At 72.3% G+C, this 111,650-nt stretch carries 108 protein-coding genes (2 of these 108 running past the window's edge); 38 read left to right on the top strand and 70 right to left on the bottom strand.

The annotated features are described in order from the left end of the window. From ABEA42_RS18240 to ABEA42_RS18225, 4 genes are all read right to left on the bottom strand, one after another. A protein-coding gene (locus ABEA42_RS18240) for a hypothetical protein (protein WP_345505306.1) crosses the window boundary here: on the bottom strand, positions 1 to 83 show its 5' portion. Its footprint begins 67 nt before the window's first position; 83 of the gene's 150 nt are visible here — the first part of the coding sequence; it begins with the start codon at positions 81 to 83; its stop codon lies beyond the left edge, outside the window. A 30-nt stretch (positions 84 to 113) separates the two neighbouring features. Further along, complete coding sequence (locus tag ABEA42_RS18235) at positions 114 to 548, bottom strand: SOUL family heme-binding protein (RefSeq protein WP_345505305.1); 435 nt, start codon at positions 546 to 548, stop codon at positions 114 to 116. 61 nt (positions 549 to 609) lie between these two features. After that, positions 610 to 960: an iron chaperone gene (locus ABEA42_RS18230; RefSeq protein WP_345505304.1), complete on the bottom strand. Its 351-nt coding sequence runs from the start codon at positions 958 to 960 to the stop codon at positions 610 to 612. A gap of 78 nt (positions 961 to 1,038) precedes the next feature. Beyond that, a complete protein-coding gene (locus ABEA42_RS18225) occupies positions 1,039 to 1,248 on the bottom strand; it encodes a DUF6582 domain-containing protein (RefSeq protein WP_345505303.1) in 210 nt (69 codons plus the stop codon). Between the two features lie 159 nt (positions 1,249 to 1,407). Here ABEA42_RS18225 and ABEA42_RS18220 point away from each other — a divergent pair, with 159 nt between their 5' ends. Both ABEA42_RS18220 and ABEA42_RS18215 read left to right on the top strand, forming a co-directional pair. Further along, positions 1,408 to 2,043, top strand: coding sequence for a dihydrofolate reductase family protein (locus ABEA42_RS18220; protein WP_345505302.1), 636 nt, complete (start codon positions 1,408 to 1,410; stop codon positions 2,041 to 2,043). Positions 2,044 to 2,218: 175 nt separating this feature from the next. Then, positions 2,219 to 3,073 carry a DMT family transporter gene (locus ABEA42_RS18215; protein ID WP_345505301.1) on the top strand — a complete coding sequence of 285 codons (855 nt, stop codon included), beginning with the start codon at positions 2,219 to 2,221 and terminating at the stop codon, positions 3,071 to 3,073. Here ABEA42_RS18215 and ABEA42_RS18210 read toward each other — a convergent pair. The 6 genes from ABEA42_RS18210 to ABEA42_RS18185 form a co-directional block, all read right to left on the bottom strand. Next, positions 3,062 to 3,673, bottom strand: coding sequence for a M23 family metallopeptidase (locus ABEA42_RS18210; protein WP_345505300.1), 612 nt, complete (start codon positions 3,671 to 3,673; stop codon positions 3,062 to 3,064). The two genes, ABEA42_RS18215 and ABEA42_RS18210, sit on opposite strands and share 12 nt — an antisense overlap. Before the next feature lie 92 nt (positions 3,674 to 3,765). Beyond that, entirely contained in the window at positions 3,766 to 4,587 is an 822-nt protein-coding gene (locus ABEA42_RS18205) for a DUF6299 family protein (protein WP_345505299.1), read from the bottom strand. A gap of 139 nt (positions 4,588 to 4,726) precedes the next feature. Further along, positions 4,727 to 5,629: an NAD-dependent epimerase/dehydratase family protein gene (locus tag ABEA42_RS18200; RefSeq protein ID WP_345505298.1), complete on the bottom strand. Its 903-nt coding sequence runs from the start codon at positions 5,627 to 5,629 to the stop codon at positions 4,727 to 4,729. 25 nt (positions 5,630 to 5,654) lie between these two features. Next, positions 5,655 to 6,095: a VOC family protein gene (locus ABEA42_RS18195; RefSeq protein ID WP_345505297.1), complete on the bottom strand. Its 441-nt coding sequence runs from the start codon at positions 6,093 to 6,095 to the stop codon at positions 5,655 to 5,657. A gap of 64 nt (positions 6,096 to 6,159) precedes the next feature. Continuing rightward, positions 6,160 to 6,948, bottom strand: a complete 789-nt coding sequence (locus ABEA42_RS18190; RefSeq protein ID WP_345505296.1) for an ABC transporter permease — start codon at positions 6,946 to 6,948, stop codon at positions 6,160 to 6,162. Beyond that, positions 6,945 to 7,886, bottom strand: a complete 942-nt coding sequence (locus tag ABEA42_RS18185; protein ID WP_345505295.1) for an ABC transporter ATP-binding protein — start codon at positions 7,884 to 7,886, stop codon at positions 6,945 to 6,947. Before ABEA42_RS18185 ends, ABEA42_RS18190 begins: the two co-directional genes overlap by 4 nt. A gap of 169 nt (positions 7,887 to 8,055) precedes the next feature. Here ABEA42_RS18185 and ABEA42_RS18180 point away from each other — a divergent pair, with 169 nt between their 5' ends. From ABEA42_RS18180 to ABEA42_RS18170, 3 genes are all read left to right on the top strand, one after another. After that, positions 8,056 to 8,514, top strand: coding sequence for a MerR family transcriptional regulator (locus ABEA42_RS18180; RefSeq protein WP_345505294.1), 459 nt, complete (start codon positions 8,056 to 8,058; stop codon positions 8,512 to 8,514). 60 nt (positions 8,515 to 8,574) lie between these two features. Next, the gene (locus ABEA42_RS18175; protein ID WP_345505293.1) at positions 8,575 to 8,970 is read left to right on the top strand and encodes a (R)-mandelonitrile lyase; all 396 of its coding nucleotides are present in this window, start codon (positions 8,575 to 8,577) and stop codon (positions 8,968 to 8,970) included. A 140-nt stretch (positions 8,971 to 9,110) separates the two neighbouring features. Continuing rightward, complete coding sequence (locus ABEA42_RS18170) at positions 9,111 to 10,151, top strand: NAD(P)-dependent alcohol dehydrogenase (protein ID WP_345505292.1); 1,041 nt, start codon at positions 9,111 to 9,113, stop codon at positions 10,149 to 10,151. On the opposite strand, the gene ABEA42_RS18165 is transcribed toward ABEA42_RS18170, so the two are convergent. Together ABEA42_RS18165 and ABEA42_RS18160 are read right to left on the bottom strand one after the other, a co-directional pair. Continuing rightward, positions 10,148 to 11,731, bottom strand: a complete 1,584-nt coding sequence (locus ABEA42_RS18165; protein ID WP_345505291.1) for a SigE family RNA polymerase sigma factor — start codon at positions 11,729 to 11,731, stop codon at positions 10,148 to 10,150. The two genes, ABEA42_RS18170 and ABEA42_RS18165, sit on opposite strands and share 4 nt — an antisense overlap. A 93-nt stretch (positions 11,732 to 11,824) precedes the next feature. After that, a complete protein-coding gene (locus ABEA42_RS18160; protein ID WP_345505290.1) occupies positions 11,825 to 13,216 on the bottom strand; it encodes a glycine--tRNA ligase in 1,392 nt (463 codons plus the stop codon). An 89-nt stretch (positions 13,217 to 13,305) separates the two neighbouring features. Here ABEA42_RS18160 and ABEA42_RS18155 point away from each other — a divergent pair, with 89 nt between their 5' ends. From ABEA42_RS18155 to ABEA42_RS18135, 5 genes are read left to right on the top strand one after another with little or no spacing between them, the layout of a single operon-like run. Next, on the top strand, positions 13,306 to 13,590 hold the full coding sequence (locus tag ABEA42_RS18155; RefSeq protein WP_345505289.1) for a DUF6703 family protein: 285 nt from the start codon (positions 13,306 to 13,308) through the stop codon (positions 13,588 to 13,590). Positions 13,591 to 13,640: 50 nt separating this feature from the next. Beyond that, a complete protein-coding gene (locus tag ABEA42_RS18150) occupies positions 13,641 to 14,567 on the top strand; it encodes a metal ABC transporter solute-binding protein, Zn/Mn family (protein WP_345505288.1) in 927 nt (308 codons plus the stop codon). Continuing rightward, a complete protein-coding gene (locus tag ABEA42_RS18145; RefSeq protein WP_345505287.1) occupies positions 14,564 to 15,427 on the top strand; it encodes a metal ABC transporter ATP-binding protein in 864 nt (287 codons plus the stop codon). The genes ABEA42_RS18150 and ABEA42_RS18145 overlap by 4 nt, the downstream gene beginning before the upstream one ends. Next, the gene (locus tag ABEA42_RS18140) at positions 15,424 to 16,482 is read left to right on the top strand and encodes a metal ABC transporter permease (protein WP_345505286.1); all 1,059 of its coding nucleotides are present in this window, start codon (positions 15,424 to 15,426) and stop codon (positions 16,480 to 16,482) included. Before ABEA42_RS18145 ends, ABEA42_RS18140 begins: the two co-directional genes overlap by 4 nt. Beyond that, the gene (locus ABEA42_RS18135) at positions 16,479 to 16,907 is read left to right on the top strand and encodes a Fur family transcriptional regulator (RefSeq protein ID WP_345505285.1); all 429 of its coding nucleotides are present in this window, start codon (positions 16,479 to 16,481) and stop codon (positions 16,905 to 16,907) included. Before ABEA42_RS18140 ends, ABEA42_RS18135 begins: the two co-directional genes overlap by 4 nt. A gap of 1 nt (position 16,908) precedes the next feature. Here ABEA42_RS18135 and ABEA42_RS18130 read toward each other — a convergent pair whose 3' ends face one another. Next, on the bottom strand, positions 16,909 to 17,691 hold the full coding sequence (locus ABEA42_RS18130; RefSeq protein ID WP_345505284.1) for an isoprenyl transferase: 783 nt from the start codon (positions 17,689 to 17,691) through the stop codon (positions 16,909 to 16,911). Further along, the gene (recO, locus tag ABEA42_RS18125) at positions 17,688 to 18,527 is read right to left on the bottom strand and encodes a DNA repair protein RecO (RefSeq protein WP_345505283.1); all 840 of its coding nucleotides are present in this window, start codon (positions 18,525 to 18,527) and stop codon (positions 17,688 to 17,690) included. Before recO ends, ABEA42_RS18130 begins: the two co-directional genes overlap by 4 nt. Positions 18,528 to 18,588: 61 nt before the next feature. Here recO and ABEA42_RS18120 point away from each other — a divergent pair, with 61 nt between their 5' ends. Next, entirely contained in the window at positions 18,589 to 19,077 is a 489-nt protein-coding gene (locus tag ABEA42_RS18120; protein ID WP_345505282.1) for a diadenosine tetraphosphate hydrolase, read from the top strand. Here the strand turns inward: ABEA42_RS18120 and ABEA42_RS18115 are convergent. After that, a complete protein-coding gene (locus tag ABEA42_RS18115) occupies positions 19,034 to 20,584 on the bottom strand; it encodes a glycosyltransferase family protein (protein WP_345505281.1) in 1,551 nt (516 codons plus the stop codon). The genes ABEA42_RS18120 and ABEA42_RS18115 overlap by 44 nt on opposite strands. Continuing rightward, complete coding sequence (locus ABEA42_RS18110; protein ID WP_345505280.1) at positions 20,541 to 22,319, bottom strand: glycosyltransferase family protein; 1,779 nt, start codon at positions 22,317 to 22,319, stop codon at positions 20,541 to 20,543. The genes ABEA42_RS18115 and ABEA42_RS18110 overlap by 44 nt, the downstream gene beginning before the upstream one ends. Positions 22,320 to 22,423: 104 nt before the next feature. Between ABEA42_RS18110 and ABEA42_RS18105 the strand changes: the two genes are divergently transcribed. Together ABEA42_RS18105 and ABEA42_RS18100 are read left to right on the top strand one after the other, a co-directional pair. Continuing rightward, positions 22,424 to 23,053 carry an alpha-ketoglutarate-dependent dioxygenase AlkB gene (locus ABEA42_RS18105; RefSeq protein ID WP_345505279.1) on the top strand — a complete coding sequence of 210 codons (630 nt, stop codon included), beginning with the start codon at positions 22,424 to 22,426 and terminating at the stop codon, positions 23,051 to 23,053. A 160-nt stretch (positions 23,054 to 23,213) separates the two neighbouring features. Further along, a complete protein-coding gene (locus tag ABEA42_RS18100; protein ID WP_345505278.1) occupies positions 23,214 to 23,633 on the top strand; it encodes a hypothetical protein in 420 nt (139 codons plus the stop codon). Positions 23,634 to 23,705: 72 nt separating this feature from the next. Here the strand turns inward: ABEA42_RS18100 and leuA are convergent, their stop codons facing one another. The 4 genes from leuA to ABEA42_RS18080 form a co-directional block, all read right to left on the bottom strand. Then, complete coding sequence (leuA, locus tag ABEA42_RS18095; RefSeq protein WP_345505277.1) at positions 23,706 to 25,445, bottom strand: 2-isopropylmalate synthase; 1,740 nt, start codon at positions 25,443 to 25,445, stop codon at positions 23,706 to 23,708. Between the two features lie 216 nt (positions 25,446 to 25,661). Beyond that, positions 25,662 to 26,123, bottom strand: a complete 462-nt coding sequence (locus ABEA42_RS18090) for a hypothetical protein (RefSeq protein ID WP_345505276.1) — start codon at positions 26,121 to 26,123, stop codon at positions 25,662 to 25,664. An 82-nt stretch (positions 26,124 to 26,205) separates the two neighbouring features. Continuing rightward, positions 26,206 to 27,465 carry an MFS transporter gene (locus ABEA42_RS18085; protein ID WP_345505275.1) on the bottom strand — a complete coding sequence of 420 codons (1,260 nt, stop codon included), beginning with the start codon at positions 27,463 to 27,465 and terminating at the stop codon, positions 26,206 to 26,208. Continuing rightward, positions 27,462 to 28,055, bottom strand: a complete 594-nt coding sequence (locus ABEA42_RS18080) for an ArsR/SmtB family transcription factor (RefSeq protein ID WP_345505274.1) — start codon at positions 28,053 to 28,055, stop codon at positions 27,462 to 27,464. The genes ABEA42_RS18085 and ABEA42_RS18080 overlap by 4 nt, the downstream gene beginning before the upstream one ends. A 115-nt stretch (positions 28,056 to 28,170) precedes the next feature. On the opposite strand from ABEA42_RS18080, the gene ABEA42_RS18075 reads away from it, so the two are divergent. Next, positions 28,171 to 29,067: a GNAT family N-acetyltransferase gene (locus ABEA42_RS18075; RefSeq protein WP_345505273.1), complete on the top strand. Its 897-nt coding sequence runs from the start codon at positions 28,171 to 28,173 to the stop codon at positions 29,065 to 29,067. Between the two features lies 1 nt (position 29,068). Here ABEA42_RS18075 and ABEA42_RS18070 read toward each other — a convergent pair whose 3' ends face one another. Genes ABEA42_RS18070 through ABEA42_RS18060 form a run of 3 tightly spaced genes read right to left on the bottom strand, consistent with a single transcriptional unit; the run spans position 29,069 to position 35,822 of the window. Beyond that, positions 29,069 to 32,221, bottom strand: coding sequence for an efflux RND transporter permease subunit (locus ABEA42_RS18070; protein ID WP_345505272.1), 3,153 nt, complete (start codon positions 32,219 to 32,221; stop codon positions 29,069 to 29,071). Continuing rightward, positions 32,218 to 32,658 carry a hypothetical protein gene (locus tag ABEA42_RS18065; protein ID WP_345505271.1) on the bottom strand — a complete coding sequence of 147 codons (441 nt, stop codon included), beginning with the start codon at positions 32,656 to 32,658 and terminating at the stop codon, positions 32,218 to 32,220. The genes ABEA42_RS18070 and ABEA42_RS18065 overlap by 4 nt, the downstream gene beginning before the upstream one ends. Then, a complete protein-coding gene (locus tag ABEA42_RS18060; protein ID WP_345505270.1) occupies positions 32,655 to 35,822 on the bottom strand; it encodes an efflux RND transporter permease subunit in 3,168 nt (1,055 codons plus the stop codon). Before ABEA42_RS18060 ends, ABEA42_RS18065 begins: the two co-directional genes overlap by 4 nt. Before the next feature lie 51 nt (positions 35,823 to 35,873). Between ABEA42_RS18060 and ABEA42_RS18055 the strand changes: the two genes are divergently transcribed. Both ABEA42_RS18055 and ABEA42_RS18050 read left to right on the top strand, forming a co-directional pair. Next, a complete protein-coding gene (locus ABEA42_RS18055; protein WP_425572110.1) occupies positions 35,874 to 37,367 on the top strand; it encodes a sensor histidine kinase in 1,494 nt (497 codons plus the stop codon). Beyond that, positions 37,364 to 38,071 (top strand): response regulator transcription factor, encoded by a 708-nt coding sequence (locus tag ABEA42_RS18050; protein WP_345505268.1) that lies wholly within the window; start codon positions 37,364 to 37,366, stop codon positions 38,069 to 38,071. Before ABEA42_RS18055 ends, ABEA42_RS18050 begins: the two co-directional genes overlap by 4 nt. Before the next feature lie 70 nt (positions 38,072 to 38,141). Here ABEA42_RS18050 and ABEA42_RS18045 read toward each other — a convergent pair whose 3' ends face one another. The 7 genes from ABEA42_RS18045 to ABEA42_RS18015 all read right to left on the bottom strand — a co-directional run bounded on the left by ABEA42_RS18045 (position 38,142) and on the right by ABEA42_RS18015 (position 45,467). Next, positions 38,142 to 39,176 (bottom strand): aspartate-semialdehyde dehydrogenase, encoded by a 1,035-nt coding sequence (locus tag ABEA42_RS18045; RefSeq protein ID WP_345505267.1) that lies wholly within the window; start codon positions 39,174 to 39,176, stop codon positions 38,142 to 38,144. A gap of 44 nt (positions 39,177 to 39,220) precedes the next feature. Then, a complete protein-coding gene (locus tag ABEA42_RS18040) occupies positions 39,221 to 41,047 on the bottom strand; it encodes a BCCT family transporter (protein ID WP_425572109.1) in 1,827 nt (608 codons plus the stop codon). 213 nt (positions 41,048 to 41,260) lie between these two features. Further along, positions 41,261 to 42,259: a GTPase Era gene (gene era, locus ABEA42_RS18035; RefSeq protein WP_345505266.1), complete on the bottom strand. Its 999-nt coding sequence runs from the start codon at positions 42,257 to 42,259 to the stop codon at positions 41,261 to 41,263. Further along, entirely contained in the window at positions 42,256 to 43,578 is a 1,323-nt protein-coding gene (locus tag ABEA42_RS18030) for a hemolysin family protein (RefSeq protein ID WP_345505265.1), read from the bottom strand. Before ABEA42_RS18030 ends, era begins: the two co-directional genes overlap by 4 nt. A 10-nt stretch (positions 43,579 to 43,588) precedes the next feature. Then, positions 43,589 to 44,056, bottom strand: a complete 468-nt coding sequence (gene ybeY / locus ABEA42_RS18025; protein ID WP_345505264.1) for an rRNA maturation RNase YbeY — start codon at positions 44,054 to 44,056, stop codon at positions 43,589 to 43,591. Then, positions 44,034 to 45,098 (bottom strand): PhoH family protein, encoded by a 1,065-nt coding sequence (locus tag ABEA42_RS18020; RefSeq protein WP_345505263.1) that lies wholly within the window; start codon positions 45,096 to 45,098, stop codon positions 44,034 to 44,036. Before ABEA42_RS18020 ends, ybeY begins: the two co-directional genes overlap by 23 nt. A gap of 24 nt (positions 45,099 to 45,122) precedes the next feature. After that, the gene (locus ABEA42_RS18015) at positions 45,123 to 45,467 is read right to left on the bottom strand and encodes a histidine triad nucleotide-binding protein (RefSeq protein WP_345505262.1); all 345 of its coding nucleotides are present in this window, start codon (positions 45,465 to 45,467) and stop codon (positions 45,123 to 45,125) included. Positions 45,468 to 45,542: 75 nt separating this feature from the next. Between ABEA42_RS18015 and ABEA42_RS18010 the strand changes: the two genes are divergently transcribed. Beyond that, positions 45,543 to 46,091: a SigE family RNA polymerase sigma factor gene (locus ABEA42_RS18010; RefSeq protein WP_345505261.1), complete on the top strand. Its 549-nt coding sequence runs from the start codon at positions 45,543 to 45,545 to the stop codon at positions 46,089 to 46,091. Beyond that, entirely contained in the window at positions 46,088 to 47,236 is a 1,149-nt protein-coding gene (locus ABEA42_RS18005) for a Gmad2 immunoglobulin-like domain-containing protein (RefSeq protein ID WP_345505260.1), read from the top strand. Before ABEA42_RS18010 ends, ABEA42_RS18005 begins: the two co-directional genes overlap by 4 nt. A gap of 9 nt (positions 47,237 to 47,245) precedes the next feature. Here ABEA42_RS18005 and ABEA42_RS18000 read toward each other — a convergent pair whose 3' ends face one another. From ABEA42_RS18000 to hrcA, 3 genes are read right to left on the bottom strand one after another with little or no spacing between them, the layout of a single operon-like run. Continuing rightward, on the bottom strand, positions 47,246 to 47,989 hold the full coding sequence (locus tag ABEA42_RS18000; protein ID WP_345505259.1) for a 16S rRNA (uracil(1498)-N(3))-methyltransferase: 744 nt from the start codon (positions 47,987 to 47,989) through the stop codon (positions 47,246 to 47,248). Between the two features lie 6 nt (positions 47,990 to 47,995). Beyond that, the gene (dnaJ, locus tag ABEA42_RS17995) at positions 47,996 to 49,120 is read right to left on the bottom strand and encodes a molecular chaperone DnaJ (RefSeq protein WP_345505258.1); all 1,125 of its coding nucleotides are present in this window, start codon (positions 49,118 to 49,120) and stop codon (positions 47,996 to 47,998) included. A gap of 52 nt (positions 49,121 to 49,172) precedes the next feature. Continuing rightward, a complete protein-coding gene (gene hrcA / locus ABEA42_RS17990; RefSeq protein ID WP_345505257.1) occupies positions 49,173 to 50,204 on the bottom strand; it encodes a heat-inducible transcriptional repressor HrcA in 1,032 nt (343 codons plus the stop codon). Between the two features lie 199 nt (positions 50,205 to 50,403). Between hrcA and ABEA42_RS17985 the strand changes: the two genes are divergently transcribed. Together ABEA42_RS17985 and ABEA42_RS17980 are read left to right on the top strand one after the other, a co-directional pair. Continuing rightward, on the top strand, positions 50,404 to 51,279 hold the full coding sequence (locus ABEA42_RS17985; RefSeq protein WP_345505256.1) for a DUF3097 domain-containing protein: 876 nt from the start codon (positions 50,404 to 50,406) through the stop codon (positions 51,277 to 51,279). A gap of 114 nt (positions 51,280 to 51,393) precedes the next feature. Continuing rightward, the gene (locus ABEA42_RS17980) at positions 51,394 to 51,804 is read left to right on the top strand and encodes a DUF4870 domain-containing protein (protein WP_345505255.1); all 411 of its coding nucleotides are present in this window, start codon (positions 51,394 to 51,396) and stop codon (positions 51,802 to 51,804) included. Between the two features lie 7 nt (positions 51,805 to 51,811). Here ABEA42_RS17980 and hemW read toward each other — a convergent pair whose 3' ends face one another. Next, entirely contained in the window at positions 51,812 to 53,041 is a 1,230-nt protein-coding gene (gene hemW / locus ABEA42_RS17975) for a radical SAM family heme chaperone HemW (RefSeq protein ID WP_345505254.1), read from the bottom strand. A 60-nt stretch (positions 53,042 to 53,101) separates the two neighbouring features. On the opposite strand from hemW, the gene ABEA42_RS17970 reads away from it, so the two are divergent. The 3 genes from ABEA42_RS17970 to ABEA42_RS17960 are packed head-to-tail and all read left to right on the top strand — an operon-like array spanning position 53,102 to position 55,210. Beyond that, on the top strand, positions 53,102 to 53,899 hold the full coding sequence (locus ABEA42_RS17970; protein ID WP_345505253.1) for a tyrosine-protein phosphatase: 798 nt from the start codon (positions 53,102 to 53,104) through the stop codon (positions 53,897 to 53,899). Continuing rightward, positions 53,896 to 54,450, top strand: coding sequence for an NUDIX hydrolase (locus tag ABEA42_RS17965; RefSeq protein ID WP_345505252.1), 555 nt, complete (start codon positions 53,896 to 53,898; stop codon positions 54,448 to 54,450). The genes ABEA42_RS17970 and ABEA42_RS17965 overlap by 4 nt, the downstream gene beginning before the upstream one ends. A 55-nt stretch (positions 54,451 to 54,505) precedes the next feature. After that, complete coding sequence (locus ABEA42_RS17960; protein ID WP_345505251.1) at positions 54,506 to 55,210, top strand: VOC family protein; 705 nt, start codon at positions 54,506 to 54,508, stop codon at positions 55,208 to 55,210. 17 nt (positions 55,211 to 55,227) lie between these two features. On the opposite strand, the gene ABEA42_RS17955 is transcribed toward ABEA42_RS17960, so the two are convergent. The 4 genes from ABEA42_RS17955 to ABEA42_RS17940 form a co-directional block, all read right to left on the bottom strand. Next, complete coding sequence (locus ABEA42_RS17955) at positions 55,228 to 55,797, bottom strand: dihydrofolate reductase family protein (protein WP_345505250.1); 570 nt, start codon at positions 55,795 to 55,797, stop codon at positions 55,228 to 55,230. Positions 55,798 to 55,877: 80 nt separating this feature from the next. Further along, positions 55,878 to 56,348: a hotdog fold domain-containing protein gene (locus ABEA42_RS17950; protein ID WP_345505249.1), complete on the bottom strand. Its 471-nt coding sequence runs from the start codon at positions 56,346 to 56,348 to the stop codon at positions 55,878 to 55,880. 64 nt (positions 56,349 to 56,412) lie between these two features. Beyond that, on the bottom strand, positions 56,413 to 58,254 hold the full coding sequence (gene lepA, locus ABEA42_RS17945) for a translation elongation factor 4 (protein WP_345505356.1): 1,842 nt from the start codon (positions 58,252 to 58,254) through the stop codon (positions 56,413 to 56,415). A 107-nt stretch (positions 58,255 to 58,361) separates the two neighbouring features. Continuing rightward, positions 58,362 to 59,648 carry an MFS transporter gene (locus ABEA42_RS17940; RefSeq protein WP_345505248.1) on the bottom strand — a complete coding sequence of 429 codons (1,287 nt, stop codon included), beginning with the start codon at positions 59,646 to 59,648 and terminating at the stop codon, positions 58,362 to 58,364. A gap of 130 nt (positions 59,649 to 59,778) precedes the next feature. On the opposite strand from ABEA42_RS17940, the gene ABEA42_RS17935 reads away from it, so the two are divergent. The 3 genes from ABEA42_RS17935 (at position 59,779) to ABEA42_RS17925 (ending at position 62,469) form a co-directional block, all read left to right on the top strand. Beyond that, complete coding sequence (locus ABEA42_RS17935) at positions 59,779 to 60,678, top strand: M48 family metallopeptidase (protein WP_345505247.1); 900 nt, start codon at positions 59,779 to 59,781, stop codon at positions 60,676 to 60,678. A 113-nt stretch (positions 60,679 to 60,791) separates the two neighbouring features. Further along, positions 60,792 to 61,388, top strand: coding sequence for a type II toxin-antitoxin system PemK/MazF family toxin (locus ABEA42_RS17930; RefSeq protein ID WP_345505246.1), 597 nt, complete (start codon positions 60,792 to 60,794; stop codon positions 61,386 to 61,388). Positions 61,389 to 61,566: 178 nt separating this feature from the next. After that, positions 61,567 to 62,469, top strand: a complete 903-nt coding sequence (locus ABEA42_RS17925) for a GH25 family lysozyme (protein WP_345505245.1) — start codon at positions 61,567 to 61,569, stop codon at positions 62,467 to 62,469. A gap of 99 nt (positions 62,470 to 62,568) precedes the next feature. Here ABEA42_RS17925 and rpsT read toward each other — a convergent pair whose 3' ends face one another. Together rpsT and holA are read right to left on the bottom strand one after the other, a co-directional pair. After that, on the bottom strand, positions 62,569 to 62,829 hold the full coding sequence (gene rpsT / locus ABEA42_RS17920; protein WP_345505244.1) for a 30S ribosomal protein S20: 261 nt from the start codon (positions 62,827 to 62,829) through the stop codon (positions 62,569 to 62,571). Positions 62,830 to 63,024: 195 nt separating this feature from the next. Next, positions 63,025 to 63,996, bottom strand: a complete 972-nt coding sequence (gene holA, locus ABEA42_RS17915; RefSeq protein ID WP_345505243.1) for a DNA polymerase III subunit delta — start codon at positions 63,994 to 63,996, stop codon at positions 63,025 to 63,027. 103 nt (positions 63,997 to 64,099) lie between these two features. Here holA and ABEA42_RS17910 point away from each other — a divergent pair, with 103 nt between their 5' ends. Next, complete coding sequence (locus ABEA42_RS17910; protein ID WP_345505242.1) at positions 64,100 to 64,570, top strand: nuclear transport factor 2 family protein; 471 nt, start codon at positions 64,100 to 64,102, stop codon at positions 64,568 to 64,570. Here the strand turns inward: ABEA42_RS17910 and ABEA42_RS17905 are convergent. From ABEA42_RS17905 to ABEA42_RS17895, 3 genes are all read right to left on the bottom strand, one after another. Next, complete coding sequence (locus ABEA42_RS17905) at positions 64,552 to 65,031, bottom strand: XdhC family protein (protein WP_345505241.1); 480 nt, start codon at positions 65,029 to 65,031, stop codon at positions 64,552 to 64,554. The two genes, ABEA42_RS17910 and ABEA42_RS17905, sit on opposite strands and share 19 nt — an antisense overlap. A 181-nt stretch (positions 65,032 to 65,212) precedes the next feature. Beyond that, the gene (locus tag ABEA42_RS17900; RefSeq protein WP_345505240.1) at positions 65,213 to 67,492 is read right to left on the bottom strand and encodes an ATP-dependent DNA helicase; all 2,280 of its coding nucleotides are present in this window, start codon (positions 67,490 to 67,492) and stop codon (positions 65,213 to 65,215) included. A 51-nt stretch (positions 67,493 to 67,543) separates the two neighbouring features. Beyond that, positions 67,544 to 67,774 (bottom strand): hypothetical protein, encoded by a 231-nt coding sequence (locus ABEA42_RS17895; protein WP_345505239.1) that lies wholly within the window; start codon positions 67,772 to 67,774, stop codon positions 67,544 to 67,546. A 154-nt stretch (positions 67,775 to 67,928) separates the two neighbouring features. Between ABEA42_RS17895 and ABEA42_RS17890 the strand changes: the two genes are divergently transcribed. The 3 genes from ABEA42_RS17890 (at position 67,929) to ABEA42_RS17880 (ending at position 74,314) form a co-directional block, all read left to right on the top strand. Beyond that, positions 67,929 to 70,829 (top strand): helix-turn-helix transcriptional regulator, encoded by a 2,901-nt coding sequence (locus ABEA42_RS17890; protein WP_345505238.1) that lies wholly within the window; start codon positions 67,929 to 67,931, stop codon positions 70,827 to 70,829. Between the two features lie 68 nt (positions 70,830 to 70,897). Continuing rightward, positions 70,898 to 73,525 (top strand): DEAD/DEAH box helicase, encoded by a 2,628-nt coding sequence (locus ABEA42_RS17885; protein WP_345505237.1) that lies wholly within the window; start codon positions 70,898 to 70,900, stop codon positions 73,523 to 73,525. Between the two features lie 48 nt (positions 73,526 to 73,573). Further along, entirely contained in the window at positions 73,574 to 74,314 is a 741-nt protein-coding gene (locus tag ABEA42_RS17880) for a class I SAM-dependent DNA methyltransferase (protein ID WP_345505236.1), read from the top strand. A gap of 1 nt (position 74,315) precedes the next feature. On the opposite strand, the gene ABEA42_RS17875 is transcribed toward ABEA42_RS17880, so the two are convergent. Genes ABEA42_RS17875 through hflX form a run of 3 tightly spaced genes read right to left on the bottom strand, consistent with a single transcriptional unit; the run spans position 74,316 to position 77,192 of the window. Further along, on the bottom strand, positions 74,316 to 75,197 hold the full coding sequence (locus ABEA42_RS17875; RefSeq protein ID WP_345505235.1) for an SDR family oxidoreductase: 882 nt from the start codon (positions 75,195 to 75,197) through the stop codon (positions 74,316 to 74,318). A 22-nt stretch (positions 75,198 to 75,219) separates the two neighbouring features. After that, on the bottom strand, positions 75,220 to 75,708 hold the full coding sequence (locus ABEA42_RS17870) for a GNAT family N-acetyltransferase (protein WP_425572108.1): 489 nt from the start codon (positions 75,706 to 75,708) through the stop codon (positions 75,220 to 75,222). Positions 75,709 to 75,722: 14 nt separating this feature from the next. Continuing rightward, entirely contained in the window at positions 75,723 to 77,192 is a 1,470-nt protein-coding gene (gene hflX / locus ABEA42_RS17865) for a GTPase HflX (protein WP_345505234.1), read from the bottom strand. An 82-nt stretch (positions 77,193 to 77,274) separates the two neighbouring features. Here hflX and ABEA42_RS17860 point away from each other — a divergent pair, with 82 nt between their 5' ends. Further along, positions 77,275 to 77,892 (top strand): class I SAM-dependent methyltransferase, encoded by a 618-nt coding sequence (locus ABEA42_RS17860; RefSeq protein ID WP_345505233.1) that lies wholly within the window; start codon positions 77,275 to 77,277, stop codon positions 77,890 to 77,892. A 3-nt stretch (positions 77,893 to 77,895) separates the two neighbouring features. Here the strand turns inward: ABEA42_RS17860 and dapF are convergent, their stop codons facing one another. The 6 genes from dapF to recA all read right to left on the bottom strand — a co-directional run bounded on the left by dapF (position 77,896) and on the right by recA (position 83,728). After that, positions 77,896 to 78,759, bottom strand: coding sequence for a diaminopimelate epimerase (gene dapF / locus ABEA42_RS17855; RefSeq protein WP_345505232.1), 864 nt, complete (start codon positions 78,757 to 78,759; stop codon positions 77,896 to 77,898). Continuing rightward, positions 78,752 to 79,681 carry a tRNA (adenosine(37)-N6)-dimethylallyltransferase MiaA gene (gene miaA, locus ABEA42_RS17850; protein ID WP_345505231.1) on the bottom strand — a complete coding sequence of 310 codons (930 nt, stop codon included), beginning with the start codon at positions 79,679 to 79,681 and terminating at the stop codon, positions 78,752 to 78,754. The genes dapF and miaA overlap by 8 nt, the downstream gene beginning before the upstream one ends. A 10-nt stretch (positions 79,682 to 79,691) precedes the next feature. Further along, positions 79,692 to 80,288: a peptide deformylase gene (gene def, locus ABEA42_RS17845; protein WP_345505230.1), complete on the bottom strand. Its 597-nt coding sequence runs from the start codon at positions 80,286 to 80,288 to the stop codon at positions 79,692 to 79,694. 42 nt (positions 80,289 to 80,330) lie between these two features. Then, positions 80,331 to 81,860, bottom strand: a complete 1,530-nt coding sequence (miaB, locus tag ABEA42_RS17840) for a tRNA (N6-isopentenyl adenosine(37)-C2)-methylthiotransferase MiaB (protein ID WP_345505229.1) — start codon at positions 81,858 to 81,860, stop codon at positions 80,331 to 80,333. 73 nt (positions 81,861 to 81,933) lie between these two features. Beyond that, on the bottom strand, positions 81,934 to 82,656 hold the full coding sequence (locus ABEA42_RS17835; protein WP_345505228.1) for a regulatory protein RecX: 723 nt from the start codon (positions 82,654 to 82,656) through the stop codon (positions 81,934 to 81,936). Between the two features lie 10 nt (positions 82,657 to 82,666). Next, the gene (recA, locus tag ABEA42_RS17830; protein ID WP_345505354.1) at positions 82,667 to 83,728 is read right to left on the bottom strand and encodes a recombinase RecA; all 1,062 of its coding nucleotides are present in this window, start codon (positions 83,726 to 83,728) and stop codon (positions 82,667 to 82,669) included. Positions 83,729 to 83,997: 269 nt separating this feature from the next. Here recA and ABEA42_RS17825 point away from each other — a divergent pair, with 269 nt between their 5' ends. Both ABEA42_RS17825 and ABEA42_RS17820 read left to right on the top strand, forming a co-directional pair. Then, positions 83,998 to 84,405, top strand: a complete 408-nt coding sequence (locus ABEA42_RS17825) for an effector-associated constant component EACC1 (protein WP_345505227.1) — start codon at positions 83,998 to 84,000, stop codon at positions 84,403 to 84,405. Continuing rightward, on the top strand, positions 84,381 to 86,747 hold the full coding sequence (locus ABEA42_RS17820) for a caspase family protein (protein WP_345505226.1): 2,367 nt from the start codon (positions 84,381 to 84,383) through the stop codon (positions 86,745 to 86,747). Before ABEA42_RS17825 ends, ABEA42_RS17820 begins: the two co-directional genes overlap by 25 nt. Positions 86,748 to 86,763: 16 nt before the next feature. On the opposite strand, the gene ABEA42_RS17815 is transcribed toward ABEA42_RS17820, so the two are convergent. From ABEA42_RS17815 to ABEA42_RS17790, 6 genes are read right to left on the bottom strand one after another with little or no spacing between them, the layout of a single operon-like run. Then, positions 86,764 to 87,234, bottom strand: a complete 471-nt coding sequence (locus ABEA42_RS17815) for a GNAT family N-acetyltransferase (protein WP_345505225.1) — start codon at positions 87,232 to 87,234, stop codon at positions 86,764 to 86,766. 26 nt (positions 87,235 to 87,260) lie between these two features. After that, positions 87,261 to 88,088, bottom strand: coding sequence for an ABC transporter permease (locus ABEA42_RS17810; RefSeq protein ID WP_345505224.1), 828 nt, complete (start codon positions 88,086 to 88,088; stop codon positions 87,261 to 87,263). Further along, complete coding sequence (locus ABEA42_RS17805) at positions 88,085 to 88,915, bottom strand: ABC transporter permease (RefSeq protein ID WP_345505223.1); 831 nt, start codon at positions 88,913 to 88,915, stop codon at positions 88,085 to 88,087. Before ABEA42_RS17805 ends, ABEA42_RS17810 begins: the two co-directional genes overlap by 4 nt. Continuing rightward, entirely contained in the window at positions 88,915 to 89,850 is a 936-nt protein-coding gene (locus tag ABEA42_RS17800) for an ABC transporter ATP-binding protein (RefSeq protein ID WP_345505222.1), read from the bottom strand. The genes ABEA42_RS17805 and ABEA42_RS17800 overlap by 1 nt, the downstream gene beginning before the upstream one ends. A 33-nt stretch (positions 89,851 to 89,883) precedes the next feature. Beyond that, on the bottom strand, positions 89,884 to 90,915 hold the full coding sequence (locus ABEA42_RS17795; protein WP_345505221.1) for an NAD(P)H-dependent flavin oxidoreductase: 1,032 nt from the start codon (positions 90,913 to 90,915) through the stop codon (positions 89,884 to 89,886). Next, positions 90,912 to 91,133 carry a DUF3046 domain-containing protein gene (locus tag ABEA42_RS17790; RefSeq protein WP_345505220.1) on the bottom strand — a complete coding sequence of 74 codons (222 nt, stop codon included), beginning with the start codon at positions 91,131 to 91,133 and terminating at the stop codon, positions 90,912 to 90,914. The genes ABEA42_RS17795 and ABEA42_RS17790 overlap by 4 nt, the downstream gene beginning before the upstream one ends. A 98-nt stretch (positions 91,134 to 91,231) precedes the next feature. Between ABEA42_RS17790 and ABEA42_RS17785 the strand changes: the two genes are divergently transcribed. Both ABEA42_RS17785 and ABEA42_RS17780 read left to right on the top strand, forming a co-directional pair. After that, positions 91,232 to 96,019, top strand: a complete 4,788-nt coding sequence (locus ABEA42_RS17785; protein WP_345505219.1) for an ATP-dependent helicase — start codon at positions 91,232 to 91,234, stop codon at positions 96,017 to 96,019. Positions 96,020 to 96,022: 3 nt separating this feature from the next. Beyond that, the gene (locus ABEA42_RS17780; protein ID WP_345505218.1) at positions 96,023 to 96,889 is read left to right on the top strand and encodes an Fpg/Nei family DNA glycosylase; all 867 of its coding nucleotides are present in this window, start codon (positions 96,023 to 96,025) and stop codon (positions 96,887 to 96,889) included. Between the two features lie 45 nt (positions 96,890 to 96,934). Here the strand turns inward: ABEA42_RS17780 and ABEA42_RS17775 are convergent, their stop codons facing one another. The 5 genes from ABEA42_RS17775 to rimO form a co-directional block, all read right to left on the bottom strand. After that, complete coding sequence (locus ABEA42_RS17775; RefSeq protein WP_345505217.1) at positions 96,935 to 97,522, bottom strand: GrpB family protein; 588 nt, start codon at positions 97,520 to 97,522, stop codon at positions 96,935 to 96,937. Positions 97,523 to 97,536: 14 nt separating this feature from the next. Then, positions 97,537 to 97,836, bottom strand: a complete 300-nt coding sequence (locus ABEA42_RS17770; protein WP_345505216.1) for a helix-turn-helix domain-containing protein — start codon at positions 97,834 to 97,836, stop codon at positions 97,537 to 97,539. 133 nt (positions 97,837 to 97,969) lie between these two features. Further along, entirely contained in the window at positions 97,970 to 98,629 is a 660-nt protein-coding gene (locus ABEA42_RS17765; protein WP_345505215.1) for a CinA family protein, read from the bottom strand. A gap of 7 nt (positions 98,630 to 98,636) precedes the next feature. After that, positions 98,637 to 99,299 carry a CDP-diacylglycerol--glycerol-3-phosphate 3-phosphatidyltransferase gene (pgsA, locus tag ABEA42_RS17760; RefSeq protein ID WP_345505214.1) on the bottom strand — a complete coding sequence of 221 codons (663 nt, stop codon included), beginning with the start codon at positions 99,297 to 99,299 and terminating at the stop codon, positions 98,637 to 98,639. After that, positions 99,296 to 100,774, bottom strand: a complete 1,479-nt coding sequence (gene rimO, locus ABEA42_RS17755) for a 30S ribosomal protein S12 methylthiotransferase RimO (protein ID WP_345505213.1) — start codon at positions 100,772 to 100,774, stop codon at positions 99,296 to 99,298. The genes pgsA and rimO overlap by 4 nt, the downstream gene beginning before the upstream one ends. Positions 100,775 to 100,807: 33 nt before the next feature. Here rimO and ABEA42_RS17750 point away from each other — a divergent pair, with 33 nt between their 5' ends. Continuing rightward, a complete protein-coding gene (locus ABEA42_RS17750) occupies positions 100,808 to 102,070 on the top strand; it encodes a dipeptidase (RefSeq protein ID WP_345505212.1) in 1,263 nt (420 codons plus the stop codon). Here the strand turns inward: ABEA42_RS17750 and ABEA42_RS17745 are convergent. From ABEA42_RS17745 to kdpF, 7 genes are read right to left on the bottom strand one after another with little or no spacing between them, the layout of a single operon-like run. Further along, complete coding sequence (locus ABEA42_RS17745; protein ID WP_345505211.1) at positions 102,067 to 102,732, bottom strand: ion channel; 666 nt, start codon at positions 102,730 to 102,732, stop codon at positions 102,067 to 102,069. The genes ABEA42_RS17750 and ABEA42_RS17745 overlap by 4 nt on opposite strands. 24 nt (positions 102,733 to 102,756) lie before the next feature. Continuing rightward, positions 102,757 to 103,446 (bottom strand): response regulator transcription factor, encoded by a 690-nt coding sequence (locus ABEA42_RS17740; RefSeq protein WP_345505210.1) that lies wholly within the window; start codon positions 103,444 to 103,446, stop codon positions 102,757 to 102,759. Next, complete coding sequence (locus tag ABEA42_RS17735) at positions 103,443 to 105,992, bottom strand: DUF4118 domain-containing protein (RefSeq protein WP_345505209.1); 2,550 nt, start codon at positions 105,990 to 105,992, stop codon at positions 103,443 to 103,445. The genes ABEA42_RS17740 and ABEA42_RS17735 overlap by 4 nt, the downstream gene beginning before the upstream one ends. Further along, positions 105,989 to 106,555 (bottom strand): potassium-transporting ATPase subunit KdpC, encoded by a 567-nt coding sequence (gene kdpC / locus ABEA42_RS17730; protein WP_345505208.1) that lies wholly within the window; start codon positions 106,553 to 106,555, stop codon positions 105,989 to 105,991. The genes ABEA42_RS17735 and kdpC overlap by 4 nt, the downstream gene beginning before the upstream one ends. A gap of 3 nt (positions 106,556 to 106,558) precedes the next feature. After that, entirely contained in the window at positions 106,559 to 108,583 is a 2,025-nt protein-coding gene (kdpB, locus tag ABEA42_RS17725) for a potassium-transporting ATPase subunit KdpB (protein WP_345505207.1), read from the bottom strand. Beyond that, positions 108,580 to 110,229 carry a potassium-transporting ATPase subunit KdpA gene (gene kdpA / locus ABEA42_RS17720; protein WP_345505206.1) on the bottom strand — a complete coding sequence of 550 codons (1,650 nt, stop codon included), beginning with the start codon at positions 110,227 to 110,229 and terminating at the stop codon, positions 108,580 to 108,582. Before kdpA ends, kdpB begins: the two co-directional genes overlap by 4 nt. Continuing rightward, positions 110,229 to 110,327 carry a K(+)-transporting ATPase subunit F gene (kdpF, locus tag ABEA42_RS17715; protein WP_345505205.1) on the bottom strand — a complete coding sequence of 33 codons (99 nt, stop codon included), beginning with the start codon at positions 110,325 to 110,327 and terminating at the stop codon, positions 110,229 to 110,231. The genes kdpA and kdpF overlap by 1 nt, the downstream gene beginning before the upstream one ends. Positions 110,328 to 110,501: 174 nt before the next feature. Here kdpF and ABEA42_RS17710 point away from each other — a divergent pair, with 174 nt between their 5' ends. Both ABEA42_RS17710 and ABEA42_RS17705 read left to right on the top strand, forming a co-directional pair. Next, positions 110,502 to 111,281, top strand: a complete 780-nt coding sequence (locus tag ABEA42_RS17710; RefSeq protein WP_345505204.1) for a DUF4118 domain-containing protein — start codon at positions 110,502 to 110,504, stop codon at positions 111,279 to 111,281. Between the two features lie 104 nt (positions 111,282 to 111,385). Further along, positions 111,386 to 111,650, top strand: partial view of a hypothetical protein gene (locus ABEA42_RS17705; RefSeq protein ID WP_345505203.1) — the 5' portion only. 152 nt of this gene lie beyond the right edge of the window; the window shows 265 of its 417 coding nt (coding positions 1-265); the start codon lies at positions 111,386 to 111,388; the stop codon falls past the right edge of the window.

Here is a 111,650-nt window from a genome sequence, read left to right as displayed (position 1 = left end):
GCGACCTCTTGGAGGACCTCGTTGCGGCGCAGGAACCACGGCACGAAGGGCGGGTCGAAACGCGCCCAGGTGGGCGCGCCCACGGGCGTCAGGCCGGCACTCGCCACCGCGCGCTACAGCTCCTCGTGGTGGCGCTCAAAGGAGGCGCGGGTCCAGCGCCCGCGGTACCCGAGGGCAGCGACGAGGGCTGACGGGCGCTGGTGGAGCTGCACCTCGGGGTTCGTCGGGACGGGTGCGTGGTCGAGGGTGAGGGAGGAGGGCAGGACGAACGCCACGGCGTACTCGCCCGCGTCGGTCCCCCGCTGCTGCACGGGCGCGGTCATGGCCACCCGCTGCGCGTCGTGCTGGGTGACCGGGGCCGTCATCGCGACCTTGCTGGCGGACCGGTTCTGGCCGCTGATGTAGCCGAACAAGGTCCGGAACGCCCTGTTTCCGGCTTCCTCGAACGACCCCGTGACGACGACCTCCGCCACCACGTGCGGGACGTACCGCCGCAGCTCGAACTCCTCGTACGTCCGCACGACCTCGTAGGCCAGCGTCTCGGTCACCCCGACGACGCTACTCGCCTCCCGGGAGCATCATCGCGGCCCGGGCCGACCCAGCCGCGCCCTACGACCGGAGGGTCGCGAGCTTGGCCTCCACGAGGCTCCGAACCAGCTCGTCGGGCAGGGGTTCGTCGACCGGGAAGTGGAGCGAGCCGCTCGTGCGCTCGTACGCGGTGAGGGCGTCGGACAGCCCGGCGAGCACGGTGCCGCTGTGGGGCAGGTAGGCGAGGTGGTGCTTGAACGCCGCGAAGCCCGCAACCACCTTGCCCTCCACCCGGAACGCCGGCATGCCATAGGAGATGCACTCCTCGGCGTCCGGGACGACCGCGCGGATCGACCGGCGCAGCGCCTCCAACGTGCTCCGCTTGGGTTCCTCGAGCCCTGCCAGGTAGGCGTCCACCTCGTCGGCCGTCATGGCAGCCAGTGTGCTCGCGACCCCGGGCGAGGGCCAGATGCCCGGCGCGTGGTCGTTCACCTCACCGGCGCCGGACGGTCAGTCGTCCTTGTCGAGGCTGGGGTACTTCTTCACCACGGCCGCGCGGACCTTCTTCTTCTCCGCCTCCGACCCGTGCTGCGCCACCCTCGCCAGGGCGTTGCGCGCGTGCTCGATGTCGGGGATCGGGTACTTCTCCTGCTCGGGCAGCGCGAACGAGGACTTCTTCAGGTGCTTGCGGTTCTCGCTGTCGCTCAGGTCCTTGGACATCTGGTTCTCCCTTCTCGGTGTACCCGGTGCGTACCCCGTCGGCGCGCCGCCCAACCGTTGGGCCCCCCGGACGTGCGCTCCCGGCACCGAGGGGGGTCGCGGCGCTGCGCGGTGGCGACGATGATCAGGGCGACCACCCAGCCACCGAGGAGCGCGCCGATGTCACTCGCACGGATCCACAACTTCTCCATCTCCCTCGACGGCTTCGCGACCGGCGAACCACAGACGGCCGAGACACCGTTCGGCCATGCGGGACAGCGGCTCCACCAGTGGATGTTCGCGACCCGCTTCTGGGACGCGGGAGGGACCACGGGCGTCGACGACGCCTTCGCGCAGCGGCACAGCCAGGGCCTCGGCGCCGAGATCATGGGCGCCAACAAGTTCGGCCCACCGGGGTGGCACGACGACCCGGACTGGAAGGGCTGGTGGGGCCCCAACCCGCCCTTCCACATCCCGACCTTCGTCCTGACCCACCGCCCGCGGGCCTCGATGGAGATGGAGGGCGGCACGACCTTCCACTTCCTCGACGCCACACCGGCCGAGGCGCTGCGGACCGCCCGCGAGGCGGCTGGTGGGCAGGACGTGCGGATCGGCGGCGGCCCGACCGTCGTGCGCGACTTCCTCGCCGCCGGGCTCGTCGACCACATGCACGTCGTCCAGGTGCCGGTCGTGCTGGGGCGCGGGGTCCGCCTCTGGGACGGCCTCGAGTCGCTCGAGGACACCTACGACATCGAGGCCGTCTCGTCGCCGAGCGGCGTCACCCACCTGACCTTCACCCGCAAGGCCTCCTCCTAGATCCCGCTGTGGACGGCCCCGGGGACGGCCACCGGAGCGATGGCGTTGCCGGCTACCTCTGGCTCGGCCCGAGGTGTGCGTTGAGGTCCCGGAGCCACGCCATCTGGTCGCGCAGGAGAAGGTTCCAGGACGTCATCCCACCAGTGTCGTGCAGCGGGCGGGATACGGTCACCCCGTGTCCCTGGTCGTCGCCGTCTCCAGCGCCGTGCTGTCCGCGACCGCGTACGGCACGGCCACGGCGGTGCAGCACCGCGCAGCGCACCGGGACACCGGGCAGGCCGACGCGAGCGGCGTGGTGCGCCTCGTGCGGGACCCGCGCTGGCTGGCCTCCGTCGGCGGTGATGCCCTGGGCCTGGTCCTGCAGCTGGTGGCCCTCGCGAGCGGTCCCGTCCTCCTCGTCCAGCCCCTGCTCGTCCTGGCGGTCCCGGTGGCCCTGCCGGTCGGGCGGCTGCTCGGCGGCCCGGCACCCACGGGGAGGGACTACGCCGCGTGCGGCGGCATCCTCGCGTCCCTGGCGGTCTTCTTCGGGCTCGTCGGCGACCCGGGCGAGGCGTCCGCGCTCACGGCTGGTCCCGCCGCGTGGGCGTTCGCCGCGGCGGCCGTGGCGGGCGCCGTCCTGCTCCTCGCCGTGCGCGGCACCCACCGGGCCACGCGCGCGGCGGTCTACGGCGCGGTCGCAGGCGCGTGGTTCGGCCTCGTCGGGGTGCTGCTGGACTCCGTGGCGACGACCTGGCAGCGCTCCGGCGTGGGGGTGCTCGCGCGCCCCGACGGCTGGGTGCCGCTCGCCTGCCTCCTCGTGGTGGGGGCGGCCGCGCTCGTCCTGACCCAGGTCTCCTTCCAGGTGGGTTCCCTCGCGGCGAGCTTCCCGGCCAACGAGGCCACGGCCCCCGTGGTCGCGGTCGTCCTCGGCGCGGCCCTCCTGCACGAGCGGCTACCCCTGTCCCCCGGGCACGTCGCCGCCTACCTGCTCTGCGTCCTGGTGGTGGCCGCCGGCGCAACCCAGCTCGCCCGGGGGCTGTCACCCGCCTGACTCGACCACCTGCCCGTTGCGGGGGGCTGCACCGTGGAAGGTCACCGGGACGGCGACCGCCTCCTCGGGGCGCGGCCCGGTGAAGGCCTGGAGGTGCAGGTGCGGCTCGGTGCTGTTGCCGGAGTTGCCACAGCGGGCGATCGTCTGTCCGGCGCGCACCTGGTTGCCGGGCGCGACCCGGACGCTGCACTGCTGCAGGTGGCACAGGGCCACGACCGGGCCGGGCCCTGACCGGATGAGGACGTGGTTGCCCGCCAGGGCCGGCCAGCCCGCCGCTGCGCGCCGCCCCTGGGTCAGCGCGTAGGCGAGGGACGGCAGCCCTCGGTGGGCGAGGTGGTCCGGCTCCCCGTCCCCCACCGCGACGACGAGCCCGCTGACCGGGGCGAGCACCTCGCGCCCGAACCCGGGGAACCGGTCGGGCGGCTCGCTGCGGACGAGCGTGGAGAACCTGACCCGCGCCGACCGTCCGTCCGCGTCCACGGGGACGAAGTCGATCGCGTACGAGCTGGCGAAGGCGGCGGTGCCATGGCTGGGCACACGGTCGGCCGGGCTGTTCTGCACCAGCCACCGTCCGTGGAACGGGTACACCAGGTCCAGCACCTCCAGCACTGCACGACCCCCGTCTCCCGAGCCACTGCCGACGGTGGCCTGCGCCGATCTCGCGTGGGCGCAGGTCACCGTCGGTGCGTTGGCTACTTCTTGCTGGTGTTGAGCTTGACGGTCTGCTCCGCGTAGCCGACGGCGCACTCGAGGAGGCCGCAGGCGAAGGAGAAGGCCACCGTGGCGCTCTTCCCGCCCCGGAACAGGCCGTTGTTGCTGAACGCGACGGCCTCCCAGCGGTGGACGGCGCCGTCGCACTGCAGCGGGTTGACGAAGAAGTCGCCGGTGATCTTGACCCGTCCGACCCGCTGCGTGAGCGTCCCCTCGATGTCGCTGAAGAAGTCGTCGGCGTTGGTGCAGGAGTAGGTGCCGGTGAGCTTCGCGCTGCCGTCCTTGTACGCCGAGCCCTTGGGGTCGACGGTGATGGTCGTCTCCGGGGGCGGCGGGGCCACGTCGAACGTCACGACCAGCTGGCCGCCGATCGTGGACGTGTCGGAGAACGCCGCGACGTAGTAGGTCTGCCCCGCGACGGTGCCGAAGGCCACGGTCGTCGGCCCACACGAGACCAGGTTGCTGCCGTCCGCGGCGGGCGCCCCCTCGGTGACGAAGAAGCCGCCGGAGTACGACGACGCCGACATGTCGGCGACCACGCCCCCGTCGGCGGGTGCCGTGTACCTGAACCAGACGCTGGCGTTGGTGGCCGGCGCGCCGCAGTTGGCGTTGAGGGCCGCGTCCTGCGCGTCCGTGGTGGCGCCCGTCGTGTCCTCGGTGATCGTGGTGGGCAGGGACGTCACGACCGTGGCGGTGGCGGCGGTGTCGTTGGTGGCCGGAGCCGCTGAGGCGGCGGTGACCATGACCGGCAGGAGCAGCAATCCTGCGGTGGCGGCGGACAGAGTGGAGCGCAACAACTTCATGTGTTCCCCCAGCTGTGGAGCGGCCCCCGGTTGGGCCGTGCCGAGCAGGATGGGGCCGCGGACCTGGATGCGCCAGAGGCAGACGGACTACTCCACCTGCGTGGACACGCAACCGGCCCGGCCGGCGGACCGGTGGCTCCTAGCCGGCAATGCCCGGGTCGTCCAGGACGTCGCGCCACGAGTGCTGTGGGTCGTAGCCGAGCAGCCTCCGCGCCTTGTCGACCGAGTAGAACGTCTCGTCGCGGCCCATCTCCCGGCGCAGCTCGACCCCGTCGTAGAAGCGTCGGCGGACCTCGTCCGTGGTGACGGAGACGGACATGTCGGCGTTGGCGACGTTGAACACCTCGTAGCCGAGCCCGTCGACCTCCAGGCAGCGCTGGACCATCTGGCCGAGGTCACGGGTGTCGATGTAGGCGAAGACGTTCCGGCGACGCAGCCGGGGGTCGGCGAGGAAGTCGGGGAACTTCTCGGCGTACTCGTGGGGCTCGATGACGTTGTTGATCCGCAACCCGTAGACGTCGGCGCCGGTGCGCGCCTGGAACGAGCGGGCCGTGACCTCGCCCGCCACCTTCGACATCGCGTACGAGTCCTCGGGCACCGTGGGGTGCTCCTCGTCCACCGGCAGGTAGAGCGGCTGCCGCTCCCCCTGGGCGAAGCAGATGCCGTAGGTCGTCTCCGAGGACGCGAAGACCACCTTGCGGATGCCCAGCCGGGTCGCCGCCTCGAGCACGTTGTAGGTGCTCAGCACGTTGGTGGCATACGTCCGCGCGTCGGAGGTGAGGAGGATCGCCGGCACGGCCGCGAAGTGCACGACGGCGTCGTACGCCGGCTTCTCGGCCAGCTCGAGCTCCTCCATCCGCGCCAGCCCGGCGAGGGCCGAGTACGTCTCCCCCGCGTCCGTGAGGTCGACCCTGAGGTCCGTGATGCCCGGGTGCCCGAGGGGGACGAGGTCGGCGTTGGTGACGTGGTGGCCCTGCTCGGCGAGGTAGGGCGCGACGTGCTTGCCGGCCTTGCCGCTGCCTCCGGTGAAGAAGATGCGCATGACCCGATCAAAACACGTCCGGCGGTCAGCCGATGCGCTCGGCCAGGGAGACGATGATGCCCTCGGGACCGCGGACGTACGCCATGAGCCACACGTCCTCGTGCCGGCCGATGCCTCCGACCAGGCCGTAACCCTCCCCCGCCAGCCGGCCGACGACCCCCTCGAGGTCCTCCACCTCGAAGCACACGTTGCGCAGGCCCAGCTCGTTCGCCATGGCGGTCGGCGAGCCGGGCACGTGGTCCGGTCGCACGAAGCTGGAGAGCTCCAGGTCGGTGCCGCCGGCCGGAGGCCTCAGCATGACGATCTCGGTGCGGGCCCCCGACATCCCGATCACGGTGTCGAGGAACTCGCCCTCGATGGCCATCCGTCCCTGCACCTCCAGCCCCAGCCCCACGAAGAACTCCGTGACGGTGTCGAGGTCTGCCACGGTGATGCCGATGTGGTCCAGACGCGGTCCTGCCGGCATGAGCCCTCCCCTGGTCTCGTCGCCGCCCGGTGGCGGAGCGGCTGCTCGGTCCAGCGTGCCACGCTCAGACGCGGGCAGTGTCCCGGCCGAAGCGCCACACCGCACCGCCGACGAAGACGGCCAGCCAGACGGCGACGTTGACCACGGCAGCCCAGCCGGGCGCGTCGCCGGTCAGCGGGGCGTGGACGACCTGGTTGAGGCCGTACATCGGCGTCACGTGGGCGATGGCCCGGAAGGTCGAGCCCATCTGGTCCAGCGGCACGAAGAGACCGCCGAGGAAGGCGAAGAGGGCGAGCCCGGGACCGAGGACCTGCATGACGTTCTCGCTGGGCAGCAGGTAGCCCATGAAGACCCCGAACGCCGCGAACACGAGCGACCCGACCCAGACGGCCAGACCCGTCACCACCCAGACCGACGTGTCCATGTGCGCCCCGGTGAGGGCGCCGGCGGTGTACGTCACGACGACGGACAGCCCCCCGAGCAGCATGGCGACGAGCACCTTGACGGCGATGTACGCCGTGGACGTCAGGGGGGTGAGGCGCAGCTGGCGGCTCCAGCCCTGGCTCCGCTCGACGGCGACCATCGCCCCACCGCCGGTCGTCGACAGCATCGCGCCGTACAGCGCCATGCTGACCATGATGAAGGCGGCGACGTTGCCGTGGCCGGCGCTGTCGTCGGAGTAGGACTTGCCGGTGCCGAAGAGCAGGAAGAACACCACCGGCATCACGACGGAGAAGATGACGGTCCGGCGGTTGCGCAGCATGCGTCGCAGCTCGAGGCGCACGAGGGTGGCGTTGAAGGCCCCGAACGGGGGCACGGTGCGTGGTGCGGCGACGCGGTCGACGGTGGTCATGACTGCGCTCCTTCCGAGGTCAGGGAGATGAAGGCGTCCTCGAGGCCACGGGTGGTCACCTCGAGGTCGTGGGCGGTGGTGTGGGTCAGGAGGTGGCGCAGCACGGCGTCGCTGTCGGTGGAGCTCACGAGGACGGAGTCACCGCGGAGCTCCACGCCCTCGACGCCCGGGATCGCCTGCAGCGCAGGCACATCCGCATTCGGAAGGGTCGCACGCACGGTGCGCCCGGAGACGAGGGACTTCACCTGAGCAGCGGTGCCGTCGGCGACGACGCGACCGTTGCTGACGAGCACCACCCGGTCGGCGTAGGCGTCTGCCTCCTCGAGGTAGTGGGTCGCGAAGACGACCGTGCGGCCGCGCGAGGCGTCCTCGCGGATGGCCGCCCAGAAGTCCCGACGGCCACCGACGTCCATGCCGGTGGTCGGCTCGTCCAGGACCAGCAGCTCGGGATCGGGCAGCAGCGCCATCGCGAACCGCAGGCGCTGCTGCTGCCCGCCCGAGCACTTCCCGACCCGGCGGTCGGCGATGTCGGCGATCCCGGCGCGCTCGAGCACCTCACCGACCGGGCGGGTGTCGGCGAACAGGCTGGCGGTCAGCCGCAGCGTCTCCTCGACGGTCAGGTCCTTGAGCAGGCCGCCGGTCTGCATGACGGCGGCCACGAGGCCACGGCGCACCGCGCTGCCCGGCTCCATACCGTGGACGCGCACGGTCCCCTCGTCGGGCCGGGAGAGGCCGAGGACCATGTCGACCGTGGTGGTCTTGCCGGCACCGTTGGGGCCGAGGAAGGCCACCACCTCACCCGGCTGGATGGTGAGGTCGATGCCGCGGACGGCACGCACGGCGCCGAAGCTCTTGGTGAGGCCGGCGAGCTCGATGGCGGGGGCGGTGTCGGCGACGGCTCCCCCATTGGGCAGGCGCACGGTACGGGTCTGGGTCATGGCAGCAGCCTGTCGGCCTCGGCCGCGGCGCACCTGCGACGGGCGTCACGAGATCACCGTGACGTCTGTCAGTCTCCGTTCAGGTTCCTCCGGCCCTCTCCCCAAGTGGTCCGGCCCGTGCAGGTCCGCCTTTTGACTTCGAGTACTTGAAGTTCCTACGGTCGTTGGGATGAGCGCGAACAGCACCCAGCACCAGTACACGATCAAGGAGGCGGCTGCGCTGACCGGCCTGCCGGCCAGCACGCTGCGCTACTACGAGTCGATCGGGGTCATCGCCCCCATCAGCCGCGGGAGCAGCAGTGGCCACCGCGTCTACGACGACGCGGACCTCGACCAGCTCATGTGGGTCGCCTGCCTCGCGGCCACCGGGATGTCGGTGAGCCACATGCGCAGGTACATCGCCAACGGACGGCTCGGGCCGTCGGCCGCGCAGGAGCAGATCGAGCTGCTGGCCGAGCAGAAGCGCAGGCTCGCGCTCGAGGCCGAGCACGTCGCGCTCCGCCAGCGGTACGTCGCGCTCAAGATCGACTACTGGCACGCGGTCGACGCGGGCGACACCGCCCGCGCCGAGCTGCTCTCCGGCGAGGCCCGCAAGCTGGCCGACGACCTCAAGGGCACCAGCCGCTAGCGACCCACGCCCGACCCACTCCACCCATCCCCACACGCGCACCGCGAGGAGAGGCAGCCCATGAAGGTCACCAGGAGCGGCGGACAGACCGCAGCGGGACCGGCCGACTGGTTCACCGGCACGGTCTTCATCGACGGGATCCGCAACCCCGACGACCAGTCGGCGGTCGGCTGCGCCCACGTCCGCTTCACCCCCGGCGCCCGGACCGCCTGGCACCACCACCCCAAGGGCCAGACCCTCTACGTCACCGACGGGATCGGCTACGTCGCCCGTCGCGGCGGCGACGTGCAGGAGATCTGCCCCGGCGACGTCGTCTACATCGAGCCCGGCGAGGAGCACTGGCACGGTGCCACCCCGGACCGGTTCATGGCGCACGTCGCCATCCAGGAGGCCGACGACCAGGGCGAGGTCGTGACCTGGCTCGAGCACGTCGGCGACGACGAGTACGGCGCCTGAGCCCACCACTCCGCCGGTCGCCCGCCCCGGTGGCCACAGCCCCACCGGCCACCCGCAAACCTGCCACCCCGTCCCCATCACCGGCTCCCGCCGGCACGGACACCCGATCACCCCACCCCCACCACGAAGGAACATCTCGCATGCGCGTCACCGCCTACGCGGCCCCCGCCGCCGGCCAGCCCCTGGCCCCCATCACCATCGAGCGCCGTGAGGTTGGCCCGAACGACGTCCTCATCGCGATCGAGTACGCCGGCATCTGCCACTCCGACATCCACACCGTCAACGGCGACTGGGGCCCCCAGCCGTTCCCGGTCGTGCCCGGCCACGAGATCGTCGGGCTGGTGACCGAGGTGGGTTCCGACGTGAGCCGCCACCAGGTCGGCGACCGCGTCGGCGTCGGCTGCATGGTCAACTCCTGCGGCGAGTGCACCAACTGCCGTCGCGGTGACGAGCAGTACTGCCTCGAGGGCATGGTCGGCACCTACGCCGCCACCGACCGCGACGGCACGACCACCCAGGGCGGTTACTCCACCCACGTCGTCGTCGACGCCGACTACGTGCTGTCCGTGCCGCAGGGACTCGACCCGGCTGCTGCCGCTCCCCTGCTCTGCGCCGGCATCACCACCTACGCCCCGCTGCGCCACTGGAACGCCGGCCCCGGCAAGAAGGTCGCCATCGTCGGCCTCGGTGGCCTCGGCCACATGGGCGTCAAGATCGCCCACGCGCTGGGTGCGGAGGTCACGGTGCTCAGCCAGTCGCTGAAGAAGCAGGAGGACGGCCTGCGCCTCGGCGCCGACCACTACTTCGCGACCTCCGACCCGTCGACCTTCGAGCAGCTCGCGGGCCGGTTCGACCTCATCGTCAACACGGTCAGCGCGAAGATCGACCTCGACGCCTACCTCGGCCTCCTCGCCGTCGACGGCACGCTGGTCAACGTCGGAGCCCCGGCGGAGCCGCTCAGCGTCAACGTGTTCTCGCTGATCGGTGCCCGCCGCTCGTTCGCCGGCTCCATGATCGGTGGCATCGCCCTGACCCAGGAGATGCTGGACTTCTGTGCCGAGCACGGCATCGGCGCCGAGGTCGAGGTGATCTCCGCGGACCAGGTCAACGAGGCCTACGAGCGCGTCCTCGCCTCCGACGTCCGCTACCGCTTCGTCATCGACACGGCCACGCTGGCCTAGTCGCGGGTGCCCACGGCGAGGGCGATGGCGCGCGGGTAGTCGACGCCACCGCCCTCGTCGAGGCGGGCCACGTCGTAGACCCGACCTGTCTCGACGTTCCAGGCCAACACCCACGACCCGTCGTAGCCGCTCGAGCGGAACAGCACGGTCGACGGGTCGGCCCAGGACAGCACCGTGCAGCACTCCTTCACGCGGCCCGTCCTGCCGTCGGGCGACTCCGGCGCGAGCAGCACGCGCCCGCTGCGCGCCTGCGCATCCACGGCGACGAGCCCCTGGTAGATCGGACCGTTGCCGCGCACGATCACCGGTGAGGTGACGTCCTGGTCGAAGTACGCACCGCTGGCCGCCCAGCGCCCTGCCGAGACCGTCTCGCCGGCCAGCTCCGTGACGGGCAGGGCGACGCCCCGGACCACCTCGGGCGGCACCGCGGTGCGCTCCGCCCGTGGCGAGGGCTGATCGAGGTCGAGGGACCAGGCCTCCCGGGCCGTGCGGGCGACCACGGTGCGCCCGGGCCCCCACCCGACCACCTGGAGGTCCGCCGCCGGCACCGCGTACCGGTCGACGGCGCCGCTGCGCAGGTCGAGGCGCACGACCGCTCCGGGCTGGGCGAAGACCACATAGCTCCCCTCGGGGCTGATCGCCTTGGGCCCCAACGGAACTCCCTCATTGCCGCCTGCATCCCGGGTCGGCAGCAGGTCGAGGGTGTCGACGACGACCTGCGGGTGGTCCTTGGGCACGAGCACGGCGCGGTAGTGGGTGCCGGCCCGTCGCAGGTAGACGGCGACCACCGACCCGGGTGGCGCCGCGAGGGTCGACAGCCGCACCGCCCGGGCCTCCGGGTCGATGACCGACGGCAGGCCCGCGTCGTAGTCGGGCAGGCGGTTCTCCTCGCCCTCGAGCGGCATCTCGGCGTACACCGTGCCGTCCGGCAGCTTCTGCATAGCCGCCGTGGTGGTCGTCGTGGGCGTCGTGGGCGACGGCGTGGGCGTGGTCCCCCGGCCCGCCCCCTGCGCGACCGCCACGACCACGCCCAGCGCAGCCACGCCGGCGACCGCCGAGACCGCGCGTCGCCGACGGACCCGACGCCGGGCCAGCGCAGCCCGCCAGGACCGGTCGGCAAGGTCGACCTCCACCACGTGCCGGCTGGCGTGGTCGAGCAACTCGGTCACGTCCTGGGCGGGGTACAGGTCGTGCAGCCGCGCGACCGCCGTCCGCGTCGACCGCGTGACGTCCGGCACCGCGCCGCCCACCACCTCGGCCACCTGCGCCTCGCTGCGCTCCTCGAAGTACCTGAGCACGAGCAGCGCCCGCTCCCTGGGCGCCAGCTCGCCGAGCACCCCGCGGACGTCGTCACGGACCCCGCGTGCAGCCGAGACGGCGTCGCGGTAGACCTCTCGGCGGACCGCGGTGTCGGCGTCCTCACGCACCCGTTCCCACCGCCGCGCCACGGTGGCGAGCGAGCCCTCGAGCACCCGCTCGGCCAGCTGCCGCTCGCCGCAGACGAGGTGGGCCGCCCTCAGCAGCTGGTGCTGACGGGCCCGCACGTACCGCGCGAAGTCGGGGTCCACCTCTCGCTGCATGGCACCTCCGTCCGGGCCTCAGGTGCGCACCGAGGGATGTCGCGGTCGCCACCGGGGTTCGTCACCCCAGTAGGCCACGGATGGGTGGCGGCGTCAGCAGCCGAGCAGGCGCGACCCGAGGTAGGTCTCGACCTGGTCGAGGGCGACCCGCTCCTGAGCCATGGTGTCGCGCTCGCGGATCGTCACCGCCTGGTCGTCGAGGGTGTCGAAGTCGACGGTGATGCAGAACGGCGTGCCGATCTCGTCCTGGCGACGGTAACGACGGCCGATGGCGCCCGCGTCGTCGAAGTCGATGTTCCAGTGCTGGCGCAGGGTGGCGGCGAGGTCGCGGGCCTTGGGCGACAGGTCGGCGTTGCGCGACAGCGGCAGCACCGCGGCCTTCACCGGGGCGAGGCGCTTGTCGAGCTTGAGGACGACACGCTTGTCGACCCCGCCCTTGGTGTTGGGGGCCTCGTCCTCGGTGTAGGCGTCCACGAGGAACGTCATGAGGGAGCGCGACAGGCCGGCTGCCGGCTCGATGACGTAGGGCGTGTACTTCTCGCCGTTGGCCTGGTCGAAGTAGACCAGGTCGGTGCCCGAGTGCTTGCTGTGCGTCGTGAGGTCGAAGTCGGTGCGGTTGGCGATGCCCTCGAGCTCGCCCCACTCGCTGCCCGCGAAGTTGAAGCGGTACTCGATGTCGACCGTGCGCTTGGAGTAGTGGCTCAGCTTCTCCTGGGCGTGCTCGTAGTGGCGAAGGTTGTCGGGGTTGATGCCGAGGTCGGTGTACCAGCGGGTGCGCTCGTCGATCCAGTACTGGTGCCACTCCTCGTCCTCACCCGGCTTGACGAAGAACTCCATCTCCATCTGCTCGAACTCGCGGGTGCGGAAGATGAAGTTGCCCGGGGTGATCTCGTTGCGGAAGCTCTTGCCGGTCTGGGCGATGCCGAACGGCGGCTTCTTGCGCGCCGACTGCATGACGTTGAGGAAGTTGAGGAAGATGCCCTGCGCGGTCTCGGGGCGCAGGTAGTGCAACCCCGACTCGTCCTCGACGACACCGAGGTGGGTCTTGAGCAGGCCGGAGAACTGGCGCGGCTCGGTCCACTGGCCGCGGGTGCCGCAGTTGGTGCAGGCGATGTCGACGAGCTTGACCTCGTCGGGGTCGGCGATGCCCTTCTTCTCGGCGACGGCCTCCTGCAGGTGGTCGGCGCGGAAGCGCTTGTGGCACGACAGGCACTCGACCAGCGGGTCGGAGAACGTCGCGACGTGGCCCGACGCCTCCCACGTCTGGCGGGGCAGGATCACCGAGGAGTCCAGGCCCACGACGTCGTCGCGGCCGGTGACGGTGGACTTCCACCACTGCCGCTTGATGTTCTCCTTGAGCTCGACGCCCAGCGGGCCGTAGTCCCACGCCGACCTCGTGCCGCCGTAGATCTCGCCGCACGGGAACACGAACCCGCGGCGCTTGCAGAGGGAGACGACGGTGTCGACGGTGGAGGGCGCAGCCATGCGGAGAAGGTTACTGTGCGACCGCCGGCCGCTCGACGGGGTATGCCGCGGGCGAGGGACCCCGGGCCGCACCCTCTAGGGTTTGGCGCGTGTCCTCCCTGCGTGAGTCCATCCAGCGAGCCAGCCTTCCCGTCGTCCAGCGGCTGAACGCGCTGCCCCGAGCGGTGCCCTTCCTCGCCATCCTGGCGCTGATGGTCGCCGGCATCTTCGTGCCCGGCTGGGGCTGGCTGCTCCTGCTGCTGGTCGTGCTGTTCCTGCTGTGGACCCTGTACCTCGCGTGGCCGGTGCTGGAACCGGTGCCACGCCTCATGCGCGCCACCATCGTGCTCATGGCCGTGGCCATCACGATCACGCAGGCCTTCCCCCGGAGCTGACGCCAGCCGCGTTTTGACAATGGTTCTCATTTGCGTTGAGAATCGTGGTCATGCCCCACCGTCGCCTGCTCGGCCCCGCCGCCGCCGCCGTCGCCCTGGCCCTGACCAGCGCGTGCGGCAGTGGTCTCGGAGGGTCGGACTCGGGCAAGGTCACCGTCGCGGCAGCCTTCTACCCCCTCGAGTACGCCGTCAGCCAGGTGGGAGGCGACCTCGTGGAGGTCGAGCCGCTCACCAAGCCCGGCGCGGAGCCGCACGACCTCGAGCTCAACCCCCGACAGGTCGCCGACGTGGCCCTGGCCGACCTCGTCGTCTACGAGAAGGGCTTCCAGCCCGCAGTCGACGACGCCGTCCGCAGCGAGGCCCGGCACACCGCCCTCGACGTCTCCGCCGCGGCCCGGCTCGACCTCACCGCAGCGGACGAGACCGAGGCCCACCCCGGTCACGACGACCACGCGGCCAAGGACCCCCACTTCTGGCTCGACCCGATGCGCTACGCCGACGTGGGCGACGCGATCGGCGTGGAGCTGGGGCGCCGCGACCCGGCGCACGCCGCGACGTACACCGCCAACGCCAAGGCGTTCCGCGCCTCGATGACCTCCCTCGACCGGCAGTTCCGGGCCGGGCTGCAGGACTGCCGGGTCAAGGACCTGGTCACCTCGCACGCCGCGTTCGGCTACCTCGCCAGGGCCTACGGGCTCACGCAGCAGAGCATCACGGGCCTGACCCCCGACGCCGAGCCGGGCCCGGCGGCGCTGGCCGACATCACCGACCGCATCGAGCGCAGCGGGGCGACGACGGTCTACGCCGAGACGCTCGTCAGCGAGGACGTCGCCCGGACCCTGGCACGCGAGACCGGTGCGAGACTGGCCGTGCTGGACCCCATCGAGGGCATCACCACCGCGTCCGCAGGCCGCGACTACCCCGCCGTCATGCGAGCCAACCTCGCCACCCTCGTAGCAGGACAGGAGTGTTCGTGAACAGCACAGCACCCACCACCGCGGCCGACGCGGCTCCCGCAGGGGCTCCCGTCCTCGAGCTGAGCCACGCCTCCTTCGGCTACGCCGACCAGGCGGTCGTGCAGGGTGCCGACCTCACGGTCCGGGCCGGCGAGGTCGTGGCCGTCCTCGGGCCGAACGGGTCGGGCAAGTCGACGCTGGTGCGGGGGCTGCTCGGGCTCAACGACCGGCTCGGCGGCGAGGTACGGCTCTTCGGCACGCCGCGCGAGTCCTTCCACGACCACGGCCGGCTCGGCTACGTCCCGCAGCGGCACACGCTGTCCGCCTCGGTGCGGGCGACGGTCGAGGAGATCGTGGCCGTCGGGAGGCTGTCGCACCAGCGGTGGTGGTGGCCGGTCCGTCGCGCCGCGCACGACCAGGAGGTCATTGCCCGCGCCCTCGAGGTCGTGGGCCTGTCCGACCGTGCCGACGCGGACGTCTCCACCCTCTCCGGCGGCCAGCAGCGGCGGGTGCTCATCGCCCGCGCCCTGGCGTCGGAGCCCGACGTGCTGCTCATGGACGAGCCCACCGCCGGCGTCGACGCAGCGAACCAGCAGGTGCTCTCGACGGTGCTCGCCCGGCTGCGGGAGCGCGGCACCACGATGGTCATCGTCACCCACGAGCTGACCGCCCTGGCCGGCATCGTGTCGCGCATCGTCCTCGTCCAGGGCGGGCGGATCGCGTTCGACGGCACCCCCGACGAGTTCGCCACGCGCACAGGGCAGTTCACGCCCGACCACCACGACCACCACGAGCACGACCACGACGAGGTCGACCCGCGCCCCCGCGTCCGGGGCACCCCGACCTCAGGGCCGCTCGACCCACGGGGAGGCATCCGGTGACCGAGCTCCTCTCGCTCGACTTCATGCGCCAGGCGCTTCTCGCCGCGCTGCTCGTGGGCATCGCCGCGCCGCTCGTGGGGGTGTTCCTCGTGCAGCGACGGCTGTCGCTCATCGGCGACGGGATGGGCCACGTGGCCCTCGCCGGTGTCGCCGTCGGCCTGCTCACCGGCCAGGCCCCCGTCCTCACGGCCCTGCTCGCCGCCGTGGCGGCCGCCGTCGCCATCGAGGTGATCCGCGGCCGGGGCCGCACCAGCGGCGACATCGCCCTGGCCGTGATGTTCTACGGCGGCATCGCCGCCGGCGTCGTCATCATCGCCAAGTCCCCCAGCAGCAGCCCCGCCAACCTCACCGCCTACCTCTTCGGGGCCATCACCACGGCCGACCAGCACGACTTGTGGGTCTTCGCCGGGCTCGCGGTCGTGGTCCTGCTCGGGACGTGGCTGCTGCGGCCGTGGCTGTTCGCCGTGGCCAACGACGAGGAGTACGCCCGCGCCAGCGGCCTGCCGGTCACGGGGCTCAACATCGCCCTCGCGGTGCTGACCGCGGTCACCGTCGTGGTGTCGATGCGGGTCGTCGGCCTCCTGCTCATCAGCGCCCTCATGATCATCCCCAACGCCACCGCCCAGCTGCTCGGCCGCAGCTTCCGGGCGTCGGTGCGCTGGGCCGTCCTCGTGGGCGTCGTCTCCAGCGTGGGCGGCGTCGTCGCGTCGTTCTACGCAGAGACGCCGTCCGGCGGCACGATCGTGCTCTTGGCCATCGGCTTCTTCGTCGTCGTCGCCACGGCGAGCGCTGCAGTCGCCCGGGCCCGCGCGGCCCGGCACCGGCGGGCCGAGCGCCACGACCACGAGCACGGGCCCGGCTGCGGCCACGCCGCCGTCGCCCACGACGACCACGTCGACTACGTCCACGACGGCCACCTGCACGCCCCCCACGAGGGGCACTACGACGAGCACGCCCACGCGCACGACCACACCACCGACCACACCACCGAACAGGCGAACGACCACGAGCCGGCCGCGGGTGGCCACGAACCGAAGGAGGCTGCACCGCGATGACCGGGGTCCAGGACCGCACCGCGACGACCGAGGGCGTCGAGGCGCCGCGCCGACCGACACGGCAACGAGCGGCCGTCGCTGCGCTGCTCGCCGGCACCGGCGAGTTCCGCTCGGCCCAGGAGCTGCACGCGCTCCTGCGGGCCGGCGGCGACAAGGTCGGCCTCGCCACCGTCTACCGCAACCTGCAGTCCATGGCCGCCGACGGCGAGATCGACATGCTGCGCACCGACGACGGGGAGGCCGTCTACCGCGCCTGCTCGACAGGTCACCACCACCACTTGGTGTGCCGCGACTGCGGCCGCACGGTCGAGGTCGAGGGCCCCACCGTCGAGGCGTGGGCGACCAGGGTCAGCGCCGAGCACGGCTTCACCGACGTCCACCACACGCTGGAGATCTTCGGCACCTGCGCCGACTGCTCCCGCTGACTCAGCCCGTCGAGAGGTCCACCGCGCCGCCGTAGCGGCGGTCGCGCTCGGCGTACTCCTGGATCGCCTGCCACAGGTGGCGGCGGTCGTAGTCGGGCCACAGGGTGTCCTGGAAGACCATCTCGGCGTACGCGCTCTGCCACAGCAGGAAGTTGCTCGTGCGCTGCTCCCCCGAGCTGCGCACGAAGAGGTCGACGTCGGGCATGTCCGGCTCGGGCAGGTGGCGGGCGATGGTCTTCTCGTCGATCGACCCGGGCCTGAGCGTGCCCCGCTGCACCTGCTCGGCGATCCGCTGCACGGCATCGGCGATCTCGGCGCGACCGCCGTAGTTGACGCAGAAGTAGAGGGTCAGCCCCGTGTTGTCCTTGGTCAGCTCCTGGGCGGTCTCGAGCTCCTTGATCACCGAGCCCCACAGCCGCGGGCGCCGCCCCACCCAGCGCATCCGCACGCCCCACTCGTGGAGCTGGTCGCGGCGGCGGCGGATCACGTCACGGTTGAACCCCATGAGGAAGCGCACCTCGTCGGGGCTGCGCTTCCAGTTCTCGGTCGAGAACGCGTAGGCCGACAGGTGGCTCACACCGATGTCGATGGCGCCGGCGACGACGTCGAGCAGCGCCGCCTCCCCCGCCTCGTGTCCCTTGGTGCGCGGCAGTCCTCGCTGGTTGGCCCAGCGGCCGTTGCCGTCCATGACCATCGCGACGTGGCGCGGCACCAGCTCCCCCGGGAGCGCGGGGGGCTGGGCGCCGCTCGGGTGCGGGAAGGGCTTCGGGTAGGCAGCGCTCACGCCTGGGCCGCCTGCGCCGCGGCGTGCGCCTGGTCGACCTTCTCCACCGCGGCGAGCGGCACGGCCGACCAGGTCACGCGGGAGTCCACCTGGGTCTGGGCGTCGGGGTCTCGTCGGTCCACGAGGCGCAACGATCGCACACCGCGCTCGAGGTGCCACTGCAGGAAGGCGCTGGCCAGGGTGCTGCCCTCGCGCCGGTGCCGCCCTGTCGAGGCGTCGGCGACCGACCAGTCGCCGGCGAGCAGTGCGGCCAGCAGGGACAGCGTCTCCGGGGCCGGCGCGGCCGAGCCGGGCGGGCGGCACACGGGGCACACGGTGCCACCGGCGGCGAGGTTGAAGGCGCGGTGCGGTCCGTGGGCACCGCAGCGGGCGCAGTCGTGGAAGCTCGGCGCCCACCCGGCGACGGCCAGGGCCCGCAGCAGGTAGGCGTCCAGGACGAGGCCCGGGTCGTGCAGGCCCTCGGACATCGACCGCAGCGCCCCCTGGAGCAGGAGGTACTGCTGGACGTTCGGCTCGCGCTCCTCGGTGAGCCGGTCGGCCGTCTCGAGCATGGCCGCCGCAGCCGTGTAGGTCGTGTAGTCGCGGGCGAGGACGTCACCCCAGGAGGCGAGCGACTCCGCCTGCGTGACGGTGTCGAGCGTGCGTCCCTCGTAGCACTGCACGTCGACCCACATGGCCGGCTCGAGGCGAGCGCCGAACCGGCTCTTCGTGCGCCGTACGCCCTTGCCCACCACGCGCACCTTGCCCAGCCCCCGCGTGAGCAGGGTGACGATGCGGTCGGCCTCGCCCAGCTTCTGGGTGCGCAGGACGATGCCTTCGTCGCGGTACAGGGGCATGCGGCCATTGTCCCCCACGGCAGCAGCGACGCCGGGAGGCCGTGCCGCAGGGTGTCCGGCCATGACCGACTGGCGGCAGGACCGGGTGGGCGCCGCCCTCCGGGGCGACAACCCGACGGTGCTGCGGCGGCTGGGCGCGGGGTTCGCGGTGGTCGGCGACGTGCAGTTCCTGCCGGGGTACTGCGTGCTCGTCACCGACACCCCGGGCGTCGACCGGCTCACCGACCTGCCGCGCCCGCGACGGGTCGACTTCCTGGCCGACCTGGAGCTGCTCGGCGAGGCGGTGGAGACCGTGTGCGCAAGGCGGGACCCGGCGTTCCGGCGCATCAACCTGGAGATCCAGGGCAACCACGACGCGTTCCTCCACGCCCACGTCTGGCCGCGCTACGACTGGGAGGGCCGCGACCACACGTGGCGCCCGGTGGCGCTGCACCCCATCGAACGGTGGCGTGACCCGGCCCCCGACACGGTGCTCGGACCGCAGCACGATGACCTACGGGCCGAGCTCACAGCCGAGCTCGACCGGCTGTGCGTGGCCGCAGGCCGCTGAGCGCCAGCCGGGCCGGCCCGAGCAGGCCCGAGCGCCCGACCGGGACCACCGACGCCGCGAGCGCCACGAACAGCGGCGCGTAGACCAGCAGGTAGCGCGAGCGCCCCTGGAAGACCAGCGTGAACAGGACGATCGCCGCGACCGACGCCACGACCAGCGCCACGTCGCGCCGGTAGGGGCGCACCACCAGCCCCAGTCCTGCGGTGAGCAGCACCACGAGCCACAACCCCTGCGTGAGCCCGGCCCGGACGGCGTAGTGGGACCCCAGCGGGTGGCTCCACGAGACGACCCAGGACGTCAGGGGCCCGTGCCTCGGCACCGGCGTCGAGGCGTCCGACCCCTCACCCCATGCCCAGAACATGCCGTCGCCGAGGTTCCAGGTCAGCTTGTTGGCCGCGAACGTGGCGTAGCCCGAGGGTCCGAGCTCGTGCAGGCGCTGGTCCAGCGCGTTGTCGGACCAGCTCGCCAGCTGGGCGGGGTCGAGGTGGACGGTGCTGGCGACCATCTGCGCGTTGTACGCGCCGTAGCGGACCGTGTTGCCGTACGTCGGGGTCATGCCCATGGCGATCCACCACGACAACGGGGGCGTCCTGCTGGTGTCGACGCGGGCGAGCTCGAGCCCCGACGCCTCGGACAGGCCCGTCTTCACCCCGGACGACACCCCGAGGAACGCACCGGCCGACACGAGCAGGACCACGCCTACGGCTGCGGCGCGACGTGGCTGGCGCACCAAGCTCACGAGGACGACGGCACCGAGGGCCAGGGCGCCCGCCATCGTCGCCACCGGGGTCGTCTTGAGGACGTACCCGACCGTGAGGGCGGCGATCGCCGCGACGCCCAGGGCCACGGTGGCGACCCTGGAGGAACGGGACGCGGCCGTGAGGGCGAGGGCGGTGGCCAGGATGGGCCACGGCAGCGTCACGATGTCGGTGTAGGGCACCGTCACCCACGGGGACAGCGCAATCAGGGCGATGCCCGCGACCTGCGCGGCGAGGCCCGCCAGGACGCCGCGGAGCCGGCGCACCACCACGTAGGTGCTCTGCAGCGACACCCCCACGCACAGGGCGTTGATGACGGCGAAGACGGTCCGCTGGTCCCACCCGAGCATCCCGTGCAGCTCGAAGCTCATCCGGGACACGGCGGCGAACGGCACCTGGTTGGAGTAGCGCGAGAGGTAGCGGTAGTAGAAGAGCGGGGCCGGTCCCTGCGCCAGGCGGCTGCCCAGGTTGGACATGGCCTTGGCGTCCCAGCCCACCGGGTAGACGAGGTTGAGGGCGACCACGAGGCAGGCGGCGGTACCCAGCAGGGTGACGACCACCGAGGCCCAGCCCGCCCTCCGCCCGAGCCAGCGCACGGCCCGGGAGGTCACGAGTCGGCGGCGCACCGCGACCAGCACCAGCCAGAGTGCGGCGAAACCGCCGAACCCGGCCCACACCCAGGCGTGGTCGTAGGGGATGTTGGGCTCACGGGGCACGAACAGCGCCACGACCACGGCCGCCAGGAGCACTGCGCCAAGGACCCTGAAGACGCCTGTCCCCACCGCTCCCTCGAACTGGTTCGGTGCGCGCACGGACATCGCCTCCTCCCTCGACCCTTGGAGCGTAGGCCCCTGACCTGAGGAAATGGAAAGAGCGGTGCCACGGAACGGCCGGGCGGCCGACCGGCACGACGGCGCCGGCCAGCGCGATGAACACGGGGGCGTAGACGAACAGGTAGCGGGAGCGCCCCTGGAGGACCAGGGTGAAGACGATGATCCCGACGGCCGAGACGACCAGCAGCGCCACGTCGCGGCGGTAGGGCCGCACGAGCAGGCCTGCGCCGGCGGCCAGCAGCACGACGAGCCACAACCCCTGGGTCAGCCCGGCCCGCACGCCGTAGTGGTCGCCTGCGGGGTGGTCCCACGACACCACCCACGCCGTGAGCGGTCCGTGTCGCGGCACCACGCTCGCACCATCCAGCCCCTCCCCCCAGGCCCAGAACATCCCGTCGCCGAGGTTCCACGCCACCTTGTCCGCGGCGAACTGCGCGTACCCGCCGGGCCCGAGGGCGCCCAGCCGGTGGTCCAGCGTCTCGCGGGAGTAGCGGTCGATCTGGGGCCCGTCCATCGACGCGATGGCGGTCACCATGGTCGGGTCGTACGCGCCGTAGCGGGGTAGCCCGCTCGGTGCCCTCCTCGTCAGGCCCATGGCCAGCCACCACGAGAGCGGCGGGGTCAGGCTCGTGTCGACCCGCGCGAGGTCGAGACCCGTGGAGTCGGACAGCGCCACCCGGAGGCCGGACGAGAGCCCGAGGAAGGCACCCGTCGACACCAGCAGCACGAGAGCAGCGGTCGCCGCCCTGCGACGGTCACGAAGCCGGCTGAGCAGCACCAGGACGCCCAGCGCGAGCAGTCCGGCGACGGTCGCCACCGGTGTGGTCTTGACGACGTACCCGAACGAGAGGACGGCAACCGCGACGACCCCCAGCGTCACCGCGGCCACGCGGGAGGGACGGGTCGCTGCCACCAGCAGCAGCGCCGTGGCCGCGATCGGGACCGGCAGGGTCACGACGTCGGTGTACGGGACGGCGACCCACGGCGAGACGGCCAGGAGTGCCAGCCCCGCCACCTGCGCCGCCAGGGCGGCCAACGCGCCGCGAACCCGGCGGACGACCACGAACACGCTCTGCAGCGTGACCCCCACACAGACGGCGTTGAGCACGGCGAAGACCGTCGTCTCCTGCCACCCCAGGGCACGACCGAGCTGGAAGGACGTCTTGGTGAGCGCGGCGAACGGCACCTGGTTCGGGTAGCGCGACAGGTAGCGGTAGTAGTAGTCCGGGACGGTGCCGCCGGTGCCAGTGCCGGCGCCGGTGCCGGTGCCGCCGGCGCCCTGGTCGAGACGGCTGCCGAGGTCCACCAGCACCCTGGCGTCCCAGCCGAACCGGTAGCCGAGGTTGAGGGCGACGACGAGAGCGGCTGCCATACCCAGCCCGGTCAACGCCCAGGCGACCACACCGGACCGACGGGCCACCCAGCGGACGACACGCGACCTCCCGAAACGGCGCCACGCCACGACCGCGACGAGCCAGGCCGTCCCCCACGCGACGAAACCCACCCACACCCACGTGCGGTCGTAGGCAAGGTTCGGCTCCCGGGGGAACAGCAGGGCCACGACGACGACAGCGACCAGCACCGCGCCCAGGGCCCGGAACACCCCGGTACCCACAGCCCGCTCCGCCTTGTTCGACGCCCACCCCAGCATCGGCAGCTCCCTCGCCCCCGACAGTAGGCCCCCGACCTGAGCGGAGGGGAAGAACCACCTCGCACCACTAGAACAGGTGTTCGAACATGGGTTATCCTCGCCGCATGGGCATGGCACTCCAGGGCTCGCTCCTCGACACCGCCGACGAGATCGAGCTGCACGGTCTCGACCACCGGCTGACCCGCACGCAGCTGGGACGCGGTGCCTGGGTCGACTACCGGCCGGGCTGGCTGACCGGGGCGGAGCAGCTCTTCGACGCGCTCCACCACGAGGTCCCCTGGTACGCCGAGAAGCGTGAGATGTACGAACGCGTGGTCGACGTCCCGCGGTTGCTCAAGTTCTACGGCGAGGGCGAGGCACTCCCCCACCCCGTCCTCCACGACGCCCGCGAGCAGCTGAGCCGCTGGTATGCCGCCGAGCTCGGCGAGCCCTTCGTCACCGCCGGGATGTGCCTCTACCGGGACGGCCGCGACTCGGTGGCCTGGCACGGCGACCGGATCGGGAGGTCGAAGAACCTGGACACCATGGTGGCCATCCTGTCGGTGGGCTCGGCACGCCCCCTGATGCTGAGGCCGAGGGGTGGTGGCGAGTCGATCGGCTTCTCCCTCGGGCACGGTGACCTCGTCGTCATGGGTGGTTCGTGCCAGCGCACCTGGGACCACTGCATCCCCAAGTCGACCGCGGCGGTCGGGCCGCGCATCTCGATCCAGTTCCGCCCCCGCGGGGTCCGCTGACTGCGTGTCGCGTCGCCTCGCAGGTGGTCTCCGGGGTGGGCGACGCGACGCCCCCGCCGGCACCGGTGATCACCTCGCCGGCACAGGACCAGGTCGTCAGGAGCACCAGCGTGACGATCCGGGGCACCGCCGTCCCCGGGCTCGAGCTCAGCGTCCGCGGGTGGGAGTCCGGCGAACCACTGTGCACCGCGCAGTCGGTCGTCGCAGCAGCCGACAGACCTGGTCGTGCAGCCTGGACCCGCGCATCCTCGACTTCGCCAAGGGCAAGCGGACCGAGTTCCACGTGACGACCTGGGCCTACGACGAGGTGGGCAACCGCGCCGTCACGCCCATGCGGGCATTCGTCCTCGACCTGAGGACGGCCGCAGCGCCCGAGCCTGCACCGTCCCCCAGCCGCCCCGCCTCCGCGGTCCCGGCGTCGGTGGGGTCCGCGGCGCCGGCCGGGACACCGGCTGCGGCACCCGAGCTGGCCAACACGGGTTCGTCCACCGCCCCCGGGGTGGCGCTCGCGCTGCTGCTCATCGCAGTCGGTGTCGGCCTCACCAGCGCCTCCCGGAGGCTCCTCCCGACCGAGGGGTGACGTGGGTGGGCGGACCCGTCAGCGGCCCGCCCACCGGGTCAGGCCCGCCCACCCGGTCGGGCCTGACCCGGGTCAGGCCTGGTCGCGCAGTGCGCGGTTGACCGCGGACAGCACCGCCGTCAGCGACGCCTTGACGATCGAGCTGTGCAGGCCGACGCCCCACAGGACCCGGTCGCCCACGGCGCACTCGACGTACGCGGCCGCGCGAGCGTCGCCACCGGCCGACAGGGCGTGCTCGGCGTAGTCGAGGACGCGCACGTCGATGCCGAGGGTCGACAGGGCGTCGATGAAGGCCGCGATCGGGCCGTTGCCCGTGCCCTCGACCTGCACCTCGACGCCCTGGTCGAGCATCGTGGCGACGATGCGGTCGGCACCGCCGGCCTGGCTCTCCAGCGCGTGGCTGACCGGCGTGAACCGTCCCCACGCGTTGGCCGCGCCGTCGACGGCGGGCAGGTACTCGTCCTCGAACACGCTCCACAGCTCGGCCGGGCTGACCTCGCCGCCCTCGGAGTCGGTCTTGGCCTGCACGACACCGCTGAACTCGATCTGCAGGCGGCGCGGCAGGTCGAGCTGGTGCTCGGCCTTGAGGATGTAGGCGACACCACCCTTGCCGGACTGGCTGTTGACGCGCACGACGGCCTCGTAGGACCGGCCGACGTCGTGCGGGTCGATGGGCAGGTAGGGCACACCCCAGACGAGCTCGTCGATCGGCTTGCCCGTGGCCGCCACCTGGCGGTCCATGTCCTCGAACCCCTTCTTGATGGCGTCCTGGTGCGAGCCGGAGAAGGCCGTGAACACCAGATCGCCACCCCAGGGGTGCCGCTCGGGCACCGGCAGCTGGTTGCAGTGCTCGACGGTGCGCCGGATCTCGTCGAGGTCGGAGAAGTCGATCTGCGGGTCGATGCCCTGGCTGAACAGGTTCATGCCCAGCGTGACCAGGTCGACGTTGCCCGTGCGCTCCCCGTTGCCGAAGAGGCACCCCTCGATGCGGTCGGCGCCCGCGAGGTAGCCCAGCTCCGCCGCCGCGACCCCGGTGCCGCGGTCGTTGTGCGGGTGCAGCGACACCACGATCGACTCGCGGCGCTCGAGGTGGCGGGTCATCCACTCGATCGAGTCGGCGTAGACGTTGGGGGTCGCCATCTCGACGGTGGCCGGCAGGTTGATGATCATCTTGTGGTCAGGTGTCGGGTCGATGACGTCGATGACCTCGTTGCAGATCCGCACGGCGAACTCGAGCTCGGTGCCGGTGTACGACTCCGGGCTGTACTCGTAGTAGACGACCGTGTCGGGGACCGTCTCCTCGAGCTTGCGGCACAGGCGGGCGCCCTGGACCGCGATGTCGACGATGCCGTCCTGGTCGAGGCCGAACACCACGCGCCGCTGCAGCACCGAGGTCGAGTTGTAGAAGTGGACGATGGCCTGCTTGGCCCCGCGGATCGCGTCGAACGTGCGCTCGATGAGGTGGTCGCGGCACTGCGTCAGCACCTGGATCGTGACGTCGTCGGGGATCATGTCGTCCTCGATGAGCATCCGCACGAAGTCGAAGTCCGTCTGGCTGGCCGAGGGGAAGCCGACCTCGATCTCCTTGTAGCCCATGCGCACCAGCAGCTCGAACATCCGCTTCTTGCGGTCCGGGCTCATGGGGTCGATGAGCGCCTGGTTGCCGTCGCGCAGGTCGACCGCGCACCACCGCGGCGCCTTCTCGAGGACCTTGGTCGGCCAGGTGCGGTCGGGCAGGTCGATGCTGATCTGGTCCTGGAACGGCACGTACTTCGCGACCGGCATGCCCGAGGGCTGCTGCGGGTGGATCATGGTGTCTCGCCTATCGATTCGTTGCTGGTGGCTCTTTCAGAGGCTCAGCCAGGGCAACGCTACTCCGCGACGAGGGGCGGCTGATCGGTCAGGCCCCGCCGCGGCGGCGAAGGAGGAGGCGCTGCATACGCACCCTCGGAGGGTATGCCGCGCTGTCGCCGTACGTCCATCGCACGGGACGCTCCGCCCACGATCCGGACGTAGTGTCCGACCCGGTCACCGTCCGCGCACCAGGTGCACCACGGCGACCAGTGCACCGAGGACCGCGCCCACCATGCCGAGGACGAGGGCGCAGCGCACGACGAGGTCCCAGTCGAAGCCGGCCCCGCCCAGGTCGAACGGGAAGACCTGCCACAGGCGCACCATGGCGGCGAGGCCCACCGCGTTCTGCACCAGGTCGCCGAATGCCCTCAGCCGGAAGTGAAGCAGGACCGCGGACACGACGTTGGACACCAGGCCGACCGCCAGCGAGGCGTTGACCAGGCCGAGCACCAGCCGGGTGTCGGCGGTGAGAAACGGCACGACCTGCCAGCCGGGTGCGACGTTGACCCACCAGAGCAGGGCGGCGTTGACGACGGCGCCGATGACGAAGCCGAGCCTGCGGCCGACGTCCGACCGCCGGGCCGCCGCCCGGGGCCTCCCGGCCGAACGGCTGCCTCGGACCTGTGGCTGGGACACGGTGGACCTCCCCCTCGGTGTGGCGCGGTGCCCCCTCAGGTCACCGCGCCCCGCCCGGCCCCGTTAGGGCCAGAGGTCCGTGTCACGCACCCGGTGAGACGCTCGCGCCGCGGAGGTCGTCGAGGGTGCGGGTGGAGATGACCGGCGACCGCAGCAGCCAGAGCACCGAGAGCGACCCGCCCACCGCGGCCACCACCATGGTCGGGGCGAGGCCGATCCACTCCCCCAGCAGGCCGCCGACGATCGCGCCCGCTGGGCGGATCCCGTAGTTCACGGTCGAGAACGCGCCCGTCACGCGGCTGCGGATGCCGTCCGGGGTCACCGCGGTCATGAGCGCGTTGAGCGGGATGTCGAGGCACATCACGCCGACCGAGGAGAGCAGCTCGACCAGGGCGACCACGCCGGCGCGCGACCAGGTCGGTCCCTGCGCGAGCGGCATGAGGGCGAACGGCGCGGAGAAGAGGACCGCGCCGACCGCGATGGTGCGCCCGAGCCCGATCCTGCGGGACAGCGGCCCGGCGAGGACCGTCCCCGCGAGCCCGCCGCTCGCCCCGATGCCCAGGGCCAGGCCGATGAGCCCCGGCGAGAGGCCGAGCTCGCGGCTGGCGTAGAGGACCACGAGCGCGCCGGCCATGAGGTTGAACAGGTTGATGGTGGTGGCACAGGCGAGCGAGGCCCGCAGGTAGGCGTCACGGAGCACCAGCGCCATGCCGTCCCGCGCCCGGCCGAGCAGGCTGGCACCGCCGCCGTCCGCCACCGGGGGGTCGGCCACCCGCACCCGCCCGATGAGGACCGCGGAGATGGCGAAGGTGACCGCGTCGACGAGCATGGCCATCGGCGCGGTGACCGCCTGGACCAGCCCGCCCGCGACCGCCGGGCCGGCCACGAAGGAGGCCGACCGGGTGCCGCTGAGCAGGCTGTTGGCCTCCACGAACTGGTCGCGGCGCACGAGTGCGACGAAGAAGCTCGGGTACGCCGTCTGGTAGAGCACCTGCCCCAGGCCGGCCACCAGCGCGACCGCGAACAGCTGCACCAGCGTGATGGCGCCGAGCACGTGGGCCACGGGCAGGGTGAGCAGGACCGCGCAGCGCAGCACGTCGGCGAGGACCAGCAGCCGTCGCTTGCGCGGCTGGTGGTCGACCCAGGAGCCGACGAACAGGGACAGCAGGTTGGGCGCCCACACGGCAGCGGTGAGCAGGCCGACGGTCGAGGCGCCGGCGTGCAGGGTGGTCACGGCGATGAGCGGGACGGCGAGCTCGGTGATGCGGTCGCCGAACTGCGAGATCCCCTGCCCCGCCCAGTACGTCGCGAACCTGCGGTCCCGCCACAGCGGCGTTGTCATGCGGGTTCCCCCGTCGGTTTCGGGGCCTCGGGCAGGACGTAGCGCAGCAGGCGCACGGCGCGAGCGCCCGCTTCCGGCCCGTGGGCGGAGCCGGCCCCGCCTCGGACGTACGGCGCGAGGACCTCCTCGATCGCGGCCTCGATCCCGGCCAGCTCGTCGGCCGTCACCACGACCGTGGTGTTGGACAGGCCCGCCGAGCGCCGCCACTCGTCCTCCAGCAGGGGCTCGGCCTCGCGCGCCCAGCGGTCGGGCAAGTCGCGGGCCTGGTCGAACAGGACGCGCGAGAGCAGCATGGCGGCGTCGCCGCCGGCGTCGTCGGTGGGGGTGAACCGGAAGCCGGGGCCCGAGGCCTCCCACCAGCGCTGCCTGCCGTCCGAGCCGACCTCGGCGTCCCTGACTAGGCCGTGCTCGGCGAGGTGCCGCAGGTGCCAGCTCGTGACCGACGGAGTCGCGCCCACCTCTGCCGAGAGCGCGGTCGCGGTGCTGGGGCCGTGGCGCTGGAGTCGGCTGAGGATCGCCAGCCGCGTCGGGTGCGCGAGGGCACGCATGCCCCGTGGCGTGAGCTCGATGTCGCCGTACGGGTTGGTCACGGGTTCACCTCGATGTGAGAGAGGCATTTCGAGAGAACTCTCTCACACACGGGAGCACTCCGACAGACCCGAAAACCTCGTGCGGACCCGCGGGCCCCCCGGCACGATGACCCCCATGGACCTGCCCCCCGACCTCGTGACCCGCCCGTTGGCGATGGCCGACGCCCGCGCCATGTTCGACCTGTTCGCCGCTTCCGAGCGCGCGGACACCGGCGAGGTCGCGATCGAGCCCGAGGACATCGAGAGCGACTGGCAGCGCCCCAGCTTCGACCTGGAGCAGGAGAGCGTCGGCGTGTTCGACGGCGAGACCCTCGTCGCCGCCGCAGAGGTCTACCGCACGCGCCGCGCCGAGGCGACGGTGCACCCCGACCACCGCGGACGTGGCCTCGGCACCTGGCTGGCCCGGTGGGTGGAGGACTGCTCGCGGCTTCGGGGCGGGACGCTGGTCGGCCAAACCGTGCCCGTCGGCAGCGCTGCGGAGCGGCTCTTCCGGTCCCTCGGCTACCGCGAGGGCTGGACGTCGTGGGTGCTCGTCGTCCCCGAGGGCGCGACCATCGAGCCGCAGCCGCTCCCCCACGGCTACACCCTGCGCGACCTGGTCCCCGGGCAGGACGACCACACCGCCCACCAGCTGGTCGAGGACGCGTTCAACGAGTGGCCCGACCGCCAGCCGACCGCCTTCGACGACTGGGCCGCACGCACCGTACGGCGTCCCGGCTTCGAGCCCTGGCAGGTCAGGTTCGCCGTCGACCCCGAGGGCACACCGGTCGGGGTCGCCTACCTGATCGTCACCGAGGGGTGCGGGTACGTCGACCAGCTGGCCGTCCGTGCCGACCAGCGTGGCAAGGGCCTGGCCCGCGCGCTGCTCGCCGACGCGTTCGCGCGGGCCCGCGACCACGGGGCCACCCGCAGCGAGCTGTCGACGGACTCACGGACCGGGGCTCTGCCCCTCTACGAGCACGTCGGGATGGTGGTCAGCAAGACCTTCCAGCACTGGATGACCGACGTCTAGCTCAGGCCGGCCCCCGGACAGTGCCCGCGCCCGCTCCGGACGCATCCGTGGCTCGGTGGAAGCGAAGGTACAGCGACGGGACCACGAAGAGGCTGAGCAAGGTCGAGGTGACCAGTCCCCCGAGGATTACGACCGCCAGGGGATGCTCGATCTCGTGGCCGGGTCGCTGACCGAGCACGACCAGAGGCACCAGGGCCAGACCCGTCGCCAAGGTGGTCATGAGGATGGGCGCGAGCCGTTCACGTGCCCCGCGGAGGACCAGGTCGAGCCCGAACGGCACGCCCTCGACCTCCTCTAGGTGCTGGCAGTGGTTGATGAGCAGGATGCTGTTGCGCGCGGCGATCCCGAAGACCGTGAAGAAGCCCACGAGGGAGCCGATGGAGAGGACACCGCCCGCCGCCCAAGCCGCCAGCACCCCACCGACCAGTGCCATCGGCAAGGTCAGGAAGACGAGCATGGCCAGTCGGCCACTGCGCAGGGAGGTGAGGAGCAGCAGGAGGATGGCGGCGGCGGCCACCAAGGACGACGTCAGCAGCCGGCTCTGGGCGGCCTGCCTCTCCTTGTATTCCCCCAGGACCTCGGCGTGGTAGCCACGGTCGAACGAGACGCCCTTCAGCTTGCCGTTGAGCTCCTTGACGACCGAGCCCAGGTCGCGGCCCTCCACGCTCGCGCCGACGTCGAGACGGCGGGAGTCGCCTTCGCGCTCGATGGCGTTCGGGTTGGGGCGGACGGCCACGGTCGCCACGTCCTTGAGCAGAACCCGCTTGCCGGACGGGGTGTCGATCGGCAGCTGCTCGAGCGACGACACGTTGGACCGCGTCTCCGGCGTGCTCCAGACCACGACGTCGTAGGCGCGACCAGCCCGGAAGATGTCGCCGACCTCCTCGCCGGCCACGATGGTGGCTGCGGCGCGGCGGACGTCGCCCGGCTTGAGTCCGTAGGCGCGAGCCCGGTCGAGGTCGACCTCGACCTCGACCTGGGGAACGTCGAGGGAGATGTCGGTGTGGGCATCCTTGACGCCGTCGATCTGTGAGAGCAGGTCGAGGATCTCGGCGGACTTCTGCCGAAGCACGGTGAGGTCCTCGCCGTACACGCGGATGATGACCGGCTCCTTGCCGCCCGTCAGGACCTCCTCCACGCGCTCGTCGAGGTACGTCTGCACCTCCGCGAACAGGCCGGGGTACTTCGCTGCCACGGCGTCGATCTGGTCACGGACTTCCTTGTAGTCGGCATCGGGCTCCAGGCTGATCCAGTTCTCGCCGAAGTTGACTCCGAAGACCTCCTCGCCGAGCAGCGCCTGCCCGATGTGGGCGCCGAAGCTGCGGACCCCGGGGATCGCGCGGATCTCCTTGCTCACCGCCGTCGTCGTCCGAGCGGTCTCGGTGTCGGACGTGCTCGGCACCCCCACCCAGTGCATCAGGAAGTCGCGTTCCTGGAAGGCCGGGAAGAGGCTTTGGCCGAGTCCCGCGCCCACGCCTATGCCCAGCACCGTCACGAGTGTGGCGGCGGCATAGACCCCACGGGGGCGCCGCACGATGCGGCGGAGCGAGGCGGTGTACCAGCGCTGCAGCCAGCGGACCACCGGTGAGGACCGGCGCTCGATCGGCGTGCGGTGGAGCAGGATCAGGCACAGGGCGGGAGTCAGGGTGAGGGCCACGAGCATGGACGCCGTGATGGCCAGGGTGTACGACACGGCCAACGGCTGGAAGAACGCGCCCGTCAGGCCCGTGAGCAGGAAGATCGGGATCGAGGCGGCGATGATGATGAGCGTGGCGTAGACGATCGGGCTCCGGACCTCCAGTGAGGCCCGCAGGATGACGGACGCGGTCGACTCCGAGCTTCCCTCCAACCGCGAGGCACGCAGCCTCCGGACGATGTTCTCCGCATCGATGATGGCGTCGTCCACGACGGCGCCGAGGGCGATCACCAAGCCGGCCAGCGTCATCGTGTTGATCGTGGCTCCCCGCCAGTCGAGCACCAGGATCGTGATCACGAGGGAGAGCGGGATCGTCAGGAGGCTGATGAGGGCGACCCGCCACTCGAAGAGGAACAACATCAGGATGGCCACGACCAACAGGAAGCCGAGGACCAGCGACTTCGAAAGGTTGGAGATCGCCAGCTTCACGAAGTCGGCCTGCTGGAAGACGTGCGTGTCGAAGGTGACGTCCGGCAGCCCCGGCTGGAGCTCCGCGATGGCCTTCTCCACCCCGTCGGTGAGCTGCAGGGTGTTCGCCCAGGGTAGCTTCTCGACGACCAGCAGGATGCCGGGCTCGGAGTTCACGACGGCATCGCCGATGAGTGGCTGGTGCACCTCCGCGACCACGCCGAGCTCGCCGAGGGTGGTCGCACCGGCCGTGCCCTCGACCGGCACCTTGGCGAGGTCCGCGGGCGTGACGATGGGCAGCACGTTCCTCACGGGCAGGCGCTGGTTCGCGTTCTCCACGATCCCGCCGGTGCCGATGACGCTGCCCGCGGAGAAGCGCAGCAACCCGGAGTCCAAGGACGCCGAGGTCGTCTCCATGACCTGGTCGAGGGTGACGCCGTGCCTGGCCAGTTTGGGCGGCTCCACCTGCACCGTCATCAGCTGGAGGCGCTCGTTCCAGATCGCGACGTTGGCCACACCCGGCACCTGCAACAACCGTGCCCTGATGTTCCAGTAGGCACTCATCGACATCGCGATGAGCGAGTCGTTCTTGGAGGTCATGCCGATGTGCATGGCGCGGCCCGTCGCCGAGACCGGGGCGAGGATCACCGGCGGCGCCGCCCAGGTGGGAAGGCTGGGCGAGATGATGGCGAGGCGTTCCTGCACCAGCTGCCGGGCCCGGAGCAGGTCGGTGTCGGCGGAGAACAGCAACTCGATGGAGGACAGCTGCGGCACGGACCTCGACCGCATGTCGTCCAGGCCCCGCAGGCCGTTGAGGCCCTGCTCGAGCGGCACGGTCACGAGCTCCTCGACGTCGGAGGTCGACAGCCCGACGCAGGCCGTCTGGATCACGACGCGTGGCGGCGCGAACTCCGGGAAGACGTCGACCCTCATCTGCGGCACCGACGCCACACCGAGGACCATGAGGGCGACGGCCCCGGCCACGACGATGTAGCGCAGGCGCAGGCTGGTCCCCACGATCCAGCGGATCGGCGACTTCCCCCAGGTCATTGCTCGCCGTCGATCTCGAGCTCGGCACCGAGGACCTCCGGCGCACCGACGACGACCACCTGGGTGCCGGCGGTCGGGCCGGCACTCAACGTCGCGTTGGCACCGGAGATCGAGGCGACCGTCACGGGGACCCGCGTGTACTCGCGCTCGCCGGTGGCCGCGTAGGCCCACGTGGTGCCGTCGAGGTAGTAGATGACAGCGTCGTACGGCATGGTCAGCTGTCCGTTGGCGCCGTTCCTGGTCACCGCCGCGGTGGCGACGCCGAGCGCCTCAGCGGCCTCCCTGCTGAACGTCACCTTCTTGACGTCCGAGTTCTCGATGTCCTCCACGACGGCAGCCGGCACGTCGTTGACTGCCGCCTCGGTGGCTGTGCACCCGGCCAGGACGGCCGTCATCAGCAGGCCCGCAGCGGCGGTACGGCGGTTCGAGGTGCTCATTTCTGGGCTCCCTTCGGAATCACGGCGAGTGGAGATGGGCCGGTTGGTGTGAGTGGAGCTGCCGCCGGCGGCAGCCCGAGAAGGGCTGGGAGCACGAGGAGGACGACGAGCCCACTCGTGATGGAGCCGGCGATGAGGGTCAGCGCAAACGGCTGCAGGAGCTCGGCGCCCGGCCGACCGCCCAGCACGGCAGCCGGGAGGAAGGCCAGCGCGACCACCGCACTCAGGCGCAGCACCGGGTTGACCCGAGTCACGGCCGTCCGGGCCAGGGTGCCGACGGAGCGGTCCGTCGGCGGCGCGGACCGCACGAATGAGAGACCGCCCAGGAGGGTGAGGAGGCTGGCTGCGAAGAACCCGAGCAGCGGCCCAGCGGTGGCCACCCCTCCGACCAGTGGCGCCACCAGCACGGCCCCGACCCCGCCGAGGGGGCAGGCGAGGACCAGCAAGGCAGCCTGGCGCCAGCCGCCCACGGCGGCTTGGAAGACCAGGAGCATCGCGAGCAGGGCAGCGAGGGCCAGTGCAACGGCGCGGCGCACGTCCACCTGCTGGTCCATTGCCGCGCTCAGCACCTGGAGGTGGGCCTCCGGGGGCATGGGCACCTTGGCGGCCGCGGCGCGCACGTCAGCCAGCGTGTCGCCGACTCCGCGGCCGGAGATGTCGGCGACCACGTCCATCGTGCGCATGACCTGTTCGTGCTCGATGGAGGCCGGCTCAGGCTCCACGGTGAGCTTCGCGACGTCACCCAGTCGCACCTGGCGGCCGGACGAGGTGTCGATCTTGAGGTCGGCCAGGGCGGACAGGTTGGCCCTGATGGTCGGCGTGCCCAGGACGACCACGTCGAACACCTTGGCCTGCTCGTACAGGTTGCCGACCGTCAGACCCGACGCCAGCGTCGTTGCCTCGCGACGGACGTCTCCCGGCCTGAGCCCGTACCTCTCGGCTGCTGCCAGGTCGACCTGGACCTTGACCGTCGGCTGCTTGGGCACCTCTTCGACGCGCGGAGCGCGTACTCCCTCGACGGAGGTGAGGGAGGTGACGACGGCCCGGGCCGCCTCGTCCAGACCCGCGGGGTCCTGACCGAAGAGCCGGACCACGAGGTCGGCGCCGGTTCCCGTGCGCGCTGCGGCGACGCGGTCGGCGGAGTAGGTCACGAGCTGCGTCTTCACCCCGGCGTACCGAGAGGCCGTACGGTCGATCGCCTCGCGGGTCGCGTGGTAGTCGGCGTCGTCCGAGATGGTGATCCAGAGCTCGCCGGAGTTGACGTCGCCGAGCTGGTCAGACGTGAGCGCACGACCGAAGTGCCCACCCACGGCGCGCACACCGGGAAGGGAGCGCAGGTCAGCGGACAGGCGTCCAGCGACCCGGGTCGCCTCGGTCAGGGAGGTGCCTTGGGCGGTCTCGACGTGCATCAGCAGGTCCAGGTCACGGGCTGCCGGGATCATGGAGTCGTGGCTGCCGACGATCTGCGGGACCGCCGCGAGCCCGGCCAGCAGCAGCACCGCGACCGTCCCCCACACCAACCTCCTGCCGGACGCGAACCGGTTCACGAGACCCGACACCGGTCGGTGCGCCCAGCGCAGGAGCGGACCGGTGGTGCCACCGGCCCCCGGGCGAAGCACGAGGGTCATCAGGGCAGGGGTGACGAGCAGGCCCACCGCGACCGACAGTGCGAGGGTCAGGAGCAGGGTGGTCGCCACCGGACCGGCGAGGGCGGTGGTGAGGGGCCCGAGGACCATCACCGGCGCGATCGCCAGGGCTGCCGCCAGCACCACGATCAGGGCCGCGCCCTGGCTGTGGGCGATGGCATCCGTCAGCGCCTCGCGGAGCGGCACCGGCGAGCCGTCATCGTGGCGACCGGCCAGCCGACGCTGCGCCTCCTCGATGTCGGTGACCGCCACCGCCAGGATCACGACGAGCGCGACGACCAGTCCTGCCAAAGTCATGCTGGTCAGGGTCGTCCCGCGCAGGTACAGGACGTAGACGGCCGCCACGGCGGACACTGCGACGCTGGAGGCCACCACGAGCGCGGCTCGCCAGGACCAGAAGAGGAAGAGCACCGCCATCACGACGGCGGCGAAGCCTGCCCCGAGCGCCCACCCCACGGTGTGCCGTGCACTGTCGATGAAGGAGGCCGGCCTGAAGACGGAGGTGTCGACCGTGATCCCGCCCAGCCCTGCCTGCAGCCCGGACATCGCCTCCTCGACCGCCTTGGTCACCTCCTGCGTGTCCGCATCCGGGAACTTCTGGATGACCAGGAACAGCGAGGGGTCGGCGTCCACGGCGTCCCCGATGAGCGGCTGGTGGTCCTCGACGACCTCGGTCACGTCTCCGAGCCGCGTGGGTGTACGGGCATCCTCGATCGAGATCTTGCCGAGGCTCTCGGCCGTCGTGATCGGCAGCACGTGCTGGACGGCGAGGCGCTGGTTCGTCCCCTCGATGAACCCTCCGGTGCCGGGGGTGGACGCCTCGACGAAGGTCAGGGGCGAGACCCACAGCGCGTTCCCCGTGGTCTCGATGACCTGCGTCAGCGAGACGTCACTGTCGTGGAGCCGTTGCGGATCCACCCGCACCTGCAGCTGGCGGTCTCGCTGGCCGTAGATGGCCACGTTGGCGACACCCGGGATCCCCATCAGGCGGGGTCGGACCTTCCACCGGGCGAGTACCGACATGTCGATGAGGGAGACGGTCCTGGAGGTCATCCCGATCATCGCCACCCGACTGACCGAGGCCAGGGGCTCGACCATGATGGGCGGTGTCCCGACGGCCGGCAGCGCGTGGGCCTGCGTCAGCCGCTCCTGCACCATCTGGCGGGCGGAGTAGATGTCGGTCCCCTGCTCGAAGACGATGTCTATGGCGGACAGTCCGGGCTGCGACCGTGAGTGGATCCGATCGAGCCACGGGACACCGTTGAGGAGGTCCTGCTCGAGCGGGACGGTGATCAGCTGCTCGACCTCTGCTGCCGACAGGCCCAGGGCTTCGGTCTGCACCTGCACCGACGGCGGCATGAACTCGGGGAGGAAGTCCGTCCTGGCGGACCCCATGGACGAGATGCCCATGATCAGCACACCGACGGCTGCCGCGATGGACAGTCTTCCCACCCGGGGGTTGGCCCCGAACACCATCCCCCTCACCGGGACCACCCCGAACGGTGCGAACCGGGACACCGCGTCCCTGCAGCTGCGTCCGGGCGGCCCGCGACGTCGGGACCAGCCCTCATGACGATGTCGTCGATGGTGAGCATTCGCACCCCCAGGGTCGCGTGCAGGCGTACCGTGGAATCCACGGTAGGAAGGGGGGAGCACGTGCGCGTCAGCCGTGGGAACCCACTCCAAGGACTCGGACACAGTGCGGGAGCAGTCCCCCGGGTGGGTGGGCTGGCACCGTCGGTGGAGGCCCTACCTCTCCCCGGGGCGGCGGAGGCAACCACCCCTCTGGGTGGCGTCCAGGTCGGTCGCGGACTAGTCACACCGGCGACGTCCCGGGGCGGCAGGGCCACGCGGGACGCGGCACGGTGGCGACCGAGCCTCTTCGACATCCTCCTCGCCGGCGTGGTCGCTGCGCTGTCGTTGTACAGCTTCATGGAGCGGGCGTCGCTGTTCTTCGACACGCCGGACGGCCCCGTCCAGGCCACTCTCCCCGACGTCCGCGGGGCGGTCCAGGTGCTGGCGGGGAGCGTGGCGCTGGTGTGGCGCCGATCCGCCCCGGGGCTCGTGCTGGCCGTCACCGTCGCCCTTGCCGTCACCCGGGACGCGGAGCACTACCCCGTGACCCCGCTCCCGTACGTCGTGCTCGTGGCCATGTACACGGTGGCCCAGCGTTGGCCGCTCCGTCGCTCCGGTGTCGCGGTCGTCGTCACCTCGCTCTGCCTGGGTGCCGGGGCGGTCATGTTGCTCGACCCGGCGCTCGACGACGAGCCCTTCGTCGAGGTGGTGGCAGTCGTCACCGCGTGGGCGCTCGGCCGCGGTGTCCAGTCCCGGCAGGTGCGGTCCCAGCTGCTCGAGGAGCGCGCCGCCCTGCTGGAGGCATCGGCGCTGCAGCGCTCTCACGAGCAGGCTGCCCTGTCCGAGCTGGCGGTCGCTCGCGAGCGCGCCAGCCTCGCACGCGAGCTCCACGACGTCGTCGCCAGCAACGTCAGCGTGATCGTGGCCCAGGCGGCCGCGGCGCGCCTGCGCCCCGGAGCGCCCGTCGAGCACAGCCAGTCGATGGCGACCGTCGAGTCCCTGGGACGCCAGACCCTGGACGACCTGCGCCATCTCGTGGGCGTCCTGCACACCTCCCCCGAGGACGGCATGACACCGCGAGCCCTGCCGAGGCTCGAGGAGCTCGGCCCCCTCGTCGACCGGGTCACGAGTGCCGGCAGCCCCGTGACGCTCACCGTGACAGGTGTCTGGCGAGAGCTGGCGCCCGCCGTGGAGCTCAATGCCTACCGCATCGTTCAGGAGTCGCTCACCAACGTCCTGAAGCATGCTCCCGGCGTCGCCGTGCGCGTGAGCCTCGACTACGGGTCCGACCTGCTGCACATCGTGGTGACGGACACGGGGACCGGCTCGGACGCCACGTCGTCCGGCGGCAGCGGGTTGTTCGGCATGCGACAGCGAGCGGCCCTGGTGGGCGGCTTCCTCCACGCCGGCCCGGGGCCCAACGGCGGCTGGGTCGTCGACGCCCGCATCCCGATCGGCACGCAGACGGCGCCCCGGGGGGACGGATGACGCTCCGGGTGATCATCGCCGAGGACCAGCTGCTGATGCGCAGCGCCCTGCGCGACTGCCTGGCCAGGGAGGCGGACATCGACGTCGTCGGCGAGGCCGCGAACGGCCAAGAGGCCCTCGAGCTGGCGGAACGGCTCAGCCCGGACGTCGCGCTGCTCGACATCCGGATGCCGGTCATGGACGGGGTCGAGGCCACCCGCCGTATCGTCGGTCCCGGCGAGCCCTCACCGACCCGGGTCGTCGTCATGACCACGTTCGAGCTCGACGAGTACATCGTGGCCGCCCTGCGCGCAGGAGCCAGCGGGTTCCTGCTCAAGGACACGACGCCCGAGGAGCTGGTCCGGGCCATTCGCCTCGTGGCGGCCGGCGACGCCCTTCTCGGCCCCTCGATCACCCGGCGCCTGCTCGACCGATTCGGCCGCTTCCTGCCCCCCATCATCGACGGGGACCACGTCCCGCTGACCGCCCGAGAGCACTCGATCCTCAAGCTGGTCGCGCTCGGGCTGAACAACACGCAGATCGCGTCCGAGCTGTTCCTCGCCGAGAGCAGCGTCAAGACCCACGTGAGCCACCTGTTGGCCAAGCTCAACGCGCCCGACCGGGTCCACCTGGTGATCTACGCGTACGAGTCCGGGCTCGTGCGCCCGTCCCGCCTCCCAGCGGTGGTGCCGGAACCCGGCTCAGGGCCGGCGCCCCGGAGCTGAGCCGCCCACCAAGCTGGGGTCGAGCAGGACCCTTCCCGCCCTTCACGGCGGCGGGTCGCCTGCCCTCGGCTCACCGACGCTTGAGCAGCTCCTCGGCGATCTGGACGGCGTTGAGGGCCGCACCCTTGCGGAGGTTGTCACCGACGACGAACAGCACGAGCCCCTTGCCCTCCGGGGCCGCCTGGTCGGCGCGCACTCGGCCGACGTAGACGTCGTCGCGGCCGGCCGCCTCGAGCGGGTTGGGCACGTCGGTCACGACGACGCCGGGCGCCTTGGCCAGCAGCTCCAGGGCCCGCTCGGGGGTGATCTCCCGGTCGAACTCCGCGTGGATCGCCAGCGAGTGGCCCGTGAAGACCGGCACGCGCACGCAGGTGCCAGAGACCCGCAGGTCGTCGATGTGCAGGATCTTGCGCGACTCGTTGCGCAGCTTCTGCTCCTCGTCGGTCTCCAGCGAGCCGTCGTCGACGATCGAGCCGGCGAGCGGGATCACGTTGAAGCCCACCGGCACCGCGTAGACGTTGGGCGCAGGAACCTCGACCGCGCGGCCGTCGAGCGCGAGGTCGGCCGGCTGCCCGGCGGCATACCCGCCGCGCAGCTGCCCGTCGAGCTCCTGCACGCCCTTGCCACCGGAGCCCGACACCGCCTGGTACGACGCGACGGTGAGCCGGACGAGGCCGGCCTCGTCGTGCAGCGGCTTGAGCACCGGCATGGCGGCCATGGTGGTGCAGTTGGGGTTGGCGACGATCCCCTTGGGGATGGTGTCGAGGTCGTCGGCGTTGACCTCGCTCACGACCAGCGGGACCTCGGGGTCCTTGCGCCAGGCGGAGGAGTTGTCGACGACGACGGCCCCGGCGGCGGCGACCTTGGGCGCGAGCTCCTTGGACGCCGCTCCCCCGTTGGAGAACAGCGCGATGTCGAGGCCGGAGAAGTCAGCGGTCGCCGAGTCCTCCACGGTGACCTCGCCACCGGCCCACGGCAGCGTCGTGCCGGCAGAGCGCGCCGACGCGAAGAAACGGATCTCGTCGACCGGGAAGGCCCGCTCGGCGAGGAGTGCACGCATGACCGAGCCGACCTGCCCGGTGGCCCCGAAGACACCAACTCTCATGGGACCAAGGATAGGTCGGCCCGGTCGTGCACCGGCTCAGCGGCTCACGATGTGGCGGATCCTGCGCGCACATCGGCGGTATCCAGCTCGTCGTCCGGACCGCTGCCTGTCACCGGGGCGGTCGGCACGAGGTCGCCGACGCCCTCACCGGGAGCGGACTCCTCGTAGGTGAGCGTGAAGTCGTCGCCGTGCTCGGTGACACCCGCCACGACGGCCTGCTCGACGGCAGCCACCGCGTAGGCGCGTCGCACGATGAGCGGGTCGTTGCTCAGGTCCTTCACGAGCGCGATCGCCAAGCCCACCATGACGATGAGGAACGGCAGTGCGGCGACGATGGTGATGTTCTGCAGGCCCGCCAGCGCGTCCTCGCCGCCGACGAGGAGCATCACCGCGGCCACGGCACCGGTGGCGGCGCCCCAGAAGATCACGGTCTTGCGGCTGGGGGCCAGGGTGCCACGCTCGGACAGCGTGCCCATGACGATGGAGGCGGCGTCGGCGCCGGAGACGAAGAAGATCGCCACGAGCACCATGACCAGCACCGAGGGGATTGTCGACAGCGGCATGTGCGAGAGCATCTCGAAGAGCGTGCCCTCGGTGGAGCCCGCACCGGCGAGGTCCGTGCCACCGCGCTGCATGTCGATGCCCGCGCCACCGAAGATCGCGAACCACACCAGCGAGACGACGCTGGGCACGAGCAGGACGCCGGTCACGAACTGGCGGATGGTGCGGCCACGCGAGATGCGCGCGATGAACATGCCGACGAACGGGGTCCAGCTGACCCACCAGGCCCAGTAGAAGATCGTCCAGCCCGAGAGCCAGGTCTTCATGGCGTCGCCACCGGCAGCGTCGGTGCGCGCCGACATCATGGCGAGGTTCTGGAAGTAGGAGCCGATCTCGGTCGGGACGAGGTTGAGGATGAACACCGTCGGGCCCACGACGAAGACGAACACCGCTAGGGCCAGCGCCAGCACCATGTTGATGTTGGACAGCCACTGGATGCCCTTGGCGAGGCCGGAGACGGCGGAGAGGATGAAGCAGACGGTCAGCACCGCGATGATCGCGACGAGCACCATGTTGCCGGTCTTGCCGATGCCCGCGACGATCGTCAGCCCGGAGCCGATCTGCAGGGCGCCGAGGCCGAGCGAGGCCGCCGAGCCGAACAGCGTCGCGAAGATGGCGAGCATGTCGATGACGCGGCCGGCCGGACCGTTGGCGCGCTTGCCGAGCAGCGGCGCGAAGGCCGAGCTGATGAGCAGCGAACGCCCCTTGCGGAACACGCCGTACGCGACGGCGAGGCCGACGACCGCGTAGATCGCCCACGGGTGCAGCGTCCAGTGGAACAGCGTGGTGGCCATGGCGTTCTGCACGGCCTGGGGGTTGCCCGCGGCACCGGTGCCGGGCGGCGGCTTCACGAAGTGCGAGAGCGGCTCGGAGACGCCGTAGAACATCAGGCCGATGCCCATGCCTGCCGAGAACATCATCGCGATCCAGGAGACCGTCCTGAACTCCGGCTCCTCGTCGTCACGACCGAGCGGGATGCGCCCGTACTTGCTGGCGGCGAGCCAGATCACGAACAGGACGAAGCCCGAGGCCACCAGGGAGAACAGCCAACCCATGTTGTGCACGACCCAGTCGAGGCCGGCGCCCGAGGCGGTGCTCAGGGAGTCGGTGCTGAGGAACCCCCACAGCACGAACGCGATCGCGATCGCGGCCGTCACGCCGAAGACGATCGTGTCGACCTTCTGCGGCTCCTCGGCCGGGTGCTCCTCGATGACGGGGTCGAGTGCGGGGTGCGGGGTGTCGAGGGCTTCGTGCTCGCCCGTGGCCTCCGCCGGAGCGGCTGGGCCCGTCTTGGTCAGTGTCGTGTCCACGTGGTGTAGGCGCCCTCTTTGGGGAGGGCGCCGCTCCTTCGCTGTTCTGGTCAGTTGCGTATCAAAACCGTGTCGGTCGACCGCCCAGACTGCCGAGAACCACTCGCGATCTCAAATCGTGGGCGCCGGGAACCAATCCGGGACCACGTCATACACGTTGTGCTGCAACGGATCTCGCACACGGCGTGACCCTCGCCACTGCGTCGGGAAGCGTCAGAAGCCCAGGCGCTGCAGCTGCTTGGGGTCGCGCTGCCAGTCCTTGGCGATCTTGACGTGCAGGTCGAGGTAGACCTTCTGGCCCAGCAGCTTCTCGATGCCCTGCCGGGCCGTGGTGCCGACCTCGCGCAGCCGCGACCCGCCGCGGCCGATGATGATGGCCTTCTGCGACGAGCGCTCGACGAAGACGTTGACGCGCACGTCGAGCAGTGGCTTGTCGGCCGGGCGTCCCTCGCGCTGCACCATCTCCTCGACCACGACGGCCAGCGAGTGGGGCAGCTCGTCGCGCACGCCCTCGAGCGCGGCCTCGCGGACCAGCTCGGCGATCATGACCACGTCGGGCTCGTCGGTGAGGACACCCTCGGGGTAGAGCGGGCCAGGGGACGGCGGCAGGTAGGACGACAGCACCTCCGCGACCTCCCCGACCTGGGAGCCGTCCACGGCGGAGCACGGCACGATCGCGTCCCACGAGCCGAGCTGGTCGATCGCCATGAGGTGCTCGGCCAGGCGCTCGCGGTCGACCCGGTCGGTCTTGGTCGCGATGGCCACCACCGGCCGTCGCTTGCCCTGCTGGATCTCCTTCAGCTCACGGGCGATGAAGCCGTCGCCGGGCCCGATCTTCTGGTCGGCCGGCAGGCAGAACCCGATGACGTCCACCTCGAGGAGGGTCTCCCGGACGACGTCGTTGAGCCGCTCCCCCAGGAGCGTGCGCGGCTTGTGCAGTCCCGGGGTGTCGACGAGCACGAGCTGGGAGCGCGGCGAGGTGACGATGCCGCGGATGGTGTGGCGGGTCGTCTGCGGTTTCGAGGAGGTGATCGCGACCTTCTGCCCGACCAGGGCGTTGGTCAGCGTCGACTTGCCGGCGTTCGGCCGTCCGACGAGACAGGCGAAACCCGCCAGGTAGGGACGGGCGGACTCACCGGTGACCTCGTCGCGGGCCCGCTCGCCGGACCCGTCGGCCTGTGCTCCGGTCGGACCGGGACCACTCGCTGTCATGACACTCCCTCGCGTTCGGCCTCCACCGTAGTGCGCTCGGCGCCACCCTCGGTGCCACCCTCCTGCTCGGCGTGCAGGCGCTCGACGATGACCGACGCGATCCGGTGCCGGCGGCCGGCCATCCGCTCCGCGGTGAGCGACAGCCCGGCCACCTCGGCGCGCGACCCGACGATCGGCACACGACCGATGCTCTTGCCGATGAGGCCGCCGACGGTGTCGACCTCGTCCTCGTCGATCTCCACCTCGAACAGGTCGGCGAGGTCGTCGATGTCCATGGTGGCCGGCACCCGGACCGTGCCGTCGCCGAGGTCCTCGACGCCCGGCGCCTCGCGGTCGTACTCGTCGGCGATCTCCCCCACGATCTCCTCGATGATGTCCTCGATCGTGACCAGGCCCGCCGTCCCGCCGTACTCGTCCACCACCACGGCGAAGTGGCTCTGGTCGCGCTGCATCTCGCGCAGCAGGTCGTCGACCGGCTTGCTCTCGGGGACGTAGTGCATGGGGCGCATCTGCGCGGTGACCGGGAGGGAGCCGGCCTCGGGGTCGGCGTTGACGCGGCGTACGACGTCCTTGAAGTAGAGCAGCCCGAGGATGTCGTCCGACCCGTCGCCGACGACCGGGATGCGGGAGAACCCCGAGCGCAGGAACAGCGACATGGCCGAGCGCAGCGTCTTCTCGCCGTCGATCGTCACCATGTCGGTGCGAGGGACCATCACCTCACGCGCGACCGTGTCGCCGAGCTCGAAGACGGAGTGGATCATCTCCCGCTCGCCGGCCTCGATGACGGAGCTCTCCCCCGCGAGGTCGACCAGGTCACGCAGCTCGGACTCGCTCTGGAACGGGCCGTCCCGGTAGCCGCGGCCGGGGGTCACGGCGTTGCCGAGCGCCACCAGGACGCGTGCGACCGGTCCGAGGAACGTCCGGAGGCCGACGATCACCGGCGACGCGACCAGCGCGACGGCGTCGGCGTTCTGCCGCCCGAGGGTGCGCGGCGAGACGCCCACCACCACGAACGACACCAGTGCCATCACGCCGATGGCGATGAGCAGCGGCTTCCAGAAGCCGTCGACGAGGTCCACCGCCCCGAGGGTGATGAGCACCGCCGTCGTCGCCTCCGCCACGACGCGCATGAAGGCCGTGACGGACAGGTAGGCAGCGCTGTCGCCGACGATGCGGTCCAGCGACTTCGCCCCGGGCCGGCCCTCCTCGAGCAGCTCGTGGGCGCGCACCCGGGACATGCGCCAGATCGCGGCCTCGGCGGCCGTGAGCAGGAAGGCCACGGCGATGCTGAGGAGCGCGGCCAGCACCAGGCGGGTCATCGCTGCCCCATCAGGGGGTGCGGCGACCGCGACCCGCGAGGAACGTCAGCAGCAGCTGGCGCTGGAGCTCGAACATCTCGCGCTCCTCCTCGGGCTCTGCGTGGTCGTAGCCGAGCAGGTGCAGGATGCCGTGGGTGGTGAGGAGCAGCAGCTCCTCCTCGGTGGCATGACCCGCGTCGGCCGCCTGCTTCGCAGCCACCGACGGGCACAGCACGATGTCGCCGAGGACGCCCTCCTCGGGCTCCTCGCCCTCGCGGCCGGGCCGCAGCTCGTCCATCGGGAACGACATGACGTCGGTCGGGCCGGGCAGGTCCATCCACTGCACGTGCAGGACCTCCATGGCCGCCTCGTCCACGAGGCGCAGGCAGAGGTCGGCGCCCGGGTGGACCCTCATCTCGCCCATGACGTACTTGCTCAGGGCCACCAGCTCGAGCTCGTCGAGCTGGTAGTCGGTCTCATTGAGAACGTCGACGCTCACGCGGCCCCCGTCCCTGACCGTGGGTCTCTCCCTGCGCGTCGTCCCACCGGCCGTAGGCGTCGACGATGGCGCCGACGAGGCGGTGGCGCACGACGTCCTGCGGGGTCAGCACCGAGAAGTGGATGTCCTCGACCTCGGCGAGGATGTCGCGGACGACCCGCAGGCCGGACCGCGTGCCGTCGGGGAGGTCGACCTGGGTGACGTCACCGGTGACGACCATCTTCGAGCCGAACCCCAGACGCGTGAGGAACATCTTCATCTGCTCGGGCGAGGTGTTCTGCGCCTCGTCCAGGATGATGAACGCGTCGTTGAGGGTGCGGCCACGCATGTAGGCCAGGGGTGCCACCTCGATGGTGCCGGCAGCCATGAGGCGCGGGATCGACTCGGGGTCGACCATGTCGTGCAGGGCGTCGTAGAGGGGCCGCAGGTAGGGGTCGATCTTGTCGTTGAGCGTCCCGGGCAGGAACCCGAGCCGCTCCCCTGCCTCGACCGCCGGGCGGGTGAGGATGATGCGGTTGACCTGCTTGGCCTGCAGCGCCGCGACGGCCTTGGCCATCGCGAGGTAGGTCTTGCCGGTGCCCGCGGGGCCGATGCCGAAGACGACGGTGTGGTCGTCGATCGCGTCGACGTAGTGCTTCTGGTTCAGCGTCTTGGGCCTGATGGTGCGTCCGCGGGAGCTGACGATGTTCATCGTCAGGACGTCGGCGGGGCGCTCCTTGGTCTGCTCGCGCAGCATGCCGATCGACCGCTCGACGGCGTCACGGTTGAGCGGCTGGCCACCCTCGATGACCAGCAGCAGCTCGTCGATGGTCCGCTCGGCCAGGGCCACCTCGGCGCTTGGGCCGGACAGGTGGAACTCGTTGCCGCGGACGTGGATCTCCAGCTGCGGGAACGCCCTCTCCATGGTCCGGAGCAGCTCGTCGCGCGGTCCGAGCAGGGTGACCATCTGGACCTGCGGGGGGATCTCGACGGTGTGGGTGGGGAGGGGCAGTGCGCCGTCTGGTGCGCCCCCCGGCGTGGTCGGATGATCGTCTTCAGGCATGGTCGGACCAGTCTACGGTGCGGCTCAGCCGGGCGGCCACGTCATTGCCCGGCCCCCGAGCACGTGCACGTGGGCGTGGAAGACGGTCTGGTGCGCCTGGGCCCCGGTGTTGAAGACGCTGCGGTACCCGGCGTCGGCCACCCCCTCCTGCTCGGCCACCGCCCGCACCGCGGCGACGAGTGGGGCGACCTCCTCCGGCGCCTCCAGGGCGAGCGACCCGACGTCCGGGACGTGACGCCTCGGGATGACGAGCACGTGGGTCGGGGCCTGCGGGTCCAGGTCCCGGAACGCCACCGTGTGCTCGTCCTCGCGGACCACCTCGGCAGGGATGTCCCCGGCCACGATCGAGCAGAAGATGCAGTCGGCCATGGCTCGGACACTATCCGTCCGGCGCGTCAACCGGCAGCCGCCGTTGCGCGTCAAGGGGGCGTGAGACTGTTGACCGTGGCAGAACGCGACCCCGGCGGGGACACCCGCCCAGCCGCCGACGTGGCCATCGCCGAGCTGTACGCGGCGCACTGGACGGGCCTCGTACGCCTGGCCTGGCTGCTGCTGCGTGACGACCTCGCCGCCGAGGAGGTCGTGCAGGACGCCTTCATCGCCGTGCACCGGCGCTGGGACTCCCTGCGCAGCCACGAGAGCGCGGCCGCCTACCTGCGCCGCACCGTGGTCAACGGCGCACGCTCCGGCCTGCGCCACCGCGGCGTCGAGGAGCGCTACCTCAGCCGGGAGCAGGGCGAGCCCGGCGGACCGGCACGCCGCACCGAGGCGAGCGCCGAGTCCCACGCCCTCGAGTCCGAGGCCACCAGCTCGATGATCGAGGCGCTCGGCCGCCTGCCGCAGCGCCAGAGAGAGGTCCTGACCATGCGCTACTACCTCGACCTGAGCGAGGCGGAGATCGCCGACGCCCTCGGCATCTCCGCCGGGACGGTCAAGGCCCATGCCCACCGCGGGCTCGCTGCCCTGCGCGACCGGATGGAGGTGGCGCGATGAGCGACCGCACCGAGTTCCTGCACCCCGACTTCGAGCCGGGCGAGTTCGACCGCGTCGAGCGCCAGCTGCGCCAGTCCCTGGTCCAGGAGGCCCGCAAGGTCAGCCCCGGCGACCGCCTCGACGCGATCCTGCACGAGGCGCACGAGGCGGGCCCGGTCACGGCGACCGGCGGCCCGCGACGCTGGGTGGCCCCGGTTGCTGCCGCGGCGCTCGTCGCGGCCATCGCCGGCGGCGCCTGGTGGGCCACCCAGGACTCCGGCGGCACGCCGAGCCCCCCGGCCGGGTCGCCGTCGGCGTCCCCCACGGTGCCCTCGCCCACCGGACCACCGACGTCGGCACCCTCCACCGTCCAGACGTCCCCGACCCAGTCGTCCACGACGGGCGGTGGCGCCACCGTGCAGGCCGCCCTGCCCGCGTACTTCGTCGGCCCGGTCGGCGACGCCAAGCCGACCTACAAGCTGTTCCGTCAGTTCGTGCGCACCTCGCTGCCCGCCGACGCCACCGACGTCGACCGGGTCGTGAAGGCGGTGGGGCTGGCGATGGACGCGCAGCCCTACTCCAACACCGCCGGCTACCTCCAGCCCTGGTCCGGCACGACGGTGTCCACCGCCACCGTCACCTCCGACACCATCGACGTGGAGCTGAGCGGGCCGGGCGCCGAGGGGTTCACCCCCGAGGTCCAGCGCCTCGCGGTGCAGAGCCTCGTCTGGACCGCCCAGGCCGCCGTCGGCCGCGGCGCGCTGCCCGTGCAGTTCCACATCGCCGGCGGAGCCACCGAGCTCTTCGGGACGATCTCGACGGCACAGTCCTTCACCCGGCCACCGGCCGACGAGTCGTGGCGGGACCTCGCGCCCATCTGGGTGACCGCGCCGACGACCGACCAGGTTTTCGCCGCCTCGAGCGCCGTCACCGTCAAGGGCGAGGCCACCGTCTTCGAGGCGACCCTGCAGTGGGAGCTCGACCGCGGGACCACCAAGGTGAAGGCCGGCACGGCCATGGCCACCGTGGGCGCCCCGTCGCGGGGGACGTACTCCGTCGAGCTGGGCCGGCTGGAGCCCGGCACCTACACGGTCAGGGTGCTCGAGGCGAGCGCCAAGGACGGCTCGGTGGCGGCCCAGGACTCGGTGACGTTCACGGTCCGGTAGCGCGCAGGGTCAGCGCCAGCGCGCTGCGGCGCTGAGCACCGCGAGCGCGGCCGGGCCGGCGCTGGACGACCGCAGCACGCTCGACCCGAGGCGTACGGTGCGCGCGCCGGCGGCCTCGAAGGCGGCGACCTCCTCCGGGGTGATCCCGCCCTCGGGGCCGACGACGACCACCACCTCACCGGACGCCGGGAGGGCTGCCGTGGCGAGGGCGTCCGTCGCGTCCTCGTGGAGCACGAACGCGGCCGAGGCAGCCGCGAGCCGGGTGGCCAGGGCCTTGGAGGTCACCAGCTCGGCGACCACGGGCGTGCGCGACCGTCGTGACTGCTTGGCCGCCGCCCTGACGGTCGACTCCCACTTGCGACGGGCCTTCTCGCCGCGCTCACCACGCCACTGCACGATGCTGCGGGCCGCCTGCCACGGGACGACCTCGTCGACCCCGAGCTCGGTGGCGGTCTCGATGGCCTGGTCGTCGCGCTCCCCCTTGGCGAGCGCCTGGACCAGGACGAAGCGAGGCTGCGGCTCGGGCTCGGCCGACACGTCGACGACCTGCAGGTCCAGCTGGGCGGGGGCCGCCGCCTGCACGAGGCAGGTGGCCACCAAGCCCTCCCCGTCGGCCAGGAGGAGCTGCTCCCCCACCCCGATCCGGCGCACCGTCGCCGCATGGCGCCCCTCGGCCCCGGCGAGGACGAGCTGCGCCCCCGGTGCGGCGCCCGCGAGGACGGCGCTCTCGACGAGGAACAGCGGCAGCGTCACGAGCGGCTACTTGGCCTTGAAGGCGTCGCGGAGCTTGCCGAGCAGTCCCGGGTGGGCCGGGGAGAGCCGGCCCTCCGGACGCTCCTCGCCGCGGAGCACGGCCAGCTGGCGCAGGAGGTCCTCCTGGGCGTCGTCGAGGCGCGTCGGGGTGACCACGTTGGCGTGGATGACGAGGTCGCCGCGGCCGCTGCCACGCAGGTGCGTGACCCCGAGCCCGCGCAGGGTCATCGCGTCGCCGGCCTGGGTGCCCGGCTTGATCTCGAGCTCGTTGACCCCGTCGAAGGTGTCGAGCTTGAGCGTCGTCCCGAGCGCCGCCGCCGTCATCGGCAGCTCGACCGTGCAGTGCAGGTCGTCGCCGCGGCGCTGGAAGGTCTGGTGCGGGCGGACCGCGACCTCGACGTAGAGGTCACCCGCGGGACCGCCGCCCTGACCGACCTCGCCCTCGCCGGCGAGCTGGATACGGGTGCCGGTGTCCACGCCCGCGGGCACCTTGATCTTGAGCGTGCGGCGGGTGCGGACCCGGCCGTCGCCCGAGCACTCGAAACAGGGGCTGACCAGCACCTCGCCGTAGCCCTGGCAGGTCATGCAGGGCCGCGTGGTCATGACCTGGCCGAGGAACGACCGCTGCACCTGCTGGATCTCGCCGCGACCGCCGCAGACGTCACAGGTGCGGCGCGAGGTGCCCGGCTGGGCACCGTCGCCGTGGCAGGTGGAGCACACGACCGCGGTCTCCACGGTGAGCTCCTTCTCGCCGCCGAACACCGCGTCGGCGAGGTCGAGGTCGAGGCGCACGAGGGCGTCCTGGCCGCGGCGCTGGCGCGAGCGAGGTCCGCGCTGGGCCTGGCCGGCGCCGGCGCCGAAGAAGGCGTCCATGATGTCGCTGAAGGAGAAACCCTGGCCGAACCCGGCCGCACCGGCGGCGTAGGGGTCGGAGCCCATGTCGTAGGCGCGCTTCTTCTCGGCGTCCGAGAGCACGTCGTAGGCCTGCGAGACCTTCTTGAACTGCTCCTCGGCCTCGGGGCTGGGGTTGACGTCCGGGTGCAGCTTGCGGGCCATCTTGCGGTAGGCCCGCTTGATGTCCTCCGGCGACGCGTCCTTGGAGACGCCCAGGTCCTGGTAGTAGTCGTTCAACGAGTGTCCTTGTCAGTGGTGCGTGGTCGCGCGGTGCCGTCAGGGACGACGGTCACTGCGCCAGGATTCGGGAGACGTAGGTGGCGACGGCCCGCACCGACGCCATCGTGGTCGGGTAGTCCATCCGCGTGGGTCCGAGGACGCCGAGCCCGGCCACCAGCTCGGAGCCGGTGCCGTACTCGGTGGAGACGACCGACGTCGTCTGCAGCCCCGCGAAGGGGTTCTCGTGGCCGATGCGGACCGAGACGGCGTCGGAGGTCTCGCGGGCCGTGCCGAGCAGCTTGAGGAGCACGACGTGCTGCTCGAGGGCCTCGAGGACCGGGCCGATCGTGAGCGGGAAGTCGGTGCCGACGCGCGCCAGGTTGGAGGTGCCGGCGAGCACGACCCGCTCCTCCCGCTCCTCGACCAGCGCGTCGTCCAGGGAGCGCAGCACGGCCCGGACGAGGTCGCGGTCGGCCGGCTCGAACTCCTCCGGCAGCGAGCCGAGCGAGTCCGCCGCGTCGACGAGACGTGCGCCGACGGCCCGGGCGTTGACCTTGGCCCGGAGCAGGCCCAGGGTCGCCTCGCCGTCGGGGGTCGACAGGTCGTGGGTGGTCTCGATCACCCGCTGCTCGACCCGGCCGGTGTTGACGATCAGGACGATCATCAGGCGGGTGCTGCCCATGGGCACGAACTCGATGTGCCGCACCGACGAGCGGGTCAGCGACGGGTACTGCATCACCGCGACCTGCCGGGTGAGCGAGGCGAGCAGGCGCACGGTGCGGTCGACGACGTCGTCGAGGTCGACGGCGCCCTCGAGGAACTGGCCGATCGCCGAGCGCTCCGCGGCCGACATCGGCTTGACCGAGCTGAGGCGGTCGACGAACAGCCGGTAGCCGGCGTCCGTGGGCACCCGCCCGGCACTGGTGTGCGGGGCCGCGATGAGGCCCTCCTCCTCGAGGGCGGCCATGTCGTTGCGCACGGTCGCGGCCGACACCCCGAGCTGGTGGCGCTCGAGGAGGGCCTTGGACCCCACGGGCTCGGAGGTCTCGACGTAGTCCTGCACGATCGCGCGCAGCACGGCGAGACGACGCTCCTCGCTCATCGGACACCTCCTGTGACGAGTTTTGTCCCGGACCGGCGGCGACCGCCACCGACCCGCTGGCACTCATGGTCAGCGAGTGCCAAGTCTACGGTGTTCCCCGCCTGCCGGCCGAACCGGCGCCGGGTCCCGCCCGACCGGCCCCGACCGCCCGCGGCGCGTCCTCGCGGGGCTCGGCGACCCGGCGGCATACCCTGCGTCGGTGTCCGACCGCTATGGCTCCGATGTCCTCTCCGGCGACTGGAAGGTCCCCCCGAGGGGACGCTCGCGCGAGGTGGAGGCCGAGACCGGGCTGGTGGTCGAGGACGCGCAGACCGGCTGGTGCGGCGCCGTCGTGCGCGTCGAGAAGGCCGGCGGCATGCGGGTGGTGCACCTCGAGGACCGGCGTGGCCGCACCAAGGGGTTCCCCATGGGACCCGGCTTCCTGCTCGACGGCGCTCCCGTCATCCTCACCCCGCCCACGGCCGCGGCCCGGGCACAGCTCGCGGAGGCCAGGGCCGCGACCTCGCGGACGGCGTCGGGCTCCCGTGCCGTCGAGGGCGCCAAGGCCCGGGTGGCCAGCGGCTCGCGCATCTTCGTCGAGGGACGCCACGACGCCGAGCTCGTCGAGAAGGTCTGGGGCGACGACCTGCGCATCGAGGGTGTCGTCGTCGAGATGCTCGACGGCGTCGACGACCTCGCCGCAGCGATCCGCGACTTCCAGCCCGGACCCGGCCGGCGGATGGGCGTCCTCGTCGACCACCTGCTGCCCGGCACCAAGGAGGACAAGGTGGTCCAGGCCTGCCGCAAGGGCCCGTATGCCGCGCACGTCAGGATCCTCGGCCACCCCTACGTCGACGTGTGGCAGTCGGTCCGCCCCGAACGCCTGGGCCTCCAGCAGTGGCCGGTCATCCCGCGCGGCCAGTCGTGGAAGCACGGCATCTGCCACCACCTGGGCTGGCAGGCCGACACCCAGGCCGACATCGCCCGCGCCTGGAAGCAGATCCTCGGCACCGTGCGCTCCTACGCCGACCTCGAGCCGACCCTGCTCGCCAGCGTCGAGGAGCTCATCGACTTCGTCACCGAGCCGGGCCACTGACGTCGGGGTCGACCCTGACCGGCCCCTGACCTGTCCCTGCAACGACCCCGAAAGTGCTGTGCGCGACGGCCGGCATGCGTTTGACTGGTCGCCATCACCACCACGGAGGACACCATGACCGAGCAACCGCAGTTCCAGCAGCCCACCCCGCCCGGGTACGGCGCGCCCGCAGCCCCGCTGACGCCCGAGCAGGAGCGCAGCTGGGCCACCCTGTCCCACGTCATCCCGCTCGTCGCCATGGTGCTCAGCGCCGGCACCCTGGGGTTCGTCGGCTCGCTGGTCATCTACCTCATGTACAAGGACCGCGGCCCGTTCGTGCGCCAGCACGCGGCGAACTCCCTCAACATCCAGATCATCACCGGGATCGTGCTGCTCATCTCGTTCCCGCTGATGCTGGTCCTCGTCGGGTTCCTGACCTACGGCCTGGCGCTGCTGTTCGCGTTCATCGTCCACATCCTCGCGGCGGTCAAGGCCAACAACGGCGAGTGGTACACCCCGCCGCTGACGCCGCAGTTCGTGAAGTGACCTCGCGCTAGCGGAGTCCGAGCAGCCGGCGCACCACGGTGTCGGCCAACAGGCGGCCCTGCCTCGTCAGCACCACCCGCTGGCGGCGCAGGGCCGCTGTCGCGTCCACGAGCCCGTCGGCGATGAGCCCGGCCACCGCGGTCCTGCCCTCGGGCGCCAGGTCGTCGACCGGGAGCCCCTCGACGAGGCGCACGCCGAGGAGCACACGCTCGTCGTACCGCTGCTCGTCGGTGAGGGTCTCGCGCCCGTGCGCCGGGCTCGCCCCGGATGCCACGCGGGCGGCGTACGCGTTGGGGTGCTTGACGTTCCACCAGCGCACGCCACCGACGTGGCTGTGGGCGCCCGGCCCGATGCCCCACCAGTTGCCGTCGGCCCAGTAGCCCTCGTTGTGACGGCACCTCGCGTCCTCGCGGGTGGCCCAGTTGCTGACCTCGTACCAGCCGTAGCCCGCCGCCGCGAGGTGCTCGTCGGCGACCTCGTACTTGGCCGCCTCGTCGTCGTCCTCGGGTGCCGGCACCTGGCCGCGACGCACCTGCGCCGCGAGCTTGGTGCCCTCCTCGACGACGAGCGCGTACGCCGAGACGTGGTCGGGCTCGAGGTCGGTGGCGGTGCGCAGGCTGGTCCGCCAGTCCTCGAGGCTCTCCCCTGGCGTCCCGTAGATGAGGTCGAGGCTGACCTGCAGCCCCGCCGCGCGGGCCGCGTCGACGGCGCGCGCGACGTTGGCGGGGTCGTGGGTGCGCTCCAGGGTACGCAGCACGTGCGGCACGGCCGACTGCATGCCGAGGGACACACGGGTGAACCCGGCCTCCGCGAGCAGCTCCAGGCCCTCCCGCGTGACCGAGTCCGGGTTGGCCTCAGTGGTCACCTCGGCGCCCTCGGCCAGCCCGAACCTCTCGCGTACGCCGCGGAGCATCGTGGCGAGGTCTGCTGCGGCCAGCATCGTGGGGGTGCCGCCCCCGACGAACACGGTCTGCACCTGCGGCGCGCGGTCGCCGAGCACCGAGACCGCAAGGTCGAGCTCCCGCACCGCTGCACCGGCGAACGTGGCGACGCTGGCCCCGTCGTTGCCGAGCTCGGTCAGGGTGTAGGTGTTGAAGTCGCAGTAGCCGCACCGGACCGAGCAGAACGGCACGTGCAGGTAGACCCCGAACGGGCGGGCCGCCAGGGTCGCGAGCGCCGCTTCCGGCAGGAGGCCGTCGGGCGGCGCGGGGTCGCCGTCGGGAAGGGCACTGGGCATGCCTCATCCTCTCAGCAGGCCCAGCGGCCGCCGATGACGCACCACGCGTAGGGTCGCAGCGTGACCCCACCCCGCTGGATCGACCTCGAAGGCGTCGTCAACATGAGAGACGTGGGCGGCTTGCCCACGACCGAGGGCGGCACCATCGCCACGGGTCGGCTGCTGCGCTCGGACAACCTCCAGGACCTCACCGAGGAGGACATGCGGCACCTCGTCGAGGTCGTGGGCGTCAGCGACGTGGTCGACCTGCGCAGCCACGTCGAGGTGCACATCGAGGGACCGGCGCCGTTGCAGGTCAAGGGTCTGGCGACCCACCACCGGCACTCCCTGCTCCGCGAGGACGAGAGCGACTTCTCCGCCGAGGACGCCCTCGTCGTGCCCTGGTCGAAGAAGTCACGGCGCGCGGCCGAACCCCGGCCGCGGCGCGACGACGACCACTGGGCCAGCCACTACCTCGGCTACCTCGCCGACCGCCCGGACTCCGTGCTCGGCGCCCTCGAGGTCGTCGCGGGGGCGCAGGGTGCGACGGTGGTGCACTGCGCCGCCGGCAAGGACCGCACCGGGACGGTCGTCGGGCTGGCCCTGTCGGTGGCCGGTGTCTCCGACGAGGACGTCGTCGCCGACTACGTCGCGACCAACGAGCGCATCGAACGCGTCGTCGCCCGCCTCATGGCCCGGCCCGCGTACGGCGAGGCGTTGGAGGGGCAGCCGATGGACCACCACCGGCCCCGCCCGGAGACCATGGCCCGCATCCTCACCGTGCTCGCCGAACGCCACGGCGGCGTCGCAGGCTGGCTGCGCGACCAGGGCTGGAGCGGCGAGCAGGTGGCCCGGCTGCGGCAGCGGCTGCGCGCATGACGCGCAGGACCGCGGACGTCCGCCCGCGCGGTCGGCGGCGTGCCATGCGGGTGCTGCTCGTCGACGACCGTGACCGCCTGCTGCTCTTCCGTGACAGCGACCCCGGTATGGCGCCGGTCCCCCACTGGTGGATCACACCGGGTGGCGGGGTCGAGCCCGGCGAGCAGGATGTCGAGGCAGCCGTCCGAGAGGTGTTCGAGGAGACCGGGACCAGGGTGGCCCCCGCCGACCTCGTCGGTCCCCTCGCGACGCGGGTCGTGGTGCACGGCTACAGCGACGTCGTGACCACCCAGGACGAGGCGTTTTGGTTCGTCCGCGTGCCGGCGTTCGAGGTGAGCACGGTCGGGCACACCGAGCTCGAGCTGCTCACCATGACGGCGCACCGGTGGTGGACCCGTGAGGAGCTGGCGACGACGACCGAGGAGATCTGGCCGCGCGCCCTACTCATGCTCTGGTCCCTCGCCGAGGACGCCACCGAGGACGTCTCCGCCGGCGGCACGACCACACCGCTCGACTTCGGCACCGTGGAGGAGTCCACCGTCCCGGTGTAACAGCTGCCGGCGCATAACCGGTCCGGGGAGGGCAGATCGCGGCTATCGTCCGGGAATGGACATGCTGCGGCGGGAACAGATCGCCCGGGCCGGTTTGGCCGACTGGCGCAAGCTGGCGCAGGGGCTGCACGCGCGGTTCCTCGTCGACGACTTCGGGACGGGTGCCCGGTTCGTCACCGCGGTGGGTGAGGAGGGAGACGCCCTGGGCCACCACCCGAGCGTGGGTCTGGGCCAGGGGTACGTCGACCTCAAGCTGGTCACCGACGACGCGATCTACCGCGAGGACGACGGCACAGAGCACGTCGTCCAGTGGCCGACCCAGCAGGACGTCGACCTCGCCCGCGAGATCTCCCGGGTCGCCGCCGAGCACGGGCTGACCGCCGACCCGACGTCCGTCAGCGTGCTCGAGCTCGGCCTCGACACCAGCCGTTCGGCGGCCATCGCCCCGGTCTGGGCCGCCCTGCTGACCGGTGACCCCGCCGCGCAGGGCCGTGGGACGCCCGGCGACGAGGTCCGCGACGCGACCGGGCGGGTCCCGAACCTGTGGTTCCGCGACCCGGACGAGGGCGATGGCCCTCCCCAACGCTTCCACGTCGAGGTCTACGTGCCGGCCGAGGTGGCCGAGCAGCGCCTCGCAGCCGTCGTGGCTGCCGGCGGCACCGTCGTGGACGACAGCGAGGCACCCTCGCTCGTCGTGGTGGCCGACCAGGACGGGAACCGCGGGGTGCTCTGCGTCGCCGAGTCACCGTCCTCGAGCTGAGACCCCCGGCTGTCGCGTCACCCCGGGGTGGCCGTCGGCCGAAACCGCATGGCGACGGCACCCGACCGGAGCTCCTGCCGCTCCACCAGCTCGAGCTGGATGCGCTCGCGCAGACCCGCGAGCAGCGTCGGCCCGTGACCGGCGAGGACCGGCTGGACGACGAACAGGTACTCGTCGATCAGCCCCAGGTCCGCCAGCGCCAGGGGGAGCGTGACGCCACCCACGGACAGGCCGTGGCCCGGCTGCTGCTTGAGCCGCTCGACCGACTCCTTCAGGTCACCGCGAAGCAGCTCCGCGTTCCAGTCGACGTCGCCCAGCGTGCTCGAGACGACGTACTTCGTCTTCTGGTCGATGGCCTCGGCGAACGGGATGTCCGCGTCCCCCATCCAGTCGGGCCACGAACCGTCGACCGGCCGCCGCCACGCCGACTCCATCATCGAGTAGGTCACCCGGCCGTAGAGCAACGCGTCTGCGCGCTCGATCTCGGACGTCCAGAACGCCATCGACTCCTCGTCGGGAGGCAGTCCCGCCTCGTGGTGGCAGCAGCCGTCGAGCGTGACGTTGATCCCGTACCGAAGTGGTCTCATCGCAGCGCTCCCTCAGTGGGCAGGACGGGTTCTCGGACTCTACCCAGACCTGCGCCCGTCGAGAACAGGCCTGGCGCGCGTCATCGAGTCGGCTTGTCGGTGACCCACAGCCGGATGGTCCCCTCGACCACGGCGGTGCCGTCGGCCCGGGTCGCGACCACGTGGACCGGGACCTCGACGTCGCCGCCCCGGGCCCAGTCGGCAGGGTCGGTGGTGGCGACGCAGGTGATGTCGGTCGTCGCCTTCGCGGCGTAGTCGACCTCCATGCCCTTGGGTATCCAGCGTCGGTGCGCCGGGATGGTGGCCTCGGCGAGGGCGCCCATGGCCGCCTCGAGCCCGTTGCAGATCGCGATGACGTGCACGGTGCCCAGGTGGTTCTGGACCCGTCGACGCTTGCGGATCGTCAGCTCGGCGCGGTTCGGCCCGAGCTCGACGAAGCGCGGCCTGGCGGTGCGGAAGTACGGTGCCGCCTGCTCGAAGACGAGCGAGAAGACCACCCGACCGCGGGGCAGCCGGGACAACCGCTGGTACAGCGCGAAGGTGTCGACCATGGCCCGAGGTTACCGATGGGTAACCCCACCCTGCACCGCGGCCTGCGTCACACCGACCGGCCGGCTACTTCTTGGCCTTGTCCCCCGCGTCGCTGGACAGCGCGGCGATGAACGCCTCCGGCGGGACCTCGACCGTGCCGATGTTCTTCATCCGCTTCTTGCCGGCCTTCTGCTTCTCGAGCAGCTTGCGCTTGCGGCTGATGTCACCGCCGTAGCACTTGGCGAGCACGTCCTTGCGGATGGCGCGAATGTTCTCGCGGGCGATGATGCGCGCGCCGATGGCGGCCTGGATCGGCACCTCGAACTGCTGCCGCGGGATGAGGTCCTTGAGCTTGCTGGCCATCATCACGCCGTACGCGTAGGCCTTGTCCTTGTGGACGATCGAGCTGAACGCGTCGACCGTCTCGCCCTGGAGCAGGATGTCGACCTTGACGAGGTCGGCGACCTGGTCACCGTCGGGCTCGTAGTCGAGCGAGGCGTAGCCGCGCGTGCGGGACTTCAGCTGGTCGAAGAAGTCGAACACGATCTCGGCGAGCGGCAGCGTGTAGCGCATCTCGACCCGGTCCTCGGACAGGTAGTCCATGCCGCGCAGGCTGCCCCGCTTCTGCTGGCAGAGCTCCATGATGGCGCCGATGAACTCGCTCGGCGCCAGGATCGTGGCCCGCACGACCGGCTCGGTCACCGAGGAGACCTTGCCGTAGGGGAACTCGCTGGGGTTGGTGACCTCGAGGACCTTCCCGTCGTCCATCGTCACCTGGTAGACGACGTTCGGCAGGGTCGAGATGAGGTCGAGGTCGAACTCCCGCTCGAGCCGCTCGCGCACGATCTCGAGGTGGAGCATCCCGAGGAAGCCGATGCGGAAGCCGAAGCCCAGGGCGGCCGAGGTCTCCGGCTCGTAGACCAGCGCCGCGTCGTTGAGCTTGAGCTTGTCGAGCGCGTCTCGCAGGTCGGGGTAGTCCGAGCCGTCGATCGGGTAGAGCCCGGAGAAGACCATGGGCTTGGGGTCGCGGTAGCCGCCGAGGGCGTCCTTGGCCGGCTTGGCGGCGTTGGTCACGGTGTCACCGACGCGCGACTGCCGGACGTCCTTCACCCCGGTGATGAGGTAGCCGACCTCGCCGACGCCGAGACCCTTGGCCGGAGTCGGCTCGGGCGAGCTGACGCCGATCTCGAGGAGCTCGTGGGTCGCGCGCGTCGACATCATCGCGATCTTCTCGCGCGGGTTGAGGTTGCCGTCGATCACGCGGACGTAGGTGACCACACCGCGGTAGGTGTCGTAGACGGAGTCGAAGATCATCGCCCGGGCCGGTGCGTCGGGGTCGCCGACCGGGGCCGGCAGCTGGCGCACGATCTGGTCGAGCAGGGGCTCGACGCCCTCGCCGGTCTTGCCGGAGACGCGCAGGCAGTCCTCGGGCTCGCAGCCGATGAGGCCGGCGAGCTCCTCGGCGAACTTCTCGGGCTGCGCGGCGGGCAGGTCGATCTTGTTGAGCACCGGGATGATCGCCAGGTCGTTCTCCATGGCGAGGTAGAGGTTGGCCAGCGTCTGGGCCTCGATCCCCTGCGCCGCGTCGACGAGCAGGACCGCTCCCTCGCACGCGGCCAGCGAGCGCGACACCTCGTAGGTGAAGTCGACGTGGCCGGGGGTGTCGATCATGTTGAGCGCGTAGGTCTTGCCCTCGAGCTCCCACGGCATGCGCACGGCCTGGCTCTTGATGGTGATGCCGCGCTCGCGCTCGATGTCCATGCGGTCGAGGTACTGCGCGCGCATCGCCCGGGCGTCGACGATGCCGGTGATCTGGAGCATGCGGTCCGCGAGCGTCGACTTGCCGTGGTCGATGTGCGCGATGATGCAGAAGTTCCGGATCAGCTCCGGCGGCGTTGCGTGCGGCTGCAGCGCGGTACGGGCCAGGGGGGACACGGGTACTCGAGACCTCACGGGTGCGACGGACGGGAACGGTTCATCCTCCCATGGCCACGAGGGTGCCCGTGACCGGCCGCGCTGGCCTCATCGCCCCCTCAGGCGGACACGGGCCGCGCGGCCGCGGCGTCGCGGCGCGCCGTGCGCATCCCCACCAGTCCGGACGCGAGCGCGATACCGACACCGAGCACGGCGAGGATCGCGCCGATCCGCGACGGCCACTCGTAGCCGAGCCCTGCCGACAGGACGATCGACCCGAGCCAGGCGCCGAGGGCGTTGGCGATGTTGAGCGTCGAGTGGTTGAGCGCCGCGGCCAGCGACTGGCCCTCGTGGGCGACGTCCATGAGGCGCGTCTGCAGCATGGGCACGAGGATGCTCGGCAGCAGGCCGAGCATGAAGACCGCGACGACCGCCAGCCACTTGGCGGCCTGCACGGCCGGGCCGAAGAGCACCAGCATCACCGCGATGGTGCCCATGACGGCGCAGATGCCGCGCAGCAGGCCGATCCGGGAGACCGGCCCGGACAGCATCGCGCCGGCGGTCATGCCCACGCCGTAGACGGCCAGGATCAGGGGGATCGCGCCGCTGCCGAACCCGCCGAGCTCGGTCATCGTCGGCGAGATGTAGGAGAACGTCGCGAACATGCCGCCGAAGCCGACGGTGCCGATGGCCAGCGCGAACCACACCTGGGGCCGGCGCAGGGCCGACAGCTCCGAGCGCAGGGTCGCTCCCCCGTCCGGCGGGCAGAACGGCACCCAGCGCCACACCGCGAGCACGGTGACGAGGGCGATCACGGAGACCGCCGCGTACGGCCACTGCCACCCGTACTCCTGCCCGAGGCGGGTCGTCACCGGGACGCCGACGATGTTGGCGACGGTGAGGCCGGTGATCATCATCGACACGGCCCAGGTCCGCCGGTGGGCGGGCACGAGGGAGGCTGCGACGAGGGAGCCCACGCCGAAGTACGCGCCGTGGGGCAGTCCCGACAGGAAGCGCGCCCCCATGAGCAGGCCGTAGCTGTTGGCGAGCGCGGACAAGCCGTTGGCGACGGCGAAGCCGCCCATGAGCCACAGCAGCAGCTGCTTGCGCGGCATCTTCGAGCCCAGCGTGGCCAGGACCGGTGCCCCGACGACGACGCCGGCGGCGTAGGCGGAGACGACGTGCCCGGCGGTCGGGATCGAGATGCCGACGCCGCGGGCGACCTCCGGCAGCAGGCCCATCGTCACGAACTCGGTGGTGCCGATGGCGAAGCCGCCGATCGCGAGGGCGAGCAGGGCCAGGCGCGTGTGCGCGGGACGGACTGGCGGGAGGTCGCCCGGCACCTGTGAGGCGCTCGAGGCCGGCGCGTCCTGCACGGTCCGCACTGCGGGGGTGGGGTCGTTCACAGCGGTGCAACGGCAGGAGCGCGGTGGAGCATTCCCGGACTGTCCCACGCCACGGGGGCGCACCGGTGCCGGGTGCCACCGGTCGAGACATACCATCGGTGCCGACGCCGACCACCGAGCGAGGGGACCCATGGCCGAGCAGACCTACCACCCAGCCGCGCCCGCGCCGGGCCCGTACCAGCCGTACGTGCCGACGCCGCCGCACGGGTACCGGCGCTCGGTGCGCTCGCACCTGCGCCACCCCCTGGAGAACCTCTGCCTGGTGCTCGTGATCCTCGGGTCGTTCGTCGTGTGGTCGGTGTGCGGCTACGAGGTGGCCTCGGCCGTGGTCGAGCGCCGCGAGCCCGACCCGTACGCCGTGATCCTGCTCGCCGCCCCGGTCCTCATCTACTTCCTGCGCGGCCAGCTCTACGCCCAGCAGCGGCTCAACGGGGTCAAGATCAGCCCGACGCAGTACCCCGAGGCGTACCAGATGCTGCTCGACTCGTGCGCCCACCACGGCCTGCCGAAGGTGCCCGACGCCTACGTCGTGCTCGGCAACGGCATGATCAACGCAGCGGCGTCCGGCCACGGGTTCCGCCGGTTCATCTTCATCTACAGCGACCTGTTCGAGATCGGTGGGCAGGCCCGCAACCCCGACGCGCTGCGTTTCATCATCGGCCACGAGGTCGGCCACATCGCAGCCGGCCACACCAGCTACTGGCGCGTGCTCGCCATCAGCGGCGCCCAGTGGATCCCGTTCCTGGGCTCGACGCTGAGCCGCAGCCAGGAGTACACGGCCGACAACTTCGGCTACGCGCTCGTCCCGCACGGCAGCGCCGGTGCCATGGCGACGCTCGCTGCCGGCAAGTACCTCAACCGCAGCGTCGACGTGAACGCCCTCGCCGACCGTGCGACGACCGAGCGCGGCTTCTTCGTCTGGCTGGTCAACGCCCTCGCCAGCCACCCCGTCCTGCTCTGGCGCTCGCACGCCCTGCGTGACCGCCGTCGTCCGGGCCGGCTGCTGTGGCGTCCCAAGGACCGCATCTGACCGGCACAGCAGAGCAGTGCTGGCTCCCCCGCACCGCCCGGGACACCCGGTGTCCGCTCCCCACCTGTGCCCGCTCCCAACCTGTGTCCGCGACCCCCGGTAGCGTGACGGGCATGGCGCGACGCGGACTCGGTGAGCAGCTGGCGCACGTGCTCGGGCGCGCGGCCCGTCAGGCGGCTCGGGAGTGGCTGCGCAGCAGGACCCGACGCACCGGCGCCGCGCCCGCCCCGACCTCGCCAAGGCGACCGTCCCCGACGTCGCCGAGGCGACCGGCCACGACGTCGCGCCGGCAGCCGGCCGCGCCGAGCGCCTACCCTGGCGACTTCAGCGGTGTGCCGGACCTCGTCTACGCCGCCAACCCCGACGGACGCCCCGACCCCGGCGAGATCGTGTGGACCTGGGTGCCCTACGAGGAGGACCACCGCCAGGGCAAGGACCGGCCCGTCCTGCTCGTGGGGCACGACGGTGACTGGCTGCTGGGGCTCATGCTCACCAGCCAGGACCACGACCGTGACGCCGCCCAGGAGGCGCGGTACGGCCGGCGATGGCTCGACATCGGCAGCGGCGCGTGGGACCGCGCCGGGCGCCCGAGCGAGGTCCGCCTGGACCGGGTGCTGCGCGTCGACCCCGCTGCCGTGCGCCGCGAGGGCGCCACCCTCGACCGGGCCAGGTTCGACGAGGTGGCCGCCGCGGTGCGTGCCCTGGGCTGAGCCCTGGACCAAGCCCTCGACTGAACCCTGGACCGAGCTGGACGCGCCTGCCGTGACTTGGGCGAGTCTTGCCCCGACGCAGGGGAACCCGGCACGCTGGCTTGACCCTCGCCCACTGTGGCGGTTTGTACCTTGTGCGAGGCCGCGTCCGCGGCCCAGGACCCCAGGGGGAACCACCATGACGCGAACTCGTCCGCGCCGCGCCGCCGTACTGGCCACGGCCTTTGCCGCCACCCTGCTCGCCGCCTCGGCCACCGCCGCCTCGTCCGCCACGGCGAGCACCGCCACCGGCCCGGGCACCGGTTCGCCGAGCCAGCCGGCCGCTGCGCAGCCGAACGACTCCGCCCGTGCGGCGGGGATCCGCTCCGCCGGCGACGCCTGGATGGGCTGGTCGCAGGACGGCCACGGTCGTCCCACCCCGACACCGAAGCAGGCAGCCCAGGCATCGAGCCTCGCCGCTGCCACGCAGACCTCCGGCATCGACGTCTCCAAGTGGCAGGGCAACGTCGACTGGGCCACCTACTGGGGACAGGGCAAGCGGTTCGCCTACGTCAAGGCCACCGAGGGCACGACCTACCAGAACTCCTACTTCGCCCAGCAGTACAACGGTTCCTACAACGTCGGCATGATCCGCGGGTCCTACCACTTCGCGCTGCCGGACAGCTCCTCGGGCACGGCGCAGGCGGACTGGTTCGTCGGCCACGGCGGCGGCTGGTCCGGTGACGGCAAGACCCTGCCTGGCGTGCTCGACATCGAGTACAACCCCTACGGCGCCACCTGCTACGGCCTGAGCCAGGCCTCGATGCGCAGCTGGATCGCCGCGTTCACCTCGCGCTACAAGGCCCTCACCGGCCGGGACGCGGTCATCTACTCCACCACGAGCTGGTGGACGACATGCACCGGCAACACCAGCCAGTTCTCCGCGACCAACCCGCTCTGGATCGCGCGGTACAACACCTCCCCCGGCACCCTCCCCGCCGGCTGGGCCTACTACACGTTCTGGCAGTACACCGACTCCCCGCTGGACCAGGACTACTTCAACGGCGACCTCACGCGGCTCCGCGCGCTTGCCCTCGGCTGACCCACCGCCTCGCGGTAACCCGCCCCCTCAGGAGGGGGACGACGAAGGGGCCGGTCACCTCACGGTGACCGGCCCCTTCGCGATGTCAGGGTGACTCGCTCAGAGCGAGTTGGCCTTCTTCGCCATGGCCGACTTCTTGTTGGCGGCCTGGTTGGCGTGGATGACGCCCTTGCTCACGGCCTTGTCGAGCTTGGTGGAGGCAACCTTCAGCGCCTCCTGGGTGGCCGTGGCGTCGCCGGACGCCGCGGCGGCCTGGAACTTGCGGATCCAGGTCTTGAGCTCGCTCTTGACGGCCTTGTTGCGCTCGGTCGCCGTGCGGTTCGTCTTGATCCGCTTGAGCTGGGACTTGATGTTTGCCACAGGTGTGTCTCTCTTGGTTGGTCGGTAGTTGCCGTTAGAGGGCGGCAGAAGCATCTCGGGACCGGGCGTGGGGCACCCGTGGTTGAGACGCTCTGGGTGGTGCAGCATGCGCGCACGACCATGCGCGCACGCGATGGGCAAATCTACCAGCGAGTGGGCCGCTCCCCCAAAACGTGCCGGAGCGAGCCCTCCTGCTCAGCGACCGGTCCTCGCCCCGGTGATCGTGAGGATGGCGCGCTCCACGGCGTAGACCGGGTCACGACCGCCACCCTTGACCTCGAAGTCGGCGAGCGCGACGGCCTGGATCGACTCCGCCAACCCCTCGGGACCCCACCCGCTCAGGCCTCGCCGGGCCTTGTCGACCTGCCACGGCGCCATACCGAGGTCACGCGCCACGTCGGCGGACCGGCCGCGCCCCGCGGCACCGACCTTGACCAGCTGGCGCAGCTGCTGGGCGAGCACCGCCACGATCGGCACCGGGTCGACACCGGTCGCGATGGCGTGCCGCAGCAGCCGCAGGGCGTCACCGGCCTGGCCGGCAACGGCGGCGTCGGCGACCCGGAAGCCCGTCGCCTCGACCTTGCCCCCGTGGTACCTCGCCACGAGCTGCTCGTCGATGGTGCCGGTGGTGTCGGCGACCAGCTGCTGGCAGGCAGCGGCGAGCTCGCGGACGTCCTTGCCGACGGCCTCGATGAGGGCCCGGACGGCATCGGGGCTGGCCTTGCGCCCGGCTCGCCGGAACTCGTGGGTGGCGAACTCGGCCTTGTCACGGTCGGACTTGATGGCCGGCGCCTCCAGGACCCTGGCCTGCCCCTTCTTGATGGTGTCGAGCACCTTCTTGCCCCGCTGCCCCGACTTGTGGGTCACCACCAGGGTCACGTCGGGCTCGGGGGCGGCGAGGAGGGCGAGCAGGTCCTCCTGCAGCTCGTCCGGGGCCTCGTCGAGGTCGTGCACGACGATGGCCTTGGCCCCGCCGAACAGCGACGGGCTGGCGTGCACGCCGACGGCTCCCGGCTCGTAGGTGGCGGCGTAGAGGCGCACCACCTCCACGTCGGGGTCGGCCGCCCGCAGCTCCTCGAGCGTGCCGGCGAGCGCGCGGTCGGCGATCACCTGCTCCGGCCCGGTGATGAGCACGAGCGGCGGCACGGCGGTCGCGGTGGTGGTCACGGGGCCAGCCTGCCACGCCCCGGGGACAGACCCGGCGACGTACCCGGCGACCGACCCGGCACGCCGGTTGCCCCGCCGGAGCCCCCGGTGTGAGGGTGACCCCATGCCGTCACCCGACCACGACGAGGTCCTCGCCACCGTCGACACCTTCATCGCGGCCTTCGTCTCCGGACCGGGCGTGGTCGATGGGGCCGTGCGGCTGCGCGGGGTGCTGGACCCGGGCGCCGTGATCGTGAGGGCCGGGGACGCCGCACCCACGACCTACTCGGTCGACACCTTCGTCGAGCCACGCGTCGAGCTGCTGCAGTCAGGTGCGCTGGAGGACTTCCGGGAGTGGGTGACCGGTGCCCGCGTGGACCTGTCCGGCGACATCGCGCAGGTCTGGTGCACCTACGCCAAGGAGTGGGTCGCCGACGGTGAGCGCCAGCAGGGCAACGGCACGAAGTCGATCCAGCTGGTCCGCACCCGGGACCGGTGGCGCATCACCGCGGTCGTCTGGGAGGACGAACGCCCCGGCCTGCGGGTGCAGGAACCCCGCCCGTCGGACCCGCAGGGTCAGCCGCCGGGGCAGTAGGCCTCGCCGGGGGCCAGGTCGGGGTGGATGGCACCCCCGCGGTCGGACACCGACGCGACCGCGGTGGCTGCGCCGCGGCGTACCGCCACGACCTCGGCGAGGATCGCGAGCGCGATCTCCCCGGGTGCCTGGGCGCCGATGTCCAGCCCGATCGGCGCGTGGAGGTTCTCCAGCGCTTCCTCCCCCACCCCGTGGGTGAGCAGCCACTCACGGCGTCGGGCCTGCGTCGCGCGTGAGCCCATGGCGCCCACGTACGCCGTCCCGGCGGCCAGGGCGTCGCGGATCACCGGCCCGTCGACGTCGTCGTGGTGGCTCGTGACGACCACCGCGTCGTGGTCGGGCAGCACCGGCGCCTGGACCGCGGACACCGTCGTGGTCCACCCCAGCGGCTCGCACAGGGCCTGCAGCGCCTCGACCACGGGGCCGTCACCGACGAGGAGCAGGTGCGGGGAACCTTCCATGCGACGAGTATCGCCCCCCAGGGCGAGGCGTGGGTGCCTGCCTCGCCACCTCACTCCCGCGCCGGCCTCGTACCCGCTCTTCCTCCCAAGGGGCCCGGGTGGCGGCCGGGTACCGGCTCTGCGGGCACGAAGTGGCGCCAGGGCCGGCAGCCGCAGCAGCGCCCGGGAGCGCAGGTCCTGGTCAGTCGAGCTGCATGGCCCCTGAGCCGTCGACCTCGAGGCCCAGCCCGGCGAGGCGCGCCGCCACGACGTCCTCCGGCAGCTCGAGGCTCTCGGCGAGCTCGGCCAGCGAGAGACCGAGCTCGACGCCGTCGCGCAGCTCCTCGTCGGACTCCGGCGTCCAGGCGTGTCCCTGGGTCACCGCGGTCCTCGACGAGTCCCCCGGCGGCGGGTCGGCGGCGACGGGGCGCGGGTCAGGCGCAGCGGGTCGCGGGTGCTCGGCCGCGTCCTCGCCGGTCCGCCCCATCGACGTCGCGGCCACCGCACCGGTCGCCCCGCGCAGGGCCGGCTCGTGGACCGCCAGGGGCGGCGCAGCGGTCTCGTCGAGCCGCTTGAGGGCCGCCAGCACGCGGTCGCGGTCGGTGGTGGGCCAGAAGGGCGGCAGCGAGCGCTGCAGGAACCCGGCGTACCGCGCGGTGATCATGCGGGAGTCGAGGAAGGCGACGACGCCCCGGTCGTCGGCGCGGCGGATGAGGCGCCCGGCGCCCTGGGCGAGGCGCAGCGCCGCGTGGGTCGCGGAGACGGCCATGAACCCGTTGCCCCCCATCCGGGCGATCGCCTGCGAGCGCGCGGACGACAACGGGTCGTCCGGGCGCGGGAACGGGATCCGGTCGATGATGACCAGCTGACAGGCCGACCCCGGCACGTCGACGCCCTGCCAGAGGGTCAGCGTGCCGAACAGGCAGGTCCTGGGGTCGCGGGCGAACTGCCTCACCAACGTGGTGATCTGGTCCTCTCCCTGGCACAGGAAGCCGATCTCGCCGTCGAAGCGCTCGCGCATGGCCTCGGTCGCGTCACGGGCCGCCCGCATGGAGGAGAACAGCCCCAGCGCCCGACCACCCGACGCCCTGATCAGCGCCTCGATCTCGTCGAGGGCCGCCTCGCTGATGCCGTCACGGCCTGGGGCGGGGAGGTGCTGGGCCACGTAGGCGATGGCCTGCTGGGGGTAGTCGAACGGGCTGCCGACGTCGAGGCCACGCCACTCAGGCGCGCCCTCACCGCGCAGGCCCATGGTGCCCGCGACGGCGTCGAACGTGCCCCCGAGCTCGAGCGTCGCAGACGTCATGATGACCGTCCGGTCGCCGAACACCTTGTCGCGCAACAACATCGCCACACTCATCGGGGCGACGCGCAAAACCGAACCGCGCCGCGGGTCTCGGTTGACCCAGACGACGTCGAGGTCGCGCTGCTCGAGGATGCGCGAGGAGTTCTCGAAGACCTCGTCGATCGCGGCCTGGGCGACCTTGCGGGTGCCGTCGGGCTCGACCCCCTTCTCGGGCTTGAGCTCGGACTGCACCTGGCGGCTGGTGTCGCGCACCCGCGCCAGGGCCAGCGCCACGGAGTCGAGGATCCCGCCCAGCTTGCCCTCGGGGAGCTCGTCGAGCACCCCCTGGAGGAACACCGCGGCGTCCTCGACGGCCTCCGACGAGTCCGCGAGCCGCCCGGCCCGCTTCGCGGCGGCGCTGACCATCGAGGCGGTGACCTCGTCGGTGATCGTGGAGGTGACCCGGTCCACGAGCTCGTGTCCCTCGTCGACGACCAGGACGTCGTGCTCGGGCAGCATCTGGCGACCCTCGAACGCGTCGATGGCCATGAAGGAGTGGTTGGTGACGATGACGTCGCAGTCCTTGGCGGCCTCGCGGGACCGCTCGACGAAGCAGTCGGCCAGGGCCGGGCACTTGCTGCCCATGCACTCGTGGGCGCTCACCGAGACCTGGCGCCAGGCCCGCTCGCTGACGCCGGGCACGAGCTCGTCGCGGTCACCGGACTCGGTGGTGTCGGCCCACTCGCGCAGCCGGACGACCTCCTGACCGAGGCGCGAGGCGGCCTTGTCGACCTCGCCCACCCCGAAGAGGCCCTCGTCCTCGTCGGGGAAACCACCCTCGAGCTTGTGCGCGCACAGGTAGTTGCGCCGGCCCTTGACCAGCCCGTACGTCGGGCGCCGGCCGAGGATCGGGGTGACCGCCTCCGCGAGCCGGGGCATGTCGCGGTCCACGATCTGCGCCTGCAGGGCCAGGGTCGCCGTCGCGACGACGGCCGGCTTGCCGGTCTTCTGCGCGTGCATGACCGCGGGGATCAGGTAGGCCAGCGACTTGCCGGTGCCGGTGCCCGCCTGGACCAGCAGGTGCTCGTCCTTGTCGATCGCGTCCTCGACCGCGTGGGCCATCTCGACCTGGCCGGGGCGTTCGACACCCCCGACTCCCTGGACGGCGGCGTGCAGGAGGTCGTCGAGGGAAGCCACGCGGACAGGGTATGCCGTGGCCGGACGCACGCGTGCGCGCGTCCCCAGGCCTCACCTCTCCGGCACCCAGGCGGGCGCCGGGACCCCGTTCCCCGTCAGGTTGTCGCAGGCCACGAACTGGCTGCCCACGCGCTCCAGGGCGCAGAAGCAGGAGGCGGTCGACCGGCCGTGCGCCTCGCCGGGGTCCTGCCGGGCCGTGGCGGGAAGGGTGCCGAGTGCGACGAGGAGTGCCGTGGCCGTGGCCGAGGTAAGGATCCGCCTGCTGTGCTGGATGGTGTTCACGACGTGCTCCTGGTGATCAGGTACCGGTGGTGGTGACGTCTCCACGCTCCGGCCCGAGGGTGGTGGGCCACATCGGGCACACCCCCTGAGAAGCACCACCGACACCCCTCAAATGGAGGTGTCGGCGCTCCGGGCCCGGGAACACACTGAAGGCGTGACCCTCGCGGACACACCCTCGAGTGAGGGCTTCGTCGGTCGCGCCGACGAGCTCGACGAGCTCGCCTCTGCTCTGGCGTCGGCACGCGCTGGCCGCGGGCGGGCGGTGCTCGTCATCGGGGAGGCAGGGGTCGGCAAGACGAGGCTCGCCCAGCAGGCGTGCGCGCTGGCCGGGGACTTCCTCGTCCTCACCGGCGCCTGTCTGCCTCTGTCCTCGATGAGCGTGCCCCTCCTGCCCCTGCGGTCGGCGGTCGGGGTGCTCCCGGAGGAGCAGCGGCCGGCGATGCGGCGCGCCGCCGACGCGGAGTCGGCGGAGGACTTCGACCAGTGGCTCGAGGACCGCTGCGCCCGTGGACCGGTCGCCCTGGTGGTCGACGACCTGCAGTGGTCCGACCCGGCCACCCTCGACGTGCTGATGTGGGTGCTGGCCGGACTGACGACACGCAGCCTGGCCCTCGTGGTGACCGTGCGTCGCGAGGAGGTCTCGCCCGGACACCCCCTGCAGCGCTGGCTGGCCGATGTCCGGCGGCTGCCGGGCTTCGTCGAGCTGCCCCTCGGGCCACTCGACCTCGAAGAGACCCGGGCACAGCTCACGAGCGTGCTCGGGGACGTCCCCCACGACGCGCTCACGCGGGACGTCTACTCCCGCACCGGAGGCAACTCCTACCTCAACCGGCTGCTCGTCCAGGGCCTGTCCCCCACCGAGACAGCGCTGGGCCCGGGGCTCCCCGAGGACCTTGCCGCGGCCGTGCTGCGCGCCTGGCACCAGCTCGACTCCCCCGCCCGCGACCTGGCCCAGGTCCTGGCCGTCTACGGCAGGGTCGCGGGTGGGAGCGCGCTGGACCGCGTTGCGGGCCTTGCCCACGTGACCGACCTGCGCTCCGCCCTGCGGCACTGCCTGGCCGCCAACCTCCTCGAAGCGGACGGGAGAGGGGGCTACTGGTTCCACCACCCGCTCCAGGCGCAGGCCCTCGCGGGCAGTCTCGGTGGCTTGGACCGCGCGCACCTGCACGCGGCCTTTGCGGCCGCGCTCGAGGACGACCTGGCCACAGCGGCCGCACGGGACACGGGTGAGTCGGCGGAATGGACGCTCGAGGCCGTCAGCCTGGTCGCCGACCACCACGACCGGGCCGGTCATGCTCATCAGGCGTACGACGCGGGCCTGCGGGCCGCGGACCTGGCTCGGGAGATCGGGGCCACGAGCACACAAGTGAGGCTGCTGGCCCGGGCGTTGGAGCTCAGGAGGCAGCTCGGCCCGGGCGGGGCAGGACCCACCACCGCCCTGTGGGAACGGCTGCGCCTCGCGGCGGAGGCGGTCGGCGACTTCGAGGAGGAGCTGCGCGCTGTGGAGGCGCTGCTGGGCGGGCTCGACGAGCGGCGGGATCCGCTCAGGCTGGCTGAGCTCGTCATACGCCGCCAGCACCTGCGCTTCCTGACCGGCCGCGGGTTCCTCGACCCTGCCGAGATGCGTCGGGCCGTGCGGCTCACACGGTGCGACGCAGAGTCCTGGCAGCACGCCTTCGCCCTCGCCGAGCTCACGCACGCCACCCTGTGGCAGGACGACCCCGCGTCCCACGACCTCGGCGCAGCCGCCCTCGCGAGCGCGCGGGCCAGTGCCAACCCCCGCGCCCTAGCACACGCCCTGGCTGCCAACGCGATGCTGGCCGTGCACGAGGGCCGTTCCGCGGAGGGGGTGCGGCTGGGTCGTGAGGCCGTCGAGGCCGCTGCCACTGCCCGCGACGGGTTCGCGTTCGTCCATGCGGCGCTGTGGGAGGCGAACTCGGTCGACGGCCCGATCAGCCCGGCGTGGAGAACCATGGTCGGCCGGCGCTGGGCCGAGCTCGCAGAGCTGGGAGCGCCCCACCCGTTGCTCGCGTGGTTGGCGAGCAACGAGGCCTTCGGGCACCTGCACGCCGGGGACCTCGAGGCCTGCGCGCGCCGCCTGCGCGTGGCCCTGGGCTCGACACCGGGGACGCTGGCCGACGTCCAGACCCGGCTGACCGCCGCCTGGATGGCCGCCATCCAGGGCCGCATCCACGAGGCGGAGGGCCACCTGGCTCGTGCCGACGAGCTGTTTGCCGAGACCTCGAACTTCCTCGCCTTCGACTTCGACGCCGTCCGCGCCATGGTGCTGTTGTCGGGCGGCCACCCTCGCGAAGCGCTCGACGCAGCGATGAAGGGGACCACCACCCCCGGCACACCCCCCACGTTGTGCGAGTGGCTGCTGCCCCTCGCGGCCCGCGCCCTCGCCGACCTGGCACAGCAGGAGCGGGACACCGGTGGCGACCCCACACGCTGGCTCGCGGAGCTCGACGTCATCACGGCCCGGTTCCCGGACACCATCCGCGACGTGGGAGGGGCGACCGACCTGTACGAACACCAGCTGACCGGCCTCGGGGCGATGTACCACGCCGAGGCTTCCAGGGCTCGGCGCGCCGGCGACGCACACCTCCTCTGGGCCCGGGCGGCGACCGCGTTGCGCGAGATCCTCCCCTGGGAGGCGTCCTACTCGTCGTGGCGGCAGGCGGAGGCTCTGCTGGCCTCGGGGCACGCGGGTCGCGACGAGGCCGTGGGTGCCATGCGTCGCTCCTACGCCATGGCACGAAGGCTGGGCGCCCAGCCCCTGGTGGACGAGCTCGACGCCCTGGCCCGAGCCACGCACGTCCAGCTCGCCGAACCCGCCACCGGTGTCCCCGCACCCGCAACGGCCCGGAAGGCGGGTCTGACGACCCGCGAGACGGAGATCCTCGGTCACATCGTGGCCGGGCGCACCTACGGCGAGATCGCGAAGGCCCTCGTGGTCAGCGAGAAGACGGTCAGCTCGCACGTCAGCCACCTCCTCAGCAAGACCGGGTGCGCCAACCGGGTCGACCTCGCGCGCTGGGCCACGCGCACCTGAGCCGCCCGCGCAGAAGGTGGAACGGGTGGGACCGCGGACCGGGCGACGCCCTGCGAGGATGGGCAGTGATGAGCACCGACCAGGCAGCCGCCACCTCCCCGTCCCTGCCTGACCTGCTCGACCGTGTCGAGAAGGACCCCGACGCCGCCTACGACGCGTTCACCGCCTGGGCGCAGGACCAGGGCACCCCGCTCTACCCGCACCAGGACGAGGCGCTGCTGTCCCTGCTCGCCGGGGAGAACGTCGTCCTGTCCACCCCCACCGGCTCGGGGAAGTCGCTCGTGGCCACCGGCGCCCACTTCGCGGCCCTCGCCGACGACCGGGTCAGCTTCTACACCGCGCCGATCAAGGCACTCGTGAGCGAGAAGTTCTTCGCCCTCTGCGAGGTGTTCGGCGCGAGCGAGGTCGGCATGCTCACCGGCGACGCGTCCGTGAACCCCGACGCCCCCATCATCTGCTGCACCGCCGAGGTGCTCGCCAACATCGCGCTGCGGGAGGGCAGGGACGCCGACGTGGGGCTCGTCGTCATGGACGAGTTCCACTTCTATGCCGAGCCCGACCGCGGCTGGGCCTGGCAGGTGCCGCTGCTGGAGCTCCCGCAGGCGCAGTTCCTGCTGATGTCGGCGACGCTCGGCGACATGAGCGAGCTCGCCGAGGACCTCACGCGGCGCAACGGGCGGTCGACCGCGCTGGTCACCGGTACCGAGCGCCCGGTGCCCCTCAGCTTCTCCTGGGCGATGACGCCGCTGCCGGAGACCATCGAGGAGCTGCTGTCTACCCACCAGGCGCCGGTCTACATCGTCCACTTCACCCAGGCCGCCGCCCTCGAGCAGGCCCAGGCCCTCGTCGGCCTCAAGTCCGTGATCAAGGCCGACAAGGAGGCGATCGCCGAGCGGATCGGCGGCTTCCGGTTCACCGCGGGATTCGGCCGGACCCTGTCACGCCTGGTCCGGGCCGGGATCGGCGTCCACCACGCCGGGATGCTGCCGCGCTACCGCCGCCTCGTCGAGCAGCTGGCGCAGGACGGCCTGCTCAAGGTGATCTGCGGCACCGACACCCTGGGCGTCGGCATCAACGTGCCCATCCGCACGGTCCTCTTCACGGGGCTGGTCAAGTTCGACGGGTCGCGGCAGCGGGTGCTCAAGGCGCGTGAGTTCCACCAGATCGCGGGCCGGGCCGGCCGGGCGGGGTTCGACACCAGCGGCTCGGTCGTCGTGCAGGCGCCCGAGCACGTCATCGAGAACGAGAAGGCGCTCGCCAAGGCCGGCGACGACCCCAAGAAGCGGCGCAAGGTCCAGCGGCGCAAGCCCGCCGACGGCGAGGTCTCCTGGACCGAGCAGACCTACGACAAGCTGGTCCACGCCGAGCCGGAGCCGCTCGTCTCACGCATGCGGGTCGACCACTCCATGATCCTCAACGTCGTCCAGCGCCCCGGCGACCCCGTCGCCGCGCTCAGCAGGCTCCTGCGCGACAACCACGAGTCCCCCCGCAACCGGGCCCGCCTCGCGCGCCGGGCGGTCGTGCTGGGGCGCAGCCTGCTCGAGACCGGCGTGCTGCACCGTGTCGACCCGCCCGGCCCGGACGGGCGCACCATCGCCGTGCGGGAAGAGCTCGCGGGCGACTTCGCGCTCAACCAGCCCCTCGCCCCGCTGGCGCTGGCCGCCCTGGACGTCCTCGACCCGGAGTCGCCGACCCACGCGCTCGACGTCGTCTCGGTCATCGAGGCGATCCTCGACGACCCCCGGCAGATCCTGCTGCAGCAGCAGTACAAGGCGCGCGGCGAGGCCGTGGCCGAGATGAAGGCGGACGGCGTCGAGTACGAGGAGCGCATGCAGCTGCTCGAGGACGTCTCCTGGCCGAAGCCGCTCGCCGAGCTGCTCGACGCGACGTTCGAGATCTTCCGGCAGAGCCACCCGTGGGTCTCGGAGTCCGCCCTGTCGCCGAAGTCGGTCGTGCGCGACATGTACGAGCGCGCGATGACGTTCACGGAGTTCGTCGCCTACTACCAGCTCGCCCGCACCGAGGGCCTGGTCCTGCGCTACCTCACCGACGCCTACCGGACCCTGCGCCAGACCGTCCCGGAGGCGCACCACAGCGAGGCCTTCGAGGACCTGCACGAGTGGCTCGGCGAGACCGTCCGCCAGACCGACTCCTCACTGCTCGACGAGTGGGAGGCCCTGACCGACCCCGATGCCAACGCCCGGCTCGACGAGCTCGAGCGCCTGGCAGCGCACGGCGGCACGCGTGCCGGACGTCCGATCACGTTCAACGAGAAGGCTTTCCGCGTCATGGTGAGGAACGCGATGTTCCGCCGTGTCGAGCTCGCCTCACGCGACCGGTTCGAGGAGCTGGCCGCCCTCGAGGAGGCTGCAGCCGCGCTGCCGGAGCCTGCTCGGCACCCGCTCATGGACGAGGCGGCGTGGGACGAGGCGCTGGGGGCCTACTACGCCGAGCACGACACCATCGGCACCGACGGCGCCGCCCGCGGGCCGCACCTGCTCCACCTGTCGCCCGCCACCGGACCCGCACCGGGCGAGAACGAGCCCGAGGGCGAGCACCGGCTGTGGCTGGCGCGGCAGACGCTCGAGGACCCGGAGGGTGACCACGACTGGGTCATCGAGGCGACCGTCGACCTCGACGCCTCGGACGAGGCCGGCGAGCCGGTCGTGCTCACCACCGCCCTGCGCCGCCTCTGACCGAAACCCGGTGGACACGGCCACGGCCGCGTTGCCAAGGTCGTCGGCATGGAGCCTGACGAGTCCTGGGACGAGACGACCGCCGCCCTCTACGACACCCCCGACGAGGGCATGTTCGCCGACGACGTCCTGCGCCCGACGGTCGACCACCTCGCGGAGCTGGCCGGCAGCGGACCCGCCCTCGAGCTCGCGATCGGCACCGGACGCGTCGCCATACCCCTCAAGGAGCGCGGGGTCCCCGTCACCGGTATCGAGCTGTCGGCACCCATGGTGGCGCGGCTGCGCGAGAAGGTGGGCGCGGACGCCATACCCGTCCAGCTCGGCGACATGGCCACGACGCGGGCGCCCGGGGAGTTCTCGTTGGTCTACCTCGTGTTCAACACCATCGCCAACCTGCTCAGCCAGGACGAGCAGATCGAGTGCTTCCGCAACGCAGCCCGCCACCTCGGGCCCCGTGGGAGGTTCGTCATCGAGCTCTGGGTGCCCCAGCTGCGCCAGCTCCCGCCCGGCTCCCCTGCGACCGTCTTCGCGAGCGAGCCCGGGTACGTCGGGCTCGACGACTACGACGTCCTGCACCAGCGCGTGGTCTCGCACCACTTCCGGTACGGCCGGGGGCGCGAGGCCACGCACGGCATCAGCCAGCACCGCTACATCTGGCCGGCCGAGCTCGACCTCATGGGCCGGCTCGCGGGGTTCGAGCTCGAGGCGCGGTACGCCGACTGGGACCGTTCGGAGTTCACCGCGGACTCCCGCTCCCACGTGTCCGTCTACCGGCTCGCGAGCACCTGAGTCAGGTACTGCGCGTGAGGAGCTCGCGCAGGCTGGTGGCCGGCCGCCCGGTCAGCCGCTCGACGGCGTCGCTCACCTGCTCGACCTCGCCCCTCGCGATCGCCGTGTAGGTCGAGACCCATGCCTCGACCTGCCAGTCGGGGGCGCCGTAGGACGCCCGTGAGGCATAGGCCTCCGGCAGGGTCTCCTCGACGTACCGGGTCGGCGTGCCGGTGACCTCGGTGATGACGGCCGCGGCCTCGGCAAGGCTCAGCGCCTCGGGGCCGGTGAGGTCGTACGTCGCGCCGGCGTGGGCCCCAGGGTCGGCCAGCACCACCGCGGCCACGGCGGCGACGTCGTCACGGGCGACGGCGGCGACCCTCCCGTCACCGGCGGGGCCACGGATGGCGCCGTCGGTGGCCATCAGCGGCAGGAAGTCGGCGTAGAAGCTGTCGCGCAGGAAGGTGTGCTCCATCCCCGAGGCCCGCAGGGCCTCCTCAGTCGCCCAGTGGTCGCGGCCCAGCGTGAACGTGCAGTCGGCGGCCGCCCCCTGGAACGACGTGTAGACCACGTGCCGCACCCCTGCAGCGGCAGCGGCGTCGACGAACGCCCGGTGCTGCCCGAGCCGGTCGACGTCCTCGGCGGCCGAGACCATGAGCAGCGTGTCGATCCCGTCCAGCGCGGCCCGCACCTGTGGGGTGTCGGCGTAGTCCACCGCGCGCACCTCGGCGCCGGGTACCGCCGGGGCGGCGTCCGGGCGCCGCGCCAGCAGCACCAGGCGGTCACCGAGGTCGGCGAGCCGGCGGGCCACTGCGCCGCCCACCGCGCCGGTCACGCCCGTCACCCCGATCCGGCCGGTCTGCGTGGCGGTCGCGCCGTCCGTCGTCCCGTCCGAGTCACCCATGGTGCGAGCGTAGACCGGGGGCTCAGGGAGAGTCCGGCGAAGCGCCCACCTCGGCGGACAGGTCGAAGGTCATGAACACGCTGAAGTCGTCGGCGGCATACGGGCCGAACGGTCCGCACTCGACGAAGCCGCGACGGGCATAGAGGCGCCGGGCCGGCGCGAACTCGTCCGGCGACCCCGTCTCGAGGCTGAGGCGCGCGTAGCCGCGGGACCGCGCTGTGGCGACGAGGTGCTCGAGGACGAGCGAGCCCACCCCGCGTCCGCGGTGCTCGGGCGCTGTGCGCATCGACTTCAGCTCACCGTGCCGCGGGTCGAGCTCGCGCAGCGCCCCACAGCCCAGCACCTCCTCGCCCTCCCACGCGCTCCAGAAGGTCAGGTCCGGGGCGCGCAGCCGGTCGAGGTCGAGGGTGTGCACGCTCTCGGGCGGTGAGTAGCGGCGCATGTCCTCGACGTGGGCGGCGAGCAGCGCCACCACCTGCGGGGTGTCCAGGCCCCCGGGGCGCACCTCCACGTGCGGAGTCCCGGTCAGGCGGCGAAGTCGGCCAGCTCGGAAGCCAGCTCGGGGTGGACGCGCGCCTTGACGTGGGTGCCGCGTTCGGTGTGCTCGCTCGAGAGGACCTCGGCCTCCTCGTGCAGGCGGCTCACCAGGTCACCGCGGTCGTAGGGCAGCAGCACCTCGACGTCGATGTCGGGCCGGGGCAGCTCGTCGGCGATGAGCGCACGCAGCTCCGCCAGGCCGGAACCCGTGCGGGCCGACACGACGATGCAGTGCTTCTCGTGGCGGCGCAGCCGGTCAAGCACCTCGGGGTCGGCCGCGTCGGCCTTGTTGACGACGATGACCTCCTTGACGTCCGCGGCGTCGACGTCGGCGAGCACGGCCCGGACGGCGCTGATCTGGCCCTCGGGGTCGGGGTGCGAGCCGTCGACCACGTGCAGCAGCAGGTCGGCGTCGGCCACCTCCTCCAGCGTGGAGCGGAACGCCTCCACGAGCTGGGTCGGCAGCTGCCGGACGAACCCCACGGTGTCGGCCAGCGTGTAGAGGCGGCCGTCCTCGGTCTCGGCGCGCCGGACCGTCGGGTCGAGGGTGGCGAAGAGCTGGTTCTCCACCAGCACGCCGGCGCCAGTGAGGCGGTTGAGGAGGGAGGACTTGCCGGCGTTGGTGTAGCCGGCGATGGCGACACTGGGCACCTCGTGGGCCTTGCGGCTGAGGCGGCGCGTGTCGCGGCTGGTCTTCATCTCCTTGATCTCGCGGCGCAGCTTGGCCATCCGCGTGTTGATCCGGCGACGGTCGAGCTCGATCTTCGTCTCACCCGGACCACGCGAACCCATGCCCTGGCCGCCGGCAGCCTGACCACCGGCCTGGCGGGACATCGACTCACCCCAGCCGCGCAGGCGCGGGAGGAGGTACTGGAGCTGGGCCAGCTCGACCTGCGCCTTGCCCTCCTTGGACTTCGCGTGCTGGGCGAAGATGTCGAGGATGAGGGCAGTGCGGTCGATGACCTTGACCTTGACGACGTCCTCGAGGGCACGCCGCTGGCTGGGGGTGAGCTCGGTGTCACAGATGACGGTGTCGGCGCCCTCGGCGATGACGATGTCACGCAGCTCCTGCGCCTTGCCCGACCCGAGGTAGGTGCCGGTGTCCGGCCGGTCGCGACGCTGGACCAGCCCGGCGAGCACGGTCGACCCGGCGGTCTCGGCCAGGGCGGCGAGCTCGCGCATCGAGTTGTCGGCGTCCTCGGCCGTGCCCTCGGTCCAGACGGCGGCGAGCACGACGCGCTCGAGGCGCAGCTGGCGGTACTCGACCTCGGTGACGTCCTCCAGCTCGGTGGAGAGGCCTGCGACACGGCGCAGGGCAGCGCGTTCCTCGCGGTCGTACTGGTCGCCGTCGAAGCCGTGGCCCGCGTCCGGGCCGAGGTCGCCGCCGGTCCTCGGGGAGGTGTCCTCATCGGCGAGGGCTGCGGCACGGAAGTCGAAGATGTCAGAGCGTGGTGTCATATCTCCCTCAGGGTCTCATTGCTGTAACCACTGCCGCGACCTCTTTATGTCCTCGCGTGCCCCGGGCCCTAGCGTTGTCCTGATGAGCGCCGACGACCACTACTTCACCGCGGCCCCCGCCAGCGCGGCCCAGCAGCGCCCGATGGCGGTGGAGCTGGCCGGTCGCACCGTGACCGTGCAGACCGCCTCGGGGATCTTCAGCCCCGACGGCGTGGACAAGGGCACCGCCGTCCTGCTGCGCGAGGCGCCTGCTCCCCCTGCCACCGGCGCACTGCTCGACCTCGGCTGCGGCTGGGGCCCCATCGCCCTCACCCTCGCGCTGCGCTCCCCCGGCGCCGCGGTCTGGGGCGTGGACGTCAACGAGCGCTCGTTGGACCTGCTCCGCACCAACGCCGCGTCGCTGGGTCTGGAGTCGGTCCGCGCCTGCCGGCCCGAGGACGTCCCGGACGATCTCGAGCTCGCGGCGATCTGGTCCAACCCGCCGATCAGGGTGGGCAAGGCGGTCCTGCACTCCATGCTCCTCGCCTGGCTGCCGCGCCTGGTCGTGGGCGGGGCTGCCTACCTGGTCGTGCAGAAGAACCTCGGCGCCGACTCGCTGCAACGGTGGATCGCCGAACAGCTCCCCGCCGACGCGTACGCGGTGTCCCGGTACGCCTCCGACAAGGGGTTCCGGGTGCTGGAGGTCCGCCGCCTCGCCTGAGGGTCAGGCGAGCGTCGTGGTGCCGTCCGCGACCAGGGCGGCGGGTCCCGCCAGCTCCACCTCCTGGCCGGGGAGCATGCGCACGCGCAGCCGGCCACCCAGCACGTCCACGGTCCACGAGTCGCCGATGTCCCCGGCCCAGAACCGGGTCGCGATGGCCGCGGCGGCCGCGCCGGTGCCGCAGGAGCGGGTCTCCCCCACGCCGCGTTCACGGACGCGCATCCGCACGTGGCCGGGTCCCATCGGGCGCACGAACTCGATGTTGGTCCCGTGCTCCGGCCCGGGGTTGACCACCGGGGGGTGGTGGAGGTCGAGGTTGTCGAGGTCGACGCTCTCGGGGAGGGCGACGACCGTGTGCGGGTTGCCGAGGTCGACGCTGAGGGCCGAGAGCGGGTCGTGCCCCTCGACGTGCACCAGCGCGTCGAACCCCTCGGCGTCGGCGATGTGCGGCTGGGCGAGGCGCCAGGGGCCGAGGTTGACCGCGATGAGGTCGGGCCCGTCGAACCGCACGACCTTGGTGCCGGCGCGGGTGGCGATGGCGAACTCGTCGGCCGTCTCGAGCCCCTCGCGCCGCAGGTAGGCGGCGAACACGCGGGTGCCGTTGCCGCACATCTCGGCGACGCTGCCGTCGGCGTTGCGGTAGTCCATGAACCACCGGGCCGCTCCGGCCTGCTGGAGCACCAGGGCCTCGTCGGCCAGCGCGGTCGGCACGACCCGGATGACGCCGTCGCCACCGATCCCGGCGTGGCGGTCGGCCAGCCGGGCGGCCTGTGCGCTCGTGAGCGGCCGCGACCCCTCGAGGTCGGGCACGAGCACGAAGTCGTTCTCCGTGCCGTGGCCCTTGGTGAAGGGGGTCTGGTCAGCCATGGGACCCATTGTCCCTGACGACCTCGAGGGCCCGCGCGAGCAGTCCGTCCCGCGCGCCGGCCGAGGCGTCGAGCCAGTGGATGCGGGGGTCGGCGTTGAACCAGGACTCCTGCCGCCGGGCGAACCGCCGGGTCAGCGTCGCCGTCTGCTCCTTGGCCTGCTCCTCGTCGAGCGTCCCGTCGAGCTGGGCCAGCGCCTGGGCGTAGCCGAGCGCACGCGAGGCGGTGCGGCCCTGGCGCAACCCCAGCTGGTCGAGCGTCCTCACCTCGTCGAGGAGGCCCGCCTGCCACATGTGCTCGACGCGCGCCCCGATCCGTGCGTCGAGCTCGGGGCGACCGACCCGCAGCCCCACCACCACGGTCGGGCCCACGAACTCACGACGTGGCATCGTCGCCGAGAAGGGCCGGCCGGTGAGCTCGACGACCTCCAGGGCACGCACGATACGGCGCACGTTGTTGGGCTGGATCTGCTCCATCGCGACGGGGTCGAGCGCGCGCAGCCGCTCCGCCATGGCCTCGACACCCAGGGCGTCGGCCTGCGCCTCCAGGCGCGCCCGCACGGCGGGGTCGGTCGGCGGGATGTCCAGGACGTCCAGCGCCGCGCGCACGTACAGGCCCGACCCCCCGACCACCACGGGGCGCAGGTCGCGTCGTGCGATCTCGGTGATGTCGCTGCGCGACGCCGACTGGTACGCGGCGACCGACGCCTCGTCGGTGACCTCGAGGACGTCGAGCTGGTGGTGGGGTATCCCGCGCCGCTCCTCGGGTGCCAGCTTGGCGGTGCCGATGTCCATCCCCCGGTAGAGCTGGCTGGCGTCCGCGTTGACGACCTCGCCGCCGAGGACCTCGGCGAGGTCGAGCGCGAGGTCGGACTTGCCTGTCGCCGTGGGTCCGACGACGGCGACGATCACCGGTGCGGCCACCGGGGGCCGCTCACAGGTCGTGCTCGTCGGGGCTGTCGTGGCCGAACGGGTCGGGGTCGACGCCGGGCATCCAGCTCTGGCCGGGGACGCCCCAGCCGGCCTTCTTCGCCGCCTTGCGGGCCTTCTTGGCCCACTTGTCGCTGAGGCGGTCGACGTAGAGGAAGCCGTTGAGGTGGTCGTACTCGTGCTGCATGCAGCGGGCGAACCACCCGGTGGCCTCGAACGAGATCTCGTTGCCCTCGGCGTCGAACCCGGTCACGCTCGCCCGGTCGCCGCGCTTGAGCGGGAAGCTCTCCCCGGGGACCGACAGGCAGCCCTCGACCTCCTCGTGGGGGTCGGGGTCCTCCTGGGCCGGCTTGGAGGACGCGACGTACGGGTTGACGACCACACCGCGCGCGGGCACGTCGTCGTCGTTGTCCATCTGCCAGGTGAAGATGCGCAGGCCGACGCCCACCTGCGGGGCGGCCAGGCCCACGCCGTTCGCGGCGTCCATGGTCTCGAACATGTCTGCGATCAGCTCGGCCAGCTCGGCGTCGAACGCCTGCACGGGCTCGGCGCGGCGGTGCAGCACCGGGTCGCCCGTGATCACGATGGGGCGGATGGTCATGCGGGGAGTCTTCCAGATCGGCGAGGTCGGTCGGGACGTCGCCTAGCGACAGGCCGGGGCGGCCGGAGCCGCCGGCTGCTGGGCCGGCCGCCCCACCCCGGGCATGCCCAGGGAGACGGCGGGCTTGCCGGGCACGGGCGAGTCCTGCGTCGCCGCCCAGGCGTCACCACCGGCGGTGCGGCGCACGGCGTAGACCCCACCCTCCAGGGCGGCGTCGGCGACGAGGTGGTGCGGGGCGCCGTACGTGACGCCGACGGTGACCATGTCGCCGGGGCGGGGTCGCTCGGCACCGGCGGGGACGGCGAAGTGCACGAGGCGGTTGTCCTGCGCCCGACCGGAGAGGCGGTGGGTCTCGGTGTCCTTGCGGCCCTCGCCGGTCGCGACGAGCACCTCGACCTCGCGGCCCTCGAGGGCGCGGTTCTCGGCCCAGGAGACCTCCTCCTGCACCGCGATGAGCCGCTCGTAGCGCTCCTGGACCACGGCCTTGGGCAGCTGGTCCGGCATCGTCGCCGCGGGCGTCCCGGGCCGGATCGAGTACTGGAACGTGAAGGCGCTGGAGAACCGCGCCTCCCGCACCACGCGCAGGGTCTGCTCGAAGTCCTCGTCGGTCTCGCCCGGGAAGCCGACGATGATGTCGGTGGTGATCGCCGCGTCGGGGATCTGGTCGCGCACCCGCTCGATGATGCCGAGGAACTTCGCGCTGCGGTAGGAGCGGCGCATCTCCTTGAGCACGCGGTCCGAGCCGGACTGGAGCGGCATGTGCAGCGACGGCATCACGTTGGGCGTCTGCGCCATCGCGGTGATGACGTCGTCGGTGAACGCGGCCGGGTGGGGGCTGGTGAAGCGCACACGCTCCAGGCCCTCGATCTCGCCGCAGGCACGCAGCAGCTTGCCGAACGCGAGCCGGTCGCCGAACTCCACGCCGTAGGTGTTGACGTTCTGCCCCAGCAGGGTCACCTCGACGACGCCCTGCTGGACGAGGGCCTCCACCTCGGCCAGGACGTCGCCGGGACGGCGGTCGGCCTCCTTGCCGCGCAGGCTGGGCACGATGCAGAACGTGCAGGTGTTGTTGCAGCCCACGGAGATCGAGACCCAGCCGGCGTAGGCGGAGTCGCGCCGGGTGGGCAGGGTGCTCGGGAAGACCTCGAGGCTCTCCAGGATCTCGACCTGCGCCTCACGGTTGTGGCGCGCACGGTCGAGCAGGGCGGGGAGGCTGCCGATGTTGTGGGTGCCGAAGACGACGTCGACCCAGGGCGCACGGGCGACGATGGTGTCGCGGTCCTTCTGGGCCATGCAGCCCCCGACGGCGATCTGCATGTCGGGGTTCGCGGTCTTGGCCGGTCGCAGCTGCCCGAGGTTGCCGTAGAGCTTGTTGTCGGCGTTCTCCCGGACCGCGCAGGTGTTGAACACGACCACGTCGGCAGTGGACGGCCGGGCCGGCTCGGGGACGCTGTTGACGTCGACGTAGCCGGCCGTCTCGAGCAGCCCGGCGAGGCGCTCGGAGTCGTGCACGTTCATCTGGCACCCGTGGGTGCGTACGTCGTAGGTCTTCGGGGTCGTCTGTGTGGTCATCGCATCGACAAGGGTACGTGGTGGCGTGCGGTGCCCGGGAACGTCCCGGCTCCCCGGCGCCGGTCGAGGGAGGTCAGTCCCGCTGGTGCTCGACGGCCTGCGCGAGGGCGTCGCGGATCACCGACATGGACAGGTCGGCGGGGTAGCCCTTCCGGGCCAGCATGCCGGCCAGCCGCCGGGTCTGGACCGTCGCGTCGAGCCCGTGCATCGAGCGCAGCCTCTTGGCGACCAGGTGCTCGGCCTGGTCGCGCTCGGCGTGCGGGTCGATGGCGTCGAGGGTCGCCTTCGCCGTCTCGTCGTCGACACCCTTGGTGCGCAGCTCGCGGGCCAGGGCACGCTTGGCCAGCCCGCGACCGGCCTGCTGGGACCGGACGAGCATCCCGGCGTAGGCCTCGTCGTCGACCAGCCCGACCTCGGTCATCCGGTCGAGGACTGCTTCGGCCACGTCGTCGGGACAGTTGCGCTGACGGAGCTTGTCGCGCAGCTGCTTGCGGCTCTTGGGTGACATCGCCAGCTGCCGCAGCACGATCTGGCGGGCGAAGTCGTGGGGGTCGGGCTCGGCGTCGCGGGACCTGACGTCATTCTCGGGGTCGCCGGGGATGGGCTGCCACGCCTTCGGCCGACGGGTCCGGGCGCCTGGCTCGGAGGGGGCCCTGGAGGTTGGCTCGGCGGGCGGCTCGGTGGTTGCCTCGGAGCCGGCCGTGAAGGTGGGCGTGGAGGTGGCCTTGGTGCCGGACGCCGTCGCGGCGAGGGCGGCCTCGAAGGCAGCCCTCGCCGCAGCGTGTCGATCAGTCATGCGGGACCGGTCAGAACTCGACCGGGACCTCGGGGGCCAGGTCGGCCGGCTTGTCGACCTGCGGGCCGATGCCGAGCTTCTCCTTGACCTTCTTCTCGATCTCGTTGCCGAGGTCGGGGTTGTCCTTGAGGAACTGGCGGGCGTTCTCCTTGCCCTGGCCGAGCTGGTCGCCGTCGTAGGTGTACCAGGCGCCGGCCTTGCGGACGAAGCCGTGCTCGACACCCATGTCGATGAGGCCGCCCTCACGCGAGATGCCCTGGCCGTAGAGGATGTCGAACTCCGCCTGCTTGAACGGCGGGGACACCTTGTTCTTGACGACCTTCACCCGGGTCCGGTTGCCGACCGGGTCGCTGCCGTCCTTGAGCGTCTCGATGCGACGGACGTCCAGGCGGACCGAGGCGTAGAACTTCAGCGCCTTGCCACCGGTCGTCGTCTCGGGCGAGCCGAACATGACACCGATCTTCTCGCGCAGCTGGTTGATGAAGATCGCCGTGGTGCCGGAGGTGTTGAGCGCACCCGTGAGCTTGCGCAGCGCCTGGGACATGAGGCGGGCCTGCAGACCGACGTGGCTGTCGCCCATCTCGCCCTCGATCTCGGCGCGCGGCACGAGGGCGGCGACGGAGTCGATGACGATGATGTCGAGGGCACCGGAGCGGATCAGCATGTCGGCGATCTCCAGCGCCTGCTCACCGGTGTCGGGCTGGCTCACCAGCAGGGCGTCGGTGTCGACGCCGAGCTTCTTGGCGTAGTCGGGGTCGAGGGCGTGCTCGGCGTCGATGAACGCCGCGATGCCACCGGCACGCTGGGCGTTGGCCACGGCGTGGAGCGCGACCGTGGTCTTGCCGGAGGACTCCGGCCCGTAGATCTCCACGACCCGGCCCCGAGGCAGGCCACCGATGCCGAGGGCCACGTCGAGGGCGATCGAACCCGTGGGGATCACGTCGATGGGCGGACGGACGTCGTCGCCGAGGCGCATGACCGCGCCCTTGCCGAACGACTTCTCGATCTGCCCCATGACGGAGTCGAGAGACTTCGCCTTCTGGTCAACCGTTGCAGTGTTGCCACCGGACATCTTGGCCACCGTTCCTACTTTCCATGTCGAGTCGGGCGCGCCTGCCTTCGACCCTGTCGCTTCATCTGCTGTCGGGTCAGACGCTAGGTGCCGCCACCGACAGCCGTCCCGAGCCGACGAACAGCCTGTGGACGTGGTCCTGGAGGGGGTGCCACCTGTGGACGAGCATACCGAACACGTGTTCGAAACAGCAGAGGCGGACCCACGACACGCCGGGTCGGCGGCAGTAGGATCTTCGGTGCAGGGAAACCGAGCCGGGAGGCGGGCCGATGGAGCCCATGGTGCACCTGACCCTGGCCGAGGGCGGCTCCGACCCGGACCGGCTCGACCAGCTCACGCGGCAGCTCCGCGACGAGCTCGGCCACCTCGACACGGTGGACGTCCGGAGGCCGTCGTCGGCCGCCGCTCCCCCGGGCGCCCGGGGCGTCGACGCGCAGACCGTGAGCACGCTCGCCGTCGCCCTCATGGGCTCTGGTGGCCTCACGGCCCTGGTCACCGCGGCACGCGCGTGGCTCGACCGCGGGCACGAGGCACCCCGGAACATCCGCATGGAGGTCGACGGGGACGTCCTGGAGCTGTCCGGCGCCACCAGCACCGAGCAGGACCGGCTGGTGTCCCTCTTCCTGGACCGCCACGAGCGAGAGACCCCGTCATGGACGGCCGGCGCACAGCCCTGATCGTCGCCAGCGACGAGTTCGAGCACCCGGGCCTGAACCGGCTGCGGGCCCCGATGGCGGACGCCGAGGCCCTCGCCGCCGTGCTGGGCGACCCCGAGATCGGCGGCTTCGAGGTCCGGGTGGTCCACAACGCGCCCTCGCACGCCGTCCAGGGCAGCATCGAGGACCTCTTCGCCGAGGGGCGGCCCGACGACCTGCTCCTGCTGCACTTCTCCGGCCACGGGCTCAAGAGCGACTCCGGCGAGCTCTTCCTCGCCGCCACCAACACCCGACCCGACCGCCTCGCGTCCACCTCCGTGTCTGCCGACTTCGTGCAACGGTGCATGCGTGGGTCGCGGGCCCGCAGCATCGTGCTCTTCCTCGACTGCTGCTACGGCGGGGCCTTCGGTGAGGGCGTCGCGGTCCGGGCGGCCGGCCCCGCCAACGTGCTCGACAGCTTTCCTGCAGGCAAGCTCGGCGGTGGCCGCGGGCGGGCGGTCATCACCGCCTCCAGCGCCATGGAGTACGCCTTCGAGGGAAGCGCCCTGGCCACGGACGACCAGAAGCAGCCGTCGGTGTTCACCGCGGCCGTCGTCGAGGGCCTGCGCACCGGCGCCGCGGACCGCGACGAGGACGGCCTGGTGTCCCTCAGCGAGCTCTACGACTACGTGTTCGACCAGGTGCGCGCCCACAACCCCAACCAGACGCCGAGCAGGGACATCGAGCTGCAGGGCGAGCTCTACGTCGCCAGGAGCCGGCGTCGGCGCGTCCGCGCGGTCCGGCTCCCGGCCGACCTGGGCGCCGCCGTCCAGGACGCCAACATGTACACCCGCCTGGGGGCGGTGGGCGAGCTGCGGGCCCGGCTCGCGAGCCCCGACCCCGGGGTCGCGCTCGGTGCGCTGCACGCGCTGCAGGACGTCGCGCGCTCGGACACCTCGTACGTCGCCGACGCCGCGCGCGAGGCCCTCGCCGCCCTCCCGGCCACACCGGGGACCGAGGCCCCGCGGCAAGCCCTCGCAGCCCAGCCGTCCGCGACGGAGCCGCCCGCACCCGTACCGGGAGACGTCACCCGGGGCGCCAGCCGCACGGCACCCACCCTGCCGGCCGACGGCGACTCCCCTGCCGCTCCACCACCGATCCGGTCACCTGCTGCCGACGCGGAGGCCCACGTGTCGTCACCAGTCGTGCGGCACCGGGTACCGGCCGGCCGGACCCTGCTCGTCGGCGGCGGGCTCATGGTCCTCGCGGTGATGCTCCCCTCCTTCGTGTACGGCGAGGGCGCCTTCGCCTTCCGTGCGGCGCTCGCTGTGGTCCTGCTCGGGGTGGGGGTGCTCGCCTGCGCCACGGGGGTCGCCACCGTGTACGCCGGCGCGTTCAGCGAACGCTGGCGCTGGCCGGTGGCGACCACGGCAGTGCTGGCCTTGGGCACGGCGGCGCTCGTCCTCGACGCCTCGGGCGGCCTGGGTGCGAGCGACGTCGACTTCGGCATCTGGGTCGCACTGGCGGGCTGCCTTACCGCCATCACAGCCGGCGTCCTCGCGGTCGTCAGGGGGCGTCCGGCGCCTGCGACCACGCCCGTCGCCGGGTCCCCGACGGCGCCCACGCCGCTGGCCCGCGCGCTGGGCACGGGCACCCTGGTGGCGTCAGGGACGGTCGTCGCGGCGACCTTCACCGTGCGGTTCACGGGGGACCTCCAGGCGGTGGTCCAGTCGGGCCTGCTGTGGGCATGGCTGTTCCCCGGCTTCGTCGGGCTGGTCGCGGGCGTCCTCTTCCTCCGACCGCGGGCGCGCGCCCACGTCGCAGCCGCCCTGCTCGTCGGGGCCGGTGCAGCCGCCACGTGGGGGCTGTGGGACATGCCCCGGACGTGGAAGGACAGTGGCACCGCCAACCTCGACAGCGGGTACTTCCTCGAGCTCGCCGGCCTGGTCGGGCTGGTCGCCCTCGCCGTGAGGGCCGTGGTCCTCCTGCGGGGCGAGCACGGCCTGTCCCTGGCCCGTCCCGTATGGCGCGCCGTGGCCCTCCCAGCGGGAGTCGGCCTGCTGGCCGCCCTGCCGTTCGTGCGCGTGGCCAGGCTGAACCTCCAGAACTCGCAGACGGGAAACGCCGTCCACGACCTCGTGATGGCCTTCCTCGTCGTGGTCGTCCCGACGCTGACCGCGATGCTGCGGCCCGTGGAGGTGGGACGGTTCGTGCTCCTCGGGTGGTCGTGCGCGGCCGTCGGCACGGTGGTGGACTACGTGCGCCTGCTCAGGGACGCCGGGGCTCCTCTGCTCGGCGTGCCCTACGTGCTCCTGGCGCTCGCCGCGTTCGTGGTCATCGCCCTCGTCGCCCACCCCGGTCGGGCTGCCCCGGGCCCGGCCTGAGCACTCACCTCGGTCGTCAGGGAACGTCCCGGCGCGACTCCCGTCGCATCGGGGTGTGTGGGATGCCGTCCTCGACGAACCCCCTCCCACTCGGGGCGAACCCGAACCCGGCATACCAGTCGACGAGGTGGGACTGGGCGTCCAGGACGACGTCACGCTCCCCCGCCGACTCCAGCACCGAGGACACCAGGAGCGCCGCGAGGCCGCGGCCGCGCCAGGCGCGGGCCGTGGCGACCCGTCCGATGCGCAGCGCGCCGCCGTCGTGCTCGGCGTCGTCCAGCACCCGCAGGGTGGCGACGGGCGCACCCGCGCGCTCGACCCACAGGTGCGTGGTCCGGGGGTCGAGGTCGCGGCCGTCGAGGTCGAGGTAGGGGCAGTCCTGCTCCACGACGAAGACGTCCGACCGCAGCGCCCAGAGCCGGTAGGCGGTCACGGGGTCGAGGTCGGCGAAGGCTGCCGAGTGCACGACGTCCTGGGGTTCGTCCATGGCCGTGATGCTAGGTGCCACCACCCTCAGGACAGCAGCAGCCGTTCGAGACGACGGGCCGCCCCCACGACACCCACCGCGCCGAGCACCAGGAGGTAGGCGACGTGGCCGAGCACACCCCAGCCCACGTCGCCGAGGGTGAGCGCCCGCTCGAGCGCGACCCCGTGGTAGAGCGGTGTGGCGCGCACGACCCACTGCAGTGCGTCGGGGTAGGTCGACAGCGGGAAGAACGTCGCGGAGAACAGGAACATCGGCTGGACCGCGAGGGTGATGTAGTCGAAGTCCACCCACGACCGCATGAACGTCGTCGCGAACATGCCCACCGCGGCGAACGCGAACCCGATGAACACCGCCGCGGGCAGGGCCAGCAGCGCCCACCACGACCGGACGGCACCGGCGAGCAGCGCGATCACGAGGAACGCCGCCGAGTACATGCCTCCTCGCAGCAGCGACCAGCTGATCTCGCCCACCGCGACGTCGCGCGGCCCCATCGGGGTGGCGAGGACGGCGTCGTAGAGCTTGGCGTACTTCAGCTTGAAGAAGACGTTGAACGTCGAGTCCATGACGGCGCCGTTCATCGCGGAGGCCGCCAGCAGGGCGGGCGCGACGAACTGCGGGTAGGTGACGGTCAGGCCCGAGTCGGTGGTGACGGTGCGGACCAGCGCGCCGATGCCGATGCCGAGGGAGAACATGTAGAACACGGGCTCGGCGAAACCGGTGACGAGCGCGATCCACCCGTGCCGGAACGAGGTGATGTTGCGCTCCACGAGCATCCGCGCCAGGCCCGCGCCCGCGGGCATGGGGATGGCCCGGGCGAGGCGTCGCGCGGTCGGAGCCTGCTGCGTCGTCGTCATGAGGCCAGCCTCCGGGTGAAGGTGCGCTCGGCGAGCAGCCAACCGGCGACGGCGTACGCGGCAAGCACGAGCAGGTGCCCGGCGAACGCGAGGGTGCCCCCGGACGACTCCCACCCGCCGGCGACGGCGCGGCACGCCTCGACGCCGTGCCACAGGGGGGTCACCCACGCCACCGGTTGCATCCACGGCGGCAGCTGGTCGACGGGGAAGAACGTGCCGGAGAAGAGCATCAGGGGCGTGATGATCCAGCGGTAGAGGATGTTGAACCCGTTGTCGCCCTCCTGCGTCGCCGTGAACGCGAAGATCGGCGTGACGAAGGCGAGCCCGGTCAGCACCGCGACGGGCAGGCAGGCCACCGCCGACCACGAGTCGAACCCGCCGAACAGGGCGGCGACGACCATGAACAGGCTCGTGGCGACGACGAGGTGGCCCGTGATCGCCAGGAAGTGCCCGGCGAGCACGTCGCGCACGCGCAGCGGCGTCGCGAGCTGGGCGTGGTAGCCCATGTTCCACTTGATGTAGCCGAGCACCTGGTAGCTCGACTCGCTCCACGCGACCCACATCGTCTGCGTCGCCACGATGCCCGGCACGACGAAGTGCAGGTAGGGACGGCCGTCGATGCCACCCGCGCGGTCGTCGACGAGGGCACCGAGGCCGATGCCCATGGAGAGCATGAAGAGCACCGGGGAGAGCATCCGGGTCACGATGCTGCCGCGCCAGGTCCGTGAGTAGACCGTCGCGTGGTAGCCGAACACCGCGAGGACGCGCTCGGTCGCGCTGAGCGGCGACCTCGGCCCTCGTGCGGTGCGGTCCTGGTAGACGGTCATCAGTCGACCAGCGTCCGGCCGGTGAGGGTGAGGAACACGTCCTCGAGCGTCGAGCGGCGCACCAGGGAGGACAGCGGCTGCACCCCGCGGGCGTGGACGTCGGCCGAGGCCCGGTCACCGTCGTGGGCGTAGACCAGCAGGCGGTCGGGGAGCACCTCCACCCGCTCGCCGATGCCGCCCACCTGCTCTGCGTGGCGCGAGTGGTCGTCGACGTCGAACCGCAGCTCGAGCACCTCGCGCGTCGAGTGCTGCGCGATGAGCTCACGCGGGGAACCCTCGGCGACGATCCGGCCGTGGTCCATGACGACGAGGCGGTCGCACAGCTGCTCGGCCTCGTCCATGTAGTGGGTGGTGAGGACCAGCGTCACACCAGAGCGCTTGAGCCGGAACAGCCTGTCCCACAACACGTGTCGCGCCTGCGGGTCCAGTCCGGTGGTGGGCTCGTCGAGCAGCAGGATCTCCGGGGAGTTGATGAGCGAGCGCGCGATGGTGAGGCGCCGCTTCATACCCCCCGACAGGGGCTCGACCTTGTCGCCGGCCCGCTCGGAGAGCTGGGCGAAGTCGAGCAGCTCGGCAGCGCGGGTGCGGACCTCCTTGCGGGACAGCCCGAAGTAGCGGCCGTAGATCCAGAGGTTCTCCTGGACGGTGAGCTCCTCGTCGAGGGTGTCCCGCTGGGGGCAGCTGCCGAGGCGCGCGCGGATGGCGGGACCGTCCGTGGCCGGGTCGAGGTCGAACAGCCGGAGCTCGCCACCACTGACCGGCGAGACGCAGCCCACCATCCGCATCGTCGAGGACTTGCCCGCGCCGTTGGGGCCGAGGAAGCCGAAGCACTCCCCCTTGCGCACCTCGAAGTCGATGCCGTCGACCGCCGTGAACTCGCCGAAGTGCTTGGTCAGGCCCTTGGCCCTCAGGAGGATGTCGTCGTCGCCACTCACTCGCTCAACGCTATCGACTCGGGCCGACAACGCTCACCGGCTTTTCGCGGCCCCGAGCTCGGCGACCAGCAGCCGGGCGAGCTCGGTGGCCGGCAGCGGGCGGACCCGGGCGTGCCCCGCACCGGCCCACAGGTGGACCAGCTCGGCCTCGCCGGTGGCCTTGCCGTGGGCCCGCAACGGCGCCGTGACGTGGTGGACGTGCGGGTACGCCGCGGGGGCCACGTCCGTGAACAGGTCGGTCCACGTGGTGGCGAGGGCCCGAGCACTGCGACCGGTGAAGGCGCGGGTCACGACCGTGCGGTCGCGCCGGGCCAGGGCGTCGACGTGCACGGGGGCGGTACCGGCCTCCGGACAGGCCAGGAACGCGGTGCCCAGGGCGACCGCCGTCGCGCCCAGGTGGAGCAGCTCGGCAGCCCCGTCCCCGGACACCACGCCGCCCGCTGCCATGACCGGCAGGTGTGAGCGGTCCCGGAGGGCGGTCACGAGGTCGCGGACGCCCGGCTGCGGACCGCCGGTGTCCACCGGGCCGCCGCGGTGCCCGCCGGCCTCCCAGCCCTGCGCGACCAGCCCGTCGACGCCGAGCTCGTGCGCCCAGTCGGCCTCGGCAGGGTCGTTGACCGTCACCCACACCTGCGAGCCGGCCGCCCGCAGGCGCTCGACGACGGTGGCCGGTGGCCAGCCGAAGGCGAAGCTCACGACGTCGGGGGCGGCCGCCACGAGCACGTCGACCTTGGCGTCGAAGTCGTCGTCGTCGTAGCGGGGATCGCCGAGGTCGACGCCGGCGGCGGCCGCCCACGGCGCCAGCTTGGCCGCGTACGCGCGGGCCTCCTCCAGCATCGACGGGTGGTCGGGTGAGGGCGCGAAGACGTTGACGCCGAAACCGTCCGGTGCCTGCGGGCGCAGCTCCTCGATGTCGGCCGCCAGCCGTGCGGACGTGAGGTAGGCACCGGCGAGGAAGGGGAAGACCCCGCCACGCGCCGCAGCCGCGGCGAGGGCCACGGTGCTGGGGCCTCCCGCCATGGGGGCCAGGACGAGCGGACGAGCCGCCCAGTCCGGTGCGGTCACCGCGCCGGCTTCCGGTCCACCCCGAGGCGGCGGGACTCGGGGACGTCCATCGCGTCGCAGATCGCGGCCCAGACCACCCGCGGGCTCTCCCCCGCCTCGATCGCCTCCAAGGGCGACCGGTCGCCGAGCACGCCGAGGACGTGGTGCCTGGCCAACGAGCCGGCGTACGCCTCGCCGAACTCGTCGTTCATGAGGTCCCAGAACTTGCTCAGTCGCACGCCGCGAGTCTAGGCACGGGTGGGGACACCGGACGACCAGGCGGTCGTCAGCGTTCGGCGAGGTGGCTGTCGGTGCCAGGTGGCAGGCTGGTCCGCACATGACCAGTGACGTGCTCGACCGATTCTCCGCCGCCACCGCCGAGTGGTTCCGCGGCTCCTTCAGCGAGCCCACGGCCGCGCAGGCGGGGGCCTGGGAGGCCATCAGCTCCGGGCAGCACGCCCTCGTCGTCGCCCCCACCGGGTCGGGCAAGACCCTGTCGGCCTTCCTGTGGGCCCTCGACCGGCTCGCCAGCACCCCGCCGCCGGAGGAGAAGCTCAAGCGGTGCCGGGTCCTCTACGTCTCGCCGATGAAGGCACTGGCGGTCGACGTCGAGCGCAACCTGCGCTCGCCACTGGTGGGCATCGGGCACGCGGCCACCCGATTGGGGCTCCCCCAGCCGGACATCACCGTCGCGGTCCGCTCCGGGGACACCCCGGCCAACGAGCGCCGGGCGTTCGCGCGGACCCCGAGCGACGTGCTCATCACGACCCCGGAGTCGCTCTTCCTCATCCTCACCTCGCAGGCGCGCGAGGCCCTGGCCGGCGTCGAGACCGTCATCCTCGACGAGGTGCATGCCGTAGCCGGGACCAAGCGGGGGGCGCACCTCGCCCTGACCCTCGAGCGCCTCGACGCCCTGCTCGAGCGCCCGGCCCAGCGCATCGGCCTGTCCGCGACCGTCGAGCCCGTGGAGGAGGTCGCCCGCTACCTCGCCGGTGGCCGGCCTGTGGAGATCGTGCGCCCGCCCTCCACCAAGGAGTGGGACCTCGACGTCGTCGTCCCCATCGCCGACATGTCCAGCCTCGGCGAGGTCATCGAGGGCGACCTGTCCGGACCCGCTGCCGGGGGTGAGCGCCGGGCCTCCATCTGGCCGCACGTCGAGGAGCGCATCGTCGACCTCGTCGCCGCGCACCGCTCGACGCTGGTGTTCGCCAACTCTCGGCGCCTCGCCGAGCGCCTGACCAGCCGCCTCAACGAGATCTGGGAGGAGCGGCTCGAGGAGGCCGCGGCGGAGGAGGCGGCGGGCGCCGAGGGGGTGGGGGCAGACACCGGCGGCCTGGCCGACGGCGCGACGGGCGCGACGGCAGGGCCGGCGCGCCCACCTCGTCCCGCCCCGGCCTCCCGGACCCCCGCACAGCTGATGGCGCAGGCAGGCTCGTCCTCCGGGGCACCTCCGGTGCTGGCGCGGGCCCACCACGGCTCGGTGAGCAAGGAGCACCGGGCGCTGATCGAGGAGGACCTCAAGGCAGGCCGGCTGCCGGCCGTCGTCGCGACCTCGAGCCTCGAGCTCGGCATCGACATGGGCGCCGTCGACCTCGTCGTGCAGGTCGAGTCGCCGCCGTCGGTGGCCTCCGGCCTCCAGCGGGTCGGGCGTGCCGGCCACCAGGTGGGTGCGGTCTCCCGGGGCGTGTTGTTCCCGAAGTTCCGCGGCGACCTGGTGCAGACGGCGGTGGTGGTCGAGCGGATGAGGTCGGGTGACATCGAGTCGCTCAAGGTCCCCGCCAACCCTGTCGACGTCCTCGCCCAGCAGGTCGTGGCGATGTGTGCCCTCGACGAGTGGACCGTCGACGACCTCGAGAAGGTCGTGCGGGGGGCCACCCCGTTCTCGTCGCTGCCGAGGTCGATCCTCGAGTCGGTGCTCGACATGCTGTCCGGCCGCTACCCCAGCGACGAGTTCGCCGAGCTGCGTCCCCGCATCGTCTGGGACCGGGTCACGGGAGTCCTCAGCGGGCGCCCCGGCGCCCAGCGGCTCGCCGTCACCTCCGGGGGCACGATCCCCGATCGAGGCCTGTACGCCGTGTTCCTCGCCTCGTCCGAGGGCGCCGGGCGCCGCGTGGGCGAGCTCGACGAGGAGATGGTCTACGAGTCGCGCGTCGGCGACGTCTTCACCCTCGGCACCTCGACCTGGCGCATCGAGGACATCACCCACGACCGGGTGCTCGTCACACCGGCGCCGGGCCTGCCCGGCAAGCTGCCCTTCTGGAAGGGCGACCAGCTCGGCCGCCCGGCGGAGCTGGGACGGGCGGTCGGGGCGTTCGTGCGCGAGGTCGTCGGCCTGTCGGACGCCAAGGCCCGGGCGCGCGTCACCGCGGCCGGTCTGGACGAGTGGGCCACCGACAACCTCCTGGCCTACCTGCGCGAGCAGAAGGAGGCGACGGGCCACGTCCCCGACGACCGCACGATCGTCGTCGAGCGCTTCCGCGACGAGATCGGCGACTGGCGGGTGGCGGTGCACTCGCCCTTCGGCGGACAGGTCCATGCGCCGTGGGCCCTGTGCGTCTCCGCGCGGATGCGTGAGCGGTTCGGGGTCGACGTCCAGGCGATGCACGGCGACGACGGCATCGTCTTCCGGCTGCCCGACCTCGAGTTCGAGGACGGGCGCGGGGTCGGGGCCGAGCTGCTGGAGCTGGTGCGTCTCGACCCGGAGGAGGTCCACGACCGGGTGACCGCGGAGATCGGGGGGTCGGCGCTGTTCGCGGCGCGGTTCCGCGAGTGCGCGTCGCGGGCGCTGCTCCTGCCCCGCCGTCGGCCCGACCGGCGCCAGCCGTTGTGGCAGCAGCGCCAGCGGGCCGCCCAGCTGCTCGAGGTCGCCAGCCAGTACGCCTCCTTCCCGATCATCCTCGAGACGGTGCGGGAGTGCGTCCAGGACGTCTTCGACGTCCCGGGCCTGGAGGACCTCATGCGGGCGGTGGCATCGCGCGAGGTCACCGTCGTCGACGTCGAGTCGCGCCAGCCCTCACCGTTCGCCCGGTCGCTGATGTTCGGCTACGTCGCCCAGTTCCTCTACGAGGGCGACTCCCCACTGGCCGAGAAGCGGGCCGCGGCGCTGTCGCTCGACCCCACGCTGCTGGCCGAGCTGCTCGGACGCGGCGAGGGCCTGTCCCTGCGCGACCTCCTCGACCCCGAGCAGGTGTCCCGCACCGAGAACGAGCTCCAACGGCTCGTGCCGGAGCGCGCCTGCCGCGACGCCGAGGACATCGCCGACCTCCTGCGCGTGCTCGGCCCGCTGTCGTTGCCCGAGATCCAGCGACGCTCGCAGGAAGCGTTGTCCCACAAGGACATCGGCGGTTGGCTCGTCGACCTCGAGGGCGCTCGACGGCTCATCCGCGTCCGGGTCGCCGGTGAGGAGCGGTGGGCAGCCATCGAGGACGCCGGTCGGCTGCGCGACGCCCTCGGGTGCTCCCTGCCGGTCGGGGTCCCTCAGGCGTTCCTCGAACCCGTGCCTGACCCGTTGGGCGACCTCGTCGCCCGGTACGCCCGCACGCACGGGCCGTTCCCCGTGACCACCGTCGCCGGCTGGTGGGGCGTGGGGCCGGCCGTGGCGCTCGACGCGCTGCGCCGCCTCGTCGCCTCCGGCCGGATGGTGGAGGGCGAGCTGCTGCCCCTGGAGAACGGTGGTGGACGTCACGGCCTCGACTACTGCGACGCCGAGGTGCTGCGGATGCTGCGGCGGCGCTCCCTCGCCGCCCTGCGCGCCGAGGTCGAGCCGGTGGCGACGGTCGAGCTGGCCCGGTTCCTGCCCCAGTGGCAGTCGGTCGGCGGTGGCCTGCGCGGGCGCGACGGCCTCGTGCGCGCGGTCGAGCAGCTGGCGGGCGCGGTCCTGCCGGCGAGCGCGCTGGAGACCCTCGTCCTGCCGTCGCGGGTCGTCGGCTACACCCCGGCGCTGCTCGACGAGCTGACGAGCAGCGGCGACGTGGTGTGGCGCGGCCACGGGTCGCTGCCGGGCGACGACGGCTGGGTGTCGCTCCACCTCGCCGACAGCGCCCACCTCACGATGTCCTCGCCGTCGACCGAGCCCCTGTCCGAGGCACAGCAGGCCATGGTCGACGCCCTGTCCGGTGGCGGCGCCTACTTCTTCAGGACGCTCTCCGACGCGGTCGGGGCCACCGACGACGAGCAGGTGCTCGCCGACCTGTGGGCACTCGTGTGGGCCGGCCGCGTGTCCGGCGACACCATCGCCCCGTTGCGAGCGCTGCTGTCCGGCGGCCGCACGGCCCACCGCCGCACCACGTCCGGCCCCCGGTCGTCCCGCTACGCAGGTCGTCGTGGCTCGCTCGGCACCCTCTCCGGCCAGCGGGGGCCGGGCCGCCCCTCGCTCCCCACCCGCACGGGCCCACCCGCCGGGGCCGGTCGCTGGTCGCTGCTCCCGCCGGTGGAGGAGGACGCCACCGTGCGCGCCTACGCCACCGCAGAGGTCCTGCTCGACCGCTACGGCGTCGTCACCCGCGGCGCGGTCGTCGCCGAGGACGTGCCCGGCGGCTTCGCCGGCGTCTACCGGGTCCTCGCTGCCGCCGAGGAGTCCGGACGGGTCCGGCGCGGCTACTTCGTCGAGTCGCTCGGGGCCGCGCAGTTCTCCACCACGGGGTCCATCGACCGCATCCGCGCCGGTGCCAGGACACCCGGCACCGACCCGGACGCGCCGAGCGGGCCGGCCCTGGTGCTCGCCGCCACCGATCCGGCCAACGCGTACGGCGCGGCCCTCCCCTGGCCCGAGCGCGCCGCCGGGGACGACGACGCGACGAGCGAGCCCGGGGGCCCCGCGACACCGTCGCGCAAGGGACACCAGCCCGGGCGCAAGGCCGGCGCCCTGGTCGTCCTCGTCGACGGAGAGCTGGTGCTCTACGTCGAGCGAGGAGGCAAGACCCTGCTCTCCTGGACCGACGACCCCGCGCGGCTCCAGGCTGCCGCCGACGCCCTCGCCCTCGCAGTCCGGGAGGGAGCGCTCGGGCGCCTGACGGTGGAGAAGGCCGACGGTGGGGCCCTGCTCGGATCCGAGCACCCGTTGGTGGCCGCCCTGGCCAACGCCGGTTTCCACGCCACGCCCCGCGGCCTGAGGCTGCGCCGGTGACCCGTGCCTGAGGGCGACACGGTCTGGCGGACGGCCCACCGTCTGCACCAGGCCCTCGCCGGCGAGCGCGTCGAGGTGTGGGACCTGCGGTTCCCCGAGCTCGCGACGACCGACCTGCGCGGGGCCACGACCACGGAGGTCGTCAGCCGTGGCAAGCACGTCCTGCACCGCCTCGACGCCGGCATGACCCTGCACTCGCACCTGCGGATGGAGGGCCAGTGGCGGGTCGAGGCACCCTCCGACCTGCCGCGCTGGCTGCGCCGTGCCGACCTGCGCGCGGCCGTCGGCACGCAGCAGTGGAGCGCGCTGGGGCTGCGCCTCGGCATGCTCGACCTGGTGCCCACCAGCCGGGAGGACGAGTTGGTGGGCCACCTCGGGCCTGACGTCCTGGGTCCTGACTGGGACGCCGCCGTGGCCGTGGCCAACCTGCGCGCGTCGCCGACCACCATCGGCGCCGCCCTGCTCGACCAGCGCAACCTCGCCGGCGTCGGCACCCTGTGGGCCTCGGAGTCGCTGTTCCTCGAGCGCCTGCACCCGTGGACCCCCGCAGCAGAGCTCGACCCGGAGGTGGTCGAGCGGCTCGTGTCGCGGGCTCACCGGCTCCTCGACACCGCACGCCACCATGCGGTGCAGTCCAGCACCGGCAACCGCAGGCGCGGCGAGGAGAGCTACGTCCACGCCCGGTCGGGACGCCCCTGCCGCCGGTGCGGCACCGGGGTGCGTGTGGCGATGATCGGGCCCGCGGGCCAGGAGCGGACGATGTTCTACTGCCGGACGTGCCAGGGCGGGATCGGCCCCACCGACGACGGACGTCCGCAGCGACCCATGGGGTCCGCCGGTGGCCGGGCGAACCCCTACCGACGCGCCTGACCGACCCCGCCGTGACCGCCGCCGCCCGCGGCCGCCCGGGGCCGGTCAGCCGGTCGCCAGCGCGCGCTGCAGGATCTCCTCGACCACCGAGGTCTTCGCGTCGGCGTAGTCCTGCACGTAGCGCCAGCGCCGCTGCGCGAGCTCACGCTTGACCGCGGCATACCGGTCGCGGTCCTCGGGATGGGTCCTGAGCCAGTCACGGAACGCGAGCATCCGGCGGATCTCGCCCGCACCCAGTACCGGTGAGAAGACGTGCACGTTGACGTCGTGCGACGCGCCGTCGACCCGACGCCGGTAGAGGACGCGGTGCTCCAGCCAGTCGGGCTCGCGGATGCGCAGCGTGAGGCCGGCGCCTTCGAGGGCGGGGACGTAGCTCGACTCGTCGGCGGAGTCCGGCACCTGCAGGAGGATGTCGATGACCGGCTTCGCGGGCAGCCCCGGCACGGAGGTCGAGCCGACGTGGTCGACCGCGAGTGCGGTGGGGCCGAGCGCCGCGACCACCAGGTCGCGCTCGACCTGGTAGAGCGCCGGCCACCGGGGGTCGGGGTCGACGACCACGACCGGCACGGAGTACGGCGCCAGCGCGCCCACCACCGCAGGCGACGGCGCCGCGTCGTCCGACGCCTCCGACACGGTCGGGACGGTGCTCAGGCGGCGGAGGCGGAGACCATGGCTGCGGGCGGCAGCGGCAGGGCCACGGGAGCGGTCAGCGCCTCGGTCTCGGCGACGCGCTCGGAGACCTGGCCCAGCACCTCGGACAGCGGCAGGTGCAGCGCACCGCAGATGGAGGACAGCAGCTCGGAGGAGGCCTCCTTCTCGCCGCGCTCGACCTCGCTGAGGTAGCCGAGCGAGACCGAGGCAGCAGCAGAGACCTCGCGCAGGGTGCGTCCCTGCGACTGCCGCTGCTCGCGGAGGACGTCCCCGAGTTCACGTCGAAGCAGGATCAAGGCGCCTCCCTCAGTGGTGCGGTGCGAAGGGTCCGGGGTCCGGACGCTCTGGTGCTGGACAGGTACGTGACCACGGTACCCCGAGCCCCCGACGCCACGCGCGCAGGATTCGGGAAACAGGTGCTCGGCAGTCTCAACCAGCGTCCGACCCGGAATCTTCCGCACCAGTGGTCCCACCCGCCCCGGTGCCGGCGACCGTGCCGGCGACCGTGCTGACCCCCGTCTCGTCAACGGCAACGTCGCCGGCGGCTGCGCCGGTCTCGGCGACGACGTCGGCCACGACCTCGGTCAGCAGCCCCAGCGCGGCAGCCACCGTCTGGCGGCGGATCTGCTGCCGGTCACCGAGCAGCACCAGCGGGCGCACCTCGACCTGTTCGGGTGCCTGGCCGCGCCGGGCCACCGCGACGAAGACCGTGCCCACGGCGTGGCCGTCCTGGGCCTCGGGCCCTGCGACACCGGTGGTGGCGACGCCGAGGTCGGACGAGCACAGCCGGCAGACGCCGACGGCCATCTGCCGGGCGACGTCGGCCTGGACCGCGCCGCCGTCGGCGAGCAGCTGGGCGTCGACCCCGAGCACCTGCTCCTTGAGGTCCGTCGCGTAGCTGATGACGCCCCCGCGGACGACCGCCGAGGCGCCGGGTACGTCGGTGAGGGTCGCGGTGACGAGCCCACCGGTCAGCGACTCCGCGGAGGCCACCGTGAGGGCCGCCGCACGGAGGGCGCTCAGGGTGCGTTCGGCGGCGTCGTGGGGAGACTCGGCGGCTGCGGGCTCCCGAGCGGGCGGTGAGGTCATCGACCCATCATCGACGACGGGCGGCCCGCGCCGCACGCTTCATCTGCGCGCGTTCGCTGGTCTGCCGCAGCCGGTGGGCCTTGAGGGCGATGTCGAGCCCGGTCACGACCGTCACCAGGACGGCCAGGCCGAGCACGACGTCGGCCACGACCTGCCACGTGTGCGCGGCAGGGAAGGTGGTGAGCGGCAGGGTGAACAGGGTCAGCCCCAGGCTCTGCAGCGCGGTCTTGACCTTGCCCCCGCGACCGGCCGGCATGACCCCGTGCCGGATGACGACGAACCGCATCACCGTGATGCCCCACTCGCGGACCAGGACGACGACGGTGACCCACCACGGCAGCTCACCGAGCACCGACAGGCCCACGAACGCCATACCCATCAGGGCCTTGTCGGCGATGGGGTCGGCGATCTTGCCGAAGTTGGTGATCAGGCCGCGGGAGCGGGCGATGTCGCCGTCCACGCGGTCGGTCGCGGTCGCGACGACGAAGACCGCAGCCGCCCACCACCGCATCGCCGCGCTGTCGCCGCCCTGCGCCAGCAGGAGCAGCCCGTAGACGGGCACGAGCAGGATGCGGGAGACGGTGAGACCGTTGGCGAGGTTCCACGCGCTCGGCGCCGGCCGCGACACGGGCTCGGTCATCGGGTCCGGCCGGGGGGCCGACTCGCTCATGCGGGCTCCGCCACGAGGTCGATGCCCTCGGTTGCCACCACCGTCGCGCGCACGATGTCGCCGACGGCCACGTCCGGCCAGTCCTCGGGCGCGAGCAGCGTGACGCCGTCGACGTCCGGACCTTGGTGCTCGGCGCGGCCCACGACCATGGTCTCGTCGTCCTCGTCACCGCTGGGCACCGACTCGACGAGCACGGACAGGACCTCGCCCACGCGCTCCTCGGCCCGCTGGAGGTTGAGCTGCTCGATGAGGGCGGTGAAACGCTCGACCCGCTCGGCGACGACGTGCCCGGGGAGCTTGTCGCCGTACGTCTCTGCCTCGGTGCCGTCCTCGTCGGAGTAGCCGAACACCCCGGTCACGTCGAGGCGCGCCTCGACGAGGAACGCCTCGAGCTCGGCGAGGTCGTCCTCGGTCTCGCCGGGGAAGCCGACGATGACGTTGCTGCGGATCCCGGCCAGCGGCACCCTGGCCCGCACCTGCTCGAGCAGCCCGAGGAAGGCCTCGCGGCCACCGAACCGGCGCATCGAGCGCAGCAGCGAAGCCGACGCGTGCTGGAAGGAGATGTCGAAGTAGGGGACGACGCCGGGCACCGAGGCCATGGCGTCGAGCAGGTCGGGGCGGATCTCGGCCGGCTGGAGGTAGGAGACGCGCACGCGCTCGACGCCGGGCACCGCGGCGAGCTCGGGCAGCAGCTTCTCGAGCAGGCCCAGGTCGCCGAGGTCCTTGCCGTAGGAGGTGGAGTTCTCGCTGACGAGGAACAGCTCCTTGACGCCCCGCTCCCCCAGCCAGCGCGCCTCGGCGATGATGTCGTGGGGACGGCGCGAGACGAACGCGCCGCGGAACATCGGGATGGCGCAGAACGCGCACCGGCGGTCGCAGCCGCTGGCGATCTTGAGCGGGGCCCAGGGACGGCCGTCCAGCCGCGCCCGGATGACGCGCGGCCCGGACGCGGGGACCGGGCCCTCGATCGTCACGTCGACCGGCTCGCTGGAGGCCTCGCCGTGCCCCGGGAGCGCGACGCCCGCGCTGCCCTCCTGGCGCTGGACCGGTGACAGCGGCAGCAGTCTGCGGCGGTCACCGGGGGTGTGGGGGGCCGGGGCGTGGCCGTCGAGGACGGCACGCAGGTGGGACGACATGTCGGCGTAGGAGTCGAACCCGAGCACGGCGTCGGCCTCGGGCAGCTCGGCGGCCAGCTGCTCGCCGTACCGCTCGGCGAGGCAGCCCACGGCGACGACCTTCTGGGTCCTCGACGTGCCCTTGCGGGCGGAGGCCTCGAGGAGCACGTCGATGGAGTCCTTCTTGGCCTGCTCGACGAACCCACAGGTGTTGACGACCGCGACGTCGGCCTCGTCGGCGTCGTCGACGAGCAGCCACCCCTCGGCCGCAAGGCGGCCGGCCAGCTCCTCGGAGTCGACCTCGTTGCGGGTGCACCCCAGGGTCACCAGGGCCACGCTTCGCTGCACGGTCGAGCTCATGCCCACCACTCTACGGGTGGGTAGCGTGGCTCCATGACCACCACGAGCACCACGCCGACACCGACCTCCGAGCGTGTGGCCGCGCTGCTGGCCCACCACCCCGTGGTCGACGGCCACAACGACCTCCTCTGGGCGGCCCGCGAGCTCGTGGGCTACGACTTCGACCGCCTCGACGTCGGGGCCGGCGGCACGCCGACCCACACCGACCTGCCCCGGATGCGGCGCGGCGGGGTCGGGGCGCAGTTCTGGTCGGTCTTCGTCCCCGCGAGCCTCACGGGGGACGACGCGGTGAGCGCGACGCTGGAGCAGGTCGACGCGGGCCACCAGCTCGTGGCGAGGTATGCCGACGAGCTCGCCTTCGCGCGGACGGCGGACGACGTGCGGACGGTCTGGGCGTCGGGCCGGATCGCGTCCCTGCTCGGCGCGGAGGGCGGACACTCGATCAACAACTCGCTCGCGACGCTGCGGATGCTGCGGGTCCTCGGTGTCGGCTACATGACGCTCACCCACAACAGCAACGTCGACTGGGCCGACTCGGCCACCGACGAACCGGTCCTGGGTGGGCTCTCACGGTTCGGCGTCGAGGTGGTGCGGGAGATGAACCGCATCGGCATGCTCGTCGACCTCTCGCACGTCTCCCCCGACACGATGCGCGACGCGCTGAGGGTCGCCGAGGTGCCCGCGATCTTCAGCCACTCCTCGGCCCGCGCCGTCTGCGACAGCCCCCGCAACGCGCCCGACGACGTGCTCGAGTCGCTGCGTGACAACCGCGGCGTCTGCATGGTCACCTTCGTCCCGACCTTCGTGAACCCCGCCGCCGCGGCCTGGCGCCAGGAGCTCAACGCCGTCGCCGCCGAGCAGGGAGTCATGCCTGCCGACGCCGGGTACAGCGACTTCTACGACGCGTACAAGTTGCAGCACCCGACCCCGAAGGCGACCCTCGACGACGTCGTCGCCCACGTCGAGCACGTCCGCGAGGTCGCCGGGGTCGACCACGTCGGTCTCGGGGGCGACTACGACGGTGTCGCGGAGCTGCCCGAGGGGCTCGAGGACGTCACCGGCTACCCCCGCCTCCTCGAGGCCCTCGCCGACCGCGGCTGGTCCGACGACGACCTCGCCAAGCTCACCAGCGGCAACGTCCTGCGGGTCATGCAGGACGCCGAGGACGGGGCCCGCGCGCTGCAGGAGCAGCGGGGCCCGAGCCTGGCCACGATCGCGGAGCTCGACGGCACCGCCGGGACCGGCGGCTCCGCCGACGAGGGCGCCCCCGCGGGCAAGGGCACCCCGGCGTCCTAGGTGTTGCGCCAGCGGGTGATGGTCAGCCCGACGACGCGGGCGATGATCAGCGCGACGTACATGACGCCGGCCACCTGCTCGACGATGACCACCGACCGGGCGTGCGGCAGGACCGCGGTCACGTCGGAGAGCCCGACGCTGGTCAGGTTGGCGAAGGACAGGTAGAGCAGCTCGAGGAACGTCCTGTGGCCCCCGCCCTGGTAGGCGATGAACGACCCCGGGTAGACGACCTGCAGCGCCATGAACAGGTAGGCGAACATCCACGAGACGACGGTGAAGTTGGCGCCTACGGCGAAGATCTCGTCGCGGGTCACCCAGGAGTCGTCGAACAGGTAGCGGATGAGGCCGTACCCGGTGTAGCCGTAGAACGCGGCGTGCAGGAGCGCCGACCAGAACACCACCTGGTGGTTGGTCGGGACGAACCCCTCGGCGATGGTGAGGCCGACGACCGGGACCCCCAGCACCACCGCCACCCAGGTGAGCGCCGGTGTGGCGCGCACGGCGTACACGGCGACGGCCAGCACGAGCACCCCGAACAGGCCGATGAGCGTGCGCCCCAGGGGTGTGTCCCCGGCGAAGGGGTAGGCGAGCACCGCGAGCAGCTGGGCCACCAGGAGCACCCCGCTCGGGTGGCCCTTGACGGCGTTGAACCAGCGGCGCATGGCGACCACCCTAGGTGGGCGTGGTCAGCCCTGCGCTGCGACCAGCCGGTAGCCCTGACCCGGTTCGGTCAGCAGGTGGCGCGGTCGGGTGGGGTCCGGCTCGAGCTTGCGGCGCAGCTGGTTGGCGTAGACGCGCAGGTAGTTGGACTCGCGCCCGTAGCCCGGGCCCCACACCTCGCGCAGGAGGTCCCGCTGCGAGACGAGGTGGCCGGGGTGGCGGGCGAGGACCTCGAGCAGGCTCCACTCGGTGGGGGTGAGCCGCACCTCGGACCCGGCCACCACGGCGCGGCGCTCGGCGAAGTCGAGGGTGAAGTGCGCGGCGGCGAACGTCGGCACGGTCGAGGGCGACCCGCTCTCACCGCGGCGCAGGGCGACCCTGATGCGGGCCAGCAGCTCGTCCATCGCGAAGGGCTTGGTGACGTAGTCGTCGGCGCCGAGGTCGAGCGCCTCCACCTTGTCGACGGAGTCGGTCCGGGCCGACAGGACGATGACCGGCACGTCGAAGGACTGCCGCAGCCGCCGCAGGACCTCGACCCCGTCGAGGTCGGGGAGCCCGAGGTCGAGGACGACGAGGTCGATCGACCCGTCGTGCAGCGCCTGCAGGGCACTGCGACCGTCACCGGCCGTCTCGACGGCGTAGTCACGGGCCCGGAGGTTGATCGCGAGGGTCCGCAGGAGGTGGGGTTCGTCGTCGACCACCAGGACCGTGCTCACGTCGCCATCCTGTCAGGGACAGTGGGCGCCTCCGTGCCGTCGGTGGACCGGGAGCCCTCCTCGTGGCGGGGCAGGTCGAGGACGACCGTCAGGCCGCCGCCGGGGGTGTCCTCGGCGACGATCGTGCCGCCCAGCGCCTCCACGAGCCCGCGCGCGACAGCCAGCCCGAGCCCGACGCCGGTGCCGCGGGGCGCGTCACCGAACCGCTGGAACGGCGCGAAGATCGTCTCCTTGGCCCCCTCGGGGACCCCGACACCGCGGTCGACGACCCGCACCTGCACGCGGTCGGCCGTCGCCGACGCGGCCACCACCACCTCCCCGCCGGAGTGCCGCAGGGCGTTCTCGAGCACGTTGGCGAGGACGCGGTCGAGCAGCCCGGGGTCCGCCGAGGCGGGTGGCAGCGCCGCGTCGATCGTGAGCCGTACCCGGCCGCCTCCCGGCAGCAGCGCGGCGGCCGCGGTCACGGCCTCGTCGAGGTGCACCGCGGCCAGGCGCGGCACGACGGCCCCGCTCTGCAGCCGTGACATGTCGAGCAGGTTGGTCACGAGCACGGTGAGGCGGTCGGTGGAGTCCTCGATGGTCTCGAGCAGGTCCGCGCGGTCCTGCTCGCCGAAGACCACGTCCGGCTGGCGCAGGCTCGAGGCCGCGGCCTTGATGCTGGCCAACGGCGTGCGCAGGTCGTGCGACACGGCCGCGAGCAGCGCCGTCCTCGCGCGGTTGTCCTTGGCGAGCGCCCGGCCTGCGTCGGCGAGCCGGACCAGCTCCTCCCGGCGCAGGATCGCTCCCACCCGCACCGCGAACGCCGACACCAGCCGGCGGTCCTGGGCCGAGACGACCCGTCCGACGAGGACGAGCGAGGTCGTGTCGTCGACCGGGGCCCGCACGGACGCGTCCTGCACGGCCTCGACACCGAAGCCCTCGGTGGCGGCGAGCACCTGCCACGGGTCGCGGACCGTGGGGCGCCGGACCACACCGGCCGCGTCGACGCCGAAGAACTCGACGACCTGGCGCAGGAGCGCCGGCAGCTGGTCGCGCTCCCCCAGCAGCGACTCCGCCGAGGCCGCGAGCGCGGCGGCCTCGCGCTGGGCCTCCCGGGCGGCAGCGGCCCGTCGTTCGCTGAGGTGCACCACGGAAGAGACGGCCACGGCCACGAGCAGGAAGACTGCGAGCGCGACGAGGTTCTCGGGGTCCGAGATCGTCAGGGTGTGGACCGGCGGGGTGAAGAACCAGTTGATCGTGGTGCTGCCCAGGACCGCGGCGGCGACCGCCGGCCAGACACCACCGACCAGGGCCGTTCCCACCGTGAGCAAGAGGTACAGCAGCACCTCGAGCGGCAGGTCGTGCCAGGCCGGGGTGAGGTGCAGGACGGCCGTGAGCACCGCGGTCCCCACGACGGCCAGCGCCCAGCCGAGCGCCGTACGGCGACGGCCCAGCTCCGGGCCGAACCGCCACGGGGCGCGCACCGTACGGGTGAGCTCGTGGGTCACGAGGTGGACGTCGATCTCCCCGGCGCCCTCCACGACCTTCTGCCCCACCCCCGGCGAGAGCACCTCCTGCCACCGCTTGCGCCGCGAGGCGCCGATGACGACCTGTCGCGCCGAGACACCGCGGGCGAAGTCGAGCAGCGCCGTCGCGGTGTCCTCCCCCTTGACGCTGTGGAACGTCCCCCCGAGCTCGACGGTCATCCTGCGCAGGTCGTCGAGCTGCTCGAGCCGGGCGTCGACCAGCCCGTCCGGCGGGGTGACGTAGACCGCGAGCAGCTCACCCCCCGCCCCCCGCGAGGCGATCTGGGCGGCCCGGCGCAGGAGGGTGCGGCCCTCGGCGTCGCCGGTGAGGGCGACCACGACCCGCTCCCGGGTCGGCCACGGCTCGGTGATGCCCCGGTCGGTGCGGTAGCGGTCGAGCCCCTCCTCGACGCGGTCGGCCAGCCACAGCAGCGACAGCTCGCGCAGGGCGGTGAGGTTGCCCTCGCGGAAGTAGTTGGCCAGGGCCGCGTCCACGCGCTCGGCCGCGTAGACGTTGCCGTGGGCGAGGCGTCGGCGCAGGGCCTGCGGGGACATGTCGACGAGCTCGAGCTGGTCGGCCCCGCGGACGACCTCGTCGGGGACGGTCTCCTGCTGGCGGATCCCCGTGATCGACTCGACCACGTCGTTGAGCGACTCCAGGTGCTGGATGTTCACGGTCGAGACGACGTCGATGCCGGCCGCGAGGATCTCCTCGACGTCCTCCCACCGCTTGGCGTGCGGGCTCCCCGGCACGTTGGTGTGGGCGAGCTCGTCGACGAGGACCACCTGCGGGCGGCGGGCGACCACCGCAGCGACGTCGAGCTCGGTGAGCGTCGACCCGCGGTGCTCGACGGTCCGTCGCGGCACCTGCTCGAGCCCCTCCATGAGCGCGGCGGTGTAGGCGCGGGCGTGGCTCTCGCACACGCCGATGACGACGTCCGTCCCGCGGGCTCGGCGGCGGTGCCCCTCGGAGAGCATGGCGACGGTCTTCCCGACGCCGGGTGCGGCGCCGAGGTAGACCCGCAGCACTCCTCTGCTCACCGCCCCATTCTCTCCAGAGCCAGGTTGAGCTCGAGGACGTTGACGCGGGGCTCGCCGAGGAACCCCATCACCCGGCCCTGCGTGTGCTGCTCGACCAGCCGCTCCACGGCGGTCTCGGGGAGGCCGTTGGCCACCGCCACCCGGTGCACCTGCGCCAGGGCGTTGGCAGGCGAGACATGGGGGTCGAGACCGCTCGCAGAGGCGGTGAGGGCGTCCGCCGGTGCGGCGACGCCGTACGCCGCCCGGTAGGCCGCCGCGCGCTCCCGGACCGCCTTCACCTGGTCGGCGGAGGACGCGGCGAGGTTCGAGCCACCGCTGCTGCTCCCGGCATACGCGCTCGACGACGGGCGCCCGGTGAACCAGCGGTCACCCTGGAAGTCCTGCCCCAGCAGGCTGGAGCCGACGACGGCACCGTCGCGCCGGACGAGCGAGCCGTCGGCCTGGCCCGACAGGCCGACCCGGCCCACGGCCCACACGGCGGCCGGGTAGAGGACTCCGAGCAGGACGGTCAGGACGAGCAGCATCCGGGCGGACGCGAGCAGCTGGCGGGTGGTCGAGGTCATGGTTCAGGCCAATCCGGGGAGGAGGGAGACGACCAGGTCGATCGCCTTGATCCCGACGAAGGGTGCGACGACGCCACCCACGCCGTAGACGAGGAGGTTGCGCCGCAGCAGGGCTGCGGCGTTGGAGGGCGTGTAGCGAACCCCCTTGAGGGCCAACGGGATCAGCGCGACGATCACGAGCGCGTTGAACACGACTGCCGAGAGCATCGCCGACTCGGGTGAGTGCAGCCGCATGACGTTGAGCGCATCGAGACCCGGGAAGAGCCCGACGAACATCGCCGGGATGATGGCGAAGTACTTGGCGATGTCGTTGGCGATGGAGAACGTCGTCAGCGCGCCACGCGTGATGAGCAGCTGCTTGCCGATCTCGACCACGTCGATGAGCTTGGTCGGGTCGGAGTCGAGGTCGACCATGTTGCCGGCCTCCTTCGCCGCAGCCGTGCCGGAGTTCATCGCGACACCGACGTCGGCCTGCGCGAGGGCGGGCGCGTCGTTGGTGCCGTCGCCGGTCATCGCGACGAGCCGCCCACCCTCCTGCTCGGCCCGGATGAGGCGCATCTTGTCCTCGGGCGTGGCCTCGGCCAGGAAGTCGTCGACCCCGGCCTCGGCGGCGATGGACTTGGCGGTCAGCGCGTTGTCGCCCGTGATCATCACCGTGCGGATCCCCATGCGCCGCAACACGTCGAACCGCTCACGCATACCCGGCTTCACGACGTCCTTGAGGTGCACGACACCGAGGGCCACCGCCGGCTGCGTGCCGAGCTGGCGCGCGACCACCAGGGGGGTGCCGCCGGCGCTGCTGATCGCGTCGACGACGACCTGCACCTCCGGCGGCACGGCGCCGCCGGTCTCCGCGACCCAGGCCCGGACCGCCGACCCCGCGCCCTTGCGGATCCGGGTGCCGTCGGGGAGGTCGACTCCCGACATCCGGGTCGTCGCGCTGAACTCCACGAAGCAGGCGCCGTCGCGGCCCAGCGCCTCGGCCGTGCGCCCACCGTCCACGCCGTACTCGGTGTGCGCGAGCTCGACGACGGACTTGCCCTCGGGGGTGGCGTCCGCGAGCGAGGCCAGGTGCGCGGCGTCCGCGAGGTCGTGCGCGGCGACCTCGCCGACCGGGCGCAGCTCGGTCGCGCGCCGGTTCCCGAAGGTGATGGTGCCGGTCTTGTCCAGCAGCAGGGTCGACACGTCACCGGCGGCCTCGACCGCCCGGCCCGACATCGCGAGGACGTTGCGCTGCACGAGCCGGTCCATGCCCGCGATGCCGATCGCCGACAGCAGGGCCCCGATCGTCGTGGGGATGAGGCACACGAGCAGCGCGACGAGGACGACCACGGGTTGGGTCCGCCCGGAGTAGGCGGCCAGCGGCTGGATCGCCATGACCGTGACGAGGAAGACGATGGTCAGGGTCGTGAGGAGGATCGTCAGGGCGATCTCGTTGGGCGTCTTCTGCCGCTGGGCGCCCTCCACGAGCGCGATCATCCGGTCGATGAAGCTCTCCCCCGGCCGCGTCGTGATCCGCACGACGACCTCGTCCGACAGGACGGTGGTGCCGCCGGTCACGGCGCTGCGGTCGCCGCCCGCCTCGCGGATCACCGGCGCCGACTCCCCCGTGATGGCGGACTCGTCGACGGTGGCCACGCCCTCGACGACCTCGCCGTCACCGGGAACGACCTCGCCGGCCGACACGACGACGACGTCACCGACCGAGAGCTCGCTGCCGGGCACCTGGTCCTCGGTGCCGTCGTCGCGCCGACGACGGGCTGTCGTCTCGCGCTTGGTCGCGCGCAGGCTCGCGGCCTGCGCCTTGCCGCGGCCCTCGGCGACGGCCTCGGCCGCGTTCGCGAAGAGCACGGTGGCCCACAGCCACCCGGCGACGGACCAGGCGAACACGCTGGGGTGGAACGCGGCCAGCACCGTGGTCAGGACCGAGCCGGCCCAGACCACGAAGATGACCGGAGCCCGCCACAGGTGGCGCGGGTCGAGCTTGGTGAACGCCTGGGCGACGACCGTGGACAGGGGGACGGTCATGACAGTGCCTCCGCGATGGGACCGAGGGCCAGCGCCGGGAAGAAGGTGAGCCCGGCGACGACGACGGCGATGCCCGTCAGCAGCCCGACGAACAGTGGGGTGTGGGTCGGCATCGTCCCGGCGGTGGCGGGACGGGTGCGCTGCTCGAGCAGCAGGCCGGCGAGCCGCAGGACGAGCAGCATCGGCACGAACCGGCCGAGGAACATGCACGCGGCGAGGGTGAGGTTGTACCAGGGCGTGTCCGCGGTGAGCCCGGCGAACGCGCTGCCGTTGTTGTTCGCGGCCGACGCGTACGCGTACAGCACCTCGGTGAGCCCGTGGGGACCGGAGGCCAGCATGGTCGACCTGGGGCCGTCCATGACCAGCGACAGCCCGGTGAGCACGAGGACCAGCACCGGCATCACGAGCACGTACAGCGCGGCGCACGTCATCTCCCGCCGGCCGATGGTCTTGCCGAGGTACTCCGGGGTGCGCCCGACCATGAGCCCGGCCACGAAGACCGAGAGCAGGGCGATGACGACGATGCCGTAGAGCCCCGACCCCACCCCGCCGGGAGAGACCTCTCCGAGGACCATGTTCGTGAGCACGACGCCTCCGCCGAGGGGGCTGTAGCTCTCGTGCATCGAGTTGACGGCCCCGGTCGAGGTGCTCGTCGTGGAGGCGGCGAACAGGCTCGAGGCCCACACGCCGAAGCGCTGCTCCTTGCCCTCCATCGAACCGGTCACCGCACCACCGGCGTGGACCTCGGCCCACGTCGTGAGGGCCACGCCGGCACCCCACAGCGTCGCGGCGAACCCGCCCAGCGCCCAGCCCTGCCGGCGGTCGCCGACCATGAGGCCGTACGTGCGGGTGAGGGCGAACGGGATGACGAGCAGCAGGAAGACCTCGAACAGGTTGGTGAGCGCGTTGGGGTTCTCGAACGGGTGGGCCGAGTTGGCGTTGAAGTAGCCGCCGCCGTTGGTGCCCAGCTCCTTGACGGCCTCCTGCGACGCGACCAGGCCACCCCGTACCACCTGCGCCGCTCCAGAGAGCCCCGTGACGGTCGTGGGTGCGGTGAGGTTCTGGACGACACCGCCGGCCACGAGCACCACGGCCGCGACGAACGAGGCCGGCAGGAGCACCCGGACCACACCACGCACGAGGTCGACCCAGAAGTTGCCGAGGTCGTGGCCGACCTGTCGCACCAGGGCACGGATGAGGGCGACCGCCACCGCCATGCCGACCGCCGCGGAGACGAAGTTCTGGACCGTCAGCCCGAGGGTCTGGACGAGCGGGGTCGCGCCCACCTCGCCGGCATACGACTGCCAGTTGGTGTTGGTCACGAAGGAGACCGCGGTGTTCGCCGCCGTCGTCAGCCCCATCCCCGCCGCTCCCTGCCGCAGCGGCAGGTGGGTCTGGGCCACGATGAGCGTGAAGAGGACGGCGATGCCGGCGACGGAGAAGGCCACGACGCTCGTCGCGTAGGCACGCCAGCCCTGCTGCGAGTCCGGGTCGACCCGCACCAGGGCGTAGACGACGCGCTCGACGCGCCAGTGCCTGGTGTCGGTGAACACCCGCGCCATCCACGCGCCCACGGGGTGGTAGGCGGCGGCCAGGAGCGCCACCAGCAGGCCGATGGTCAGCAACCCGCTGACGGTCTGCGACATCAGAAGCGGTCCGGTCGGACGAGCGCGTAGACGAGGTACGCGACGAGGGCGGTGCCGACGAGTGCGGCCACGAGGTTTTCGATCACGACGCCAGTCAAGGGCCGGTGCGCCGCCGGGTGAGCCGCCTTGACGGCGTGCTGACGGGCGTTGACGCGTTCTTGACGGGGCACGCGTACTGCGCCGGGGCCGCGTACGCCACCGCCTCCGTGGCCGCCGTATGCAAGGCGTAAAGACCCTTGACCGGCAACAAGATCCGGGGGCCTCATGGAGGTGTGCGAATCGACGACATCCTCACGAACCGCCGGTCGGTGGTCGCGGCAGTGGCCCTGGCGCTGCCGTTCGCGCTGTGTGCCTCGCTGGCCGCGGCAGGGCGACCTGTCCCCGACGCCAGCGTGGTCGTCGGACTCGCGCTCGTCATCGTGGCGGCGTCGGCGACCGGCCTGCGCTCGGCCGGCCTGTGCGCGGCGGTCTCGAGCGCGGCGAGCTTCGACTACTTCATGACCCAGCCCTACGACAGCCTCGCGATCCACAGCGCCGAGGACGTCCAGGTCGCCGTGCTCCTCCTGCTCGTCGGGTTCGCGGTCAACGAGCTCGCCCTGTGGGGCCAGCGCCAGCGCGCCGAGCTGGGGCGCGAGCGCGGCTACCTCGACGGCGTCATGGCGACGGCCGAGTCGGTGGCGACCCCGGGCGGTGAGCCCGAGCGCGTCACGGCCGCCGTCGCAGCCCGCCTTCGCGACGTGCTGCGCCTCGACTCGTGCGAGTACCACGCGTCGACCCACCTGCCCGGGGGTCCGGTGCTGGGACGGGACGGCTCGGTGACCCGGTCCGGGCTCACCCTCGACGTCGACCGCAGCGGGCTTCCCATCGACGAGGTCATCCTCCTGCCCGTGCAGGTGGGCGGTCGGCAGCGCGGCTACTTCACCCTCACCGCGGCCTCGCGCGTCTCCCGTCCCAGCGTGCAGCAGCGCCGGGTCGCGGTCCTGCTCGCCGACCAGCTGTCGGCCCTGCTCGACCCCGGCCTGCACGAGGACCGGCCACACCGGGTTCCCTGAACGGCCACACCCGCGCGGATCCAGCCCCTACCCTCACCGTCAGGCACCACCGGTCCGGGCCGATGCGCCCGCATCGGCCTCGAGACCGGGTACGAGGGGGAGACATGGAGACACCGACACGGGCAGGGACGCAGGAGCCGTCAGGCGGCCCGTCGACGGCGGACGAGCCGAGCCAGTTCGGACCGCCGTCGCCGCTGGAGCCGCTGGCCATGGCGATGGAGCTGGGCCGACCGGTGAGCCGGGGGTTCGCACTCGCGCTCGTGGCCGTGGTCCTGGCGGCCCTGGCCTGGACGGACCACCGCCAGTCCGTCCGCCTCGACGCCGTCGAGAGCTCCGTGGTCTCGGTGACCTCCTCGGGCGCTCCGGTCT

The sequence above is a fragment of the Pedococcus ginsenosidimutans genome (genome assembly GCF_039544395.1).
In the GTDB taxonomy this organism is placed as follows: Bacteria; Actinomycetota; Actinomycetes; order Actinomycetales; family Dermatophilaceae; genus Pedococcus; species Pedococcus ginsenosidimutans.
Note: the sequence above shows the minus strand (reverse complement) of the source record. Positions and strands in the feature narration are given on the sequence as shown.

Bases quoted from the DNA above. Each gene is read 5' to 3' on its own strand.
- ABEA42_RS18230 (WP_345505304.1), bottom strand. From the start codon at position 960: ATGACGGCCGACGAGGTGGACGCCTACCTGGCAGGGCTCGAGGAACCC.
- ABEA42_RS18225 (WP_345505303.1), bottom strand. From the start codon at position 1,248: ATGTCCAAGGACCTGAGCGACAGCGAGAACCGCAAGCACCTGAAGAAG.
- ABEA42_RS18220 (WP_345505302.1), top strand. From the start codon at position 1,408: ATGTCACTCGCACGGATCCACAACTTCTCCATCTCCCTCGACGGCTTC.
- ABEA42_RS18205 (WP_345505299.1), bottom strand. From the start codon at position 4,587: ATGAAGTTGTTGCGCTCCACTCTGTCCGCCGCCACCGCAGGATTGCTG.
- ABEA42_RS18200 (WP_345505298.1), bottom strand. From the start codon at position 5,629: ATGCGCATCTTCTTCACCGGAGGCAGCGGCAAGGCCGGCAAGCACGTC.
- ABEA42_RS18195 (WP_345505297.1), bottom strand. From the start codon at position 6,095: ATGCCGGCAGGACCGCGTCTGGACCACATCGGCATCACCGTGGCAGAC.
- ABEA42_RS18190 (WP_345505296.1), bottom strand. From the start codon at position 6,948: ATGACCACCGTCGACCGCGTCGCCGCACCACGCACCGTGCCCCCGTTC.
- ABEA42_RS18185 (WP_345505295.1), bottom strand. From the start codon at position 7,886: ATGACCCAGACCCGTACCGTGCGCCTGCCCAATGGGGGAGCCGTCGCC.
- ABEA42_RS18180 (WP_345505294.1), top strand. From the start codon at position 8,056: ATGAGCGCGAACAGCACCCAGCACCAGTACACGATCAAGGAGGCGGCT.
- ABEA42_RS18175 (WP_345505293.1), top strand. From the start codon at position 8,575: ATGAAGGTCACCAGGAGCGGCGGACAGACCGCAGCGGGACCGGCCGAC.
- ABEA42_RS18170 (WP_345505292.1), top strand. From the start codon at position 9,111: ATGCGCGTCACCGCCTACGCGGCCCCCGCCGCCGGCCAGCCCCTGGCC.
- ABEA42_RS18165 (WP_345505291.1), bottom strand. From the start codon at position 11,731: ATGCAGCGAGAGGTGGACCCCGACTTCGCGCGGTACGTGCGGGCCCGT.
- ABEA42_RS18160 (WP_345505290.1), bottom strand. From the start codon at position 13,216: ATGGCTGCGCCCTCCACCGTCGACACCGTCGTCTCCCTCTGCAAGCGC.
- ABEA42_RS18150 (WP_345505288.1), top strand. From the start codon at position 13,641: ATGCCCCACCGTCGCCTGCTCGGCCCCGCCGCCGCCGCCGTCGCCCTG.
- ABEA42_RS18135 (WP_345505285.1), top strand. From the start codon at position 16,479: ATGACCGGGGTCCAGGACCGCACCGCGACGACCGAGGGCGTCGAGGCG.
- recO (WP_345505283.1), bottom strand. From the start codon at position 18,527: ATGCCCCTGTACCGCGACGAAGGCATCGTCCTGCGCACCCAGAAGCTG.
- ABEA42_RS18120 (WP_345505282.1), top strand. From the start codon at position 18,589: ATGACCGACTGGCGGCAGGACCGGGTGGGCGCCGCCCTCCGGGGCGAC.
- ABEA42_RS18110 (WP_345505280.1), bottom strand. From the start codon at position 22,319: ATGCTGGGGTGGGCGTCGAACAAGGCGGAGCGGGCTGTGGGTACCGGG.
- ABEA42_RS18105 (WP_345505279.1), top strand. From the start codon at position 22,424: ATGGGCATGGCACTCCAGGGCTCGCTCCTCGACACCGCCGACGAGATC.
- leuA (WP_345505277.1), bottom strand. From the start codon at position 25,445: ATGATCCACCCGCAGCAGCCCTCGGGCATGCCGGTCGCGAAGTACGTG.
- ABEA42_RS18085 (WP_345505275.1), bottom strand. From the start codon at position 27,465: ATGACAACGCCGCTGTGGCGGGACCGCAGGTTCGCGACGTACTGGGCG.
- ABEA42_RS18075 (WP_345505273.1), top strand. From the start codon at position 28,171: ATGGACCTGCCCCCCGACCTCGTGACCCGCCCGTTGGCGATGGCCGAC.
- ABEA42_RS18070 (WP_345505272.1), bottom strand. From the start codon at position 32,221: ATGACCTGGGGGAAGTCGCCGATCCGCTGGATCGTGGGGACCAGCCTG.
- ABEA42_RS18065 (WP_345505271.1), bottom strand. From the start codon at position 32,658: ATGAGCACCTCGAACCGCCGTACCGCCGCTGCGGGCCTGCTGATGACG.
- ABEA42_RS18055 (WP_425572110.1), top strand. From the start codon at position 35,874: ATGACGATGTCGTCGATGGTGAGCATTCGCACCCCCAGGGTCGCGTGC.
- ABEA42_RS18050 (WP_345505268.1), top strand. From the start codon at position 37,364: ATGACGCTCCGGGTGATCATCGCCGAGGACCAGCTGCTGATGCGCAGC.
- ABEA42_RS18045 (WP_345505267.1), bottom strand. From the start codon at position 39,176: ATGAGAGTTGGTGTCTTCGGGGCCACCGGGCAGGTCGGCTCGGTCATG.
- era (WP_345505266.1), bottom strand. From the start codon at position 42,259: ATGACAGCGAGTGGTCCCGGTCCGACCGGAGCACAGGCCGACGGGTCC.
- ABEA42_RS18030 (WP_345505265.1), bottom strand. From the start codon at position 43,578: ATGACCCGCCTGGTGCTGGCCGCGCTCCTCAGCATCGCCGTGGCCTTC.
- ABEA42_RS18020 (WP_345505263.1), bottom strand. From the start codon at position 45,098: ATGCCTGAAGACGATCATCCGACCACGCCGGGGGGCGCACCAGACGGC.
- ABEA42_RS18015 (WP_345505262.1), bottom strand. From the start codon at position 45,467: ATGGCCGACTGCATCTTCTGCTCGATCGTGGCCGGGGACATCCCTGCC.
- ABEA42_RS18005 (WP_345505260.1), top strand. From the start codon at position 46,088: ATGAGCGACCGCACCGAGTTCCTGCACCCCGACTTCGAGCCGGGCGAG.
- hrcA (WP_345505257.1), bottom strand. From the start codon at position 50,204: ATGAGCGAGGAGCGTCGTCTCGCCGTGCTGCGCGCGATCGTGCAGGAC.
- ABEA42_RS17980 (WP_345505255.1), top strand. From the start codon at position 51,394: ATGACCGAGCAACCGCAGTTCCAGCAGCCCACCCCGCCCGGGTACGGC.
- hemW (WP_345505254.1), bottom strand. From the start codon at position 53,041: ATGCCCAGTGCCCTTCCCGACGGCGACCCCGCGCCGCCCGACGGCCTC.
- ABEA42_RS17965 (WP_345505252.1), top strand. From the start codon at position 53,896: ATGACGCGCAGGACCGCGGACGTCCGCCCGCGCGGTCGGCGGCGTGCC.
- ABEA42_RS17960 (WP_345505251.1), top strand. From the start codon at position 54,506: ATGGACATGCTGCGGCGGGAACAGATCGCCCGGGCCGGTTTGGCCGAC.
- ABEA42_RS17955 (WP_345505250.1), bottom strand. From the start codon at position 55,797: ATGAGACCACTTCGGTACGGGATCAACGTCACGCTCGACGGCTGCTGC.
- ABEA42_RS17950 (WP_345505249.1), bottom strand. From the start codon at position 56,348: ATGGTCGACACCTTCGCGCTGTACCAGCGGTTGTCCCGGCTGCCCCGC.
- ABEA42_RS17935 (WP_345505247.1), top strand. From the start codon at position 59,779: ATGGCCGAGCAGACCTACCACCCAGCCGCGCCCGCGCCGGGCCCGTAC.
- ABEA42_RS17930 (WP_345505246.1), top strand. From the start codon at position 60,792: ATGGCGCGACGCGGACTCGGTGAGCAGCTGGCGCACGTGCTCGGGCGC.
- ABEA42_RS17925 (WP_345505245.1), top strand. From the start codon at position 61,567: ATGACGCGAACTCGTCCGCGCCGCGCCGCCGTACTGGCCACGGCCTTT.
- ABEA42_RS17910 (WP_345505242.1), top strand. From the start codon at position 64,100: ATGCCGTCACCCGACCACGACGAGGTCCTCGCCACCGTCGACACCTTC.
- ABEA42_RS17905 (WP_345505241.1), bottom strand. From the start codon at position 65,031: ATGGAAGGTTCCCCGCACCTGCTCCTCGTCGGTGACGGCCCCGTGGTC.
- ABEA42_RS17885 (WP_345505237.1), top strand. From the start codon at position 70,898: ATGAGCACCGACCAGGCAGCCGCCACCTCCCCGTCCCTGCCTGACCTG.
- ABEA42_RS17880 (WP_345505236.1), top strand. From the start codon at position 73,574: ATGGAGCCTGACGAGTCCTGGGACGAGACGACCGCCGCCCTCTACGAC.
- ABEA42_RS17875 (WP_345505235.1), bottom strand. From the start codon at position 75,197: ATGGGTGACTCGGACGGGACGACGGACGGCGCGACCGCCACGCAGACC.
- hflX (WP_345505234.1), bottom strand. From the start codon at position 77,192: ATGACACCACGCTCTGACATCTTCGACTTCCGTGCCGCAGCCCTCGCC.
- ABEA42_RS17860 (WP_345505233.1), top strand. From the start codon at position 77,275: ATGAGCGCCGACGACCACTACTTCACCGCGGCCCCCGCCAGCGCGGCC.
- dapF (WP_345505232.1), bottom strand. From the start codon at position 78,759: ATGGCTGACCAGACCCCCTTCACCAAGGGCCACGGCACGGAGAACGAC.
- def (WP_345505230.1), bottom strand. From the start codon at position 80,288: ATGACCATCCGCCCCATCGTGATCACGGGCGACCCGGTGCTGCACCGC.
- miaB (WP_345505229.1), bottom strand. From the start codon at position 81,860: ATGACCACACAGACGACCCCGAAGACCTACGACGTACGCACCCACGGG.
- ABEA42_RS17835 (WP_345505228.1), bottom strand. From the start codon at position 82,656: ATGACTGATCGACACGCTGCGGCGAGGGCTGCCTTCGAGGCCGCCCTC.
- recA (WP_345505354.1), bottom strand. From the start codon at position 83,728: ATGTCCGGTGGCAACACTGCAACGGTTGACCAGAAGGCGAAGTCTCTC.
- ABEA42_RS17825 (WP_345505227.1), top strand. From the start codon at position 83,998: ATGGAGCCCATGGTGCACCTGACCCTGGCCGAGGGCGGCTCCGACCCG.
- ABEA42_RS17820 (WP_345505226.1), top strand. From the start codon at position 84,381: ATGGACGGCCGGCGCACAGCCCTGATCGTCGCCAGCGACGAGTTCGAG.
- ABEA42_RS17815 (WP_345505225.1), bottom strand. From the start codon at position 87,234: ATGGACGAACCCCAGGACGTCGTGCACTCGGCAGCCTTCGCCGACCTC.
- ABEA42_RS17810 (WP_345505224.1), bottom strand. From the start codon at position 88,088: ATGACGACGACGCAGCAGGCTCCGACCGCGCGACGCCTCGCCCGGGCC.
- ABEA42_RS17805 (WP_345505223.1), bottom strand. From the start codon at position 88,915: ATGACCGTCTACCAGGACCGCACCGCACGAGGGCCGAGGTCGCCGCTC.
- ABEA42_RS17785 (WP_345505219.1), top strand. From the start codon at position 91,232: ATGACCAGTGACGTGCTCGACCGATTCTCCGCCGCCACCGCCGAGTGG.
- ABEA42_RS17765 (WP_345505215.1), bottom strand. From the start codon at position 98,629: ATGACCTCACCGCCCGCTCGGGAGCCCGCAGCCGCCGAGTCTCCCCAC.
- pgsA (WP_345505214.1), bottom strand. From the start codon at position 99,299: ATGAGCGAGTCGGCCCCCCGGCCGGACCCGATGACCGAGCCCGTGTCG.
- rimO (WP_345505213.1), bottom strand. From the start codon at position 100,774: ATGAGCTCGACCGTGCAGCGAAGCGTGGCCCTGGTGACCCTGGGGTGC.
- ABEA42_RS17750 (WP_345505212.1), top strand. From the start codon at position 100,808: ATGACCACCACGAGCACCACGCCGACACCGACCTCCGAGCGTGTGGCC.
- ABEA42_RS17745 (WP_345505211.1), bottom strand. From the start codon at position 102,732: ATGCGCCGCTGGTTCAACGCCGTCAAGGGCCACCCGAGCGGGGTGCTC.
- kdpC (WP_345505208.1), bottom strand. From the start codon at position 106,555: ATGACCTCGACCACCCGCCAGCTGCTCGCGTCCGCCCGGATGCTGCTC.
- kdpB (WP_345505207.1), bottom strand. From the start codon at position 108,583: ATGACCGTCCCCCTGTCCACGGTCGTCGCCCAGGCGTTCACCAAGCTC.
- kdpA (WP_345505206.1), bottom strand. From the start codon at position 110,229: ATGTCGCAGACCGTCAGCGGGTTGCTGACCATCGGCCTGCTGGTGGCG.